General features: G+C 68.8%; 83 protein-coding genes, 2 tRNA genes and 3 pseudogenes. 33 read left to right on the forward strand and 55 right to left on the reverse strand.

Features of this window, described 5'->3' with window-relative positions; translation table 11 throughout:
* The coding region (locus F3T56_RS11310; protein WP_149824739.1) for an IS200/IS605 family accessory protein TnpB-related protein at window positions 1–708 on the forward strand (708 nt) is incomplete at its 5' end.
* Between the two features lie 7 nt (window positions 709–715).
* Here the strand turns inward: F3T56_RS11310 and F3T56_RS11315 are convergent.
* From F3T56_RS11315 to F3T56_RS11330, 4 genes and pseudogenes are all read right to left on the reverse strand, one after another.
* Window positions 716–1,421: pseudogene (locus F3T56_RS11315) on the reverse strand (AMP-binding protein); the annotation flags it as partial.
* Between the two features lie 40 nt (window positions 1,422–1,461).
* Complete coding sequence (locus tag F3T56_RS11320; RefSeq protein ID WP_149824741.1) at window positions 1,462–1,929, reverse strand: DUF3592 domain-containing protein; 468 nt, start codon at window positions 1,927–1,929, stop codon at window positions 1,462–1,464.
* 164 nt (window positions 1,930–2,093) lie between these two features.
* Window positions 2,094–2,324: pseudogene (locus F3T56_RS11325) on the reverse strand (lytic polysaccharide monooxygenase); the annotation flags it as partial.
* 466 nt (window positions 2,325–2,790) lie between these two features.
* A complete protein-coding gene (locus tag F3T56_RS11330) occupies window positions 2,791–3,903 on the reverse strand; it encodes an SPFH domain-containing protein (protein ID WP_149824895.1) in 1,113 nt (370 codons plus the stop codon).
* Window positions 3,904–4,183: 280 nt separating this feature from the next.
* Between F3T56_RS11330 and F3T56_RS11335 the strand changes: the two genes are divergently transcribed.
* The 3 genes from F3T56_RS11335 (at window position 4,184) to glxA (ending at window position 8,672) form a co-directional block, all read left to right on the forward strand.
* Window positions 4,184–4,257, forward strand: a tRNA-Lys gene (locus F3T56_RS11335).
* 474 nt (window positions 4,258–4,731) lie between these two features.
* Entirely contained in the window at window positions 4,732–6,738 is a 2,007-nt protein-coding gene (locus F3T56_RS11340) for a glycosyltransferase family 2 protein (protein WP_149824742.1), read from the forward strand.
* Window positions 6,735–8,672 carry a radical copper oxidase GlxA gene (gene glxA, locus F3T56_RS11345; protein ID WP_149824744.1) on the forward strand — a complete coding sequence of 646 codons (1,938 nt, stop codon included), beginning with the start codon at window positions 6,735–6,737 and terminating at the stop codon, window positions 8,670–8,672. Before F3T56_RS11340 ends, glxA begins: the two co-directional genes overlap by 4 nt.
* 281 nt (window positions 8,673–8,953) lie before the next feature.
* Here glxA and F3T56_RS11350 read toward each other — a convergent pair whose 3' ends face one another.
* From F3T56_RS11350 to F3T56_RS11375, 6 genes are all read right to left on the reverse strand, one after another.
* A complete protein-coding gene (locus tag F3T56_RS11350) occupies window positions 8,954–9,976 on the reverse strand; it encodes a glycoside hydrolase family 6 protein (RefSeq protein WP_172638896.1) in 1,023 nt (340 codons plus the stop codon).
* A gap of 113 nt (window positions 9,977–10,089) precedes the next feature.
* A complete protein-coding gene (locus F3T56_RS11355; protein ID WP_246203574.1) occupies window positions 10,090–10,728 on the reverse strand; it encodes a class F sortase in 639 nt (212 codons plus the stop codon).
* A 120-nt stretch (window positions 10,729–10,848) separates the two neighbouring features.
* Window positions 10,849–11,490 carry a hypothetical protein gene (locus F3T56_RS11360; RefSeq protein ID WP_149824747.1) on the reverse strand — a complete coding sequence of 214 codons (642 nt, stop codon included), beginning with the start codon at window positions 11,488–11,490 and terminating at the stop codon, window positions 10,849–10,851.
* A gap of 102 nt (window positions 11,491–11,592) precedes the next feature.
* Window positions 11,593–12,372 (reverse strand): HAD-IIA family hydrolase, encoded by a 780-nt coding sequence (locus F3T56_RS11365; RefSeq protein ID WP_149824748.1) that lies wholly within the window; start codon window positions 12,370–12,372, stop codon window positions 11,593–11,595.
* Between the two features lie 147 nt (window positions 12,373–12,519).
* Window positions 12,520–13,326: a cell wall protein gene (locus F3T56_RS11370; RefSeq protein WP_149824750.1), complete on the reverse strand. Its 807-nt coding sequence runs from the start codon at window positions 13,324–13,326 to the stop codon at window positions 12,520–12,522.
* A 255-nt stretch (window positions 13,327–13,581) separates the two neighbouring features.
* Window positions 13,582–14,808, reverse strand: a complete 1,227-nt coding sequence (locus F3T56_RS11375; protein ID WP_246203565.1) for an ROK family transcriptional regulator — start codon at window positions 14,806–14,808, stop codon at window positions 13,582–13,584.
* 55 nt (window positions 14,809–14,863) lie between these two features.
* On the opposite strand from F3T56_RS11375, the gene F3T56_RS11380 reads away from it, so the two are divergent.
* Both F3T56_RS11380 and F3T56_RS11385 read left to right on the forward strand, forming a co-directional pair.
* Complete coding sequence (locus F3T56_RS11380) at window positions 14,864–15,970, forward strand: Gfo/Idh/MocA family oxidoreductase (protein WP_149824753.1); 1,107 nt, start codon at window positions 14,864–14,866, stop codon at window positions 15,968–15,970.
* Window positions 15,967–16,470: a heme-degrading domain-containing protein gene (locus tag F3T56_RS11385; protein WP_246203566.1), complete on the forward strand. Its 504-nt coding sequence runs from the start codon at window positions 15,967–15,969 to the stop codon at window positions 16,468–16,470. The genes F3T56_RS11380 and F3T56_RS11385 overlap by 4 nt, the downstream gene beginning before the upstream one ends.
* A 55-nt stretch (window positions 16,471–16,525) precedes the next feature.
* On the opposite strand, the gene F3T56_RS11390 is transcribed toward F3T56_RS11385, so the two are convergent.
* The 4 genes from F3T56_RS11390 to F3T56_RS11405 form a co-directional block, all read right to left on the reverse strand.
* The gene (locus tag F3T56_RS11390) at window positions 16,526–16,969 is read right to left on the reverse strand and encodes a hypothetical protein (RefSeq protein ID WP_149824754.1); all 444 of its coding nucleotides are present in this window, start codon (window positions 16,967–16,969) and stop codon (window positions 16,526–16,528) included.
* Between the two features lie 153 nt (window positions 16,970–17,122).
* The gene (locus F3T56_RS11395) at window positions 17,123–17,893 is read right to left on the reverse strand and encodes a YidC/Oxa1 family membrane protein insertase (RefSeq protein ID WP_149824755.1); all 771 of its coding nucleotides are present in this window, start codon (window positions 17,891–17,893) and stop codon (window positions 17,123–17,125) included.
* Window positions 17,894–18,029: 136 nt separating this feature from the next.
* On the reverse strand, window positions 18,030–18,353 hold the full coding sequence (locus tag F3T56_RS11400) for a DUF6412 domain-containing protein (RefSeq protein ID WP_149824757.1): 324 nt from the start codon (window positions 18,351–18,353) through the stop codon (window positions 18,030–18,032).
* A gap of 41 nt (window positions 18,354–18,394) precedes the next feature.
* Entirely contained in the window at window positions 18,395–19,171 is a 777-nt protein-coding gene (locus F3T56_RS11405) for a class E sortase (RefSeq protein ID WP_149824758.1), read from the reverse strand.
* A gap of 267 nt (window positions 19,172–19,438) precedes the next feature.
* Here F3T56_RS11405 and F3T56_RS11410 point away from each other — a divergent pair, with 267 nt between their 5' ends.
* Together F3T56_RS11410 and F3T56_RS11415 are read left to right on the forward strand one after the other, a co-directional pair.
* Window positions 19,439–20,971: a glycoside hydrolase gene (locus F3T56_RS11410; protein ID WP_149824760.1), complete on the forward strand. Its 1,533-nt coding sequence runs from the start codon at window positions 19,439–19,441 to the stop codon at window positions 20,969–20,971.
* A 266-nt stretch (window positions 20,972–21,237) separates the two neighbouring features.
* Window positions 21,238–22,251, forward strand: a complete 1,014-nt coding sequence (locus F3T56_RS11415; RefSeq protein ID WP_149824761.1) for an SEC-C domain-containing protein — start codon at window positions 21,238–21,240, stop codon at window positions 22,249–22,251.
* Window positions 22,252–22,551: 300 nt separating this feature from the next.
* Here F3T56_RS11415 and F3T56_RS11420 read toward each other — a convergent pair whose 3' ends face one another.
* A complete protein-coding gene (locus F3T56_RS11420) occupies window positions 22,552–23,697 on the reverse strand; it encodes an IS701 family transposase (RefSeq protein ID WP_425473560.1) in 1,146 nt (381 codons plus the stop codon).
* Between the two features lie 88 nt (window positions 23,698–23,785).
* On the opposite strand from F3T56_RS11420, the gene F3T56_RS11425 reads away from it, so the two are divergent.
* The 3 genes from F3T56_RS11425 to F3T56_RS11435 all read left to right on the forward strand — a co-directional run bounded on the left by F3T56_RS11425 (window position 23,786) and on the right by F3T56_RS11435 (window position 29,784).
* Window positions 23,786–24,562 (forward strand): serine/threonine protein kinase, encoded by a 777-nt coding sequence (locus F3T56_RS11425; RefSeq protein ID WP_172638897.1) that lies wholly within the window; start codon window positions 23,786–23,788, stop codon window positions 24,560–24,562.
* 15 nt (window positions 24,563–24,577) lie between these two features.
* Window positions 24,578–26,299 carry a GmrSD restriction endonuclease domain-containing protein gene (locus F3T56_RS11430; RefSeq protein ID WP_172638898.1) on the forward strand — a complete coding sequence of 574 codons (1,722 nt, stop codon included), beginning with the start codon at window positions 24,578–24,580 and terminating at the stop codon, window positions 26,297–26,299.
* A gap of 323 nt (window positions 26,300–26,622) precedes the next feature.
* Complete coding sequence (locus tag F3T56_RS11435; RefSeq protein ID WP_149824767.1) at window positions 26,623–29,784, forward strand: DEAD/DEAH box helicase; 3,162 nt, start codon at window positions 26,623–26,625, stop codon at window positions 29,782–29,784.
* A gap of 7 nt (window positions 29,785–29,791) precedes the next feature.
* On the opposite strand, the gene F3T56_RS11440 is transcribed toward F3T56_RS11435, so the two are convergent.
* Window positions 29,792–30,433, reverse strand: a complete 642-nt coding sequence (locus F3T56_RS11440; RefSeq protein WP_149824768.1) for an ATP-binding protein — start codon at window positions 30,431–30,433, stop codon at window positions 29,792–29,794.
* 241 nt (window positions 30,434–30,674) lie between these two features.
* Between F3T56_RS11440 and F3T56_RS11445 the strand changes: the two genes are divergently transcribed.
* Together F3T56_RS11445 and F3T56_RS11450 are read left to right on the forward strand one after the other, a co-directional pair.
* Window positions 30,675–31,523, forward strand: coding sequence for a helix-turn-helix domain-containing protein (locus tag F3T56_RS11445; protein ID WP_149824770.1), 849 nt, complete (start codon window positions 30,675–30,677; stop codon window positions 31,521–31,523).
* Window positions 31,520–31,729, forward strand: coding sequence for a DUF397 domain-containing protein (locus F3T56_RS11450; protein WP_149824771.1), 210 nt, complete (start codon window positions 31,520–31,522; stop codon window positions 31,727–31,729). The genes F3T56_RS11445 and F3T56_RS11450 overlap by 4 nt, the downstream gene beginning before the upstream one ends.
* Before the next feature lie 158 nt (window positions 31,730–31,887).
* Here the strand turns inward: F3T56_RS11450 and F3T56_RS11455 are convergent, their stop codons facing one another.
* From F3T56_RS11455 to F3T56_RS11470, 4 genes are all read right to left on the reverse strand, one after another.
* Window positions 31,888–33,060, reverse strand: coding sequence for a serine hydrolase domain-containing protein (locus F3T56_RS11455; protein WP_149824772.1), 1,173 nt, complete (start codon window positions 33,058–33,060; stop codon window positions 31,888–31,890).
* A 57-nt stretch (window positions 33,061–33,117) separates the two neighbouring features.
* A complete protein-coding gene (locus tag F3T56_RS11460; protein WP_149824774.1) occupies window positions 33,118–33,678 on the reverse strand; it encodes a peptidoglycan-binding domain-containing protein in 561 nt (186 codons plus the stop codon).
* A 208-nt stretch (window positions 33,679–33,886) separates the two neighbouring features.
* Complete coding sequence (locus tag F3T56_RS11465) at window positions 33,887–34,693, reverse strand: hypothetical protein (RefSeq protein ID WP_149824775.1); 807 nt, start codon at window positions 34,691–34,693, stop codon at window positions 33,887–33,889.
* A gap of 111 nt (window positions 34,694–34,804) precedes the next feature.
* Window positions 34,805–35,194, reverse strand: a complete 390-nt coding sequence (locus tag F3T56_RS11470; protein WP_149824777.1) for a peptidase inhibitor family I36 protein — start codon at window positions 35,192–35,194, stop codon at window positions 34,805–34,807.
* Between the two features lie 220 nt (window positions 35,195–35,414).
* Here F3T56_RS11470 and F3T56_RS47685 point away from each other — a divergent pair.
* Window positions 35,415–35,607, forward strand: a pseudogene (locus F3T56_RS47685) (transposase); the annotation flags it as partial.
* 125 nt (window positions 35,608–35,732) lie between these two features.
* Here F3T56_RS47685 and F3T56_RS11480 read toward each other — a convergent pair.
* The gene (locus F3T56_RS11480; RefSeq protein ID WP_246203567.1) at window positions 35,733–36,164 is read right to left on the reverse strand and encodes a hypothetical protein; all 432 of its coding nucleotides are present in this window, start codon (window positions 36,162–36,164) and stop codon (window positions 35,733–35,735) included.
* Between the two features lie 511 nt (window positions 36,165–36,675).
* Window positions 36,676–37,812, reverse strand: coding sequence for a PQQ-dependent sugar dehydrogenase (locus F3T56_RS11485; protein ID WP_149824780.1), 1,137 nt, complete (start codon window positions 37,810–37,812; stop codon window positions 36,676–36,678).
* Between the two features lie 215 nt (window positions 37,813–38,027).
* Here F3T56_RS11485 and F3T56_RS50045 point away from each other — a divergent pair, with 215 nt between their 5' ends.
* Entirely contained in the window at window positions 38,028–38,249 is a 222-nt protein-coding gene (locus F3T56_RS50045; protein ID WP_425473561.1) for a DUF6624 domain-containing protein, read from the forward strand.
* A 138-nt stretch (window positions 38,250–38,387) separates the two neighbouring features.
* On the opposite strand, the gene F3T56_RS11500 is transcribed toward F3T56_RS50045, so the two are convergent.
* From F3T56_RS11500 to F3T56_RS11515, 4 genes are all read right to left on the reverse strand, one after another.
* Entirely contained in the window at window positions 38,388–39,290 is a 903-nt protein-coding gene (locus F3T56_RS11500) for an AraC family transcriptional regulator (RefSeq protein WP_149824781.1), read from the reverse strand.
* Window positions 39,291–39,456: 166 nt separating this feature from the next.
* Window positions 39,457–40,170 (reverse strand): CHAP domain-containing protein, encoded by a 714-nt coding sequence (locus F3T56_RS11505; protein ID WP_149824782.1) that lies wholly within the window; start codon window positions 40,168–40,170, stop codon window positions 39,457–39,459.
* A 95-nt stretch (window positions 40,171–40,265) separates the two neighbouring features.
* A complete protein-coding gene (locus F3T56_RS11510; RefSeq protein WP_149824783.1) occupies window positions 40,266–43,478 on the reverse strand; it encodes an AfsR/SARP family transcriptional regulator in 3,213 nt (1,070 codons plus the stop codon).
* Between the two features lie 237 nt (window positions 43,479–43,715).
* Entirely contained in the window at window positions 43,716–45,218 is a 1,503-nt protein-coding gene (locus tag F3T56_RS11515; protein ID WP_149824785.1) for a hypothetical protein, read from the reverse strand.
* A 212-nt stretch (window positions 45,219–45,430) separates the two neighbouring features.
* On the opposite strand from F3T56_RS11515, the gene F3T56_RS11520 reads away from it, so the two are divergent.
* On the forward strand, window positions 45,431–47,059 hold the full coding sequence (locus tag F3T56_RS11520) for an IS200/IS605 family element transposase accessory protein TnpB (RefSeq protein WP_149824901.1): 1,629 nt from the start codon (window positions 45,431–45,433) through the stop codon (window positions 47,057–47,059).
* Between the two features lie 275 nt (window positions 47,060–47,334).
* Window positions 47,335–47,580 (forward strand): hypothetical protein, encoded by a 246-nt coding sequence (locus F3T56_RS11525; RefSeq protein ID WP_246203568.1) that lies wholly within the window; start codon window positions 47,335–47,337, stop codon window positions 47,578–47,580.
* Between the two features lie 27 nt (window positions 47,581–47,607).
* Here F3T56_RS11525 and F3T56_RS11530 read toward each other — a convergent pair whose 3' ends face one another.
* On the reverse strand, window positions 47,608–48,558 hold the full coding sequence (locus tag F3T56_RS11530) for a GlxA family transcriptional regulator (protein WP_149824787.1): 951 nt from the start codon (window positions 48,556–48,558) through the stop codon (window positions 47,608–47,610).
* 153 nt (window positions 48,559–48,711) lie between these two features.
* Between F3T56_RS11530 and F3T56_RS11535 the strand changes: the two genes are divergently transcribed.
* Window positions 48,712–49,182 (forward strand): DUF2269 family protein, encoded by a 471-nt coding sequence (locus F3T56_RS11535; RefSeq protein ID WP_149824789.1) that lies wholly within the window; start codon window positions 48,712–48,714, stop codon window positions 49,180–49,182.
* A gap of 37 nt (window positions 49,183–49,219) precedes the next feature.
* A complete protein-coding gene (locus F3T56_RS11540) occupies window positions 49,220–49,720 on the forward strand; it encodes a levansucrase (protein WP_149824790.1) in 501 nt (166 codons plus the stop codon).
* 33 nt (window positions 49,721–49,753) lie between these two features.
* Here the strand turns inward: F3T56_RS11540 and F3T56_RS11545 are convergent, their stop codons facing one another.
* Complete coding sequence (locus F3T56_RS11545) at window positions 49,754–50,221, reverse strand: hypothetical protein (RefSeq protein ID WP_149824792.1); 468 nt, start codon at window positions 50,219–50,221, stop codon at window positions 49,754–49,756.
* Between the two features lie 159 nt (window positions 50,222–50,380).
* Here F3T56_RS11545 and F3T56_RS11550 point away from each other — a divergent pair, with 159 nt between their 5' ends.
* On the forward strand, window positions 50,381–50,752 hold the full coding sequence (locus F3T56_RS11550; protein WP_149824793.1) for a hypothetical protein: 372 nt from the start codon (window positions 50,381–50,383) through the stop codon (window positions 50,750–50,752).
* A gap of 12 nt (window positions 50,753–50,764) precedes the next feature.
* On the opposite strand, the gene F3T56_RS11555 is transcribed toward F3T56_RS11550, so the two are convergent.
* On the reverse strand, window positions 50,765–52,117 hold the full coding sequence (locus tag F3T56_RS11555) for a DUF445 domain-containing protein (protein WP_425473562.1): 1,353 nt from the start codon (window positions 52,115–52,117) through the stop codon (window positions 50,765–50,767).
* A gap of 235 nt (window positions 52,118–52,352) precedes the next feature.
* On the opposite strand from F3T56_RS11555, the gene F3T56_RS11560 reads away from it, so the two are divergent.
* Window positions 52,353–53,711, forward strand: a complete 1,359-nt coding sequence (locus tag F3T56_RS11560; RefSeq protein WP_149824795.1) for an SGNH/GDSL hydrolase family protein — start codon at window positions 52,353–52,355, stop codon at window positions 53,709–53,711.
* Window positions 53,712–53,724: 13 nt separating this feature from the next.
* Here the strand turns inward: F3T56_RS11560 and F3T56_RS11565 are convergent, their stop codons facing one another.
* From F3T56_RS11565 to F3T56_RS11580, 4 genes are read right to left on the reverse strand one after another with little or no spacing between them, the layout of a single operon-like run.
* Window positions 53,725–54,543, reverse strand: coding sequence for a DUF1707 SHOCT-like domain-containing protein (locus F3T56_RS11565; protein WP_149824796.1), 819 nt, complete (start codon window positions 54,541–54,543; stop codon window positions 53,725–53,727).
* 33 nt (window positions 54,544–54,576) lie between these two features.
* Complete coding sequence (locus tag F3T56_RS11570; protein WP_149824798.1) at window positions 54,577–55,554, reverse strand: ABC transporter ATP-binding protein; 978 nt, start codon at window positions 55,552–55,554, stop codon at window positions 54,577–54,579.
* Window positions 55,555–55,560: 6 nt separating this feature from the next.
* On the reverse strand, window positions 55,561–56,439 hold the full coding sequence (locus F3T56_RS11575) for an ABC transporter permease (protein WP_149824800.1): 879 nt from the start codon (window positions 56,437–56,439) through the stop codon (window positions 55,561–55,563).
* Window positions 56,432–57,232: an ABC transporter permease gene (locus F3T56_RS11580; RefSeq protein WP_149824802.1), complete on the reverse strand. Its 801-nt coding sequence runs from the start codon at window positions 57,230–57,232 to the stop codon at window positions 56,432–56,434. The genes F3T56_RS11575 and F3T56_RS11580 overlap by 8 nt, the downstream gene beginning before the upstream one ends.
* Before the next feature lie 1,298 nt (window positions 57,233–58,530).
* On the opposite strand from F3T56_RS11580, the gene F3T56_RS11585 reads away from it, so the two are divergent.
* The gene (locus F3T56_RS11585) at window positions 58,531–61,026 is read left to right on the forward strand and encodes a transglycosylase domain-containing protein (protein ID WP_172638907.1); all 2,496 of its coding nucleotides are present in this window, start codon (window positions 58,531–58,533) and stop codon (window positions 61,024–61,026) included.
* 81 nt (window positions 61,027–61,107) lie between these two features.
* On the opposite strand, the gene F3T56_RS11590 is transcribed toward F3T56_RS11585, so the two are convergent.
* Together F3T56_RS11590 and F3T56_RS11595 are read right to left on the reverse strand one after the other, a co-directional pair.
* Entirely contained in the window at window positions 61,108–61,449 is a 342-nt protein-coding gene (locus tag F3T56_RS11590; protein WP_172638899.1) for a GroES family chaperonin, read from the reverse strand.
* A gap of 23 nt (window positions 61,450–61,472) precedes the next feature.
* Complete coding sequence (locus F3T56_RS11595; protein ID WP_149824803.1) at window positions 61,473–61,802, reverse strand: DUF3618 domain-containing protein; 330 nt, start codon at window positions 61,800–61,802, stop codon at window positions 61,473–61,475.
* A 98-nt stretch (window positions 61,803–61,900) separates the two neighbouring features.
* Between F3T56_RS11595 and bcp the strand changes: the two genes are divergently transcribed.
* The 3 genes from bcp (at window position 61,901) to F3T56_RS11610 (ending at window position 63,646) form a co-directional block, all read left to right on the forward strand.
* Window positions 61,901–62,368 carry a thioredoxin-dependent thiol peroxidase gene (bcp, locus tag F3T56_RS11600; protein ID WP_149824805.1) on the forward strand — a complete coding sequence of 156 codons (468 nt, stop codon included), beginning with the start codon at window positions 61,901–61,903 and terminating at the stop codon, window positions 62,366–62,368.
* 139 nt (window positions 62,369–62,507) lie between these two features.
* The gene (locus F3T56_RS46110) at window positions 62,508–63,509 is read left to right on the forward strand and encodes an HNH endonuclease signature motif containing protein (RefSeq protein ID WP_172638900.1); all 1,002 of its coding nucleotides are present in this window, start codon (window positions 62,508–62,510) and stop codon (window positions 63,507–63,509) included.
* Window positions 63,510–63,563: 54 nt separating this feature from the next.
* Window positions 63,564–63,646, forward strand: a tRNA-Leu gene (locus tag F3T56_RS11610).
* A gap of 65 nt (window positions 63,647–63,711) precedes the next feature.
* Here the strand turns inward: F3T56_RS11610 and rdgB are convergent.
* From rdgB to F3T56_RS11630, 4 genes are all read right to left on the reverse strand, one after another.
* Window positions 63,712–64,314: an RdgB/HAM1 family non-canonical purine NTP pyrophosphatase gene (gene rdgB, locus F3T56_RS11615; RefSeq protein ID WP_149824806.1), complete on the reverse strand. Its 603-nt coding sequence runs from the start codon at window positions 64,312–64,314 to the stop codon at window positions 63,712–63,714.
* Window positions 64,315–64,348: 34 nt separating this feature from the next.
* Window positions 64,349–64,747, reverse strand: coding sequence for a hypothetical protein (locus tag F3T56_RS11620; protein ID WP_149824807.1), 399 nt, complete (start codon window positions 64,745–64,747; stop codon window positions 64,349–64,351).
* A 197-nt stretch (window positions 64,748–64,944) separates the two neighbouring features.
* The gene (gene rph, locus F3T56_RS11625; RefSeq protein WP_149824809.1) at window positions 64,945–65,682 is read right to left on the reverse strand and encodes a ribonuclease PH; all 738 of its coding nucleotides are present in this window, start codon (window positions 65,680–65,682) and stop codon (window positions 64,945–64,947) included.
* Between the two features lie 77 nt (window positions 65,683–65,759).
* Window positions 65,760–65,993, reverse strand: coding sequence for a PTS sugar transporter subunit IIB (locus tag F3T56_RS11630; RefSeq protein ID WP_149824810.1), 234 nt, complete (start codon window positions 65,991–65,993; stop codon window positions 65,760–65,762).
* A 228-nt stretch (window positions 65,994–66,221) separates the two neighbouring features.
* Between F3T56_RS11630 and F3T56_RS11635 the strand changes: the two genes are divergently transcribed.
* On the forward strand, window positions 66,222–67,499 hold the full coding sequence (locus F3T56_RS11635; protein WP_149824812.1) for a PTS transporter subunit EIIC: 1,278 nt from the start codon (window positions 66,222–66,224) through the stop codon (window positions 67,497–67,499).
* Between the two features lie 74 nt (window positions 67,500–67,573).
* Here F3T56_RS11635 and F3T56_RS11640 read toward each other — a convergent pair whose 3' ends face one another.
* Window positions 67,574–68,326 (reverse strand): MBL fold metallo-hydrolase, encoded by a 753-nt coding sequence (locus tag F3T56_RS11640; protein WP_149824813.1) that lies wholly within the window; start codon window positions 68,324–68,326, stop codon window positions 67,574–67,576.
* Window positions 68,327–68,650: 324 nt separating this feature from the next.
* Here F3T56_RS11640 and F3T56_RS47700 point away from each other — a divergent pair, with 324 nt between their 5' ends.
* The gene (locus F3T56_RS47700; protein WP_149824814.1) at window positions 68,651–69,085 is read left to right on the forward strand and encodes a type II toxin-antitoxin system PemK/MazF family toxin; all 435 of its coding nucleotides are present in this window, start codon (window positions 68,651–68,653) and stop codon (window positions 69,083–69,085) included.
* Between the two features lie 282 nt (window positions 69,086–69,367).
* Here the strand turns inward: F3T56_RS47700 and F3T56_RS11650 are convergent, their stop codons facing one another.
* The 8 genes from F3T56_RS11650 to clpS all read right to left on the reverse strand — a co-directional run bounded on the left by F3T56_RS11650 (window position 69,368) and on the right by clpS (window position 75,458).
* Window positions 69,368–70,318 carry a PLP-dependent cysteine synthase family protein gene (locus F3T56_RS11650; RefSeq protein ID WP_149824816.1) on the reverse strand — a complete coding sequence of 317 codons (951 nt, stop codon included), beginning with the start codon at window positions 70,316–70,318 and terminating at the stop codon, window positions 69,368–69,370.
* Window positions 70,319–70,335: 17 nt separating this feature from the next.
* Window positions 70,336–70,614: a MoaD/ThiS family protein gene (locus F3T56_RS11655; protein WP_149824817.1), complete on the reverse strand. Its 279-nt coding sequence runs from the start codon at window positions 70,612–70,614 to the stop codon at window positions 70,336–70,338.
* 113 nt (window positions 70,615–70,727) lie between these two features.
* On the reverse strand, window positions 70,728–70,823 hold the full coding sequence (locus F3T56_RS49685) for a putative leader peptide (RefSeq protein WP_020115562.1): 96 nt from the start codon (window positions 70,821–70,823) through the stop codon (window positions 70,728–70,730).
* Between the two features lie 100 nt (window positions 70,824–70,923).
* The gene (locus F3T56_RS11665; protein WP_172638901.1) at window positions 70,924–72,039 is read right to left on the reverse strand and encodes a LacI family DNA-binding transcriptional regulator; all 1,116 of its coding nucleotides are present in this window, start codon (window positions 72,037–72,039) and stop codon (window positions 70,924–70,926) included.
* A gap of 93 nt (window positions 72,040–72,132) precedes the next feature.
* Window positions 72,133–72,555, reverse strand: a complete 423-nt coding sequence (locus F3T56_RS11670) for a M67 family metallopeptidase (protein WP_149824822.1) — start codon at window positions 72,553–72,555, stop codon at window positions 72,133–72,135.
* Between the two features lie 112 nt (window positions 72,556–72,667).
* Window positions 72,668–74,209, reverse strand: coding sequence for an alanine/glycine:cation symporter family protein (locus F3T56_RS11675; protein WP_149824823.1), 1,542 nt, complete (start codon window positions 74,207–74,209; stop codon window positions 72,668–72,670).
* 317 nt (window positions 74,210–74,526) lie between these two features.
* Window positions 74,527–75,129: a DUF2017 domain-containing protein gene (locus F3T56_RS11680; protein WP_149824824.1), complete on the reverse strand. Its 603-nt coding sequence runs from the start codon at window positions 75,127–75,129 to the stop codon at window positions 74,527–74,529.
* 11 nt (window positions 75,130–75,140) lie between these two features.
* A complete protein-coding gene (gene clpS, locus F3T56_RS11685; RefSeq protein ID WP_055520955.1) occupies window positions 75,141–75,458 on the reverse strand; it encodes an ATP-dependent Clp protease adapter ClpS in 318 nt (105 codons plus the stop codon).
* Window positions 75,459–76,212: 754 nt separating this feature from the next.
* Here clpS and F3T56_RS11690 point away from each other — a divergent pair.
* Together F3T56_RS11690 and F3T56_RS11695 are read left to right on the forward strand one after the other, a co-directional pair.
* Window positions 76,213–77,541, forward strand: coding sequence for a nicotinate phosphoribosyltransferase (locus F3T56_RS11690; RefSeq protein ID WP_149824826.1), 1,329 nt, complete (start codon window positions 76,213–76,215; stop codon window positions 77,539–77,541).
* Window positions 77,542–77,877: 336 nt separating this feature from the next.
* Entirely contained in the window at window positions 77,878–78,465 is a 588-nt protein-coding gene (locus F3T56_RS11695) for an isochorismatase family protein (RefSeq protein WP_149824827.1), read from the forward strand.
* 16 nt (window positions 78,466–78,481) lie between these two features.
* On the opposite strand, the gene F3T56_RS11700 is transcribed toward F3T56_RS11695, so the two are convergent.
* Complete coding sequence (locus tag F3T56_RS11700) at window positions 78,482–78,919, reverse strand: hypothetical protein (protein ID WP_149824829.1); 438 nt, start codon at window positions 78,917–78,919, stop codon at window positions 78,482–78,484.
* Between the two features lie 123 nt (window positions 78,920–79,042).
* Window positions 79,043–81,433 (reverse strand): immune inhibitor A domain-containing protein, encoded by a 2,391-nt coding sequence (locus F3T56_RS11705; protein WP_172638902.1) that lies wholly within the window; start codon window positions 81,431–81,433, stop codon window positions 79,043–79,045.
* A gap of 475 nt (window positions 81,434–81,908) precedes the next feature.
* On the opposite strand from F3T56_RS11705, the gene F3T56_RS11710 reads away from it, so the two are divergent.
* Window positions 81,909–82,223: a hypothetical protein gene (locus F3T56_RS11710; protein ID WP_149824830.1), complete on the forward strand. Its 315-nt coding sequence runs from the start codon at window positions 81,909–81,911 to the stop codon at window positions 82,221–82,223.
* A 35-nt stretch (window positions 82,224–82,258) separates the two neighbouring features.
* On the opposite strand, the gene F3T56_RS11715 is transcribed toward F3T56_RS11710, so the two are convergent.
* Entirely contained in the window at window positions 82,259–82,927 is a 669-nt protein-coding gene (locus tag F3T56_RS11715) for an RDD family protein (RefSeq protein WP_149824831.1), read from the reverse strand.
* Window positions 82,928–83,032: 105 nt separating this feature from the next.
* The gene (locus F3T56_RS11720; RefSeq protein ID WP_149824833.1) at window positions 83,033–84,718 is read right to left on the reverse strand and encodes an RDD family protein; all 1,686 of its coding nucleotides are present in this window, start codon (window positions 84,716–84,718) and stop codon (window positions 83,033–83,035) included.
* 311 nt (window positions 84,719–85,029) lie between these two features.
* On the opposite strand from F3T56_RS11720, the gene F3T56_RS11725 reads away from it, so the two are divergent.
* Entirely contained in the window at window positions 85,030–85,443 is a 414-nt protein-coding gene (locus F3T56_RS11725; RefSeq protein WP_149824834.1) for an SsgA family sporulation/cell division regulator, read from the forward strand.
* 19 nt (window positions 85,444–85,462) lie between these two features.
* Here F3T56_RS11725 and F3T56_RS11730 read toward each other — a convergent pair whose 3' ends face one another.
* Entirely contained in the window at window positions 85,463–86,878 is a 1,416-nt protein-coding gene (locus F3T56_RS11730) for an FAD-binding oxidoreductase (RefSeq protein ID WP_149824835.1), read from the reverse strand.
* 92 nt (window positions 86,879–86,970) lie between these two features.
* On the opposite strand from F3T56_RS11730, the gene F3T56_RS11735 reads away from it, so the two are divergent.
* A complete protein-coding gene (locus F3T56_RS11735; protein WP_149824836.1) occupies window positions 86,971–88,311 on the forward strand; it encodes a tetratricopeptide repeat protein in 1,341 nt (446 codons plus the stop codon).
* A 101-nt stretch (window positions 88,312–88,412) separates the two neighbouring features.
* Here F3T56_RS11735 and hppD read toward each other — a convergent pair whose 3' ends face one another.
* Window positions 88,413–89,558 carry a 4-hydroxyphenylpyruvate dioxygenase gene (hppD, locus tag F3T56_RS11740; RefSeq protein ID WP_149824837.1) on the reverse strand — a complete coding sequence of 382 codons (1,146 nt, stop codon included), beginning with the start codon at window positions 89,556–89,558 and terminating at the stop codon, window positions 88,413–88,415.
* Between the two features lie 123 nt (window positions 89,559–89,681).
* Between hppD and F3T56_RS11745 the strand changes: the two genes are divergently transcribed.
* On the forward strand, window positions 89,682–90,164 hold the full coding sequence (locus tag F3T56_RS11745) for an Lrp/AsnC family transcriptional regulator (RefSeq protein WP_172638908.1): 483 nt from the start codon (window positions 89,682–89,684) through the stop codon (window positions 90,162–90,164).
* Window positions 90,165–90,189: 25 nt separating this feature from the next.
* Here F3T56_RS11745 and F3T56_RS11750 read toward each other — a convergent pair whose 3' ends face one another.
* Entirely contained in the window at window positions 90,190–90,990 is an 801-nt protein-coding gene (locus F3T56_RS11750; protein ID WP_149824839.1) for a S16 family serine protease, read from the reverse strand.
* Window positions 90,991–91,383: the final 393 nt, after the last annotated feature.

Raw genomic sequence — 91,383 nt, forward strand, 5'->3', positions numbered from 1 at the left:
ATCGGGGTGGACACCAATGCCGATCACCTGGCCGCCTGGCGCCTGGATGCCCATGGCAATCCCGTCGGCGCACCCCTCCGCTTCGGCTACGACCTCACCGGCACCGCCCACCACCGCGACGCCCAGGTCCGCCACGCCCTGATCCGCCTGCTGCACTGGGCCCAGCGCCACGGCCTAGCCATCGCGGTCGAGGACCTCGACTTCCAAGCGGACAAGACCCGCGAGAAGCACGGCCGCAAGAAGCGGTTCCGCAACCTCATCTCCGGCATGCCCGTCAGCAAACTGCGGGCCCGGCTCGTCAGCATGGCGGCCGAACTCGGTATCCCCGTCATCGCCGTCGACCCCGCCTACACCAGCCGCTGGGGCGCCCAGCACTGGCAGAAACCCCTCACCACCACAACCAGGAAGACCACTCGCCACCACGCGGCAGCGGTGGCGATCGGAAGGCGCGCCCTGGGGCACCCGATCCGGCGACGGACGACACCGCCCCCTGCTCACCAGAGCGATGAGCAGGGGCATCGGACCGTCCAGGCCCGACCGGGCATCCCAGGGCGTGAGGAAACCCGCCCCCGCATCCCCGGACCACGGACACGATCCGTACGCGCCGGACGCGGAGCGAAAGCGGTCGACCAGAACGCCCAACACCGTTCGGGGCGTTCGGCTGAGCATGAGTCCTGGCAACAGGACTCACTCCCGCTCAGTCTTTAGGAACGGTCATCTTCGTGCCCAGGTCGGGCTGGGCGAGGAGGAACTCGGCGAAGTCGTCCGGGTCGAAGGTGCCCGCGATCGTCGCCATGACCTGGTCGCCGGCCACCGGATCGGGCACCGCGTAGACGGCGACGGCCTCCGCGCCCTCGTACCGGGCGAGGATGTTCTCGATGACGGCGGCGGCGAGGTTCTCGCTGTCGACGCGCAGGCGGTCGTCGGTGCGGCCGGCGAAGTACAGGAAGCCGTCGGGGTCGCGGTAGAAGAGGTCGCCCGTCCAGTACCAGCCGCCGTGGCGGCGGGCCGCGTCCGCCTCGGGGTTGCGCCAGTAGCCCTCGGTCGAGGCCGGTGAGGAGCGGCAGGTGGGCGCGTTCCGTGACCAGGATCCGGCATTCCGTGTGCAGGATGTCGCGGGCCAGTTCGGGTCCCCGGCGGGTGGGGTTGATACCGGCGACGGCGGCGCCCGCGAGGGCGGCCGCGCTCAGCCACAGCGGGTACTCGGGGGCGTTGTCGAGGAGGACGCCGAGGTGGGGTTCGGCGCCCGGTGGCAACAGGTCGGCCAGCAGGGCCGCGCGGGCGGCGGCTCCGGCCGCGACCTCGTGATGGGTCAGGATCTGGTCCTCGCACCACAGCCCGGGGCGGTGGTCGCCCCACCGGTCGGCGACGAGTTCCGCGACCGTACGCCTCGTTGACTGCGTGGACTCCGTGGACTCCATGGGGGCGCACGGTAGTTGACGGGCCGTCAGATAGGGAGGGTCACGGCGTCGGGAACGAGGTGTCCGAGACCATTTGCTGGTACGTGACCATGAAGCCGACGCAGAACGCGAAGGCCACCCCGAGGAAGGCCAGGATGCCGAAGCCGGCCGCCGCCTGCTTCAGCCGGCCGGGCTCGTGGGCGGTGGCCACGACGTTCGGGCCGTCGGCGTAGTAGACGGTGACGAAGTCGCCCTCGATCGTGGTCATCGGGCCGTCCTCCTCCTCGAAGCGGACCGGGCGGCCGTCGTGCGTCTTGAACTCGTACACGTGGTGGATCGCCGTGTGCACGCTGCTGTGCTCACCCATGCTCTTGCTGACCGTCGTGAACGCCTTCAGGCAGCGCCCCTCGGCCGTCAGCCCGCTGTTCCAGGCGCGCCGGATCTGCAGCCAGCGGCGCAGTACGCGGTAGGCCCAGAAGGCGATGAAGGCGATCATGACCGTGGGGATGAGGTAGAAGAGGAAGTCCATCGGTATGCCCCCGAGATTCGGCGAGCGCCCTGGTCAGCGGGCGCGTGGGGAACGTACCCGCACGGGGGGCGTGATCAGCTCAAGGGATGCTCAGAACTCGGACGGGCTACTGCGGCTCCGCGTGCGTCGTTGCGCGACGCACGCGGAGTCCTGCCCGAGGGCGATCAGAAGGTGACATCCGAGCAGGCATAGAACGCGTTGTCGGTGTCCGCGACCGTCCACACCGCGAGGATCACATGATGGCCGCTGAGCCCGGCCGGCAGGCGTCCTGTGTGGGAGAGGGTGGCCGGCGGGCGCTGGCCGTTGTACGGAACGGTGAGGAACGGGGTGAGGTTGAGGTCGGAGCGGGACAGAGCGTGGTTCTGGTTCCAGCCCGGCTTGGTGACGAAGTACGTCAATCACTCGGCTGTGAACAGCCGAACTTGCAGCTCAGGTGCGTCGATGGCTTCGACGAACTGGCCGCGTCCTGCTCCCTGTACGGGAGCTGGGGGCATTGACAGCGACCCCGCGTGCCGGGAATTGCACCCGGCAGTTCTTCGCGGTCGTCACCCCAGGGAAACCGGGTCCACCGACACGAAGTCGGAGTTGTGCCTTCAGGGCTCACGCGAGGTGATGAACATACCACGGTCAGTGGCAGCACTGCCCGGCTCCGCCGGGAAGATGCGGGGCGCCACCGGTGGAGAGGATGAGGGCGCCGGTGGTGGCGAGGCCCACGCCGACGGCGCACCACTTGGCGCGTTTACGGGGGTTTGGTCTTTTTTCGCATACTGCCGCCCCCTGGAGTGCGTGGGGGTGTTCCAGGTCTAGACCAAGGCCCGGATTATGAGCGGCAGTTGAACATGTCCATACCAATTCCACGGTTCACGGCGACACTTCGCGCCGCCCCGCATAGAACGCCACCGTCAGGTCCTTCACCAGTGTCTTGCGCTCGCAGTCGTCCAGTTCGACCAGTCCGCGCATGGTCAGCCGGGTGACCGTGTCCTCGACCGAGTCGACGACCGAGGTGAGGACGGTGTCGCGGTGCTGGGCGTCGAGTGCGGCGATCCGGCGGCGCTGCATCACGGCGGCCACCTCGGGTGCGTACTCGATCCGGGTCGGCTGGGCGGAGAACACCTCCAGGCCGACCGGCGCCGCGTCCGCCACCACCAGGCGGGTCAGCTCCTCACCGACCACCTCCGTGTTGCGCAGCGTCGCGTCCCTGACCAGCGCGCCCGGCGCCACGTCGGCGGGGAGCCGCGACAGTACCCGGGTGAGCGCCGCCTCCACGCACGCGTGCAGGTACTGCTCGTGGTCCTCGATCCCGAGCGCCGCCTTCGCCGTGTCCTTGACCCGCCAGGTCACGAGGACGACGGCCTGCAGCGCGACCCCGTTCGCGTCGACGGCCGGAAGCGGGTCGCTGCGCCAGTGCCGGAGGCGTACGTCTACGCGGTGGCGCAGGAGGAGGGGGTTGAGCCAGAGGAGGCCGGTGCGGCGGGCGGTTCCGCGGTACCGGCCGAACAGGGTGAGCGCCCAGGCCCGGCCTGTCCGACCCCGGGTCAGGCCGCCGAAACCGAACAGGGTCAGGACTCCGGCCCCGGCGTATGTGGCCCACTGAGCCGGGCCGAGTCCGGCGTACGCGTAGCCCGCGTACGGGGTGGGCAGGCCCGGCAGCACGTCGGCCCACCACGTGGTGAGTGCGCATCCGGCCAGCCCGCAGATCCCGGCGAGCACTCCGGCCACACCGGGCAGCACGCGTGCGGGGCGTTCGACCAGGTCGGGGGCTGCCTCGATGGCGGGGCGCGGCTTCGCCGGAGTGGGGGGCCGGCGTAGGCGTGGCTGCTCGCCGGTGCCGCGTCGGCGGCCTACGACAGCGGGGGTGAGTGGGGTCGGGTCGTCTCGGAACAGCAGGTGTACGGGGATCTCGGTGGTCGTCTCGTTGTGGATGAGCCGGGTGGGGGGTGCGAGCCCTTCGGGCGTACTCATACGTGCCTCCATGCCTCCGCGCATGAGTGCTTCTGTACGACGGCAGTTTCGCAACTGTCGGGTGTTGTCGCATTTTGACGGGCCAAATGGGTTTTCTCGCCCCTGCGTAGGGCTCCGCCCCTTCGAGCCGGGCCCGCCTGAGAGCTCGGTTGAGTGGGTGGGTTGGCGACTGCGGGTGAGTGGGGGCTTGTCGCACAGTTCCCCGCGCCCTAAAAGAACCGGACGCGCCCCCTGGCTTTAAGGACGCCATGGTCAAGGGCACCCCCGACCCTCCGGTAAACTTTCTTCGCACGCGCCGCTAGCTCAGTTGGTTAGAGCAGCTGACTCTTAATCAGCGGGTCCGGGGTTCGAGTCCCTGGCGGCGCACCGTACGGAGAGGTCCCTCGCGAGAGTGTAAGCGCGAGGGGCCTTTTCGCATGTGCACGTCACTTCGGGGCACTCCCTGCTCGCTCCCCCTCTCACTCCTCACAGATCCTCCACCGATGCCCCATTGACCGCGTATGACCGGTAAACACCGCGTTTCGCATCTTGCGATCAAGATGAGCGCCGTAGAACCCTGGGCCGTAAGAGACTGCGGATACATGGCAGTTGGGGGGCCGTGGGCGATATGCGCCCGGGGATGGGGATCGAGGGCCCTCCATACGACGCACACACGTACGCGCTCATAGCAGATGCCGAGGGGGGCATCAATGCAACAGAAGGTCGTCGTCCCGTGACTCTATGGTGTAGGGCACATGGTGACGACGATCCACCATTGATGCGTCCGTAAAGGTCGAGGGGGACCGAAGCGGGCGGAAGACCGACTAACACACACGTTCGTGTGTGCGGGGGGAATGACTCATGACGTCGACGCCGACGGGCGCCCGGCACCACCACGACCCGTCCGAGACGACACAGCTCAAGATGCCGTCGCACCGGACCGGCGCCTTCCGAAAACTCAAGAAGACCCTTCCCAGATACGACTACGAGCACTACAGCCGGCTCGCGGGGCCCCTCACTCAGCCCGACCCGACCAAGCCCTACAAGGTGCAGTACCGCTCCCTGATCTCCCAGGAGCCGCACCGCATCAGGGTCGCCCTGATGCTGGCCGCCGCGCCGCTGCTCTCCGTCGTCCTGCTGGCCTGGCTGCTGCAACCGGTGCACTGGACCAAGCGCGACTATCCCACCTACGACTTCCTGCCGACCCTCGACGTCGTCATGCTGGTCTCGATCGGTCTGATCGAGTTCTTCCGCTGCATGAACGTGCTGTCGAACGCGCACGCCACGCTGGTGGCCCGGGACCCGATCCCGGTGGTGCCCGAGACCGGCACCAGAGTCGCCTTCCTCACCTCCTTCGTGCCCGGCAAGGAGCCGTTGGAAATGGTGACGAAGACCCTGGAGGCCGCGGTCAAGCTCCGTCACCGCGGGCTCCTGCACATCTGGCTGCTGGACGAGGGCGACGACCCCGAGGTCAAGGCCGTGTGCGCGCGGCTCGGCGTACATCACTTCTCCCGCAAGGGAGTCGAGAAGTGGAACCGGCCCAAGGGCCCGCACCGTGCCAAGACCAAGCACGGCAACTACAACGCCTGGCTGGACGCCCACGGCGACGACTACGACTTCTTCGCCTCCGTGGACACCGACCACATCCCGCTGCCCAACTACCTGGAGCGGATGCTCGGGTTCTTCCGTGACCCGAACGTCGGCTTCGTCATCGGCCCGCAGGTGTACGGCAACTACGACAACTTCGTCACCAAGGCCGCCGAGTCCCAGCAGTTCCTCTTCCACGCCCTCATCCAGCGCGCGGGCAACCGCTACGGCGCCCCGATGTTCGTGGGAACGTCGAACGCCGTACGCATCAAGGCGCTCAAGCAGATCGGCGGGCTGTACGACTCGATCACCGAGGACATGGCGACCGGGTTCGAGATCCACCGGCACAGGAATCCGGCCACCGGGAAGAAGTGGCGGTCCGTGTACACCCCGGACGTGCTCGCCGTCGGTGAAGGGCCGAGCGCCTGGACGGACTTCTTCACGCAGCAGATGCGCTGGTCGCGCGGGACGTACGAGACGATCCTCAAGCAGTACTGGAAGGGCTGGTACTCGCTGCCGCCGACCAAGCTCTTCAACTACACCATGATGATCATCTTCTACCCGATGTCCGCCCTCAACTGGATTCTGGCGGCGCTGAGTTGCGCCCTGTTCCTGGGCCTCGGCGCCTCGGGGGTGAACATCGACCCGACCGTGTGGCTGATGCTCTACGGCAACGCCTCGGCGCTGCAGATCGGCCTGTACGTCTGGAACCGCCGGCACAACGTCTCCCCGCACGAGCCGGAGGGCTCCGGCGGTGTGGCCGGCATGGTGATGTCCGCGCTGTCCGCGCCGCTCTACGCGAAGGCGCTGATCGATTCGGCCCTGCGCCGCAAGAGCAAGTTCGTCGTGACGCCGAAGGGTGACTCGGCGAGCCCGGACAGGTGGTTCGGCACCTTCCGCTACCACTGGTACTTCATCGTCATCTTCGGTGGCTCGATCGCCGCCGGTTTCGTCTACGGCAACTCCCACCCAGCGATGATCATTTGGGCCACGTTCGCCATGCTGATCACCGCCCTCCCCATCTTCGTCTGGCGCCACATGCTGCGGCAGGACAAGAAGAAGGCCGCCGCCGCGGCCGAACTGCAAGGGTCGATGGTGGCGCCGCCGCAGGCGGCTCCCGCGCAACACACGCAAGCCGCGCCGCCGTTCGCGCCGCACGCCCCGCAAGCGCCGCACGCTCCCCAGCACAAGCCGAGCTGGGCCGCGTCCGGGTCGGGCGGCGGGGGTAGCGACCAGACCATGCAGATCGCCCTGGGCGGACTTGGGGGACGTAAGGAATGAAGGACCGTGCAGGCCGCCGCCGTGCCCGTCGGCTCGCGATCGGCGCGGCGGTGGTCCTCGCGCTCGCCGGTATGAACGGGCCGTGGCTGTACCGCGTCGGCACCGAGAAGTACCACGAGTACAAGATCAACAGACCCGAGTACAAGGCCGACAACGGGCACTGGCAGATCGTGGAGTTCCCGGAGAAGTACCGGCAGAACACGATCCACGCCGCGCTGCTCCACACCGGCAAGGTGCTGTTGATCGCGGGCTCCGGCAACGACGCCGACAACTTCGACGCGAAGAAGTTCGACACCCGCATCTGGGACCCGGTCAAGCAGACGATCAAGAGCGTGCCGACCCCGGCCGACCTGTTCTGCACGGGGCACACGCAGTTGTCCAACGGCAATCTGCTGATCGCGGGCGGCACCAAGCGCTACGAGAAGCTGAAGGGTGACGTCACCAAGGCCGGCGGCCTGATGATCATCCACAACGAGAACCCCGACAAGGGGATGAAGCTCAAGCCGGGGACGAAGTTCGTCGGCAAGGAGAACGGCAAGACGTTCGTCCTGAAGGACGAGGTCTCCCTCAAGAAGGCCACCAAGACCTTCGACCCGGACACCGGCAAGTTCACCGGCAACAAGCCGGGCATCGCGCGCGCCTACGTCGAGGCCGAGAAGAGCGGCAAGAAGTACGAGACCGGCACCGAGGACAACTACCGGATCGTGGGCCTGACCGGCGCCGACGCCCGCAATACCTACGGCATCGCGCAGAAGCTGGCCCTCGACAAGAAGGATTTCCAAGGCATCAAGGACGCCTACGAGTTCGACCCGGTCGCCGAGCAGTACATCAAGGTCGACCCGATGAACGAGGCCCGCTGGTATCCGACGCTGACGACGCTCACCGACGGTACGGTCCTGTCGCTGTCCGGCCTGGACGAGATCGGCCAGCTCGTCCCGGGCAAGAACGAGGTCTACGACCCCGAGACCAAGAAGTGGACGTACACCGCGGACGAACGGCAGTTCCCGACCTACCCGGCGATCTCCCTGATGCAGAACGGCAAGCTGTTCTACTCGGGCGCGAACGCCGGGTACGGGCCGGACGACATCGGCCGTGACCCCGGCATCTGGGACCTGAAGACCAACAAGTTCACCAAGGTCCCCGGCATGAGCGACCCCAAGCTGCTCGAAACCGCCGGTACGGTGCTGCTGCCTCCGGCGCAGGACGAGAAGTACATGGTCATCGGCGGGGGCGGGGTCGGCGAGTCGGAGCGGTCCAGCAAGAAGACCCGGGTGATCGACCTGCTGACCGACGAGCCGCGGTTCGTGGATGGGCCGTCGCTGGAGAAGGGCACGCGTTATCCGCAGGCCTCGATCCTTCCCGACGACACCGTCCTCATCTCGGGCGGCTCGGAGGACTACCGGGGGCGCGGCGACTCCAACATCCTGGAGGCGCGCCTGTACGACGCGAAGACGGGGAAGATGCGGCGGGTCGCCGACCCGCTGGTCGGCCGGAACTACCACTCCGGGTCGATCCTGCTGCCCGACGGCCGCGTGGTCTTCTTCGGCTCGGACTCCCTGTACGCCGACAAGGCCAACTCCAAGCCGGGCGAGTTCGAGCAGCGGATCGAGATCTATACGCCGCCGTATCTGTACGGGGACGCGCAGCCGTCGCTGTCGGGTGGGCCGAAGACGGTCGCGCGGGGCGGGAAGGCGACGTTCAAGACCCAGCACGCCTCGTCGATCAAGTCGGCGCGGTTGATCCGGCCGAGTGCGTCCACGCATGTGACGGACGTGGATCAGAAGTCGATCGAGGTGGACTTCAGGACGTCCGGGGATGAGATCACGGTGACGGTGCCGAAGAATCGGAACCTGGTGCAGTCGGGGTGGTACATGCTGTTCGTGACGGATGACGCGGGGACGCCGAGTAAGGCGCAGTGGGTGAAGGTGCCGTAGGGGGTTCGGGGTTCGGGGGTTCGTTTTTCGGGTGCGGGTGAGTGGGGGTTGTTCGCGCAGTTCCCCGCGCCCCTAAAAAAGCGGGGGCTGCGCCCCCTGCTTTTTTATCGGCCCGCAGCCCGTCTTTCCCGGCCCGCAGCCCGTCTTTCTGGCCCGCAGGCCCGTCGCTTTTCGGCCCGCAGGGCCGTGTTTCAGGGGCGCGGGGAACTGCGCGAACAACCCCCACTCACCCGCAGCCGCCAACGAACCCCACACCCCCACCCCACTAGGCACCCAACGCCTCACTCAGACGCCTTGGCCAACTCCAACGCGTACTCCGGCCACCACTCCCCCGCCTTCGGCCCCCCCTTGCACTCGCCGTCCGACTCCCCCGGCCGCTTGACCCACAAATACGCGTCCACCGAAGGATCGGCCGTCTCGGTCGTCGGGGCCTCCCCCAGTGCCCGCCCCGGCGGGTTGCACCACCGTTCGGACTCGTCGCCCTCGGTCCACGGCCCGTTGCCATTGCGGCTGGTGTCGATGACGAACGGCTTGTTCCCGACCTTCGAGGAGAGCCGCTTGCCGTACGCGATGGAGTCCTCGGTGGTGTAGAAGTTCGAGACGTTGACGGCGAAACCGTCGGCCTGCTCGACCCCCGCCCACTTCAACGGGTCGAAGATCTTGTCGGGGTCGCCCCACCCCGCGTTCCCGGCGTCCAGATACACCTTCGTGTTCTTCAGCGCGCCGAGCTTCTCGATCGCGCCCTTGAGCAGGTCGAACCGCTCCTCGTGGAACTCGCCCGGGGTGCAGCCGTCCACGACGTGGAGTACGGCGTCGGGCTCCAGGATGACCGTGGCGGGGCGGTCGCCGATGCCCTTGGCGACGCCGTCGATCCACGCCCGGTACGCGTCGCCGTCGGCCGCGCCGCCGCCGGAGTACTGGCCGCAGTCGCGGTGCGGAATGTTGTAGAGGACGAGGATCGCGTCGCGGTCGGCCTTGGCGGCGGCCTCGGTGTAGCCCTTGGCCTCCTGCTCAGGATTCTCCGGGCCGATCCACTCTCCGGTGGGCTGCTCGGCGATCTTGCGGATCAGCTTGGCGTCGTCGTCCTTGCCCGCCTTCTCGTACGCGGCGACCTGGGCCGCGGCGTTCCCTTCCGGATTGACCCAGAACGGGTCCGTGTCGTTCGGCTGTTGGGTGATGTCGGAACCCGAAGGCTTGTCGTCGTCCCCACCGTCGCCGTCTCCCCCGAAACAGCCGGCGAGCAATAACGCCGCCCCCGCCACTGCCACGGACGCCCGTACCCCCGCCCCCCTACTGGCGTACATCCAACTCCCCCTTGGGTGCACCGTGTCGTAAGTCCCAATCCTGACATAAGTCCCGCATGGACCACGAGGTCGTTGGCGCCTTGGCCGAGAACCTGTTATTGGCGAGCCCGGGGTCAGGCCTCCGTGCCGCTGAGGTACGCGGAGACGACCACGTTCGCCGTGTAGGTGCGGCTCGTCCTGTCGAAGGTGCCGCCGCAGGTGACGAGGCGCAGCTCGGCGCGCCCCGACTGCCGTACGCCGTAGGCCTGTCCGGCGTCGAAGTCGTCGCGGCCGACGACCTGGACGTCGTCCACGGTGAACTCGGCGACCGTGCCGTCGTCGCGGGCCACCCGGATCTTCTCGCCGATCCGCAGCGCGCTCAGCTTGTAGAAGACCGCGGGGCGGGTCTCGGTGTCGACATGGCCGACGAACAGGGCGGCGCCGGTGGCCCCCGGGCGGGTGCCGGCCGCGTACCAGCCGACGACGCCCGGCTGGTCGTAGGCGGGCGGGTCGATCGCCCCGTTCAGGTCCAGGCCGCGCGCCACGACCGGTGCCTGCACGCCCATCGAGGGGATGTCGATCCGATTGGGGCGCGCGGCCGGCAACGGCTGGGCGGCGGGCGGCAGTTCGGCGTGGGCGGGCCGTCCGACCGCCGCCACGTCACCGGTCATCGGCGCGGACATGCCCTGCCGTACGTCGGTGACCTCGCCGCCCCACAGCCACAGGCCGAGCAGCAGTACGGCCCAGGCGACACCGGCGGTGAGCCGACCGATCCCGGTTCCGCGACCGTGGTTTCCGTAGCTTCCGTGGTTTCCGTAGCTTCCGTGGTCTCCGTAGTTTCCGTAGTCCGCGTAACTTCCGTCTGAGTACTTGTGGCTGGACACGGCGCCCCTTTACTCCGTGCCTCGGTCGCGGCCCCGGCGGCGCGCGCTCCGCGCCACCACGGCGACCGCCGCGACACCGGCCAGGACCAGGCCGATGACGGTGTGCGGGGCGCCGGGGCCGGTGTGCCGGGCGTCGGTCGAGTTCGCCGGGTCCGTGGAGTCCACCGCCAGCGGGGTGGCTGCTCCGCCGCCGCCCGCACGGACGGGGGCGACCGGGGAGGCGGGGGCAGAGGGGTGGTGTGGGGCGGGCTCGGTCGCGGAAGGCTCGGTGGTCGGGGGCTTACCGTCGCCGACGGTGATCGTGCCCTTGGCCTTCTCCTCCCTGCCGTCGCAGGAGACCCGTACGTCGTAGGTGCCGGGTGCGAGCGTGGACCGTACGCGGGTCTCGCCAGCCAACTCGCGGCCCCTGCCGCCGAGTTGGGTGAGCTGCGCGTCCGCGACGAACGCCGCCGAGGAGGCGGTGCCCGACTTGCCGCCGCAGCCCTCGGCGTGGACCCGGATGTCGCTGCCGGGCGCCGGCTCGGCCGGCACCACCGTGATGTCCCCGGAGTCGGCCGCGTACGCCGTGGGCGCGGGACCGGTCATGGCCACCGCCCCGGCGCAGAGGGCACAGAGAGCCCCGGCACAGAGAGTGAGTCGCAGTGAACCCATGGTGAACCTCCAGACATCTGAGACTCCCCCGCCGGGCACGGGGACGCATCTCGGGAGGCCGGGCGGCTGCTCCGTACGGGTGACTGTGCCGGGGCGCGGGTTTCAGATCCGGTCGACCAGGTCGGCGATCGAGTTCACGACGCTCGACGGGCGGTACGGGAACTTGTCGACCTGCTCGGGGGTCGTCAGCCCGGTGAGGACGAGGAAGGTCTCCATGCCGGCTTCAATTCCCGCCAGGACGTCGGTGTCCATGCGGTCGCCGATCATCGCGCTGCTCTCGGAGTGCGCGCCGATCGTGTTCAGGCCGGTGCGCATCATCAGCGGGTTCGGCTTGCCCGCGAAGTACGGCTTCTGCCCGGTCGCCTTGGTGATCAGCGCGGCCACCGCGCCGGTCGCGGGCAGCGGGCCCTCGGTGGACGGGCCGGTCTCGTCGGGGTTGGTGGCGATGAAGCGGGCGCCGCCGTTGATCAGCCGTACCGCCTTCGTCATGGCCTCGAAGGAGTACGTGCGGGTCTCGCCGAGGACGACGTAGTCCGGTTCGTGGTCGGTGAGGACGTACCCGATGTCGTGCAGGGCGGTGGTCAGGCCCGCCTCCCCGATGACGTACGCCGTGCCACCGGGCCGCTGGTCGTCCAGGAACTGGGCGGTGGCGAGGGCGGAGGTCCAGATGTTCTCGACGGGCACGTCCAGGCCCATGCGGGAGAGGCGGGCGTGCAGGTCACGGGGGGTGTAGATCGAGTTGTTGGTGAGCACCAGGAAGGGGCGCCCGGACTCCCGCAGCCTCTTGATGAAGGCGTCGGCGCCGGGGATCGGCACGCCCTCGTGGATGAGCACACCGTCCATGTCGGTGAGCCACGACTCGATGGGCTTGCGCTCTGCCATGTGCGATCTCCCGGGGGTGCGTGCCGGGCGCCGTGGGTGCTGTGCGGGGCTTTCACAGCACCCCCAGGTCCGGGTCCGTGCCCACCCTAGTGAGAGATGGCCGAAAAAAGGAGGCCGATCTTGGCGGCTGAGACCGCCACCGTCAGGTCAGTGGTCCCCCTTGCGAACCGCCTTGCGGACGACGCCGACCAGCAGCCCTCCGGCGAGGAGAAGCAGCAGCCCGATGCCGTACGGCAGGACCTGCCGTACCCCTGATTCGGCCAGCTCGTCGGCGTACGGCTGCCCGTCCCGTACACCGCCCTCGCTCTCATCCTTGCGCTCGTCCTCTGTTGTTTCCGGGCTCTCCTTCTCGCCGTCCTTGTCCGCTTCCTCCCCGTCCTCCCTGTCGGTGATCTTGAACTGGTAGTCGTTCGACTCGCCCACCCACTCGCTGTCGCCGCCCTGCCGCTGGACGACGGCCGCGTTCGCCACGACGGCGTTGGGTGCGGCCGTGTCGGAGGTGAGGGAGAGGCGGACCTTGACGGTGAGGGTGCGGCCGGGCGGCACGGTGAAGCCGGGGCCGTCCTCGTCGATGACCCCGACGAGTTCGTCCGAGTCGGTCGCCTCGAAGGTGACGGGGCGGGAGGTGGTGGACTCCGCGTCCTCGTAGAACTCCAGCTGCGGCTGCGTCCGCTTCAGCGTGCGCGCGGTATCGGCCAGTACGACCACCGGGTGGATGTTCTCGCAGCGCCGCGAGGTGGTGTTGGTCAACTCCAGCGCCCAGGTACGGAAGCCGCCACCGGCGACATACCTCGCGGGTCCTCCGTGGATACGGGTCCGGATGGGAAAGGTGCTGCTGTCAGCGCCGACACAGGTAGGGGGAGGCGCGTCCACTGCCGCGAGCGCCACTGTCGGACCACTGGCGAGGGCGGCTGCGGTGACGAGGGCAAGAGTCAGGCACGTACACAGTCGCATGAACACATAACCTGACAGCCCCCTCCGGGGACGGGGCGGCCCGCCGCGCCTAGGGGCTGGGGACCGGGGACGAAAGTCCGCTCGATCAGCGGAGCCGGGGGCGCCTTTCAGGCGGGGAGCAGGGACACCGCCGCCGCTTTCAGGGGCGCGGGGCTGTATCGATTTGCGGCTCCGCCGCGTGGGCGCGACAAGCCACAGACAACCCGAAGCCGCCCACTAACCGCTCCCCTACGGCGAATGGGCACCCCACCCACGTCAAACATCCGCCCGCCCGAACAACGGCGCCAACAACAACTGAGCCGCCCCCTCCGCAACCCCCGTCGCACCGCCGGAGGCAACCCGCACGGGCACCTGCGGATCCTCCCCCTGCAGCCGAGCCCATTCGTCGAGCACGCCCCCCACCCCCCGCACGAACACCTCGGGACACGCCTCGACCGTGCGCCCGCCGAGCAGTACGAGCTCGACGTCGAGCAGCCCGACGAGGTTCGCGGCGCCCGTGCCGAGCACCCGCGCCGCCTCCTCCACATCACCCCGCGCCACCGCCGCGAGGCACAGCGCCTCGATGCAGCCCCGGTTGCCGCACCCGCACAGCGGCCCGTCCAACTGGACGACCTGGTGCCCGAACTCACCGGCCCGGGTCCGGGCCCCCCGGTGAACCCTCCCGTCGATCACCAGTCCGGCCCCCAGCCCCGTACCGAGGTGGAGGTATGCGAAGGACCCGTGCCCGCCGGTGACCGCCGCCAGCCCGAGGGCCGCCGCGTTGGTGTCCTTGTCCACGACCACGGGCATCCCCAGCCGCCGCGCGAGCACCGCCCGCAACGGAAACCCGTCCCACTCGGGAATCCCGGTGACCCGGTGCAGCACACCGTGCAGATGGTCGAGGGGCCCGGGGAGAGCGACGCCGACGCCGAGGACCGGGACAGTCGAGGGACCGGGTGGAGGCGTGGGCGCGGCCTCTGTTTCAAGATCGACGGGAACCCTGCTCGCCCCTTCCAGCAGCGCTTCCACCTCACCGGCTGCGCCCTCGATGACGGCCTCCGACCCAGCCCCCAGGGACAGCGCGGCCCGCCGCATGGCGACCACGGCGCCGGTCAGATCGCAGAGCACGACTGTCAGCTCGTCACGGTCCAGGTGGAGGCCGACCGCGTGGCCGGCGTGGGGGACGAGCCGCAGTACGGTGCGCGGCTTGCCGCCGGTGGACGCACGCTGGCCCGCCTCCGTCACCAGCCCGTCCGCACGCAGCCGAGCGGTGATCTTGCTGACGGCCTGCGGGGTGAGCCCGGTCCGGTCGGCCAGCTCAAGACGGCTTATGCCGGCCGGCCCGGCGGTACGCAGCAGGTCGAGGATGAGCGCGCCGTTGTGGCTGCGCAGGGCGAGCAGGTTCACGCCCGCGACGCCGACCGTACGACCTCCCGTGCCGCCGTTGAGACCGCCCAGGCGACCGTTGAGATCACCCGCACCACCGTTCCCGTTCCCGTTCACATCCCCATTGTCCCTCGTGCTTGCACTTTGGCAACAGCGTTGCTTAAGTGGCCGCATGACAGGCACAGGCACCGCAACCGGCACGGATCGCACTTCCCCCCTCCGCGTGGCCCTGGTCGGATACGGCCTCGCGGGCTCCGTCTTCCACGCCCCGCTGATCGCCGCGACGGAGGGCCTCGCCCTCGACACGGTCGTCACCTCGAACCCCGAGCGGCAGGCGCAGGCCCGCGCGGAGTTCCCGGAGGTCCGACTCGCGGCCGCGGCGGACGAGTTGTGGGCGCGGGCGGACGAGCTGGACCTGGTCGTCGTCGCCTCCCCGAACAAGACGCACGTCCCGCTCGCCACCGCCGCCCTGGAGGCGGGCCTCGCGGTCGTCGTCGACAAGCCCGTCGCCGGTACGGCGGCCGAGGCGCGCGAGCTCGCCGCCCTCGCCGACTCCCGCGGCCTGTTCCTCTCCGTCTTCCAGAACCGCCGCTGGGACAACGACTTCCTGACCCTGAGCAAGCTGCTCGCCGACGGCGAACTGGGCGAGGTCCGGCGCTTCGAGTCCCGCTTCGAACGCTGGCGCCCCCAGCTCAAGGGCGGCTGGCGCGAGTCCGGCGACCCCGCGGAGATCGGAGGTCTCCTCTACGACCTGGGCAGCCATGTCGTCGACCAGGCCCTCACCCTCTTCGGCCCCGCCACCCTCGTCTACGCCGAGTCCGACCTCCGCCGCCCCGGCGCCGAGACGGACGACGACACGTTCATCGCCGTCACCCACGCAGGCGGCGTCCGCTCCCACTTCTACGCCTCCGCCGTCACCCCCCAACTCGGCCCCCGCTTCCGGGTGTTGGGCTCCGAGGCGGGCTACGTGAAGTACGGCCTGGACCCTCAGGAGTCGGCCCTCCGCGAGGGCGACCGCCCCGCCCCCGGCACCGACTGGGGCCTGGAGCCCGAGTCTCTGTGGGGCAGAGTGGGCGCCGGCGACTCCCCCCTGACCGGCGGCGGCCGCCAAGTCCCCACCCTCCCGGGCGACTACCCGGCGTACTACGCGGCCGTGGCGGCGGCGTTGCGCGGCACCGGCGACAATCCGGTGACGGCGTACGAGGCGGCCGCCGCGCTGGACGTACTGGAAGCGGCGCGGAGGTCGGCGCGCGAGGGCGTGGCGGTGAAGCTGTCATGACCGAGACCATGACCGAGACCATGACCGGGACCCCGGAAGGGACCCCCACCATCGAGGACCTCGAAGCCCAGGAACGCCGCCTGGTACTCCCCCGGTTCACCTACGAGGACGCGTGGGCCTTGGGCTCACTGCTGGTGGAGATGGCCCGCGAACGCCGGGCCCCGGTCGCCGTCGACATCCGCCGCGGCCCCCAGCAGCTATTCCACGCGGCCCTGCCCGGCTCGACCCCGGACAACGACGCCTGGATCGACCGCAAGCGCCGGGTCGTGGAACGCTACGCCAGCTCCTCCTACCTCGTAGGCGCCCGCTTCCGCGCCAAGGGCACGACCTTCGAGGACTCCTCCCGCCTGGACCCGAACCGCTACGCGGCACACGGCGGTTCGTTCCCGCTGGCGGTGGAGGGCGCGGGCGTGATCGGCACGGTGACGGTGTCGGGCCTGCCCCAACTGGAGGACCACGCGATGGTGGTGGAGGCGTTGGAGCGGTTCCTCGGCAGGTAACGGCACGGCATGCGAAAGGGGCCCGCTCGTGGCGGGCCCCTTTCAGGTGCTCAGGTCACGACTTGACGGCGTGGGTGCCGAAGCACTTGCTGAACGAACCCTGCACGACGCAGACGGTGATGTAGTGCGTGACGTCCTCTCGGAGGTCGCCCGTCACGCGGTCGGTGTACGGCGATTCGTGTCCTCGGGTCGTGGCGACCCTGCCCGTGTCCAGACGCGCCTCGATGCCGTAGCCGTCCGCCAACTGGTCGTTGGCGATCAGGGTGTCCCCGGTGGCGCTTCCGAGGTCACCGGGGTCGCGTGCCCACGCGCCGAACCCGGCAACCCTGCTGCCGTTGTACACCGTCACGTTGACGGAGCCGTCGACCTCGTAGGTGAAGGAGTCCCAGTCCACGGCGCTCGCCTGAGGTGCCGCGACGCCGAGTACGAGTCCCGCGGCCAGCACCGAGGCGGCCGCCCCGACGGACGCCACTCTCTTGCCTCTTCCTGTCTGCTTCATGGTTTCCCCCGTTTCACTGGTTGTTGATGTTGAAGCAGACACATCATTCGTGACGAACGAGGGAGATAGCAGCCGTTTTTCGAAGGGAGATCCCCGACGGAAACAAATCAGCCAAACGTGCATGCGTACACCACCTACGCGTCCTCGAGCCGGTTACTTGGCGGTACCGGCCGAAGACCCCACCGGAGCCGGGTTCACCGGGTACAGAAACGCCCGCTCCACCGCACTCCACGTCGTACTGGTCACCACGTACAACGCGGCCGCCAGCGGCACCACCGCCACGGTCACCAGCGTGAAGAAGGACATGAACGGCATGACCTTGCCGACCGCCCCCATGCTCGCCGCCAGCCCCGGCACCTGCTCGTCCCCCACCGCGGGCACACCGGCCGACCCCGCCGCCATCATCAGCTTCGTACGCCGGTAGTTGAAGGCCGCGACCCCCGCGACGATCACGAACAGCCCGACGTAGACGAGCCCCTGCGCCCCGAACACGCCGCCCTCCCCCAGCGCGTCGAACCAGCGGTCACCGAGCGGCGCCGCGAACAGCTTGTGGCCGAGCAGCGCGTTGGCCTCGCCGCCGATCGTCGTGTTGGAGAACAGGTGGTAGAGGAGGAAGAAGGCGGGCAGCTGGCAGAGGCTGGGCAGGCACCCGGACAGCGGCGACACCTTCTCCGCCGCGTGCAGCTCCAGCACCGCCTTCTGGAGCTTCTCCGGGTTCTTCGCGTGCTTCTTCCGCAGCTCCGCGATCTTCGGCTGCAGGGCGACCCGGGCCCGCTGCCCGCGCGCCGCCGCCCGGGAGAGAGGGTGCACGAGCAGTCGTACGAGCGCGGTGAACAGGACGATCGCGACGGCCGTCGCGGAGGCGTCGAACAGCGGCTGGAGCAGATCGGCGAGGCGCGCGACAAGGTCGGCGAAAACGGACATGGGTGTGAGCCCTCCATGGGTCTCGTCGTGCCAGGAAGCAGTCCAAGGAAGCAGTCCAAGGAATGGGGGACTTGGCGCGACGGCCCGCGTAAGGGGGCACGTACAGGTGGAACTGCGTGGTGACTGCGGGCGTGCCCTACGCGGTGGCCGTCAGGAGGGCACGTCCGGGCGCCCGGGGTCGCGTACGACCGCGGGCGTCGGGATCCCGTTGGGGCAGGAACGCCGTACGGCGTTCACGGTCACGGATCGCCGTCCGTACGCGCGTCCGCGGTACGACGGGCGCGCAGCGCGAGGCGATGACCGCGCAGGCGGCGAACGCGGACCCGGCCGCGGCGGTCGCCGCGAAGGCGACGGCGGCGGAGAGGGTGCCGGTGTCGAGGAGGGCGACCTCGAAGAGGAACAGCAGGAGCATGGCGGCGGGACGCGGGTTGGCCCAGCTCTTGGTCCAGCTGCGGATCATGGCTCGCCTCCTCCCCGTACGAACTGGTCGCACACATGCTCTCATCTGAGCCGCACCGAGCGCAGCTTCCCCCACACTACGAGCCGGTACGTGGAGGTGTACTCGGGGGTGCAGGTGGTGAGGGTGAGGTAGTAGCCGCGCTCGCCGTACCCGTACTCCGGCCGCACTCCACTGCGCGGGACCGCCTCCAGGACGCCGCCGTCGCCGGGCGTGGTCTGCGGGAGCGTCCGGTCGACGGCGTACGTGTAGACCGCGTCCCGGGTCTCGACGCGAACCTCGTCGCCGGCCCGCAGCCGGTCGAGGTGGCGGAAGGGCTCGCCGTGGGTGTTGCGGTGCCCGGCGAGCGCGAAGTTCCCGGGGCGGCCCGGCTGCGCGGTCCGCGGGTAGTGGCCGACGTATCCCTTGTCGAGGACGTCGGCCCGGCCGATCCCCTCGGCGACGGGTACGCGGAGGCCGAGGCGGGGGATGGCGAGGACGGCGTAGGCCTGGGTGGAGGCGTCTGTGGGGTCGGGGGCCGAGGAGGGCGCGGGAGCCGTCGAGGGGGCGGCGGCCGTACCCGGAACCTCGGTCGGAGCCGGGCCGTCGGCACCCGCGTCCGGCGCGGACTTCGGCGAGGCCGCCCACTCCTTCTCCAACGCCCTGACCTCCCGCCGCGCCGCCTCCTGGGCCTGCCGGTTGGTCCACCACAACTGGTGGACGACGAAGAGGAGGAGGACCAGGCCGAGGGTGACGGCGAGCTCGGCGGCGGTCCACAACACACGGGCGTACGCGGCCCGTCGGCGGCGGACGCCGTGGTGGACGACCAGGGGTGCCCTCACGGGCCGAACGATAGAGGCCGCCTCCGCGGACAACCAGACCGCCGCACGTCCACACCAGGGGAACCACTTCCTCCTCCCCTTCTCACAACCCTTGAAAGAAATCGAAGAAAGCGCTGTCACACCTCTCGACAACCCCACGGTTCACACCTGACTCTTCCGAAAGGCGACCGCACCCCACCCCAGGCGGCCGTTCTCGCCCCACCAGCAGTTCCCCTGCTCAACCGCAGTTCCCCGCTCGCTCGGCACCCGCATCCCCACGGAGCTGACATGACCGCATCACCAACACCCCAGAACACCCCTCAACCCCCCAAGGACCGCTCCCCGGCGTTCGGCAGACGCGCCCTGCTGGCAGCGGCCGGCGGCGCGCTCGCGGGCACCGCCCTAGGCACCGGCACCGCACACGCGGACGCGACCATCGCCGTCAACCCGGCCACGAAGTGGGGCACTTGGGAGGGCTGGGGCACCTCGCTCGCCTGGTGGGCGAACGTCTTCGGCGCCCGGGACGACTTCGCCGACCTCTGGTTCACGACGAAGACGACGACGTACAACGGCACGGCGCTCCCCGGCCTGGGCATGAACATCGCCCGCTACAACCTGGGCGCGTGCAGCTGGAACAGCGTGGGCGGCGAGACGATGGTCGAATCGCCGAACATCCCGGCCTTCAAACAGATAGAGGGCTTCTGGCAGGACTGGAACAACGAGGACCCGACCTCCTCGGCCTGGGACTGGACGGCGGACGCGAACCAGCGAGCGGCCCTCTCGAAGGCGGTGTCGCGAGGCGCGACGACGGAACTCTTCGCCAACTCCCCCATGTGGTGGATGTGCCTGAACCACAACCCCTCGGGCGCGGCGGGCGGCGGCAACAACCTCCAGTCCTGGAACTACCGCCAACACGCCTCCCACCTGGCGGCGGTGGCCCTCTACGCCAAGAACAACTGGGGCGTGAACTTCGCGACGGTCGACCCCTTCAACGAACCGGCGTCGACCTGGTGGACGGCGACCGGCACCCAGGAGGGCTGCCACATGGACCCGGCGGTCCAGGCGGCCGTACTCCCGTACATGCGCAGCGAGTTGGACAAGCGAGGCCTCACGTCCGTCCGCATCTCAGCCTCGGACGAAACGAACTACGACACGGCCCGCTCGACATGGAGCTCCTTCGGCGCATCGACAAAGGCCCTGGTAAGCCAGGTGAACGTACACGGCTACCAGGGCGCGGGCGGCCGCAGAGACCTGCTCTACACGGACGTAGTGACAACGTCCGGCAAAAAACTCTGGAACTCGGAAACGGGCGACAGCGACGGCACCGGCTGGACCCTCGCCCGCAACCTCTGCTACGACTTCCGCTGGCTGCACCCCACGGCCTGGTGCTACTGGCAGGTGATGGACCCGACGGCGGGCTGGGCGATGATCGCGTACGACGCGAACACCCTCCAGCCGACAACTGTGCAGACCAAGCACTACGTCATGGCGCAATTCAGCCGCCATATCCGCCCCGGCATGACCATCATCGACACGGGCGTGAGCTACGCGGCGGCGGCCTACGACGCGACGGCCCGCCGCCTCGTGATCGTGGCCGTGGAAACCACCAACGCCGCCCAGACCCTCACCTTCGACCTCTCCCGCTTCACGACGGTCACGGGCGGCACGAACGGCCTGGTCCCCCGCTGGAACACCCACACGTCGGGCGGCACCGACCGCTACCGCGCGTACTCGGACACACGCCTGAACGGCAAGTCGGTGGCGGTCCCGTTCGCGGCGGGAGCGGTGCAGACGCTTCAGATCGACGGCGTGACGATCTAGCCGCCAGGAGCCGGCAGCCAGGAGAGGCGGGCGGGAGCCGCCCCGGGCCCCACCCGCCCCCTCCCCGAACCCCGCAGATGACTGACCGACCAATTGGCAGATTGGTCTCGCCTGCACGCGGTAGCAAGACGTGCCAGGCGGGACGAATCTGCCAATAGGCACCCACGGCGCCGCGGGACCAGGCAGGGCACCCCGTCCGGAATGAACGGAGCCCCGACCTGGACGTAGCTCACCCCACCGCCCCCTCGGCCAGTACGGTGTCGTCCATGCGCCCCGACACGCCTGCCGAGAACGTCGACCACCCCGCTGAGGCGGCCCGCCTGGAGCGAACCGCCGACCTCTACCCCGAGGACGCCGAACACCTCCTCCTCCAGGCCGCCGCCCACCGCGAACTGTCCGGCGACCGCCCCGCCGCGACCACCCTCTACGACCGCCTCCTCTCCTCCTCCACCCCCCTGGAGAACCCCCACCTGGTACGAGCCCTGAAGGCCTCCAACCTCTGGGAATACGGCCACGAGGCGGAAGCGAGGGCGATCATCGAGGGCGTCAGGGCAGCCGCCCCCCGAGACCCGGCCCCCTGGGTGATCATCGCGGAGGCCCTGGAATCCCACGACGAGCTGGAAGCGGCCCACGACACCTTCACGACAGCCGTGACCCTCCTCCTGACAGACGTCCCGGAACCCCCCTACACCACCCGCCCCCTCCTCGTCGGCCGCCACAGGGTCCGCCGCATGCTGGGCGCAGCCCACGACGAGTGGGACGCCCTGGCAGACACCCTCCACTCGTCCTCAATCTCCCTGGACGAACTCCACGACCCGAAGCGCGTCTGGTCCCTGGGCTCGGACAACCCAGCAGAACTCCAGGCCGAGATCACCCGCCTACGAGCAGAACTGGGCGCCTACCGCGAGGCCCTGTCCCGCCCGTTCCCGGTGGCGGTACTGCACTGGCCGGCGCCCGAACTGGCCGAACTGGTGGCGGCCTACCCGATCCTGGCCACGGAGTACCCCTCCCACAAGGAACACCTGGCGACCATAGAGTCCTCCCTCCGAGAACTCTCCACCTCCGGCACCCCCAACCTGGGCATCGTCACCGGCACAGTCCCGTCGTACGAGGCCTTCGCAGCCTCGGAGAGCTCCTCCCCCGCAGAACCGGCCCTGCTCCCCCAGTACGCGACGACACTGGCGGCGCGGGGCTTGGCGGTGGCGTGGCCCCCGCAGAAGGGGTCAGCTTGCTGGTGCGGGTCTGGCCAGACGTATGAGGGGTGCCACGGCGCGCAGTAAGCCCCAAGATCCCCGCCCGGCCCACCGTCCCGCCAGCCGCCAAACCAACCCGGCGTGCTGGCGAGGCGAGACCGCGCCTGGGCAGGTCGCGGTGACAGTGATGGGGCACCGCTCCTCAGTGGACGCCCCTCTAATACTGCAGCCGCAGTTACGGGGGTCCGTGGCCGCGGCGGCAGCAGTGGCTGATCCGGGCTCGGTGTTGGTGGCGTCGGCGCGAGCGTGAGCAGTGCAGAATGTGTTCGATTTCGTGCCGGATGGCGCGGGCGATTTTGCTCAGCAGGCGGCGGATCTCGTTCAGGCTCAGTCGACTGAAGTCGCCTCGGTGTCTCCCCTTTCGCCAGTAGAGGCCCGGAGGGCGGTCAGATGGGCGGCGGCCGCCATGGCCAGGGTGATGTGCCGGTACCAGGCCGGATAATGGCGGACCTGGTAGTGGTCCAGGCCGGCCTCGTTCTTCGCGGCCTGAAAGCACTCTTTGATCGCCCAGCGGGCTCCGGCAGCACGGACAGTCTCCGCCAGCGGGGTGCCTGCGAGCGCATGCGTGAGGTAGTAGGCGCGCTCACCGTCGGCCAGGGACCGGCGGGTAAGCAGGGCATCTTCGAAGCCGTCCGCGCCGTTGCCGGGCAGCGGGACCATCGCCCAGGCGTATTCGCGCAGGCCGTGGGTACCGTCACCGGCCGAGCGGACCTCCCAGGCTTCCTCGGGCAGGATGGCCGAGACAGTGCGGGCGTTTTGCCCGCGGGGCCCGCACCGGTGCTTGTAGCCGATCGCCAGCACGTAGCTGAGTCGCATCTCGGCGAGCCAACCACGCAGCACCGGATCCTGGCCGTAGACCTCGTCGCCGGTCACCCATCGAAACGGCACATCGGCATCCACCGCCCTCGCCAGCATCGCTCTGGCCAGGGCGGGTTTGGTGGCAAAGCCGACCTCATCGCCGATCCGGGCATCCGCCCGGCGGGCCGGATCCTCAGTCCAGGATGTCGGCAGATACAGCTCCCGGTCGATCAATGCCCGGCCCGCAGAGGAGGCGTAGGCCAGGAACACGCCCAACTGGCAGTTGTCGACCTTCCCAGAGGTGCCGATGTACTGCCGCTGTACCCCGGCCGAGCGGACACCCTTCTTGATGAAGCCGGTCTCATCCACGATCAACACGCCGTCCTCGGTGCCGAGTTGTTCCAGCAAAAAGCCGCGGACCTCGTCCCGCACTGCGTCCGCATCCCAGTCGGCCTGGTTCAACAGGCGCTGCATGCCGTCCGGGCACGCCTCACCTGCCTGCTCGGCCAGCGTCCAACCGTTCTTGCGCTCCAGCGGCGCGAGCAAACCGCGCAGATACTGCCTCGCCCGATCACGCGGCTCCGACCTGCGAAAATACCGGCCGATCCGGGCATGGAGGGCATCCAGCCCAGCCGCCCAGCGATGCATCTCATCAAGCGTGACATCCCCACCCATGACCAGCCCAACGACCAGCCCGACCGCCAGTCACTGCAACTGCGGCTGTAGTACTAGACTTCTGCGACCTACAGGGGCCAGGGGTGGGATGCCGGGATACAGGAAGCTTGCTCGGATCGCTGTCGGGGGTCAGGCAACGATCCATCGTGGAATCGACGTGGATACAGGTCGGGAAGTCGCTCTCAAATATCTGACACCCGAAGGAAGTAAAAAGTCGAACCCAACCACGCTCGACAAGGAAAGAATTCGCTTTCTTCGTGAAGTCAGAGAACAGAGCCGCTTGAACCACGTCAACATAATGCCCGTCCTAGGATTTTCGGGGCGCGGGCAGAAGCCTTGGTATGCAATGCCACTCGCTAAGGCATCACTTCAGGATTTCCTTGATTCTGAGCGAAAAGAGGTCGACTGGTCCTTAAATGCGATCCATAAGGTAATTGACGGTATGGAGTATGCTCACACTGAAGGCGTAATACATCGAGACTTGAAGCCTAACAATGTCCTCCTACTTGAGGGCGAATGGGTGGTCTCAGATTTCGGTTTCTGCCGCAACGTAAACTCTGAGAGCTTGAGGATAACTGATGCTGAAAAGCTCGTCGGTACCCTGATCTACGCCGCGCCAGAGCAATATGATGACGCCCATGTAGTGACGGAAACGGCAGATATCTTCGCGATCGGCAAGATCCTCATTCACTGCCTTACCTGGAACATGCCTCCTCCTGGAGGGAACCGCCTTAACGAGATTCCCTCGGAATTCAAAACGACAGTACTTCGTTGTGTGGCGGAGGAGCCAGTTAACCGTTTCCAAAACTTGTCGGATCTTCGAACGTCGTTGATCTCCGCATTTGAAGATTACAAGAAAGGGTAGAGCACCATGTCGTCCATGTTCAAGGAGGACCCTGTATTCAAGGCTCTGCCTGAATCGACAGGCTCTCTAGTGGTGGCCATCAAAAAAGGATCGATAGCGCTACCAGACTTTCAACGAGATTTTGTATGGGAACCCAGGCGAACGGTTGAACTCCTCAAATCCATCATCTCTCGTTATCCTGCCGGCACCTTGCTTACTTGGGCGCAAAATGATGACGTAAGTTTCGGGTATAGGTATTTTGATGGCGTAAGTGGGCCAGAGCGGCGGCCAAATCGTCTGGTACTTGACGGGCAGCAACGGCTCACATCCATCTATCAAGCATTGACTGGAACCGGTGACCACAAGTTCTTCATTCGAGTCTGGCCTTTCATCGATCGAGAGGCCGGATGCCTTCGGTCGCTCGATGACGTAGAGCTCGATGATGCAATCTTTGCGCACGATTCTCGTGCTCGGTCACGATTCAATCCAAACGACATGGCCTGGCAGATCGACAACGCAACATTCCCCGTATCGGAGTACGATCGCCTACGTCCTTGGTTCAAGAAGCTGGCACGGGAGGTGGAGCCGGATCGCGATGCCGCAGATGAGCTTGAGGAGCTGTTGAATCAATTCCGTGACAGCTACCTTCAGCCGCTAGAATCCTACGCTTTTCCTGTCGTAGACCTGCCGGCCAGTACGCCACTCGTCGCGGTCTGCAACATCTTTGAAACGTTGAACAGAACTGGCAAGGAGCTCACTCCTTTCGACCTTCTCACGGCCAAGTTTTATCCACTGGGCGTTCATATGCGCGACCTGTGGAATGACGCCTTGAACCGCTATCCGTTGATCAGCGAGTTCGGTGTAGATGCGTACGGTCTTCTCCAGGCGGTATCCTTGCGGGTACGCGGAACGGCGCAGCGGGCAGACGTCCTTAACAAGTTGACGGCCCAGGAAGTTCATTCCCACTGGGATTCAACTGTCGGGGGCATGTCTGACGCCCTCGACTACCTGAAGAGCCAATGTGGTGCAGTGTCAAGCACCTGGCTTCCGTACAGCATGATCCTCGTGCCCATGGCTGCGGTTTTTACAGAGATAACAGATTTGCGCTCAAAGGCGAGAATTGAAGCCCTGGAAAAACTGGGGCACTTCTATTGGTGCTCGGTTTTCTCTGAAAACTATGACCAAGGAGCAAATAGTCAGGCAGGCGCTGACTATCGCGCACTGCGCGACTGGCTCTTCACAGAAGAACCTGAGCGTGTTCCTGAGGCCGTCGAAAATTTCAACCTTGTGGATGCAGATCTCCTGTTGGCCCGCGCAAACAGGAAGGCACTTTTTCGCGGAGTCATGACCTTGCTGATTCGTGCCGGAGCAAAGGACTTCGAGTCTGCTCAGGCTGTTTCTAGTATCTCGGCGACGACCCCTGACCACATCCGAGTTTTCCCGAGGAAGTTCATCCAAGAATCCGCTTTTGAAGACGGAGAACTGCGCGATCCCGACCTCATTCTAAATCGAGTGTTGGTCAATAGAGGCATCAAGCGGGCAATTCGAGACCGTCACATTGCGGACTACGTGGAAGCCGAAGATCCAGCCTCTCAGAAGAAACTTTCGGAGGTGCTTGAATCACACCTCATCGAAACTGGTGAAGGAGGCGGGTTGATGGGGCGAGCATATGAAGCATTCCTGCGGGAGCGGCTGAGTCTCCTCATTGATCTGATCGAAGACGCGACAGGTCGATCCATCGTCTATGAGTCCGAATAGGCGCCCGATTGGGTAAGTAACCCGTTGCGAATCGGTCCGTCACTCACCCCTGGGTTAGTAAATTCTGGTTGGTCTGATGCAGATTGGCCCCCGATCACGGCGTCGGCTGGGGAAGTGGCTCCCACACCGACACCTTAAATCCACCCAATCACCCGTTCGATTCCAGCGAGGCCACACTCGACTGGACTTGATCACTTACGTCAAACAAGCAGCGATTTCGATCGGTTGCAGCGCGTGATGTTGCTGAACCTGACCGCCCATGCCCCAGTGTCAGTGCCCTCTGTTACACATGAGGCAACTGTCCGACTGAGCGGGGGAACCAAGTGACCAAGCTGGTAGAGCCTTCACAGCCCGATGCAGGCCTCTACGAGCAGCTCATTACGCTGCGCCTCCAGCAGCAGTTGAAGGAGCTCGCCGACCTCGGATGGCATCCCGTGAGTGACGCGGTCGGGCTGGAGTCCGTCCCTCATGTCCTGGCGAGGCATGTTGCAGGAACGGTCCGGCATGTCTTGCAGAACCTTCCGGCCGAGGAGCGCGTCTACGCGGCGAACCACATCCTGGAGTCCATCAGCACCTTGAAAGGTGCACAGGAGTGGGTGGATCTCGTGGCCGAAGGGCCCCGACAGCTTCTCGCCCTGACTCGGCAAGAAGCCCCAGGCGTCTTTGCAGTGAGGCCGGGCATCCCGCTCTCCGATACGGCGCTCATCACCAACTCGCCGGAGGATCCAAGCCTCGGCTTTGAACTGCGCGCCGAGCTCGCCACCGCTGACAGTGTCGACCTTCTCTGCGCCTTCGTGAAGTGGCACGGGCTGCGAATCATTGAGCAGTCTCTGAAGGCGGCCCACGAGCGGAACGTGCCGATACGGGTCATCACCACGACTTACATTGGCGCCACCGAGCGGCGCGCGCTGGACCGGCTGGTCGAGAAATTCAACGCCCAAGTCAAGGTCAACTACGAGACCCGATCAACGCGGTTGCACGCAAAGGCTTGGCTCTTCCGCCGCCAGAGCGGCTACGACACGGCTTACGTCGGCAGTTCCAATCTGTCCAAGGCCGCGCTTCTCGATGGTCTGGAGTGGAACGTCCGCCTCTCCTCCGTCGCCACTCCCGACGTGCTGCGAAAGTTCGATGCCACCTTTGAGGCCTACTGGAGCGATCCTTCCTTCGAGACGTACGACCCAGAAGCTGACGGAGGACGACTCCAGGAAGCCCTGGCCATCGCGGGCGGTATGTCGTCATCAAGCGCCACCGACCGCGGGATCACATTGTCCGGTCTCGAAGTACGACCGTATCCGCATCAGCGCGACATGCTGGAGCGACTGGAGGTCGAGCGGGAGGTGCATGGCCGGGATCGGAATCTACTCGTTGCGGCGACCGGTACCGGCAAGACCGTCATGGCCGCACTTGACTACAAGCAACTACGGAAGAAGCACGGTCGTGATCTGCGACTGCTGTTTGTCGCGCACCGCAAAGAAATCCTGCAACAGTCCATGCGGACCTACCAGGACGTGCTGGTGGATCCCAACTTTGGCGAGCCCTTCCACAGCGGGGACATCCCAGAGCGCTGGACGCATGTGTTCGCCAGCGTCCAGTCCCTCAATTCCAGAGCGCTCGATCGTCTCCCCCCTGATCACTTCGATGTGATCGTGATCGACGAGTTCCATCATGGAACTTCGCCAACATATCGGAAGATCGTCGATCACTTCCAGCCGTTGGAGCTGCTCGGACTCACTGCGACCCCTGAGCGCATGGACGGGAAGAACATCCAGGGCGAGTACTTCGATGGCCGGATCGCTGCCGAGATGCGCCTGTGGGAGGCCTTGGAGAATGAACTCCTCAGCCCCTTCCACTACTTCGGCATCAGCGACAACACCGACCTCAGCACGGTGGAGTGGAAGCGCGGGGCGTATGACGCCAACGCTTTGAGTGACGTCCTGTCGAGCAATGTCAGGCGAGCACGGCTGGTCGTAAAGGCCGTTGAGGAGAAGGTTGCCGAGCCTGGGACCATGCGAGCACTGGGCTTCTGCGTATCGGTCGCGCACGCACATTTTATGGCGGAGGTCTTCCGAACCGCCGGCCTCAATGCCATCGCGCTGTCCGGCGAGACCCCTGCAGAGCAGCGCAAGCAGGCACTAGCCGACCTACGTTCCGGAGCACTCCAGGTGATCTTCTCGGTCGACCTCCTAAACGAGGGCCTCGACATACCCGATGTAGACACCTTGCTGCTCCTTCGCCCTACCTCCAGCGCCACGGTGTTCCTGCAACAACTCGGCCGCGGGCTCCGTCGCACTGAGGACAAAGCGGTTCTCACTGTCCTCGACTTCATCGGGCAGCACCGCAAGGAGTTCCGCTTCGAGAACCAGTTCCGGGCGCTAACCAACCTGACCCGCAAGCGGCTGCTGGACAACATCGATCGCGACTTCCCTCAGCTGCCGTCCGGCTGCGAGATCATCCTTGAGGAGAAGGCGAAGAAAGCCATCATCGCCAACATCAAGGAGCAGATCGGCGTTAATGTCACGGCACTGGCTCGCGAAGTTGCTGACTACGCCGAGCCAAGACTCAGCCGCTATCTGGAGGAGAGCGGTCGTGAGCTCAAGGAGCTCTACCGAGGCAACGGGAACTCCTGGACTGGGCTGCTCCGCCGCTCAGGACTCCTCAAGGGTGAGGCTCCCGAGGGCGAAGCAGCCCTCCTCAAGCGCGTCTCGCCCTTCCTTCACGTGGACGACCCGCTGCGAGTGGCCGCCTACACAAAGGTGTTGGAGGATGACGCGCCCGCCTACAGCGAGCTCGATGAGCAGGGACAGGCCTACGCCCGCATGCTCTTCTTCCAGCTGTGGCCCCTCGGTGGCGTAACACGCAAGGGATTCACGAGCTACGACGCTGGGTTCACCACGTTGCGCAAGCACCACGCGCTGCGCGGCGAATTGCGGCAGGTGCTGGAATACAACCTGGCCCACACCGAGCACGTCCCGATCCCACTTGCTGGGATAGGCGGAAAGGCCGGAATCCCGCTGACAGTGCATGCCTCCTACACCCGCGAGGAGATCCTGCCCGCTCTTGGGCAGTCCGCCATTGGCGGCTTCATGCCAGGGGATTTCCGCGAGGGGGTGAAGTGGTGCGAGTCGATCAAGACAGACGCTCTGCTGATCACCTTGGAGAAGGACGAGAAGGACTTCTCCCCGCAGACTCGCTACCACGACTATGCAAAGAGTGAGACCCAATTCCACTGGGAATCCCAGAACCAGACCTCGGAAACTTCCCCCACTGGCCGGCGCTACCAACATCACGTAGCTGAGGGCAGCCACGTACTGCTCTTCGTCCGGCGCTACAAGAGCACCGACATCGGCGGCGCGCAGCCGTGGATGCTGCTTGGCCCTGCCGAGTACGACGGCCATAGGGGCAGCAAGCCCATGGCGATCAACTGGCGGCTGAAGCATAAGATCCCGGCAGATGTCTGGACGTACTCGACGATCAAGGCTGGGTGACGGCCCTTCACAGCTCTCCCACACCTCCGAACTCGGCCTCGAAATGGGTCTGGGCACGGTCGAGGACCTCATCCCCGTCACAGCCATGCGCCCGGAGCCAGTGGAGGAAGTCCGTAATGACATCGATCACCGCCTCCTCGGCAACGGTCGTGCTCAGTCGGCCCGTCTCGGAACCACGAGGCAGCTTGGTCGCAGCGTAGAGGCCGAGTAGCGCTTCGGCTCGCGTCACGCCCGGACTTCCGACGTGACCGGTCGGTGAGGCGAGGCTCGTTGCCAGCTCGCACCAGGTCACCTTCCGGTCGTCACGGAGCTGAACGCCCCAACGGTCGGCGATAGCGTCGATCAGAGCCATACCTCGTCCGCCCTCGGCATCGGAATCCGCGGCCATGAGGGTCGGCAGGGCACGTGTGTCGGGGTCGTGGACCTCGATGCGCAGGTACGTCCCGCTCATGGAGACAGCGAGGGTCACCGGGGTGCCGTTGCCGACATGCGTGATCACGTTGGACACGAGCTCGCTCACGCAGAGTTGGGCCGCGTCGGAGACCTCGTGCAGGCCCCAAACTCCCAGATGAAGTCGCATGATGCGTCGCAGGGCGGCCACTTCCTCGGGTTCGGCTGTGAAGGCCAAGTCCCACGGCTTTCGTGACATGCACGCTTCCTGAATCACAGGGGCCTCTCTCTCGTCGCACGTCTCGCCTCTCCGACCTCACACCATCAGCGGAGCGTGACGTGCACTCACGGTGAGTCGCACTGCTGGTAAGAATGACGCCGGCACATCCCGAGATGCAATGTGCACAGCGGGATTCCCACTTCTGAGTGATTGGCAGGCACACCCCCTTGGCGTGAGACTGAACGCCGGTTATTCGACGGGTCGTTGACAAGGGGTTGAGATGGCCGGTTCACCGACGGCGCGGCGTCGTCGTCTCTCGATCGAGCTGAAGAAGCTGCGCGAGACGAGCGGGTTCACCTGCGCCCAGGTCGGCGAGGCGCTGGACTGGAGCGGCTCGAAGGTCAACCGGATGGAGACGGGGAGTGGCCGGGTCCAGCCGTCCGACATCGATGCCTTGTGCCGCTTCTACAGCACGAGTGACGAGCTGCGTGAATTCCTCAAGTCGCTGGCCCGACAGGCCAAGACGCGCGGTTGGTGGCAGGTGCACGGCGCGGGTGTTCCCGAGTGGTTCAACATCTACATCGGCCTGGAGCAGGACGCCTCGACGCTCCGCCAGTACCAGTGCGAGTTGCTGCCCGGCCTCATGCAGATCGAGGGGTACGCCCGCGAACTCCACACGACAGGCGCGCACATGTCGGCCCAGGACATCGACAGAGCCGTACGTGTTCGTATGGAACGCCAGACCATGTTGACGCGGGACGACGCACCTGATGCCTGGTTCATCGTGAACGAGGGTGCGCTGCGCAACGTCATCGGGGATCGGGCCCTTATGCGCATCCAGCTTGAACGTCTCCTGGAGTCGGCCGAACTACCGGCCGTCACCCTCCAGGTCCTCCCCTTCGACTCGGGTACCTGCCCGGCCACGGGCTCGTTCACGATGCTCGGCTTCCCCGCCCCTGAAGACCCGGACCTGGTGTATCGGGACGGCATCACTGATGCCGTTTACTTGGAAGGCGAGCATCATGTTCGTGAGTACACCAGGGCGTTCGACGGCTTGCGAGCCGCGGCCCTGAGTCCTCAGCGTTCCGTCCAGTTGATCAAATCCGTCCTAAAGGATTTCACAGGGTGAGCAGGGCAGCGTCCAGCGACAACAACCGTCCGACGTGGTTCACGTCGTCGTACAGCAATGGCGCCGGAGGCGAGTGCGTCGAGTGTGCGATAACCCGTGACCATGCTCTCGTGCGCGACTCCAAGTCGCTTGGAGGCCCTGTACTCGCTCTTGGGAGCAGCTCATGGCAAGCCTTCATCCGGACCTTGGTGGCCGAGGGTGACTGAGGCACGCAACCTCATACGGCGGAGCGAAAGCTCGTAGAAGTTCGGGCAAGACAGCTGGCATACAGGGACGGCCCGCCGCAAGCCTGTAGCACCGACAGGACCTCCACCCGTACGAAGACGATCGGCTTCGGCGCGGTGCAGACCGTCTCGACGCCTTCTTACGCCAGTGATCGTCGCACCGCGTCAACCAGCGATGTCGCACGGGCATCATCGGAGCCCCCAATGATGTGGTTCATGACGTAGCCAAAGGCAATACCGCTCTGAGGGTCGGCAAAGCCGAGTGAACCGCCTCTGCCTGTGTGGCCGAAGGCGTTCGGGCCGGTCATGGGGTTGGTCTCGGTGGGCAGCATGTATCCGGCACTGAATCGGCTCGGGATCAGCATCACCTGGTCCTTCCCGCTTGCCTGCTCCTTGGTCGCCGAAGCCAGAGTTTCCGGCGCGAGCAGGCGCACGCCGTCCACCTCTCCGATCAGCGCGGCGTACATGCGCGCCAATCCGCGTGCGGTTCCAACGCCGTTGGAGGCCGGGAGTTCCGCGGCCTGCACCTCGGGCGAATCGAAGTCGATCTCGGCGGGGTCGGTTACCGCGTACGCCCTGTTGCTGAATGAGTTCGGGTCGCGCCAGGCGGCGACCAGTTCGCGGAGTTCCTCGGGAATCGACTCGGTGGGCACGGTGGTGAAATCGACGTCCGGCCGCTTGTAAGCCATGCTGCTGACCCGGCCGCGTTCACCCTTAGGCAATCCGATGAAGAAGTCCAGCCCGAGGGGGGCGGCGATCTCGTCGGCGAAGAAGCAGCCCGGTGTCCGGCCGGACACTCGGCGGATCACCTCGCCGACAAGCCAGCCCCAGGTCCGACCGTGGTATCCGTGAGCTGTGCCCGGTGTCCACAAGGGACGCTGAGCGGCCAGTGCGGCCGCCATCGGATGCCAGGCCAACGCCTCGTCCAGCGGGACCGGTTGGTCTAGCGCGATCAAGCCCGCCTGGTGGGACAGCAGCCAGCGCACCGGGATGTCCGCCTTGCCGCTCGCGGCAAACTCCGGCCAGTACTTCGCCACCGGTGCGTCTAGGTCCAGTGCACCGCGCTCGGCCAGTATGTGTGCCGCGGTCGCGGTCGCCCCTTTGGTGGCCGAGTAGACGAGTTGCAGCGTTTCCCGCGTCCACACGCGAGCGGTCTCCGGGTTGGCGACGCCACCCCACAGGTCCACGACCGGTCGGCCGTGCTGGTACACGCATACCGCCGCGCCGATGTCCCCGTGCTGGGAGAAGTTCGCTGCGAACGCCTCACGCACCGGTTCGAATCCAGCCGCGACCTCACCGTCGATCGTCGTCATGCCGTCCATCCTGACATCTGGACCGACTACTCCGACGGGACGGGCTCGCCCCCAGCGTCAGCTGCAGGTCCAGGTGTTGTAGCCGGCGGTTCGCCAGATGTCGTTACGGTCCTTGAACATGTACTTGCCTTCAGTGTTGCGTATCACCGGGAAGCTGACACGCGAACCGTAGTACGTCAGGTAGAGCGTCCTGCCTCTCTCCTCGCTACCGCCAGTCATCGTGAGCTTGTCGTCGGCGCGTGCAAAGGTAGCGGAACCCACGATCCCGTCTCTGTAGTCCAGGCGCCACCTGCCCTGCATCGATGAGGTCGCCAGTTCGGTATTGCGGCCGAATATTCCGTCGATGTCTGCCGCGTCGAACTGGGTGCCGTCGATCTCAGTGGCGCCCTCCGCCCAAAGGATCTTCTGCCACAGACATGTGGCGTTGGAGTTGGCGTAAGGGTTGCCGAGCTTCAGAACCCCTTCGTCCCCCCAGTCTCCCTCGTACTCGTCGTAGCCGCGAACGTAGCCATCGCTAGAGTTGGCGGCGGTTGGCGTGGCGCTGAGCGCCAGGGAAGCGGCAGCCAGGGCACCCACCGTGGCTGCCGCGATCCGGGTTCGTGTCGAGCGGTTCCTCATCGGTCTTCTTCCCCTCCTGGTCATGCGGTTGCGGAGCCTTTTGTGCTCGCGGTGCGGTTACAGCCTCGCTTGTCAGAGGCGTGGAGCATATTTCTAGGTTCTGGGGCAATGCCGGGAGCCTCCCCATCCAGGCTCAGGTCACCTCCCCTCATAGATGGCGTGCCGACAGTGGCCGTAGCCCAGGCTGGGCCGCACTTCGCACACCGGGTCAGGAGTCCTCGGACTGGAGGACTCGGCTGAGCGCCACCCGCTTTGCCTGCTGGAACCGGCCCAGTTCCTCCTTGGCCTCCGCGCGAACCGGTCTCTCAGCCTTCGCCTGAACGTCTGCGATTCGCTGATGTGTATGCCTTTCGAGCTGGCAGCTCAGATCGTCCCGGGCCAGGGCTAGTTCCCGATCTCCCACGGCCAGTACCTGGTCGTGATCACCTTCGGCTTCTGCCAGTTGGCCGAGGATCTCCTTGCGGGGGTCCTCCAGCGTGGTGTAGGAGTACCCCAGGTCGGCCATACAACTGGCCCAGTCCGCCTCCGCTTCGTGGAAGCCGGGGGATTCCAGGGTTCGCCGAATGGCGTCGTTGCTCAGGTCCTCGACCACATAGCGCAGTTCGGACCAGCCTTCGCCGTAGACGTCGTCCCGTGCGGTCTGGGCGCACGAGTGGGGGGAGTAGCTGATGCGTCGGCCGCTGGGGAGTGAGACCTCCACGTGATCGTCCTGGCGGCCGAGCAGCGCCTGCTGCCACTCTTCCCGCTCCGCGTCCGGAAGGGCGGCCAGCATGTCCTCGTTCGGATCGTTCGGTGGCCCCTCCAGCACCTCGCCGGTCAGCCCATAGCCATCGCTCTTCGACCACTGCGTTGACAACAACGTATAGGGGTTGATGGCGGCTGCGCGTCGGGCGTCACGGGCAGGGCCGATCCGATATTCGTGCCCTTGTTCCCGCATGCATGCCCGGATCAGAGCCTCCTCGGAGTCGCGCAGGGCTGTCTGCTCGGCCGCCGAGAAGTGCAAGGCGCCCGACAACGGCCGGGGGATGGGTACTTCGGCCTCGGTCGCGGCCTCACGGCCAGGTGCTGCGCACCCGGCCGTGAGAAGTGCAGCGGCTGCCGCTCTCCAGAGCAGTCGTCGCATGGGTCAGCAGTTCGTCCAGTAGTTGGAGCCGACGCCGTCTTCGAAGTTGGTGCCGTTGGTATCCGAGACGTAATAGCCACGCGGGAAGAGCTGGGCCGTGCCCCGGAACCAGGTGTTGGTGTAGAGGATGACGTCGCAGTTGTTGCCGTTGTTGTGCAGCGACTTGGCGTTGTCGAACTTGCTGTACTGCCGCAGGTTGTGATTGTTGCCCCATACCTGGCCGGGGGTACCGCCCCCGTAGGTCTGTGAGTACGCGCACAATGCGCCCGAGTCGCAGTCATCCCAGCTGGCCTGCGCCGGAGTCGCGGCGAACCCGAGCCCCAGGCCAGCCAGCAGCGTGCCACCCGCGGCCGTAGCGGCAACCTTCGCTCTGAACCGAGCGATCCTGTCCATAGCTGAACTCCCCCTCTGTTATGCACCGACACTCGTGTTGATCACGATCGGATTGTTGGCCGTGGTCAGGCTAGGTGGCCTGGTGCTGAACAGGTCCCTATAACTTTTCAGGGTGTGCCAGGAGGTTCGCCGCACGGCGGCTGGTTGCCGGGGATTTCTTGTCGCCTGCGGCCCCTGGGGTCCGTCTTCAAGGGATCGCCAGAGGATGGATCACGGTGAGGTGGTACGCCGTCATGAACTTACCGATCAGGAGTGGGAGTTACTCACTCCGCTGATACCGCGGGCTGCCACGGGGCGGCCGCGCACGGGAAGACCGGCAGGTCATCAACGGGATGGTCTACAAGATCCGGACCGGGATCTCCTGGCGTGACCTGCCGGAACGCTACGGGCCGTGGAAGACGGCCTGGTGGCGCACCTCCTCATCGCCCTCGGCCTGTCGGTCGCCGCCACGGCGGCAGCCCTCACGACCCGATACGGGCGCCTGGTCCTGTCGTCGCTCCGGGGCGGGACCGGCAAAGGGAATTGGTTGATTCCGCCTTCAACGTCGGCGTGCGGCGTATGCGAGGAAGGCTTCCAGAGCCTGCTCCGCAGCAGCACCGTTGGCCTCGAAAGCCGCACGCTCGCGGGCCTTGTGGATCTGCGCTGTCACCGTAATCGCCCGCTCGGCGAGGCGCAGGAGTTCCGCGTCACCGGTGAGCAGGCGTATTCGGTAGAACTGCTGTCGGGCCGCAGAACGCAACCTGTATGACTCGGTACGGGCCTCCAGGTATGCAGCACCGGCGGGGTCCTCGGAACAGCGCCACCAACGGTCGTACTCCCCGCGGCGCTGCTCCATCACCGCTGCCGCGAACGCGCTCAGCACCGTACGACGCTCGCTCCTGTCAGCGGCCCGGCGCTGGAACCAGTAGGTGAGGGAAGCGCCCAGGAGGGTACCGACGACGGCGATAAGGCTGTTCAGGGCCTGCAGCATTCCTGCATTCGATCACGCCTCCCGCTATCGGAAGCGCCGCATCGGCACCATCCAGGTCACAGCCAGGACGTCACCTGCCTCGCCTTCGTCTGTCCTGGGAGCCATCGGGCACGGGGGCCTGCTGACCTGTTCGATCTGCGCGCGGTCAGCCGGCCTGCAGTTCCTTCAGTTGGCCGTTGAGCCGTGGACGCACCAGCCGAAGGGCTGAGCCATGCCAAGTCTCGCGCGCACCCGACAACTGAAGGGATCTGACGGTCTTCCGTGAACGGGCTGGCCTGCCGCTCGTTCCGGGCCGAGCCCGGCGAGCCCCGACCCGAATACGGCCCCGAGGGCACAACACTGACTCAGCGTCGTCCGGCGAAGGTGGCCGAACTGCAGGTCCTGCACCGAAGGACGTCAAGGTTCTCGGGCCGGGGCGGCGGGCGTGTCTCAAGCGGGCCGGAGGTCCCGCAGGTGATCCGGCCGACCTGGGTGATGCCCGCTACTCGGCGGCTTCCTCATCCCGTAGTCGTTACGCCGGGTCGATGCGCGAGACGCTGCCGCGCAGGTCGAGCACGTACAGCTCGCCATCGCCTCCCTGCGCGAACGAGACGACACTGCCGCCGTCGACTCCGAGGTCGCTCACGCCGGTCACCTCGCCGTTCTCCATCCGCAGAGCGCGGACGGTGCCATCGCAGAAGTCGCTGAACACGTACTGACCCCTGAGGTCCGGGATCGCCTTGCCTCGGTAGACGTATCCGCCGGTCACCGAGCAGCCCAGCCCGTTGCGGTCGTACTCGTGGATCGGCGGTACGTGGTTCGCGGGCTCCGTGCCGCCCCGGAAGGGATGGTTGCCCTCCATCTGGGACCAGCCGTAATTCTCGCCGCCCTTGCTGTTCGCCGGGGCCCAGTCGATCTCCTCCCAGGCGTTCTGGCCGACGTCACCGATCAGCAGGTCGCGCGTGCCCGCGTCGAAGGAGAACCGCCACGGGTTGCGCAGCCCGTACGCCCAGATCTCGTCCTTCGCGTTCGGGTCGTCCACGAACGGGTTGTCCGGCGGGATCGCGTACGGCTTGCCGCCGCTCGGGTCGATCCGCAGCAGCTTGCCGAGCAGCGTGTCGAGGTTCTGCCCGTTGCCGTGCGGGTCGCCGCCCGAGCCGCCGTCGCCGAACGCGATGTAGAGGTAGCCGTCGGGGCCGAACTTGATGTCGCCGCCGTTGTGGTTCGCGTAGGGCTGCGTCTGGGTGAGGACGGTGCGCCGGGTGTCCGGCTGGATCTTGCCGTCCCGCACGGCGAACTCGTCCACGGTGCTGGTGCCTTGGCGGTTGGTGAACGAGATGTAGAAGTGCGCGAACTCCTTGTCGAACGCGATGCCCAGCAGGCCGCGTTCGCCGTCGGTGGTGGTCTCACCGGATATGTCGAGGACAGGCTCGCCGAGCCCCTCGTCGTCCAAGGCCCTTACTGTGCCCGCGCGTTCGGCTATCCAGACCGTGCCACCGGGGCCGGCGGTGCCTGCGGATGGATTCTGGGCCGTGGCCACTTTCTTGAGTGTGACCTTCGCTGCCTGAGGTGGGGCGGCGGGCTCGTCGGCAGCCGCCGTGGTCAAGGCGAGGGAAGCGACGAGGCAGAGGGTGCCGATGATCGCCGAGCTTCTGGTGCGAACTTTCACCGTGATCCTCCTGGAGGCGGCGAACGGGGGGAGGGCACCCGGCGGCCAGGGGCAGAGTTGGGTGGGTGTCGTCCACGCCGGCACGCAACCTGTGTGTGTGGGGGGGATGGTGCGCTACTGGCCACGGGTGAGGGTACCGGGACAGGAGTTGTTGACATAGACCAACGCTCCATCCACCTACCTGAGGGAGGCCATGGGGCTGCTGCGGGGTGGCGGTGTCGGTCGGTGATGCCAGTGCTCGCCATCTCGCTTACCTGACGGACCGCGTACTCGTCGCCGATGGCCAACCCCAGCTGTACGGGACCCAGTACACCCATGAGGCCGATGGCACGGAACTGCGGCCTCAGCCGATCGCCGACCCTGAGCGTCTCGATGAACGACGCGCCGCCATGGGCCTGGAACCACAACCTCGCCGGAGGCGGCGGTCACACTCGTAGGAGGCGAGGGATCACCAGCGGGGAGCCGATGCCGGAGAGGACCATCGCTTCCACTACCAGTTCGGCGTCGAGGCTGATGTTGATCTCGGGCATGGCTCCCCCTTCGTCGGGCTGTTGCCGAACTCTGACCTCGGGTGGTCAGGGGTGTTCGCGGTCCACGGGGAGCCAGAGTTCGGCTTCGGCTTGCTTGCCGTCCGGGGAGAGTTGCGTGCGGAGGATCTCCGGGCCGGGGCGGGTGCGGTACGGGTTGGACGGGAACCACTCCGCGTAGATGTCTCGCCAGAGGTGCTGGATGGCCTCCGGGGCGGGGCCGGAGGTGGTGAAGACCGCCCAGGTGCCGGGTGGGACGGGGAGTACGGCCATGTCGTCGAGGGGGGTTGTGGCCATGGCCGACTCGGCGGACTCCGGTGTCGTGATCACGGCGTGGTAGTAGTCGAGTTCGGTGCCCTCGGCTCGGCTGGGGTCCAGGTCGTCACAGACCGCCACTGTGCCTTGGGGGTCCTGGTTCGAGAGTTTCGCGAATTCCTCCAGGTGGTCCCTCGTCCTCGGGGGTATTCCTCGTACGAAGTCGATGATCGACTGGTTCGGGCCCGTGTGGATCAGGGGGACCCGGGTCTTCGGGCCTACGACCGTGAACGCCGGGCGGTCCACGACGCGGTAGCGCATGCTGCTGCTCCCTTCGATGGTGAGGCGGAAGGTCAACCGGGGCTGGGAGACGAGCTCGGCGCCGGTGCGACGGGCCTCGCCGGGGCCTACGCCGTGCATGGCGCGGAAGGCGCGGGCGAACGCCTCGCCCGAGCCGTAGCCGTAGCGCACAGCGATCTCCAGGAGCGAGTCCTGCCGTGACAGGACCTCGGCGCCCGCGAGCGTCAGCCGCCGCCGGCGGATGTACTCCGACAGCGGCATGCCCGCCAGCGCGGAGAACATCCGGCGCAAGTGGTACTCCGACGTCGCCGCGATACGGGCCAACTCGGCCGCGTCGATGGGCTGGTCGAGGTGGTGCTCGATGTGCTCCATCGCCTGGTTGAGCCGCTCCAGCACGCCCGGTCTCCTTCCTCTTTCGTGATCACCACGCTAGGAGGCAGACATCCTGCCGGGCCCGACATTCTGTGCCCGATCCGGTCAGGTCGGGTCCACCACAGCACGACGGCACGACGGGAAAGCCCCCGTCGTGCCGTCGTGCTCGCTGCTCGCTGCTCGCTGCTCGTTACTTCTTCTTGGGCGATACGTAGCCGACGACGTCACCGGCCTTGGTGTTGTACCGGGTGCGCTGGTAGACGCCCTCCGTGCCGCCGTTGCCGCTCTTGGTCGTGTTGCCCTCGATGGTCGTCAGTGCCTTGGTCTTGCTGTTGTAGCCGATGACGATGCCGATGTGGTCGACGTCCCAGCCGTTGGTGCCGAGGCTCGGGGTGCCGCCGTCCCAGTCGTAGAGGACCGCGTCGCCGACCTTCGGGTGGTACGAACCCCGGGCGTGCCACGTGCCGATGGAGTTGCGGGCCCGGTAGAAGGAGCCGGCGAACGCGTCGGTGTTCTTCGTGCGGGCGCCGGAGTTCTTCCAGACGTAGCGGACGAAGTCGGCGCACCAGTTGTTGGTGCGCCACTGCAGGCCGCCGACCTTCTTGCACTTGCCGACCTCCCCGCTCTTAGGGTCGGTGGCGACGGCGCTGTAGTAGTTGCAGTTGCCGGCCATCTCGCGGTTGCGCGGCGACATCTTCACCTGCTTCTGCGCCAGGTTCTTGATGGCCTTCTGGAGCGTCACCCCGGCTGCGGACGCCGAGGACGACGACGTCTGTGCGGCCGGCGCGGCCGAGGCCGTCTGGGCCGTCAGGGTGCCGCCCGCGAGGGCCGTGATCAGCAGGAGGGTGGTGGCTGCGCGGCGCGCGGGCGCCTTGGCCTTGCTGGGCTTGGTGATGCCGGTCATCGGAAGTCCTTTCCCCGTTGAAATCCCCGTGGTGTCGGGGGAGTTCGGGTTGCTCCCGTTTCCCTCCGACACCAAGAAGCGTCGCGGGGACCTCTTCAGCTTCCCTGCAGGTCCTCTTCAAGGCCCTTCAAGCCGGTGTCCACCTCCCTCGCCTCCCGCGCCTCGTACGCCGTGAACACCTCACCCGCCTCGGCCCGCAGGACGGCCGCCGTCCGGCTGTCGCCGAGGGAATCCCGCAGGGCCGCGAGGGTGCGCAGGGCGCGGGCCCGGGGCAGGGCGAGCCGCAGGGTGTCCCAGAGGGCGACGGACGCGGTGAGGTGGGTCTCCGCGTCGGCCGACCGCCCCTCGGCGAGGGCGCATTCACCGAGCCTGTGCCGGACCAGCGCCTCGCCGTACCGGTCGCCGTACGTCCGGCACACGTCGAGCAGGCCGTCGAGGTCCGCCGCCGCCTCCCGTGTGCGCCCCAGCCGCAGCCGGGCCTTGGCCCGTGCCTGGGCGGCGTACGCGCTCATCAGGCGGTCACCGAAGTCCCGGAGGATCGCGAGGGACCGGCTGGAGAGTTCCTCTGCCGTCGCGTAGTCGCCGAGGGCGCGGTGCAGCAGGCCGTACGTCCGCAGGGCGAGCGCCTCGCCGCGGCGGCTGCCGAGGCGTCGGTAGGCGGTCAGGGACTCGTCGAGGAGGGCGCGGGCGGTGGCGTACTCGCCGAGTTCGAGGTGGACGGAACCGGCGTACCGGCAGGCGAGACCGAGCCCCGTCGCGTCGTCGAGCCGCCTGAAGTCCTCGATGGCGCGGGTGAGTTCGCGTGACGCGTCCCGCAACCGGCCCTGTTCGCGGTAGGTGCTGCCCAGCCCCGTGAGGGCCGCCGCGTGTCCCCGTACGTCGCCGAGGTCGGCGCACAGGGCGGCCGCGTGCCGGTAGAGGTCCACGGCCGCGGTGTAGTGGTCCTGCTCGTACTGGAGTTGGCCGAGGCCGATGAGGAGCAGGGCCTCTCCGGGGCGGTCCTCGGCGCGGCGTACGGCGGCCAGCGCGGCCTCGTGGGTGCGCGACCACGAGTCGAAGCGGTTGTTGACGATGTAGGCGGTCGAGCACAGGGTGACGGCGGCCTCGCGGGCGAGCGCGTGCAGGTCCATGGCGGCGGCACGCTCGACGGCGGAGGCGATCGCGCCGGCCTCCGCCTCGAACCACGCGGCCGGGTCGGCCAGCACCTGCCCGGCCGCCCGGTCGTCGACCGGCCACAGGGTGCGCGGGACCTGGAGCACCACCTCGCCGGAGGGTGCCGCGGCGGCCGCACGGCGGGTGAGCCACAGCCAGCCGCCGAGCGCGCGGCGGAGGGCGGCGGCACGCTCGGCGGGCGGCTCCTCCGCCTCGGCGCGCTCGGCCGCGTACACCCGGACCAGGTCGTGCAGTCCGAAGCGTGGCTGCCCGGCGCTGTCGACGCCCGTGAAGTGCAGCAGCTGGGCGTCGATGAGCCGCTCCACGACGTCCTCGGCGTCCGCCGTCCTCGGCAGGTCCAGCAGCGCGGCCACCGTCCAGGCGGCCACGTCGGGCGCGCCGAGCAGGGCGAGGCGGCGCAGGGCGGTGCGGCCGGGGGCGTCGAGCGCGTCGTAGCCGAGGCCGAGTCCGGTGCGTACCTCCAGGTCGCCGACGGCCAGCTCGTCGAGGCGGCGGCGTTCGTCGGTGAGGCGGTCGGCGAGCATGCCCGGCGTCCAGTGCCGGCGGGTCGCGAGGCGGGCGCCGGCGATGCGCAGGGCCAGCGGCAGCCCGCCGCACAACGCCACGATCCGCCGCGCGGCCTCGGGTTCGCTTCCGACGTTCCCGCCGCCGGCGATCCGGGCGAGGAGTTCGAGCCCCAACTCGTCGTCCAGTACGCCGAGTCCGGTACGGGCCGCGCCGCCGAGGCCCGCCAGCCGGGCACGGGAGGTGATCAGCACGCCGCAGCTCTCGCTGCCCGGCAGCAGCGGCCGTACCTGCGCCTCGCTGCCCGCGTCGTCGAGGACCAGCAGGACGCGGCGCCGGGCGAGCAGGCTGCGGAACAGGTCGCCACGTTCGGCGAGACCCTCGGGCGGCTCGGCGCCCAGCGCGCGCAGCAGCCGCCCCAGCACCTCGTCGGGCGGCACCGGGTCGGCGAAGCCGTGCAGTTCGGCGTAGAGCTGGCCGTCGGGGTAGTCGGCGGCGACGCGGTGCGCGACCTGCACGGCGAACGCGGACTTCCCTACTCCGCCGGGTCCGGTCACGACGGCGACCGGCATCGCGGTGCGGGGTCCGGTCAACATGGCGGCCACTTCGGCGAGTTCCTGCCGACGGCCGGTGAAGTCGCCGATGGCGGGCGGGACGAGGGCGGCTCGGGGGAGGGGGATGGGGCTGGGATGGGGGCTGGGGTGTGGTGGCCGTACGCGGGTGGAGGCGTCGGCGGGGGCGGCCTTGGAGGTGGCTGCGGGGGTGGCTTGAGGGGCTTCGGGGGTGGCTTGGGGGGCTTGAGGGGCTTGAGGGGCTGCGGAGGCGGTCGGCATCAGTTCCCCGTCCGCCCGCAGGATCGCCTCGTACAACCGGCGCAACTCCGGGCCCGGATCGATGCCCAGCTCCTCGGCGAGTACGGCACGTCCCTCCGCGTACACCGTGAGGGCGTCGGCCTGTCGCCCCAGGCGGTAGAGGGTGAGCATCAGTTGGCCGCGCAGCCGCTCCCGGGTGGGGTGAGTGTCGACGAGGGCGGTCAGCTCGGCGACCAGGTTCCGCTCGCGGCCGGACAACGCGAGATCGGCGGCGATCCGGTCCTCCAGGGCGGCCCGCCGCGCCTCCTCCAGCCGCTCGGCCTCGACGCGCAGCGCCTCGCCGACCCCGCCGAGGGCCGAGCCCCGCCATAACTCCTGTGCCTCGCCGAGGAGTTGGGAGGCGGACTCGTGGTCGCCGGAGGCCGCCCGCTGTCGCCCGGCCGCCGTGAGCCGTTCGAAGTCCGCGAGGTCGATACGGTCGTGGTCGCCGTCCACGTGCAGCAGATAGCCGTGCGGACGGGTCTTGATCCCGTGCGGACGGGTCTTGATCCCGTCAGCCCCGTCAGCCCCGGCGGCCCCGGCGGCCCCGGCGGGCAGCGCGCGCCGCAGTCCGTGGACGTACGTCTGGATCAGCGCGCGCGCCGACTCCGGCGGTTCGTCGCCCCAGACCGCGTCGATCAGCGTCCCGGCGGGGACCACCTGCCCGGGCCGCAGCAGCAGCGCGGCCAGCAGGGCGCGGGGCTTGGGCCCGCCGAGCGGGAGCCGGCGGCCGCCGGACCAGACCTCGACCGGGCCGAGCAGTCGGTATTCCAGAGCCACGGAACCCCCCGTTTCCACGCGGTTTCGTGCGCATGCCAATTCCGAGCGGCTTGGCATCGTACGCATCCGGCCGGTGGGGGTCACGGAGAACATGCGGGGGTTTTCGCAGAAAAGGCTGCATGCGGCGATCCGACCGAAAGGCCAATTCTGAGCAACACGCGGGCTGTGCCCGGGGGTTGAGGCACAGCCCGCGTGGCCGTGAGGATTGCCGTAAGCGCTACGGCTCGTCCGTAGGAGCTACGGCGTCGTCGCCTCGCCCTTCGTCAGCAGCCACTCCTCGTGCAGCGCCCCCAGGGGGATCTTCTTCTGGAAGATGGGGGTGCCGAAGATGGAGAGCTGGAGGTTCAGGGTGCCGGTGAGGTCCACGCCGCCGTACAGGGCCCAGGAGCCGGACGCCGAGCCCGTGCCGTTCGCCGAGCCCTCGGCCGTGCCTTCGGCCTCCGCCCGCAGGTACGGGGCCAGGTCGGCGGTGACGCCCACCGTGCCGTAGAGGCCGACCGTGGCCTCGGCGCCCAGGGCCGCCTTGACGTCGCCGACCGCGGTGACGGTCGCCTTCAGGGGCTCGCCGGTCATGCGGGACTCGCTGACGCCGGTCCAGCCCTTGGACCAGGTGAAGTTGCCGCCGACCTTGAAGTCGCCCTTGAGGTCCTGTTCGACGTCGACGGTCACGCGGCCGTCGGCGTCCACCTGGAAGTAGCAGACGAGGTCGAGGTTGACGACGATCGGGACCGGGCCGACCTGGATGACGGGGTCGGCGTGGAGTTCGGCGAAGGGGATCCGGATCGGCTTGCCCTCGGTCGAGCCGGCCGCGCGGCCCTTCAACGACCACTGCGACGCCCAGTCGCCGGTCAGGCCCAGGAACGCGCCGCCGGGCGAGGAGCCCGTGCCGGACCCGGAGCCGTCGTACGAGAAGGAGACCTCCGGGGCGAGTTGCACGAAGCCCTCGACCGACGCGGCGGCCGACGCCGGGGCGTCCTCCGCGGTGGCCACGGCGGCACCGACGTCGATGCGCAGGCTGCCGAGCGGGAGCCTCGCGCCCTCGGGGCCGAAGGTGAGGTCACCGGTCTTCGCCCAGGAGACCTTCACGCCCTGGACGAGCGGGTCGACCTCCATGGTGGACGGGTCCACGGGGACCGTGCCGTCGGCCGTGGTCTCGCCCAGTACGGAGCTGAGTTCCGCCGGTTCCGTCTCCACCGTCGTGCCGCCGCCGTCCTCCGCGGGGCCGACGATCTTCGTGACCTCGGCGAGCAGGCCGTCGGGGGCGCCGGGGGCGGGGGCGCTGGCGATGACGTCGCCGACGGCGACGGCGGCCTTCGGCTTCCCGCCCGCGTCCGGGGTGTCGGGGGTCTTGTCCGCGTCCGGGGCGGAGATGGAAGGCGAGGGTGAGTTCGAGGGCGCTGTCGGGGACGAGTCGTCGTTCGACTTCGTCGGGGCCGAGATCACCGCCCGGCCGCTCTTCTTGTCGTACGACGCGACCTTGAGCGCGGACTTCTTGGCCTTGCCCTGGTCGGCGGCGGCATCCGCGTCGGCCACGGCGGTGGGGGTCGCGCCACCGGTCGCGGCCGATACGACGGCGAGTTGCTCCTCGGCCGCCGCGGGCTCGGGGGTCTCGGCCGCCGCGGCGGGGGCCTTGTCGGCGGCGGCGGAACCGGAGTCGGCGGAGCAGCCGGTGGTCAGCAGGGTGGCGACGGTGACCGCCGACAGCGCCGAAAGCAAGGCATGTCTTCTGAGCTTGTGCACGCGTGATCCTCGGGAGCGGTTGATGGGGGTTGTGAACAGGTGGCGGTGGACGGCACATGAGTGCGTCCTGGCGCGCAGGAGTGTGCCTTCGGGCAGCGGCAAGCGCGCCCACAAGTAGGGAACGAAAGTTCTTTCATCGAATGCGTGACCTTCACCAGTGGTGGCCGTTGATGTGATGACAGATGTCTGCGGCACCGGGTGGGGGTGACGGGGTGGGTGGGCTGCGGGATGTAGCGGCACCGTTCATGGTGCCCGGCCCCTCGGGGGTCGCGGTCCGTACCCGACTCAAGGACCTGACCGCCGACGACGAGAAGGTTCTTCGTCTCGTCGGTGACCATCTGGGTTCGCTGGCCTCCCGGGACCTGAATGCGCGGTGCGCGGCCGGTCTGGAGCATGACAGCGAGCAGTGGGCGCAGCGCAAGCGTGTCCTGACCGAGGAGTCCTCCTCGCGCTGGGCCGGGTCGATCACGAAGGCCACCCACGATCAGTGGGCGCTGGCCCGGCGCGGGCAGCTCGCCCACATCCAGAGCCTCGAAGCCGGGATCGAGACGATCACGCACCGCCTGTCCCTGCCCGTGGGTGAGAAAGGCACCAAGAAGGCTCCGGGTGGCTATGGCACCCGGCAGGTGTGGTTTGCCAAGTCCCGCCGCCTGCACGTGCTCGAGGACCGGCTTCAGGCGGTGCGGGCGGACCGGGAGGCCGGATGCGTGCGCGTGGTGCGTGGCGGGAAGCGGCTGCTGAACACCCGCCACCACCTGGACGCCGCTCAGCTCACCGAGGAGCAGTGGCGTGCGCGGTGGCAGGCCGGGCGCCGGTTCCTGAAGGCCGACGGCGAGTCCGGCAAGCGGTTCGGCAACGAGACCATCCGCGTCACTGCTGACGGCGAGGTGTCGGTCAAGCTGCCCGCACCGCTTACGCACCTGGCCAACGCCCCGCACGGCCGGTACGTCCTCACCTCCCGCGTGGCGTTCGCGCACCGGGGCGAGCAGTGGGCCGACCGCATCACCGCGAACCGGGCTGTCGCCTACCGCATCCACGAAGACGTGAGCAGGGGCCGCTGGTACCTGACCGCGTCCTGGACGATCCCCCCAGTGAAGACCGTGCCGCTGGAAGCGGCCCGAGCCCATGGCCTGATCGGCGTGGACACCAACGCCGACCACCTTGCCGCCTGGCGCCTCGACGAGCACGGCAACCCCGTCGGCACCCCGCTCCGCTTCGGCTACGACCTCACCGGCACCGCCGCTCACCGCGATGCCCAGATCCGGCACGCGCTGATCCGGCTGCTCCACTGGGCCAGACGCCACCACCTCGCCATCGCGATCGAAGACCTCGACTTCGCTGCGGAGAAGACCCGGGAGAAGCACGGCCGCAGGAAGCGGTTCCGCAAGCTGGTCTCCGACCTGCCCACCTCCCGGCTGCGGACCCGGCTGGTGTCGATGGCGACCGAACTCGGCATCCCGGTCATCGCCGTCGACCCGGCCTACACCAGCCGGTGGGGAGCCCAGCACTGGCAGAAGCCATTGACAAGCAAGACCCGCAAGACCACTCGCCACCAGGCGGCAGCCGTGGCGATCGGAAGGCGCGCCCTGGGGCACCCGATCCGGCGACGGACGACACCGCCCCCTGCTCACCGGAGTGATAAGCAGGGGCATCGGACCGTCCAGGCCAGACCGGGCACTCCGGGGCGTGAGGGACACCGCCCCCGTATTCCCGGACCACGGACACGATCCGTGCGCGCCGGATGCGGAGCGAAAGCGGGGGACCAGAACGCCCAACACCGTTCGGGGCGTTCGGCTGAGCATGGGTTCTGGCAACAGGACTCACTCCCGCTCAGTTTCTAGGAACGGTGCGCTTCATGAGGTGCTTGATCAACTCGATCAAGCGGTGACTGATGGCACGTGAGGGATGGCACGCGAAAGAGGTGGTTACCCCCCAGTAGTCATGCATGAGCATGCCAGGATCATGGAACCCGGCATGCCACTTCCCCCACCAAACACCGGTGACCTGAGTCACATCCGCGCGGTGTTCGCGATGTCCAACTCGCCTTCCCTTAAAGGCCGTTGAGGAATTCGGCCATCGTGGCGGCAAATCGGTCGGGTTGGTCGGCGGCTACAGCGTGGCCCGGTGGGCCGAGAAGCGGGAACTCGGCGGGGTCGCGCTCGCCGTGGCCGGGGCAGCGGCGGCTGAGCAGTGGCGACGGCGGGCCGGGGGCAGGGCCGCCGGGGCACTGGCCGCCGGATATGTGGCCGCGTTCGCCGGGTCGCACCCGCTGGCGAAGAAGGTCGGAGCCTGGCCTGCGGTGTTCGGAGTGGCTGGGGCGGTGGCCCTGGCCTCTTGGGTGGTCACCGACCGGCGGGCGTAACCCCACAGTCCCAGGAGCCCCTGCCTCTCAGGAGGCCCGGAACGCCTGCCGGTACGCCTGTGGGCTCGTCCCCACCACCCTCTTGAAACGGTCCCGGAACGCCGTCGGGGAGCCGAAGCCCGCCTGGGTCGCGATGCGTTCGACGGTGTGGTCGGTGGACTCCAGGAGGTACTGGGCGCGGCGTACCCGGGCCCGGTGCAGCCACTGGAGCGGCGTCGTGCCGGTCTGTTCGCGGAAGCGGCGGTTCAGGGTGCGGGTGCTGGTGCCGGCGTGGAGGGCGATGTCGTCCAGGGTCAGGTCCCGTTCGACGTTCTCCTCCAGCCAGCGCAGGAGGGGTTCCATGGTCGCGCCGGCGGGGGCCGGTGGCTGGTCCTGGACGATGAACTGGGCCTGGCCTCCCTCGCGTTCGAGGGGCATGACGCACATGCGGGCGGTGAACGCGGCGACCGCCGAGCCGTGGTCCTTGCGGATCATGTGCAGGCACATGTCCATGGCCGCGGCCGCGCCCGCCGAGGTCAGGAACTGGCCGTTGTCGACGTAGAGGACGTTCGGGTCGACGGTCACCTCCGGGTGTCTCGCGGCCAGGTCGGGGGCCGCGATCCAGTGGGTCGTCGCACGCAGCCCGTCCAGCAGGCCCGTCGCCGCGAAGATGAACGCGCCGACGCAGATCGAGGCGATCCGCGTACCGCTCGCCGCCGCCGCGTGCAGGGCCTCCGTCACCCCGGGCGGCAGCGGGACGGTCGGGTCCTGGGTGCCCGGCAGGATGATCGTGTCCGCCTCCGCCAGCGCCTCCAGCCCGTACGGCGCCCGCACGCTGAAGGGCCCCGCCTTCACCTCCCCGTCCCCCTCCACCGAGCAGACCCGCACCCGGTACGCCTCCCGCCCGTCCGGCAGCCGCGCCCAGCCGAAGGTGTCGATCGGCGCGGAGAGGTCGAACGGGATGACGTCGTCGAGCGCGAGTACGGCCACGGTGTGCATGGCGGGAGCGTAGGCATGCGCCGGGTTCCCGCCAAGTAGACACAAGCGGACATGTGCTTCCTGTGGCCTGCCCTCACAGCGCTGGCGAGAATCCGTTGAGGCCTGGCAATCCCGCCACTTCTACGAGATCGTTCCGCGCCCTACCGTCCCACCGTGACCAAGTTCCTCCTCTCCCTCCACGTCCTCGCCGCGATCATCGCCGTCGGGCCGATCACCGTCGCGGCCAGCATGTTCCCGCCGAGCGCGCGCAAGGCGCTGGCTGAGCCCGACAGCGAACGGGCCGTGTCGGTCGTACGGCTGCTGCATCGCATCTGCCGCGTCTACGGCGGTGTCGGCATCGCCGTACCCGTGCTCGGGCTCGCCACCGCGATGAGCATGGGGGTGCTGAGCGACGCCTGGCTGATCGTGTCGATGGTGCTGACCGGCCTCGCGGCCATGGTCCTGCTGGCCCTCGTACTGCCCCGGCAGGAGGAGATCCTGGACGGCGTCGGCAACTCCGCCGCCTCCTCCCCCGACCTCAAAGTCACCGCCCAACTCGCCATGTTCACCGGCGTGTTCAACCTGCTGTGGGCCACCGTCACGATCCTGATGATCGTTCGGCCCGGTTCCACCACGGGGGCGTGACTTCCCAGCGGCGCTCGGGTGCGGGCATGATCCGGCCATGCACCCACAGCATTCGGCCTCCCAGGCCTACCTCGCCTCCGTAGCCGCCCGCGTCGCCGCCGACGAATGCCGTACCTGGTGGGAGGACTGGGCCGGAGTGCCCGTGTTCGTCGGGCGCCGGGCCGACTTCCGGTGGCGCTGGATGGCGACGAAGCTGCACCTGTTCACGGTGGCGGCGGCCGTCCACGAGATAACCATCCCGACCATCGAGACCTTCACCGACCAGGTGATGGCGTACGCGAAGAAGACGAAGGGCGGCCTGCCGGCCGGTCTGCAGACCGGCATCGCCGTCTTCCCCCTGCTGGTCAGCGACCGCGTGGACCCGGCGGCGGTGCGGTGGGCGGAGGCCCAGCAGCGCAACAAGTGGGCCTGCATGGCCCGGCCCGTCGTCGTCGACAGCACGCAGCAGTACGTGGGCACGTACCGCGGCACTCCGGCCATCGGCATGGCGTACTCCTCGTACCTGGAGCGGAAGGCCGCGAGCTACTTCTACGGCTGAGCGGCGACGACCAAAGCGTGCGACACCCCTTGACTACGACCCGCTCCTGATCAGCCACCCCTCGGCCGCGCGGTCCACCGGCTCCTTCCTGAACCGCCGCGCCACCGACGCCGTCACCAGTACCCACGCGCCGAGCACCAGGGTGAAGAACGCCCAGGCCAGGGGCCAGACGGCGGCGTCGGGCGGTTCGGGGTGGGCGTGGAAGGAGACGTACATCAGGGCGGACGGGACCACCGCGACCAGCAGCAACGGCCACGCGAGGGCGTCCCGGCGGCCGAAGTAGGCCGCGAGGAGCAGCAGGACGAGGGCGAGGACGACCACCCCGGTGACGGTCACGGGGGTCGTCTCGCTGAGGGATCCCTCCAGTTCGGGCCGGTTGCGCAGATCCCACGGGAGACAGAGGCGGTACGCGGCCGCGGCGAGGGCGGCGCCGAGCAGGCGGGTCAGCCAGCGTTCCGGCCAAGGGCGCGTGCGCAGGGGGCGGAGCAGCTTCTCGGTCATGCGTACGAGGGTTCCGGGGGCGGCGGCGGGCGGACAGAGTACGGGTACTCAGACCTCGGGGCGGCACCGGTACTTACCCGTACCTAGGTAGCGGCGCCCCTCGGCCCTTAGCCTGGAACCATCGGACATGCCGGACTTGCGGCACAGAGGGAGGCACGCGTGGGGGACGCGGAGATACCGGCGAAGATACCGAAGGCGGAGCTCCATCGGATGGTCCTGGACCGGGCCGGGAAGTGGAAGGACCGCGGCACCGTGCTGCTGATCCTCGCCGCGCTCCTGTGGGGCTACGTGGCCTGGCAGTTGCTCCTCCCCGAGGAGAGCAGCGGTTGCGACGGCGCGCTCTTCGAGAGGCAGAAGACCGCGGACGGCAACGTCCCCGACTGTGCCGCCGAGCGCCCCTGGCCCCGTCTGCTCGGTGTCCTCGGCCTCTGCGTGCCCGTGTCCATCGCGGGAGCGGTCCTCTACACGAAGGGGACGCTCGGCATCCTGATGAGCCATCACACCATGGCCCTGACGGACGGCCGACGCTAGTACGAGGAGGGGCTACGCCCCCAGCGCCCGCGACACCGTATAGATCAACAGCCCCGCCAGTGAACCCACCACCGTGCCGTTGATCCGGATGAACTGCAGGTCACGGCCGATGTTGGCCTCGATCTTCCGTGTGGTGTGCTCGGCGTCCCAGCCGGCGACGGTCTCCGTGATGAGCGAGGTGATCTCCTTGCGGTAGGTGGTCACGACGTGCACGGCCGCGCCCTCCAGCCACTTGTCGACCTTGGCCTGCGCCAACGGCTCGGTCGCCATCCGCGTACCCAGCGACAGCAGAGAGGCCCGCACCCGCAGCCGCAGCTCACTGCGCTCGTCCTCGGCGGCGGCCACGATCATCGACCGTACGGCGGTCCAGGCGGAGGCGATGAGGTCCTGGACCTCGCCCCGGCCCAGCACCTCGCCCTTCAGCCGCTCCACCCGCGCGCGGGTGTCGGTGTCCGACTGGAGGTCGACGGCGAAGTCGGTGAGGAAGCGGTCGAGGGCGCCCCGCGCCGGATGGGCGGGCGAGTCGCGCATCTCGGTGACGAAACGGAGCAGCTCCTTGTAGACCCGCTCGCCGATCCGCCGGTCGACGAAACGCGGGGTCCAGCCGGGGGCGCCGCCCTCGATCGCGTCCATCACCTGCAACTCGTTGAGGATCAGCCAGTTCTGGGCGCGGGCGCAGATCAGATCCACGGCCCGCCGGTGGCCGCCGTCGGCGACGACCCGCTCCAGCAGCTTCCCTATGCCGGGCGCTACCTCCTGGGCGCCCGCCCGCCGGGTGATGGCTTCCCCGACCACGGCCTGGACGTCCGAGTCGCGCAGCACCGTCAGGGCACCCCGCAGCGCGGTCGCCAGCTCCGCCGTCACCCGGTCGGCGTTCTGCGGCTCGGCGAGCCACGCGCCGAGCCGGCTCCCGATGCCGACGGCCCGCAGCCGCTGCCGTACGACGTCCTCGGAGAGGAAATTCTCCCCCACGAACTCACCCAGGGTGACGCCCAGTTGGTCCTTCTTGGTGGGGATGATCGCGGTGTGCGGGATGGGCAGGCCGAGGGGGTGCCGGAACAACGCGGTCACGGCGAACCAGTCCGCCAGCGCGCCCACCATGCCCGCCTCCGCGGCCGCCGCGACATAGTCCGCCCAGGTGCCGGCGCCCGCGTGCGAGGCCCACTTGGCCAGCACGTACACCACCGCCACGAAGAGCAGCATCCCGGTCGCGGTCAGCTTCATCCGCCGGACGCCGCGCTGCTTCTCCTCGTCGGCGGCGCTGAAGACGGTCATGGTGCGATGCGAGACGCGCGGCGACGGCTCGGCGTCCGCTTCCGCCGTCGTACGGTCCGTTCCGTCCGTTCCCGCTGTCGTACGGTCCATTCACTCCACCCGTTCCTGTCCCCCGTACACATTGTCCCTTTCTCCGCCTTCTCCATACCTTCATGCCCGCGTGACCCACTGCATGACCTACTCCCGGAACGGATCAGGAGTTCCCGGCGTCTGTCCGGGCGGGGGAACAGATGGGGGTTCTCGCAAGCAACCCCCACCCCATGACGCATCATGGGGTGACCACAACGGAGCCTTGGGCTCCACTGCGCAAGGAGTCACACACCGCATGACCAAGCGTCACGCCGGGGGGGTGGGGGTGTCCCCCACAAGGCACGGCGCAGTCTTGGCGGGCATCGTCACCCTCATCCTGGGGATCTCGGCCGTCATCTACGTCGGCGTCGGCATCGACGACGGCACCACCCGGAAGCAGGAGGCGCTCACCCGCGCCCCGCAGGGCAGCGCCGCCCCCGCCTCCACCGGCGTCTGGGTCGGCGCCTGGTCGGCCTCGCCGAGCGGACCGGAGGCGGGCACCGAGACGAACGGCCTCGCGGGCCACTCGGTCCGCAACGTCGTGCACACGTCGGCCGCCGGTACGAGCGCCCGCGTCACCCTGTCCAACCTCTACGGACAGCGGCCGCTGACCATCACCCACGCCTCGCTCGCCGTCGCCGCCACGGCGAACACCCCCGCCGCCGCGGCCGACACCATGCGCCGCCTCACCTTCGCGGGCAAAACCACCGTGGTCATCGCCGCGGGCCGACAGGTGGTCAGCGATGCCGTACGGGTCGCGATCCCGCACGACGGCGACGTACTGATCACCACCTACTCCCCCACCCCGTCCGGCCCCGCCACCTACCACTCGCAGGCCCGGCAGATCTCGTACACCGCCGAGGGCGACCAGGCGGCGGACGTCACCGGGACGCCGTACACCACGCAGTCCACGCACTGGCGCTACGTCACCGCCCTGGACGTACTGAGCAACGAGGCCGACGGCACGGTCGTCGTCCTCGGCGACTCCCTCACCGACGGCATCACCTCGACCATGGGCGAGAACCGGCGCTGGACCGACGTCCTCTCCGACCGCCTCCGTGCCGCCGCCGGCTCCTCCGACGCGCCCCGCTACAGCGTCGTCAACCAAGGCATCGGCGGCAACCAGGTCCTTGTCAGCGGCCTCGGCCGCCCCGCCGGGAACCCCAGCGGTCTGACCCGTTTCCAGCGCGACGTACTCGGCCGTACGGGCGTCAAGGCCGTCGTCATCGTCCTCGGCGTCAACGACATCCTGCGCAACCCCGGCCAGGCCGACCCCGACGCGATCGTCGCCGGCCTCCGCGACCTCGTCGACCGCGCCCACGCCCGCGGCCTGCGCGTCGTGGGCGCCACCCTCATGCCCTTCCACGGCCACCGCGGCTACACCGACCAGCGCGAATCCGTACGCCGGGCCATCAACGACCAGATCCGCTCCGGCCGTGTGTTCGACGCGGTGGTCGACTTCGACAAGGCGCTCCGGGACCCGTACGACCCACGGCGCCTGCGGAGTGACTACGACTCGGGGGACCATTTGCACCCGAGCGACAGGGGGTACGAGCGGATGGGGGAGGTCTTCGACCTGGAGGACTTGAAGGGCGCGGCTCCGGCGGAGCTGTAGGGGTCAGTAGGAGTCACTCCCCGCCCCGACGCCGATCCCGCTCCTCCCGCAAGGCTTCCCGATGCTCCCGCATCGCCTCACGGTGGGCGTCATGCAGATCGTGGAGATGGTCACGCCGGGACGCGCCCAGCTCACGCCGCGCCTCCCGGCGCTCCAGCCTCTCCTGCCGCCGCGCCTCCTTCAGCCGCTGCCGCTCCGACTTCGGCAGCTTCCGCGTGACCCCCACTCCACCCCAGAACGCGAACCCCGTGACGATCACGCGGGGCGCGTCGGGGTCGCCCGGGACGCCGTCCTCGCCGTAGTCGAAGCCGCCCATGATGCCGACCCCGCGGACGAGGACCTCGACGCCCGGCGGCACGACGATGTCCACGCCGCCCATGACGGCGACGCAGTTGATGGTGACCTCGCGATCGGCGAAGTTCGCTTCGCGCAGGTCGAGTTCGATGCCGCCCCAGAACGCGACGCAGTCGAACCGCCTCGGCACGGTCCAGCGCCCCTTGCGCTCGAACCCCGACATCACCGCGACGCCCCACCGGGACGAGCCCTCGCCGCCGACGATCCGATCGGTCCAACTCCCGTCCCCCGTCGGCTTCTTGACCAGCGAGACCGACGGCGGGGCCACTGCCTGGGCGCCGGGCAGGTCACGGGTGACCGGCGCCAGTTCGCCGTACGTCCGCGCCTTGTACGTCGCCTCCAGCCGGTCCTCGAACTCCTCCATGTCGAGGCGCCCCTCCGCGAGGGCGTCCCGCAACTGCTCGGCGACTCGTTCACGATCGGCGTCGGAGGCCCGAAGGTCCGCGGAGGCCGGAAGGTCCGGGAGATCGTCCGTCATACGAATCAGCGTACGAGGAACCGCCCCGCCCGGCTACGAGACGGCATTGCTCACCGCCTGCTGCGCGTACATCTGGGCGATCACGGCCTCGATGTCCGGCTCCCGCACCGACAGGTCCACCAGCGGATACGCCGACGCGATCCGCGCCACCAGCGGCGCCGCCGACTCCGACGCCGGGAACGCGAGCCACTGCCGGGGCCCCTCGACCCGTACGACCCGGGCGGGCGCGGCCTCGATCGGCGGCAACTCCCGCTCCAGGTCGACGACGAGGGTCCGCTCGCTCTCGCCCACCTCGTGCAGCCCGGTCAGCGGGCCGTCGTACATCAGGCGCCCGTGGTCGATGACCATCACCCGGCGGCAGAGCTGCTCGATGTCCTGGAGGTCGTGCGTGGTGAGCAGCACGGTGGTGCCCTGTTCGGTGTTGAGGTCCTTCAGGAACTCGCGGACCTTCGCCTTGCTGATGACGTCGAGCCCGATCGTCGGCTCGTCCAGGTACAGCACCTCGGGGTCGTGCAGCAGCGCGGCCGCGATGTCGCCGCGCATGCGCTGGCCAAGGGACAGCTGCCGTACCGGGACATCCAACAGGGCGCCGAGTTCGAGGAGTTCGACACAGCGGCCGAGGTTCTCGCGGTAACGGGCGTCCGGGATGCGGTACATACGGTGCATCAGCCGGTAGGAGTCGATGAGGGGAAGGTCCCACCACAACGTCGTACGCTGCCCGAACACGACCCCGATACGGCGCGCGAGCCGCGTCCGCTCGCGGGAGGGGTCGATGCCGGCGACCCGCAGCCGGCCCCCGCTCGGAGTCAGGATGCCGGTCAGCATCTTGATGGTGGTGGACTTCCCGGCACCGTTCGGCCCGATGTAGCCGACCATCTCGCCGCGCGCCACGGTGAAGGAGATCGAGTCGACGGCCCGCACCTCGCGCCGCTCCCGGCGCAGGAAACCGGTCTTCTTGCGGACGTCGAAGACCTTCTCGATCCGGTCGAGTTCGATGAACCGATCGTTCATGGCTTCCTAACTCCCTGTACTCCGATACGTACGCAGTCCCGCCCGCCACGCCACCCCCGCGAGCGCGCAGCACGCGACCGCCACCAGGGGTGGCGCGAAGGCGACCCACGTCGGCAGGTCGAGCGGGTAGGGCCGACCCAGGACGTACAGCCCCGGCAGCCAGTTGACGAAGGCGAGCGGCAGGAGGAAGGTCACGCCGCGCAGCAGGTCCTTGGCGAAGACGCTCGGCGGGTACTGGAGGAGGGTGACGCCGCCGTACGTGAACGCGTTCTGCACCTCGGAGGCGTCCTGCGCGACGAACTGGAAGGCGGCCCCGCCCACGAACACCGCGCAGAAGATCAGCCCGCCGCTCGCCACCATCAGCGGGATCATCAGCACCTTCACCGGTGTCCAGGCGACATCCAGCGTGGCCAGCGCGTACCCGAGGACGAACAGCCCCTGGGTGACCCGGCCCAGGCGGCGCAGCGCGAACTTGTCCGCGGCGACCTGGGCGAGCACCGGCACGGGCCGTACGAGGAGGGTGTCCAGCGTGCCGTCGCGCACCCGGTGGCCGAGCCGGTCCATCGACCCGATCAGCAGATCCGCGAGGCCGAAGGCGACCGCGGAGGTGCCGTACAGGAGGGCGATCTCGGGCAGGGCGTAGCCGCCGAGTTCGTCGACCTGGGAGAACATCAGCAGGATGGCGACGAAGTCGAAGGAGGTCGCCGCGAAGTTGCCGAAGGTCGTCATGGCGAAGGAGGCGCGGTAGGCCATCGTGGAGCGGATCCACATGGCGGCGATCATGCGGTAGGCGCGCAGACCGTCCCGTACGCGGCTGTAGACGCCGTACTCGCCGAACGGATCCTCCGCGGGCCGGGCGACCGCGCGCTCGTCGAGGTCAGCCACCCTGGACCACCACCTTCCGCGTCGCCGCCGACTGGATCAGCCGCCCGACCGCCAGCAGTGCCACCGCCCAGCCGAGTTGGAAGGCGAACGTGCCGGGCGGGTCGGCCTCGCCCAGCAGTACGTCGGCGGGCGCCTGGAGCAGCGCGGACCAGGGCAGGAGGCGGGCGAGGTCGCCGAGCGCACCCGGGAAGACGTTCAGCGGCAGGAGCATCCCGGAGAAGAAGACACCGGTGAGCCACGTGATCTGCATCGCTCCGGCGCCGTCGAGGAGCCAGAACGCCCACAGCGCGACGATGTACCGGATCGCGAAACTGACGAGGGCGCCGAGGACGACCGCGACGAGGCAGGCGAGCCAGGGCAACGGGCCGTCCGGCAGCGCCAGATCGAAGAAGAGCGCGCCGCACGCCATGGGGACGACACCCCGTCCGAGCAGCTGGAACAACGCCCGGCCCATGTCGGCGGCGAGCCACCACAACTGGAGGTCGGCGGGCCGGTACAGGTCGACCGCGATGTCGCCCGTACGGATCCGCTCGATCAACTCCGCCTCGAATCCGGCACTTCCCAGCACCATCACCGCGAACATCGCCTGGCCGACCCAGACATAGGTGAGTGCCTGCGCCTGGTCGTAGCCGCCGAGGTGGGGCTTCTCGTGCCAGAGGGCGATGTAGGTGTATGCGAGGATGAAGCCGAAGACGGTGTTGGTGAACACCCCCGCCGCGGTGGCCACCCGATATGTCGCGTACCGCCTGAATCCACCGGCGGCGACGGCGGCGTACAACCGCCCTGTGCCCACGAGGAAACCCCCATCCGCTGCGAAGAGTCTGGCGAGAAGCCGAGGTCGAGGCCGATCCGGGCCGAAGCGCACAAGCCTATTCCGCGGCCGGATCGGTGTGCCATGGGTTTTCGGACGGGACGGACAGGGCGGAGGGGGCGCAGGGGGGCGTGCGGGGCGCGTGCCGGGATCCGGGAACGGATCGGCCGGTACGGGAGTCTTTAGCCAGGGGTGCAAAACTTGCCCGGAGCGGGCGCAAAGCGTACGAGGCCGTACGGAAATGAACGTACGACGCGAAACAGGAGCACGGCAGCACGATGAGCGACGAGCCGCAGCCGAAGCGGAACAGCCCGGCGGGCTGGGCACCGAGAGATCCGGAGCCCCGCGCTCCGGGCCCGGTCCCGGAACCCGGCGACAGGTCCGCCGCCGAGAGCACGCCGCAAGCAGAGCCTGAGGCAACGGCGGCCGGGACGGCCGATTCTGCCGACGGGAGGGCCGATTCGCCCACCGGGGCGAAGTCCGACTCGACGCCCGGCGGTGCGGCTGGCTCGGCGCCCACCGGGAAGACCCAGGCGGGCCCTGGGGGAACCTCCGGTTCGGCGACCAGCGGAACGGCTGGCTCGGCATCCGGCAAGCCCGGCGGTACGGCTGGCTCGGCCATCGGCGGCAAGTCCCAGGCGGTCCCTGGCGGAACGTCCGGCGGTGCGGCCGGTTCGGCGACTGGCGGCAAGCCGCAGGCGGCCCCTGGTGGAATGCTCGGCTCGGCCACCGGCGGGAAGCCTCAGACTGCCCGCGGCGGAACTTCCAGCTCGGCTGCTGCCGGTAGGCCCGGTGGTACGCCCGGCTCGGCACCCGGCAGCACTTCCGGCTCCGCTGCTGCCAGCAAGCCCGGTGGTACGCCCGGCTCGGCACCCGGTGGAACGCCCCAGGCTGCCCCTGGCGGAACGCCCGGCCGTACGCCCCAGACGCCCCCCGGCGGGACATCCGGCCCGGCTGCCGGCGGACAACCCGGCCGGACGCCCAACGCGGCACGCGGCGGAAAGCCCAGCTCGGCGGCGCCCGGTGCGGCGAGCAACCGGACGCCCGGTCGGGCGGACGACGTCGAGCACACCATGACCCTCGGTGTCACGCGCCCCGGCAAGACCGGCCCCACACCGGGTGGAACGCCCGGCGGCAAGTCCGGTTCGGCGCCCGGGGGGAAGCTCGGCGCGGCAGCCGCCGGGGCTGCGGCCGGCGCGGCAGCCGGCGCTGCAGCCAGCCGTGCGCCCGGTGCGCCCGGTGCGGCGAGCGGCGGCTCGGCGAACGACGCCGAGCACACCATGACGCTCGGTGTCACGCGTGCCGGGAACGGCGGCCCCACCCCCGGCGGGAAGCCCGGCACGACGCCCCCCGGCGGCACCGGAGGTCCCGGTGGCGCCGCGACCGCCGCGCTCGCCGAAGTCCCCGACGTCACGCCCGACCCGGCGGCCCCCGGCGGCAAGGCGAAGAAACAGAAGAAGGCCAAGCGGCCCAAGCGGACCGGGTGGAGGCGGCTGATCCCCACCTGGCGCATGGTGCTCGGCGCCTTCCTCATCGGGATCATGCTGATCATGGGCGCCTTCGTTCTCGGCTACACCCTGGTCCACATCCCCAGCAAGCCGCAGGACGCCGCAACCAAGCAGTCCAACGTGTACCTCTACGCGGACGGCACCCAGATCGCCCGTGACGGCGAGGTCAACCGCGAGAACGTACCGCTGTCGAAGGTCTCCAAGGCCGCCCAGCACGCCGTACTGGCCGCCGAGGACCGCGACTTCTACACCGAGTCGGCGGTCGACCCCAAGGCGATGATCCGCGCCGCCTGGAACACCGCGACCGGCAAGGGCAAGCAGTCCGGCTCGACGATCACCCAGCAGTACGTGAAGAACTACTACCTGGCCCAGGACCAGACCGTCACCCGCAAGGTGAGGGAGTTCTTCATCGCCATCAAGCTGGACCGCGAGGTCACCAAGGACGAAATCCTGGAGGGCTACCTCAACACCAGCTTCTTCGGCCGCAACGCCTACGGCATCCAGTCCGCCGCCCAGGCCTACTTCGGCGTCGACGCCGACGAACTCACCCCCGAACAGGGCGCCTACCTCGCCGCGCTCGTCAACGCGCCGAGCATGTACGACGTCGTCGCCCACCCGGAGAACAAGGACGCGGCCGTCGCCCGCTGGAACTACGTCCTCGACGGCATGGTCAAGGAGGGCTGGCTGGAGCAGTCGGAGCGGGAGGGCATGAAGTTCCCGACGCCGAAGCAGACGACCACCTCCACCGCCTTCTCCGGGCAGCGCGGTTACCTGGTCGAGGCGATCAAGTCGTACCTCATCGAGAACAAGATCATCGACGAGGAGGCGCTGGAGAACGGCGGTGGCTACCGCATCACCACCACCATCGAGCCCAAGATGCAGAAGGCGTTCATCAAGGCCGTCGACGACAACCTGATGGACAAGCTCGACAAGAAGAACCGCAAGGTCGACAACTACGTCCGCGCCGGCGGCGTCTCCATCGACCCGAAGACCGGCAAGGTCATCGCGATGTACGGCGGCATCGACTACACCAAGCAGTACGTGAACAACGCCACCCGCCGCGACTACCAGGTCGGTTCGACCTTCAAGCCGTTCGTGTTCACCGCCGCCGTGGAGAACGCCTCCAACACCCAGACAGGCCAGGCGATCACCCCGAACACCATCTACGACGGCAGCAGCGAGCGCCCCGTCGTCGGCTGGCCCGGCGAGACGTACGCCCCCGAGAACGAGGACTACGTCGACTACGGCCCCATCACCGTCCGCCAGGCCACCGACAAGTCCGTGAACTCGGTGTACGCGCAGATGGCCGTGGACGTCGGCCCCGAGAAGGTCGAACAGACGGCGATCGACCTGGGCGTACCGAAGGACACCCCGGACATGAACCCGTACCCGTCCGTCGCGCTCGGCACGGCCACCGCGAGCGTCCTCGACATGGCGGAGGCGTACGCCACCCTCGCCAACCACGGTGAGCACGGCACGTACACGATGATCGAGAAGATCTCGAAGGACGGCGAGGTGATCAAGCTGCCCTCGACCGAGCCGCAGCAGGCCGTCAGCCGCAAGGCCGCCGACACCACCACCTCCGTCCTGCGCAGCGTCGTCGAGGGCGGCACCGCCACCGCCGCGCAGGCCTCCGGCCAGCCGGCCGCCGGCAAGACCGGTACCGCCGAGGAGGACCAGGCGGCCTGGTTCGCCGGCTACACCCCCGACCTCGCCACCGTCGTCTCCGTCATGGCCCAGAACCCCGAGACGGGCGCCCACGAGTCGCTGTACGGCGCCATGGGCCTGCCCCGCATCAACGGTGGTGGGGCGCCGACCGAGATCTGGGCCCAGTTCACCAAGGACGCCCTGAAGGGCAAGAAGGTCAAGGACTTCGACCTGGAGCTCCAGGAGGGCGCCGACGTGGTCGTCGTACCGCCGAGCACCCCCGCCGACGAGCCCGGCGCCACCGGCGACGAGCAGGACAACGGCGCCACCACCGGCGGCGAGACCCCCGACGACCCGACCGGCGGCGGCACGGACGGCGGCACCACCACCGGCGGCACGCCGACCGACGGAGGAACGACGACCACCGGCGGTACGACGACGGACGGCGGCACGACCACCACGGGCGGCGGCACGACGACCGACGGCGGCACCACGTCGACCGGCGGCGGCACGACCGCCGATGGAGGAACGTCGGACGGCGGAGCCACCACCACCGGCGGAGGAACGTCGGACGGCGGAGCCACAACAGGAGGCGAAACGACGGAGGGGACGTTCCCATAGCGGGCCCGGCGGGTCCGCACCCCTGAACCACCGAAAGGGGCCGGTGACGGTGGTCACCGGCCCCTTTCGCGTACGTACGAATTACAGGTACAGGCCCGTCGAGTCCTCCGACCCCTCGAAGCGGTCGGCGGCCACGGCGTGCAGGTCGCGCTCGCGCATCAGGACGTACGCGACGCCCCGGACCTCGACCTCGGCGCGGTCCTCGGGGTCGTAGAGGACACGGTCGCCGGGCTCGACGGTCCGGACGTTCTGGCCGACCGCGACGACCTCGGCCCAGGCGAGGCGCCGGCCGACCGCCGCCGTCGCGGGGATCAGGATGCCGCCCCCGGATCGCCGCTCGCCCTCGGCGGTGTCCTGCCGCACGAGCACACGGTCGTGCAGCATCCGGATGGGCAACTTGTCGTGGTGGGTCTTCTCGCTCACACCCACGAACCTACCTGTCTTCGTCAGCCCCTGCGGCGCCGAGTCCCGAGGGCGAGCAGTCCGACGACGCCGACGACCACGAGGGCGACCGGCACGATGCGCTCGAGCCGGGGCGCGCCGTCCTCGCTGACGAACTGCGCCTTGACGTCGCTCACCACCTGGTTGACGCCGACGTACGCCTTGCCGAGCGTGTGGTCGACATTGGAGACGACCTTGGCCTTGGCGTCCCCGACGATGGTCTTCGGGTGCACCCGGACGCCGATCTCGTCGAGCGTCTCGGCGAGGGTGTCGCGGCGGCGCTTGATGTCCGCCTCGATCTCGGCCGGGGTCCTGGTGTCCGAGGTGTCCGCCACCGCGCCGCCTCCCGTTGTCGGTGAAAACTCTTGTTTGCGGACAGTCTGTCAGCTCCACCCGGCGCCGCACCGCCAGGGCCCGCCATTACGCTGGATCGATGAGCGAGCGACTCCAGCCCGGTGACGTGGCCCCCGCCTTCACCCTCCCCGACGCCGATGGCAACGAGGTGTCCCTGTCCGACCACAAGGGCCGCAAGGTCATCGTCTACTTCTACCCGGCCGCCCTGACCCCCGGCTGCACCAAGCAGGCCTGCGACTTCACGGACAACCTGGAACTGCTGGCCGGCGCCGGTTACGACGTCATCGGCATCTCCCCCGACGCCCCGGAGAAGCTCGCCAAGTTCCGCGAGAAGGAGTCGTTGAAGGTCACCCTCCTCGGAGACCCCGACAAGACCGTCCTGGACGCCTACGGCGCCTTCGGCGAGAAGAAGAACTACGGCAAGACGTACATGGGCGTCATCCGCTCCACGATCGTGGTGGACGAGGAGGGCAAGGTCGAACGGGCCCTGTACAACGTCCGCGCGACGGGCCACGTAGCGAAGATCATCAAGGACTTGGGCATCTGAGGCCCGCTTCGTCGTCTGAGAACGGCTGGTACCGGAGTGACCCGGTACCAGCCGTTCCGCATTTCGGGCGTGACTGTCCGATCAACGTCTCGTTACTCCGTACGAGTCACGAACAGGTGGCCGGAACGGAGGGGGTTCCATGGGGGACAGCGTTTACAGCGAGGAGCGGCTCGCACCAGCCGTCGCCGAAGCTCGCAACTGGACCGATTTGATGCGAAAGCTCGGACTCAAGACAAGTGGGGGGCAGCGGCGCGTACTCCAGGAGAAGGTGGCACGCCACGGACTCGACACGAGCCACTTCGCCAAGCGCAGCCCGTGGCGCAAATACCCGGACGCCGCCATCGCCGAAGCCACCACCTCTTCCTCCTCACTGCGCGAGGTAGCACTGAAGCTGGGCGCCACTCCGGCCACCGGCACGCTTTCCCATATCCGACGCCGCATCGACGCGGCAGGAATCGACATCAGCCACTTCCCCGGCATCGACCGCGCCGAGCTGGACCTGCCCTTCACGACCGAGGAGTTGAGAGCAGCCACGGCCACAGCGCACAGCGTGCGCGAAGTGGCGCGCGTATTGGGCGTTCCGGACGACAGCCGCTCGCGCGCCACGCTGCTACGCATGCTGCGCGAGCAGCACATTGACACCAAGCACTTCACTCACACCCGTGTACCAATTGGCGAGGAAGCACTTCGCACCCTGATCCCCCAGGCATCCAGCTATGCCGACGTGATGCGTGGCCTCGGTCTGGCTGTCAACGACACCAACCATCGACGCGTGCGGCGGGCTGCGGCGCGCCTCGGACTCGACACCAGCCACTTCAAGCGCCGCGCCTGGGGCAAGGCGGATAGGCCAGCCCCCACACCGACGGCTCATCGCGTACTCATCGTCCTGCCCGCGCACGCCGGACGAACCAACAGGGCCCAACTGCACCGAGCCCTGACCGAAGTCGGAGTGCCGTACGCATGCGCGAGTTGCGGCAGCACCGGTGAATGGCTGGGGCGCCGGATCACCTTGCAGATCGACCACATCAACGGGGACTGGCACGACAACCGCCAGGAGAACTTGCGGTACTTGTGCCCGAACTGCCACGCGCTGACAGATACGTGGTGCCGACAGAAAGAGCGAACGCCACTCGCCGGATAGGCGCCGATCACCGTACACTTACAGCCGCCCGTCATGCTCGACGACGGGTGGCTAGCGGCCTTGGCGGAACGGCAGACGCCTCGCGTTTAGGGCGCGATGGGAGCAATCCCGTGAGGGTTCGAATCCCTCAGGCCGCACTCACCTTCACTTTCAAGGTCCGGCTTGCGACTTCCGCAAGCCGGACCTCCCCAGTGGGCGCGCCTCAGCCCAACAATTCCCGCACCACCGGCACCAACGCCCTGAACGCCTTCCCCCGGTGGCTGATCGCGTTCTTCTCCTCCGGCGTCAACTCGGCGCAGGTCCGCGTGTCGCCCTCCGGCTGGAGGATCGGGTCATACCCGAACCCGTTCGTGCCGACCGGCGCGTGCCGCAGTACGCCCCGCAGCTGACCCTCGACCACCCGCTCCGTGCCGTCCGGCAGGGCAAGCGCCGCCGCGCACGCGAAGTGCGCCTCCCGATGCGCGTCGTCGATGTCGGAGAGCTGGGCGAGCAATAGCTCCAGGTTGGCCTTGTCGTCGCCGTGGCGGCCCGCCCAGCGGGCGGAGAAGATGCCGGGGGCTCCGTTGAGGACGTCGACGCAGAGGCCGGAGTCGTCGGCGACGGCCGGGAGGCCGGTGGCCTGGGCCAGGGCGTGGGCCTTCAGGAGGGCGTTCTCGGCGAAGGTGACGCCGGTTTCCTTGACGTCGGGGATGTCGGGGTAGGCGTCCGCGCCGACGAGGTCGTGCGGGAGACCTGCGTCGGCGAGGATCGACCTCAGTTCGGTGATCTTTCCGGCGTTGCGGGTGGCGAGGATCAGGCGGGTCATGCCCACCAGTATCCCGAGCCCCGACCCTGGAGGGTTACGAGGTGCAGACCTTCGTCAGTTCGCCCGCCGCGTCGACGACGCCGCTCACGTCGGGGGTCGCGTCGCCGCTGTCGACGGCCGTCTGGACGTCGTCCACGGCCTTCTGGAGGTCGTCGACGGCCTTGTTGACGTCGGCGTTGTCGGTCTTGTCGCCGATCTCCTTGAGGTTCTCGTCGATGGAGTTGAGGGACTCCTCGAGCTGCGTCGGGTCGTTCGCGGCGTTCTCGACGGCCTGCTGGAGGTCGCCGACGCTCTGGGCGATGGCCTCGGCGGTCTGGACGCAGTCCAGGGCCTTGCTCACGGCGTCGCAGCCGGTCGTGAGGCCGGCCGTGAGTGCGACGGCGGCTATGGCTCCGGCGATGGTGGTGATACGACGTCGGCGGCTCGCGGCCATGGAACGGTCCTCCTACTGGCTACTACTGGCTACTACTGGCTATTGGTTGCAGGCCTGAACGGCCCCCGTGTGTGGTGCGTGAACGATTACTGCCGGTGTGGCCGGGCGCACGGTGGTGTTCCGCGCGCCCGTACTTGCAAGGACGCGAGCGGGGGCCGCGTGGTTGCCGTCGGCGGTCACCGCTCTTGGTGTGTCCTTTACTTTTCGAGGACCGTATCAAGTGCCTTGGTCTGCAGGAGGGCCAGTTCCGTGCAGCCGGAGACGGCCAGGTCGAGCAGGGCGTTGAGTTCCTCGCGGGCGAAGGGTTCGGCCTCGGCGGTGCCCTGGACCTCGACGAAGCGGCCGTCGCCGGTGCAGACGACGTTCATGTCGGTGTCGGCCGTCACGTCCTCCTCGTAGCAGAGGTCGAGGAGGGGGACGCCGCCGACGATGCCCACCGAGACCGCGCTGACCGTGCCGGTCAGCGGGCGGCGGCCGGCCTTGATGAGCTTCTTGCGCTGGGCCCAGGCGACGGCGTCGGCCAACGCCACGTACGCGCCGGTGATCGCGGCCGTACGCGTGCCACCGTCGGCCTGCAACACATCGCAGTCGAGGACGATCGTGTTCTCGCCGAGCGCCTTGTAGTCGATGACGGCGCGCAGGGAGCGGCCGATGAGGCGGGAGATCTCGTGGGTGCGGCCGCCGATCTTGCCGCGTACGGACTCGCGGTCGCCGCGGGTGTTGGTGGAGCGGGGGAGCATGGAGTACTCGGCGGTGACCCAGCCCTCACCGCTGCCCTTGCGCCAGCGCGGGACGCCTTCGGTGACGGAGGCGGTGCAGAAGACCTTCGTGTCGCCGAAGGAGATGAGGACGGAGCCCTCGGCGTGCTTGCTCCAGCCGCGTTCGATGGTGACCGGGCGGAGCTGTTCGGGCGTGCGGCCGTCGATTCGAGACATGGTCATGAGCCTAGCCGCAGATACGGAAGGGGCTCCTCCCTCGCCGGGAAGGAGCCCCGTATGTGCGTGAGCAGGGCTCACATCATGTCTTCGATCTCCCCGGCGATCGGGTCCGCGTCCGTGCCGATGACGACCTGGATCGCCGTGCCCATCTTGATGACGCCGTGGGCTCCGGCGGCCTTGAGGGCGGCCTCGTCCACGAGGGAGGGGTCGTTGACCTCGGTGCGCAGGCGCGTGATGCAGCCCTCGATCTCGTCGATGTTGTCGAGGCCGCCGAGCCCGGCGACGATCTTCTCAGCCTTGGTGGCCATGTCTTCTCTCCCTGTTCCTTGCCTGGTCCACTGCCTGGTCCACTGCGGAACCGTCCTAGGTTGGTCTACACCACCCACCGAACGGCCGCCAAGAGAAGACATAAGTGAAGGCATAAAAGTGAAGACATAAACGGGAATCACGGGTTCCTTGGGCGCCCTCCACCGTGCTAGAACAGGTCTACACCACTGAGTGGTGTAGACCTGTTCGCGCTGCTCTGGAGGAAGTCCGTGACCACGGCCAGTGCCGCTCCCGCGGCCGCAGACAACAAGGGGCCCGGCTGGGGCTCGCGCACCATGGCGGTACTGCAGCGCATCGGCCGCAGCCTGATGCTGCCGGTCGCCGTCCTGCCGGCGGCCGCGCTCCTGGTGCGCCTCGGCAACGACGACATGCTGGGGCGGGAGTCGTTCCCGGAGTTCATCACCAAGTTCGCGGGCTTCATGGCCGCGGGCGGCGGCGCGATCCTCGACAACATGCCGCTGCTGTTCGCCGTCGGCATCGCGATCGGCTTCGCGAAGAAGTCGGACGGTTCCACGGCCCTCGCGGCGGTCGTCGGCTACCTCGTCTTCCAGAAGGTGCTGGCCACCTTCACCGACCCGAACCTCCCCCAGGAGGCCACGGTCGTCGACGGCAAGGTCGTCATGGTGGACAAGGCGGTCAACGCCGGTGTCCTCGGCGGTGTGGTGATGGGCCTCGTGGTCGCCCTGCTCTACCAGCGCTTCTACCGCACCAAGCTGCCCGACTGGGCCGGTTTCTTCGGCGGCCGCCGCCTCGTGCCCATCCTGGCCTCGTTCGCGGGCCTCTTCATCGGCATCGTCTTCGGCTACATCTGGCCCGTCCTCGGCACCGGTCTGCACAACTTCGGTGAGTGGCTGGTCGGTTCGGGCGCCGCCGGCGCGGGCATCTTCGGTGTCGCCAACCGTGCGCTGATCCCGGTCGGCATGCACCACCTGCTGAACTCGTTCCCGTGGCTCCAGGCCGGTTCGTACGAGGGCAAGAGCGGCGACATCGCCCGCTTCCTGGCGGGTGACCCGAGCGCGGGCCAGTTCATGACGGGCTTCTTCCCGATCATGATGTTCGGCCTCCCGGCCGTCTGCCTCGCGATCTACCACACGGCCCGCCCGGAGCGCCGCAAGGTCGTCGGCGGCATGATGTTCTCGCTCGCGCTGACCTCGTTCGTGACCGGTGTGACCGAGCCGATCGAGTTCACGTTCATGTTCATCGCCCCCGTCCTCTACGCCATCCACGCCGTCCTCACCGGTGTCTCCATGGCCCTGACCTGGGCACTCGGCATGAAGGACGGCTTCGGCTTCTCGGCCGGCGCGATCGACTTCTTCCTCAACCTGGGCATCGCCACCAAGCCGTGGATGCTGGTGCTGGTGGGCCTGTGCTTCGGCGCCGTGTACTACGTCGTCTTCCGCTTCGCCATCGTCAAGTTCAACCTGCCGACCCCGGGCCGGGAGTCGGACGAGGAGCTGGCGGAGCTGCAGAAGGCGGAGGCCAAGTAGCGGATACTCCCGAGTATCGCGCCCGTATACGAGAGGCCCCCGGTGATCCGGGGGCCTTCTCATATGTACGGGGCTCAGATCTCGTACGACTTCCTGGGCACCGCCAGCTCCACCGGGCCGTCGTACACCGCGCGGGCGTCGACGAGGTTGACCTGCGGGTCCGTCCACGGCGGGATGTGGGTGAGGACCAGGCGGCGGGCGCCGGCGCGGGCGGCCGTCTCGCCGGCCTCGCGGCCGTTCAGGTGCAGGTCGGGGATGTTCTCCTTGCCGTGGGTGAAGGCGGCCTCGCACAGGAACAGGTCGGCGTCGCGGGCCAGTTCGTCGAGGACGTCGGTGACTCCGGTGTCCCCGGAGTAGGTCAGGGTGCGGCCGCCGTGTTCGATACGGATGCCGTACGCCTCCACGGGGTGGGCGACCCGTTCGGTGTGGACGGTGAAGGGGCCGATGTCGAACGTGCTCGGCTTGACCGTGTGGAAGTCGAAGACCTCGCTCATGGAGGAGGCGGACGGGGTGTCGGCGTAGGCGGTGGTCAGCCGCTGTTCGGTGCCCTCGGGTCCGTAGACCGGGAGGGGGGCGCAGCGGCCGCCGTCGTGCCGGTAGTAGCGCGCGACGAAGTACGCGCACATGTCGATGCAGTGGTCGGCGTGCAGATGGCTGAGGAAGATCGCGTCGAGGTCGTAGAGACCGCAGTGGCGCTGCAGCTCACCCAGGGCACCGTTGCCCATGTCGAGAAGCAGCCGGAAGCCGTCGGCCTCTACGAGGTAGCTCGAGCAGGCCGATTCCGCGGACGGGAACGACCCCGAGCAGCCGACGACGGTGAGCTTCATAAGAGCTGGAACCTCCGCGCTGGCGTGAAGTCGTGACAGTCGTGACGTACAGATTGCGAGCAGATTGCTTATTGCAGTTAGCGGGGTTGCGAAGGACTGACTTGGGTGCAACCAGGGTTGTGCGGTCCGTTGAGCGTAAGGCGCAAAAGGGTGGGTCGCTCCTCCGCCAGGGGCCGTTGTGGGCGAACTCACCTGTGGTGTCACCGGTTCGGCTGGTGGTGGGGCTGTTGGGGTGCGCGCAGGTCGGGGTGAGGGGGCGTTCATGGGCGTGGGGGCGGGCGGTGGAGCGGGCGGGGTGGGGAGTGCGCCGGTACCGTCCTGTGTGTGGACAGGTTCTGGTGGTTGGCGCTCGCGGCGGTGGTGTTGCTGGCGTTGGTCGCGGCGCTGGTTGATGGGTGGGGGCGGCGGGGGCGGCGGCCCGCTGAGCAGGTGGGGGGTGGGGTTCTGCCCCGGCCTCGGCCTGCGGAGATCTGGTGGGCGAGTGTGCCGTTCGAGGATGGGCCGGGAGGTAAGGATCGGCCCTGTCTGGTGCTGGCGGTTCGGGGGGATCGGGCTCGGGTCGCGAAGATCACCAGTAAGTACCGGGATGAGCGGGGTGGGGTGATTCCGTTGCCGCCGGGGGTGGTGGGGGATGCGCGGGGGCGGCCGAGTTTTCTGGAGACGGGGGAGTTGCGGGAGGTGCCGGTGCGGGACTTTCGCCGTAGGGCTGGAGTGGTGGATCCGGTTCTTTGGGATCAGGTGCGGCATCTGTCCAACTGAGGGTTTTCTCGCCCCCGCCGCCCCTACCCATTCCCATCCCCAGGGGCTGCGCCCCTTCGACCCCCGCGTTCGAGCTCGGGTGGGTGGGGTTGTGTGGCGGGTGCGGGTGGGTGGGGGTTGTTCGCGCAGTTCCCCGCGCCCCTGAAAAACGGGGCTGCGCCCCAGTTTTTCAACGGCCCGCAGGGCCGTTGTTCTTAGGGGCGCGGGGAACTGCGCGATCAGCCACGAACCACCCGCAGCCGCCACACAAACCGCATCCTCGGGCTCTCAGGCGTCCGGGGGCTACGCCCAGAGCTGGCCCTGGAGGGTTTCGATGGCCTCCTCTGTCGTCGCCGCGGTGTAGACGCCCGTTGAGAGGTACTTCCAGCCGCCGTCCGCTACCACGAACACGATGTCGGCGGGCTCGCCCGCCTTTACCGCCTTATTGCCCACGCCGATCGCGGCGTGGAGGGCGGCGCCGGTGGAGACGCCGGCGAAGATGCCCTCCTGCTGCAGGAGCTCGCGGGTACGGGTGACGGCGTCGGCGGAGCCGACCGAGAAGCGGGTTGTCAGGACCGAGGCGTCGTAGAGCTCGGGTACGAAGCCCTCGTCGAGGTTGCGGAGGCCGTAGACGAGGTCGTCGTAGCGGGGCTCGGCGGCGACGATCTTGACGTCGGGCTTGTTCTCGCGGAGGTAGCGGCCTACGCCCATCAGGGTGCCCGTCGTGCCCAGGCCTGCCACGAAGTGGGTGATGGACGGGAGGTCGGCGAGGATCTCCGGACCCGTCGTGGCGTAGTGGGCGCCCGCGTTGTCGGGGTTGCCGTACTGGTAGAGCATCACCCAGTCGGGGTGCTCGGCCGAGAGCTCCTTGGCGACGCGTACGGCCGTGTTGGAGCCGCCCGCCGCCGGGGAGGAGATGATCTCGGCGCCCCACATGCCGAGCAGGTCGCGGCGCTCCTGGGAGGTGTTCTCGGGCATGACGCAGACCATGCGGTAGCCCTTGAGCTTGGCCGCCATCGCGAGGGAGATGCCGGTGTTGCCGGAGGTGGGTTCCAGGATCGTGCAGCCGGGGGTCAGGCGGCCGTCCTTCTCCGCCTGTTCGATCATGTGCAGGGCGGGGCGGTCCTTGACCGAACCGGTGGGGTTGCGGTCCTCCAGCTTCGCCCAGATGCGGACGTCGGCGGACGGCGACAGCCGCGGCAGGCGCACCAGAGGGGTGTTGCCCACCGCGGCCAACGGGGAGTCGTAGCGCATCGGGGATCAGCGGCCGATCAGGCCATGCCGCCGGCCACGGCCGGCAGGATCGTCACGTTGTCGCCGTCGGACAGCTTGGTGTTGATGCCGTCCAGGAAGCGGACGTCCTCGTCGTTCAGGTAGACGTTGACGAAGCGGCGCAGCTCACCGCCGTCCACGATGCGGGCCTGGATGCCCGTGTGGCGGGTCTCGAGGTCGGCGAACAGGTCGGCGAGCGTGGCACCGGCCCCCTCCACCGCCTTCTGACCGTCGGTGTACTGGCGGAGGATGGTGGGGATGCGGACCTCGATGGCCATGGTTTGCGGCTCCTGTCGGGAGTGGTCAGTCGGTGGCGCGCGGCAGCGCGAAGTGCGTGGTCACACGGATAGTGGCGCCGCGGCTCATGGCCGTACGGCGACAGGGGTCGGCGTCAACAGATGGCGCTGGCTAGCCTGCACAGGTCGACGTGCAGCCGCGCCACGAGCAGTGCGCCCGGCGTCTTCTCGCTCACGTCGTCAAAAACCATGGGCTCATCGTATCGATTCCCGGTCCGGGTCCTGGAATGTGATCCCACATGGCGGACGGATTCGGGCCGGGGAGTGAGATACCCGGGTCGGGCGCGCCTTTCAGGCGGACTCCCGCACCACCAGTTTCGTGGGCGTGACCACCGACGACAGGAGACGCGACGACAGGGGACGCCCCGCCTCGGCTGCCCCAGCCGCCCCTGCCGTCCCCGTCTCCCCGGTGCGGCTGAACAGCAGGCGTGCCATCAGCCGCCCCATCCCCTCGATGTCCTGGTGCACGGTCGTCAGGGGTGGGCCGGTGTGTTCGGCGATCGGGGCGAGGTCGTCGAAGCCGACGACGGCCACGTCGTCCGGCACCCGGCGGCCGCGCTCGCGCAGGACCTGCAACGCCCCGGAGGCCATGAGGTCCGAGGCGACGAAGACGGCGTCGAGGTCGGGGCGGCGGTCGAGGAGCGCGGCCATGGCGTCGGCGCCGCCCTGCCTGGTGTAGTCGGCGCGTTCGACGAGTTCGGGTGAGGCGTCGAGCAGGACGTCCCGGTAGCCGTCCAGGCGGTCGACCGCGGACGCCTCCTGGTCATAGGGGCCGGTGATCGTCGCGATGCGCTCGCGGCCGAGGGAGACCAGATGGCGGACGGCCTCGCGGGCACCGCCGCGGTTGTCGGCGTCCACGTACACGCAGTCGCGGACCCGCTCGCCTCCGCGGGCCAGGGGTCGGCCGCCGAAGACCGCGGGGAGGCCGAGCCGTTCGATCATGCCGGGCAGGGGGTCGTCGGCGCGCAGGGAGAAGAGCAGGGCGCCGTCGACATGGCCGCCGCCCAGGAAGTCACCGACGCGCGGGTACTCCTCGGGCTCCTCCAGGAAGAGGAGGACCGGCTGGGCGCCGTGGGCCACCAACTCCTTGCGGATGCCCCGGAGGTGGAGGTCGAAGAAGGGGTCGATGAAGAGCCGGTTCTGCGGCTGGCTCGCCACGACGGCGATGGCGTTGTTGCGGCGGGTGACGAGCTGGCGGGCGGCGGAGTTCGGCACATAGCCCAGCTCGTCGATCACTTCCCGGACGCGTTCGACGACCTCCGCGCGCACCTTGTCCTCGCCGTTGATCACCCGCGACACGGTGGACTTCGAGACCCCCGAGCCGCGTGCGACGTCGTCGAGCGTGGGGCGCCGGCCGGGCAGTCGCCGCGTCTGCCATTGCGTCTGTCGTGGCGTCTGTGGTGTCAACACCGTCTCCGTCGCGGGCAGTTGTGTGCGTGCGCGTGCGTGCGTACGCCATACCGTAGCCGCGAATTCCGCCCACCGAAGGATCAGTACGCGTCAGTACGCCTCCACGATCTTCACCTCCTCCTCCGTCACCTCGCCCTCGACGATGCGGTACGAGCGGAACTGGAAGTCGCCGAGGCCGTCGGTGTCGGCGGTCGAGACGAGGACGTAGTGGGCGCCGGGCTCGTTGGCGTAGGAGATGTCGGTGCGGGAGGGGTAGGCCTGGGTGGCGGTGTGGGAGTGGTAGATGACCACCGGCTCCTCGTCGCGGTCGTCCATCTCTCGGTAGAGCTTGAGCAGGTCGCCCGAGTCGAACTCGTAGAACGTGGGCGACATGGCCGCGTTCAGCATCGGGATGAAGCGCTCGGGGCGGTCCGAGCCCGCCGGGCCCGCGATGACGCCGCACGCCTCGTCGGGGTGGTCCTTGCGCGCGTGGGCGACTATCTGGTCGACGAGGGCCTGGGTGATGGTCAGCATGGTTGTCAGGATAAGCAGAGGGCCGCCCTGTACCGAAGAGTGGTACGGGGCGGCCCATATGGTGGACGGGGCTGTCATCGCCCTCGGCCAACCGGGCTGTCGTCGCCCTTGATCACAGGATCTTCGCCGTCTCCAGCTGCTCGTCCGTGTCCGGCAGACCGGCCTTGCGGCGCCGGACGAACTCCAGGAAGGAGTTCAGCTCGCGCTTGACGACCGGGGCCAGAAGATAAAGGCCGATGATGTTGAAGATCGACAGCAGGAAGAGCGCCGAGTCGGCGAGGTCGATCAGCGAGCTGAGGGACATCAGGGAGCCCAGGATGACGAACAGGCTCCAGATGGCCTTGAAGATGATCTCACTGGCCTTGCTGCGGCCGAAGAGGTACGACCAGGCCTTCAGACCGTAGTAGCCCCAGGTCAGGATGGTGGAGAAGGCGAACAGCAGCACCGCGACGGTCAGCAGGTTGGGGAACCATGGCAGCACGGTCGCGAAGGCGTCGGAGGTGATGGTGACACCACCGATATCCTCGCCCGCACGGGCCTCGGCCCAGCTGGCCGGGTTGGCGATGACGATGGTCAGCGCGGTCATGGTGCAGATGACGACCGTGTCGATGAACGGCTCCAGCAGCGCGACCAGGCCCTCGGACGCGGGGTGGTTGGTCTTGACCGCAGAGTGGGCGATCGGGGCGGAGCCCAGACCGGCCTCGTTGGAGAAGGCGGCACGCTTGAAGCCCTGGATCAGTGCGCCGATGACACCACCGGCCACGCCCGCCGGACTGAAGGCGCCTTCGACGATTTTCGTGACCGCGTCGGGCACGGCGGTGATGTTCGTCAGGATGACGACGAGGCAGGCCACGATGTACATGCCGGCCATCGCCGGGACCAAGCGGCTGGTGACCGAGGCGATGGAGCGGATGCCGCCGAGCAGCACGAGGCCGACCAGCGCGGCGATGACCAGGCCGAAGAGGACGGCACCAGCGGAGGAGGCCAAGAAGCCGTCCTCGCCGCCGAACGTGGAGGAGACCTGGACGTAGCTCTGGTTGGCCTGGAGCAGGTTGCCGCCGAACAGGCCGAAGAAGAGGATGAAGACGGAGGCGGCGATGGCGAGCACCTTGCCGAACTTGGCGCCACCGCTGCCGAAGCGCTCGGCGAGGCCCTTGGGCAGGTAGTGCATCGGACCACCGGACACGGTACCGTCCGCGTGCACCTCGCGGTACTTCACACCGAGGGTGACCTCGACGAACTTGGTCGCCATACCGAGCAGACCGCACAGGATCATCCAGAACGTGGCGCCCGCGCCACCGATGGAGACCGCGACCGCGACACCGGCGATGTTGCCGAGGCCGACGGTGCCGGAGACGGCGGCGGTCAGCGCCTGGAAGTGGCTGACCTCACCGGTCGAGCCCTTCTCGTCGTACTTGCCGCGTACGACGTCGAAGGCGAGCTTGAACTTGCGTACCTGGATGAACCCGAACCAGCCGGTGAAGACCAGACCCGCGATCACGAGCCAGCCGACGATGAGCGGGAAGTCGGTCTCACCGTCGCCGATGTCTACGGGTACGGAGTAGAAGACCCATTTGCCGACGTTCTCGGCGACGGGTTCGAAGAACCCGCTGACGGCGTCGTCGATGGAGGTGGTGACGGATTCGAGTGACATCGAGCTACCTCGGTGGCGCGGATGGGGGGGCGTGCTGGCGAGTTCGTGCACCAGTGCGGGGTTGCGGTCGTGGCGCGGTCGCCGTTGTCCGTTGGGCGGTTGGGGAGCGGGACGGTTTGTGGGGGTGTCACCGCGCTGGATTCGGGAAGTCTTACCACGCCCTTTACTCACTCTTGAGTGAGGCAGATCACGTAAAACCGCCCCAAGGGTGGAAACCCCAGGGGCGGTGACAGGATCGTTATCCGGATTTGAGCGTCCTCTGAGCGAACCCCCAGCGAATTCGGAGGGGACCGAAGGGAACTTGCACGCGCCGGCTCTCAGGGCATCAGCGTCGCGACGAGTGACTCCTGGAGTCCGCCCAGCCACAGGTAGGCCATCACCATCGGCTTGCGCGGGTCCTCGTCCGGGAGGCGGTAGAGGAGGTCGGTGTCCTCCTCGTCCACGACGTCGAGGCGGGAGCCGATGGCGAGGCGCAGGTCGTTGAGGCAGCCGAGCCACTGCCGGGAGTCGTCCGCCGAGAGCTTCAGTACGGCCCCGCCCTCGCCCGCCGCGGACAGCGTGTCCAAGGAGCGGACGACCGCGAGCGCGTTGTCGCGCTTGCCGGCCCGCAGGTCGTTCTCGGTGAAGCGACGGAACTCGGAGGAGTACGCCCGCTGCTCCTCGGCCTTCTCGGACGTCGGCGTGCCCTCGGGGTCGCTGTAGGCGTCGGGGAAGAGCCTCTTGAGGACGGGGTCCTCCGGGGGCTCGCTCGGGCCCTCGGCGAAGAGTTCGGCGAGCGGGTCGTCGGGGGCGTCCTCGGCGGGGCCCGGGCCGATCAGCTCCAGGAGCTGCACCGCCAGCGAGCGGATGATGGAGATCTCGACCTCGTCGAGCGCGACGGCCGCGCCGCCGTCGGGGAGCGGTTCGAATTGTCCTGGCATGAAGGCGGTCGCTACTTCCGGTCCTGCTGGAGGGTGGCCCACAGACCGTAGCCGTGCATGGCCTGTACGTCGCGTTCCATCTCCTCGCGTGTTCCGCTGGAGACGACCGCGCGGCCCTTGTGGTGGACATCGAGCATCAGTTTGGTGGCCTTGTCCTTCGAGTACCCGAAATACGCCTGGAAGACATAGGTCACGTAGCTCATGAGGTTCACCGGGTCGTTGTGGACGATCGTCACCCATGGCACGTCAGGTTCGGGTACGGCGAAGACCTCCTCCGCCGACTCGGTCTTCTCGATCTCCATAGGTGCGGCTGCCGTCACACGGCCCATGCTGCCACCACAGGGGGGTGCACGCACAAACGGGGCTGACGGCGGGAGGGGGCGGGGCTGAGGGGCGGCGCCCAGGACAGCGGCTCGGCGGCAACCGGGTCTGCGGCAACTGGGTCTGCGGCGGGGCGGCGGGTACTCGGCTCGGCCCGCAGCAGGGCCTACGGAGAGACGACGCCGGGGCGCTCCGCTCCGCCGCAGCGGGGCCTACGTCCAAATGACGCCGGGGCGTTCGGGTCGGCGACAGCGGGGGCCGTGAGCCCGATGGGACGGCGTCGGCGAACCCCGCAGGCACTGGGTGATTGGCGGATTCGTCCCGCAGCGCGGCGCTCTGGTCCGGCGACACGCCGCGTTTATGGCTCGACCGCTGAGACGAATCCGCCAATCACCCAGTGCCTGCGGCTCGGATCGCCGGCAGCCGGGCTGACGGCGAGGGCCGCACCCCGACGGCACCGACCCGCCACCCCGGCGTACCCAGACAGCACCGGGCCTCACGGGGGGACCCGACCTCCATCCCCGGCGCGCCCGGGCCATGTCCGGCCTCCGCCCGGGGGGCACCCGACCGTTCACCCTGGCCGGCCGCGGCGGCGCAGCCACGCCCCGACCGCCACCAGGCCCCGCGCCCGGCCACCGCCAAGGGCCCCCGCCCTGCCCGCACCAACAGCTCTGCCCGGCCACCCCCAAGACCCACGCCCGGCCACCCCCGCACCCCCCCGGAAATCGTCAGACTGACGAGATGGGGGTACGATCTCTTGCCATGAACACAGCGGACCTTGGTTTGCCGGTGGATGTGCCCTCGACCGCGCTCTTCACGGACCACTACGAACTCACGATGCTGCAGGCCGCGCTGAAGGCGGGTACGGCTGGGCGGCACTCGGTGTTCGAGGTCTTCACCCGGCGGTTGCCGGAGGGGCGGCGGTACGGCGTGGTGGCGGGTACCGGGCGGGTGCTGGACGCGGTGGAGAACTTCCGCTTCGACCCGGGCGTCCTCGGCTTCATGCGCGAGCGCTCCATCGTGAACGCGGAGACCCTCGACTGGCTCGCCGGCTACCGCTTCAGCGGTGACGTGTGGGGCTACCAGGAGGGCGAGGTGTACTTCCCGGGCTCGCCGATCATGCGGGTCGAGGGCACCTTCGCCGAATGCGTGCTCCTGGAAACCGTGATCCTCTCCATCCTCAACCACGACTCGGCGATCGCCGCCGCGGCCTCCCGGATGTCGAGCGCCGCCGGGGAGCGCCCCCTGATCGAGATGGGCGCCCGGCGCACCCACGAACTCGCCGCCGTGGCCGCCTCCCGCGCCGCGTACGTCGGCGGCTTCACCTCCACCTCCGACCTCGCCGCCGGCTTCCGCTACGGCATCCCCACCGTCGGCACCAGCGCCCACGCCTTCACCCTCCTCCACGACCGCGAGCGGGACGCCTTCCAGGCCCAGGTCGACTCACTGGGCCGGAACACCACGCTGCTGGTCGACACGTACGACGTCGCCGAGGCCGTACGTACGGCCCTCGACATCACCGGGCCCGAGCTCGGCGCCGTGCGCATCGACTCCGGGGACCTGCTCCTCGTCGCACACCGGGTACGGCAGCAGCTGGACGAACTGGGGGCGAAGGACACGCGGATCATCGTGACCTCCGACCTCGACGAGTACGCCATCGCCTCACTGGCCGCGGCGCCCGTGGACGCGTACGGGGTGGGTACGCAGTTGGTGACCGGGTCCGGGCATCCGACCTGCTCCATGGTCTACAAGCTGGTCGCCCGCACGGAGTCCGCCGACCCGACCGCTCCCCTCGTGCCGGTGGCGAAGAAGTCCAGCGGCGGCAAGACCTCCATCGGCGGGCGCAAGTGGGCGGCCCGGCGGCTGGACGAGCAAGGGGTCGCGGAGGCCGAGGTCGTCGGCACCGGGCCCGTCCCCGAGGAGCTCCAGGACCGGCAGCTGCTGGTCCCGCTGATCGAGAACGGCCACGTCCTGGCCCGCGAGTCACTGGACGTCGTACGCGAACGGCACGTGGCCGCCCGAGCCCGGCTGCCGCTGTCGGCGACGCAGCTGTCGCGCGGGGAGCCAGTCATACCGACGGAGTACGTCTGACCGCGACCGGCGTACGCCCTGCGCCCTGCGCCCTGCGCCCGAGTGCGCGTCACCGGATGCCGGGCGGTGCGGGCCGGGGCACGCTGGGGTGCGGGTGAACCGGAGTGCGTGTGGGTGCGTGTTCCCTGTCGTAACCCGGGCGCGCCCTTGTGCGAGCCATGTGAACCGCTCAGCGCCCGCGCGCCCGGCTCGTGCCCCGGTCCGCGCATCGGGCGAGCGCCGGATGCACCCTCCCGCACAGCTCTTCAAGTCTCTAGGCTCGGAAGTTCGTAGTTTCGAAAGTCCAGCACAACGGCCGGGCCCACAACCACCCCATAGTCGAAGGACACCGACACCATGCGCCGCGCCTTGATCGTCGTTGACGTGCAGAACGACTTCTGCGAGGGGGGCAGCCTCGCGGTGGCCGGCGGTGCCGATGTGGCCGCCGCCATCACCGAGCTGATCGGCCAGGCGGCCGGCCCCGGCTACCAGCACGTGGTGGCCACCCGCGACCACCACATCGCCCCCGGGGGCCACTTCTCCGACAACCCCGACTACGTCCACTCCTGGCCCGCGCACTGCGTCGCCGGTACCGAGGGGGTCGGGTTCCACCCCAACTTCGCCCCCGCGATCGCCTCCGGCGCGGTGGACGCCGTGTTCGACAAGGGCGCGTACGCCGCCGCGTACAGCGGTTTCGAGGGCGCCGACGAGAACGGGGTGACCCTCGCCACCTGGCTCCGCGCCCGCGGCATCACCGAGGTCGACGTGGTCGGCATCGCCACGGACCACTGCGTACGCGCCACCGCCCTGGACGCCGCGCGGGAGGGCTTCCACACCCACGTCCTGCTGGACCTCACCGCCGGCGTCGCCGAGGAAACCACGGAGAAGGCCCTGGAGGAGCTGCGCGAGGCAGGCGTGGAGCTCTCGGGCAAGCCGGTGGTGTAGGAACCGACTCAGCCGCCTACACCCGTACCGGCGGTCTCCTCAGCAGGGCTCTGATCGGGCGCCACAGCTCCGGTGCCGTGGAGGTCCGGGAGACCTGGGAGGCCGCCAGGGACGTGCGCCATATGAGGCCGTCGGGGTGGTGGAGGACCGCTGTGACCTCGTCCGGGGTCGGCGGGGCCGCGTTGCCGCGGAGGTAGATCGCCCGGAGGCCGAGGTTACGGAGCCGGGTGAGGGCGCGGGCACGGTTCCCGGCCAGGACGAGGACCCGTACGGAGCCGTCGTACGGCACAGCCCCCGGCGCGGCACTGTGCGGCTCCCCCGCAGCGGGACCCGGCAGGCCCCCGGCGGGCCGGGGCGGCGGCGTCACCGCCACGCCCCCCGTCGTCGTTCCGGGCAGGTTCAGGGCGACGACGACATTGCCGTCCGGCAGTCTGCAGAAACCTCCTGCGGCCATGCAGGTCACACCCCCGTGCGCGTCAGTGTCAATAAGAAGGCCACAGCACGCACCTAAACACGTCCGGCCGCGACCCGCCAAGGGGGTCGCGGCCGGACGTACTCTGACCTGCGGAAATGCTGTTTACTTCGCCGCGGGGCCGACCTGGAGCGAGATCGTGGAGCCGTCCTTGGCTTCCTTCAGGATCTTGATCTTGGTGTTGGTGTCAGTGATCTTGACACCGCCCAGCGGGTTCGACTCGTCGTAGTACGTGCTGACGTGGTCGTTGAAGGTGGACACACCCTTCTTCGACGGGATCTTCGTCAGGACATCCGCCTTGTGCAGCCGGAGGCCGTCCGTGCGGTACAGGCTGAACGGCGAGTCGTAGGACTGGATGCGGTTGCGCATCACCGTGCCGTCGGCCCACTTCAGCGCCTGCGGGTGGGAGTCGATCGGGAGGACCAGACCGGTACCCGGGTGGACGCTGGTGTTGTTGTCCGCCTGCGAGGTGTCCCACTTCCAGATCAACAGGCCGTTCTGGTACGGGAAGTGCTCCACCCAGGACGGACGGGTCGTCGAGAAGCCGAAGTTGTACGGGCCGACCTTCAGGGTCTTGTCGTACGACACGTACTGGCGGTTCTCGGCGATGTAGTACTGGGCGTAGTCGTCCGTGATGGACGCCCCGATGCGGGAGAAGCCCTTCGTCGCCCAGGCGGCGTCCGCGCTCTCCGCGTTGTCGGAGAAGAGGGCCGAGCCGTCGGCCGTGACGGTGATCTGGTCCGCCGTGAAGCCCTTCGGGGCCACGCCGCCGTCGGTGGCGTAGCGGAAGCGCAGGTCGATCTTCTGGCCCGCGTAGGCGTCCAGGGAGTACGACAGCTTCTTGTGGTCGACGGAGGAACCGGTCAGCGCCGGCTTGTCACTGGCGTCGCGCGGGATCGCCGCGCCGTCCACCGTGCCGTCGATGGCGGTCCAGTTGGCGCCGCCGTCGGTCGAGACCTCGGTGTAGAGGTAGTCGTACTCGGCCTCGATGTCGTACCAGCCGTCGAAGGTCAGCGCGGCGGAGGACTTGCCGGTGAGGTCGACGGAACGGGTCAGGGTGTTGGAGAGGTTGTCACCGCTGCCGCTCCACCACTGGGTCGCGCCCTCGGCCGGCGCCACGATCTCCGTGGTGACCTTCTTCTCGGGCAGCTCGACCACGAGGGCCTGGGCGTCCTTGGTGTTGTACTCGGCGACACCCAGCTTGTGCTTCGACTTCGTCGCGGCCTTCGCCGTGTCGTAGTTGAGCCAGCCCAGCTGGAGCTTGTCCCAGGCGGTCATGTCGCCGGGCAGGTCGCCGATGGACTCCTTGCCCGTGCCGAGCCAGGAACCGGAGGACATCAGGGTCCAGAAGCCGGTGGAGTTCTCGCCGCCGCCGGTGGTGTCGTAGTGGTCCGGCAGACCGAGGTCGTGGCCGTACTCGTGGGCGAAGACACCGAGGCCGCCGTTCTCCGGCTGGATGGTGTAGTCACCGACCCAGATGCCGGTGTCGCCGACCTTGGCGCCGCCGAGCTTGTTGTTGTCCGGGCCGGTCACACCGGCGTTGGTGCCGAACGCGTACCAGCGGTGCGCCCAGATGGCGTCCTCGCCCTGCGCGCCGCCGCCCGCGGACTCGTCCTCACCGGCGTGCACGATCTGGAAGTGGTCGATGTAGCCGTCGGACTCGTTGAAGTCGCCGTCGCCGTCGAAGTCGTAACGGTCCCACTGGTCGAACTCGGCGACGTCCGCCTTGATCTCCGCGTCGGTGCGCCCCGCCGCCTTCTGCTGGGCGACCCATGAGGTCAGGCCGTCGCTGACGACGTTCCACACGCTGTTGCAGGTGGACTGACCGCAGGCGTTGTTGCCGTAACGGGCCTCGTTGTAGGGGACCTTGACCCAGTCCGAGACCTCGCCCTCGATCGAGTAGCGGCCCGAGGACTGCTTCTCGTAGTACTTCTTCATCGACTCGGTCTTCTTGCCGGTGCCGAAGTACAGGTCCTGGAAGTGCGCCTGGTTGTAGTCCGCCTGCCAGGCCGTCGAGTTGTCCTGGGTGCGGTCCGGCTCGGCTATCTGGTTGTGCAGCGGGCCGACGGTGCCGCCGTAGCGGCTGTCGATCTCGTCGCCGAACTCGACCAGGATCGTGAAGATCTTGTCGGTCTTCTCACGGCCGAGCTCGACGTACTTGCTCTTGCCCTTCTTGCTCTGCAGCTTCACGACCTTCGAGCCGTCACGGTCCTTGACCGTGGCGTCGCCGGATATGACCTGCCGCAGGGCCTCCTCGCGCTGAGCCGCCTGAGTCTTGCTCAGGGGCCCGTCGAGGTCGTGGTCGTCGTGCGCGTGGTCATCGTGCGCGTGGTCATCGTGCGCGTGCTCGTGGTCCGCCGGGTCGTGCCGGTTGGCAGCGGCCGTCGGCGTGCCCTCGTCGGCCTGCGCCACCGCGAAGGTCGAGATCGTCGCCGCGGCCGTGGCGATGGCGACGCTGATCGCCGCCGCCCTGAACGTCCAGGGTCTACTGTTCACTTGAGGTCCTCCCCCGCGTCCGTTCGCGCGGAGGGGATGGTCCTGGTCGTGGAGGAATTCCGCGCGCGGTATACGCGTGTAGTCAAGTGACGACATTCGACCGGAGTTTCGAGAGAAAAAACAGACCTTGACTTGGACAGGTCAAGTGCACTATCGCGTCTACGGGAAGCGCTTGTTCGTTATACGGACGTTACGATCGCTCGGAGTGAGCCCCGATCGCCCCTCAAGCGGCGCGTGGACCAGTCCACTTGCCGGACACCATGAATCGGTGCGCCCCCTGTGCGCCGGGCGCCGTGGGTCAGGTCACGCTTACCTGTCGTTCCACTAGGGCACCCTGGCGAATAGAGTCGATTGGCGGAGCGCCGGAAGTCGGCGAAAGCCAAGCCGACGGCACTGCTTCACCTTTGATTCGTATCCGTAACCTCCCCTCATCGTGAGAGGCACGGGGGGACTCCCACCCGAGGACACGATTGCCATGCCTCGTCCGACGACCGCACAGCTCGCCTACGGCTCCTGCACCGTGATCCTGTCCACCCTCGCCATGCTGCTGCTGTCACAGACGAGTTCCGGCGTGGGCATCGCGGTGATCGCCCTTTCCGCCCTCGCCCTCGGCCTGCTCGTCGCACTGACCGTGCCGCTGCCGAAACCGACACCAAGCGCCGCCGCGCGGCCCGCCAGGGCCCCCGAGCGCCCCAAGGCCGCCGCCCCGGCCCCGGTGCCGGCTCCGGCCGCCTCCGAGCCCGTACGGAAGCCGGTGCGGGAGCCTGTGCACGAGCCGACGGGTTCCTGAATCAGACGGGTTCCTGAATCAGCTGGTGCCGACCATCAACTGGTGCTGACCACCACCGTCTTGGCCGCCTTGTCGTGCAGGCCCTGCTTGTAGGGCTTGTCGAAGAAACTCCAGCCGCCCGCGATCGCGGTCCAGACGCAGGCGCAGCAGAAGGCGAAGGGGATCCACAGCACCGCCGCGCGCATCAGCGCGGTCTGCACGGAGGGCGTGGAGCCGTCGTCGAGGTTGGCCACCCGGAGCTTCATGAGCTGCTTGCCGAGGGTCTGGCCATTGCGGACGGTGAAGAAGGTGTCGTACGCGATGTAGAGGACCGCGGCGAGCGCCTCTTGGGCCAGCGACTTGCCGACCTCGATGTCGCCCGTGTCCATCGAGTACTGGCTGATTCGGAAGGCCCACGCCAGGAGGCCCACCACGATCCCGACGAGGATCATGTCGAGGATCCGCGCGAGCACCCGCTTGCCGCTGTCGGCGAGCGGCGGCATGCCCGAGAGCGGGTCGGTGCGGTACGGCCCGCCGCCATACGGGTCACCGCCGTAGGGACCCCCGCCGTGCGGCGGGGGCTGACTGCCGTACGGCGGCTCCTGAGGCGGGGTGTCGTACGGGGAGCCGCCCCCGCCGCCCTGGTCCGGCGGGGGCGGCTGCTTCCTGAACGGGTCGTCCTCCGGGGACTGACCGGAGCCGAAGGGCGGCGGTTCGGTACTCATGGCCCGAGTCGACCGCGAAGCCCCGGGCTCCGCATCCGGCGCGGGGCCGTACGGGGTACGTACGAGGCTCCGCGCGTCCGGGGTACGAGGCTCCGGCCCCTCCCGCTACTTGGCGGCCACGAACGTATGGGCCGCTTTGTCGTGCCAGCACTGGCGCCAGGGCTTGTCGATGACGCACCACAGGATGCCGATCACGCCGATGCCGAGCAGCCCGGGGACGGTGTGGACGAGCCAGCGGCGCAGAGAGCGGCCGAAGGTCGGGGGTTCGTGGCCCTCGATGTCCTGGACCTCCAGGCCGAGCAGCTTCTTGCCCAGCGTGCGGCCCCACTTGGCGGTGGGCAGCACCTCGTAGAGGGCGCTGACGACGAACAGGACGCCCAGGACGATGCCCAGGTACACCGAGGTCGTGCCGTCGAGCAGCCAGATGGTGACCTTCTCGCCGGAGAGCTTCGCCTCGTCGATCTTGCCGTTGATGTGGTCGAGCGCCTTCAGACCGAGCGGCACGGCGGCCGCGGCCGTGACGGCGCCCACGACCGCGCTGTCGACGATCCGGGCGACCAGCCGCTTGCCGAGCCCCGCGGGCCGGGCCTCCGCCTGTCGCCGGGCCGCCGCCTGGAACGGGTCCTCCACCACCGGCTTCCACGGCGCGACCGGCTGCTCGCCCTCACCACCGGCCAGCCGGTGCACCTGCTGGGCCCAGGAAGGCTGCCCACCACCGGGGCCGACGGCCATGGGCGTGTCGGCCGACGGCCGGGGAGCAGCGGTCTGCTGGGGTACGGCGGGGGCTTGCGGGGCCTGAGGAGCTTGCGGGGCCTGCGGGAGAAAGCCGCCGCCGAGGGCCGGTTGCTGTGGCTGTCGTTGCGCGGGGGTGGTCGGGGTGACCGGGGCCGCCGGGGGCGTGGCGGCCGGCTGCGGGCCGCGGGGAGCCTGCGGGGTCTGCTGGGGCCCGGACGGTGCCGGTGAGGACGGGGCAGGTGAAGGCGAAGGCGATGGGGTCGATGGGGTCGATGGGGTCGATGGGGTCGACGAAGGCTGCGGCGACAGCCCCAGCGCCTGCTGCGCGGCCGCCTGGGCGTTGGTCAGGGGAGCGCCGAAGGCAGCGGCGGCCGCGGCGCCGCCCGCACCCCCGCCCTGCTCCCCCGCGCGCGGAGAAGGCGGACGGAAGGTCATCGTGCCGTCGGCCCGCGACACCTCCGCGCCCTCGGACGACCTGTCGGGGCGGCGGAAGACGACCGTGCCCTGCGGGGCGTCGGCGTCCGCGTCGGCGCCCGCCGGGGGGATCGTCGCCGTACCGTCCGTGCTCGCCGTACGCCCGGAGTCACCCGCCGCATCGGCCGGGTCCGCCGTGTCCGCCGCGAGCGACATCCGGGGGTCACGCGGGTCGGGGCCTTGAGGAGCGGGGCCGGGGACCGAGCCCGACGATCCCCAGGAGACCCGGCGGTCCTTGTCGCCGCCGAAGCCGGTCTGCCGGGAGCGGTCGGCGCCCCACGCGGAGGCGGGCTCGGGACGGCTGCCGTGCAGGGAGTCGGCGGGGTTCGGCCGACCCGGCTCATCGGCCGACTCGGGTTCCTCGTCGAAGAAGTGCGGGCCCGTCTCCTCCACGGCCGCGGGCGTACCGCTGCCGGAGTCGGGCGGCGGGGCGAGCGGCTCGCCGTCGGAGGGCGCCGGACGGCTGGTGCCCGGCACCCAGGCGGCGCCGTTCCAGTACCGGACATATCCAGGAATGGACGGGTCCGGGTAATACCCTTCGCGGGGCCTGTCGTCGCCGGGGGCCGGGGTTGGGGCGCTCATGTCCGTCGTCCCGTATCTGCTCGGGGGTTGATAAGGGGGCATCCACATCTACCAGACGCGCGCAAGTCCCATGCCCCCTGCCGCCGGACCCACCCCTTTCGAGCACGGATCTGCTACGGGACGAGCGGGGCCACCGTACGCCGGAGCCCTCGTCGGAAAAGTTCTCGGAAAAAGTTTCGCGAACCCGCGTAATGGTTCGGGTCCCCCTCCCCTCTCACTCGTACGGGCCCACGCACAGGGGCCCGTACGAGAGATCCGAGAGATCCGTCAGATCCGTCAGATCCGTCAGATCCGTGAGAGGAATGATCACCATGGGGCACACCGTCGTGGAGCGTGAGCTGGAGCTCCGGCTCGTTCTGTCGCCCGAGCGCAGCGTCCCCGTACCGGCCAAGCTCGGCTACCGCAGCGACGACCCGTACGCGGTCCACATCACCTTCCACATCAACTCCGAACGCCCGGTGCACTGGACGTTCGCGCGGGAACTGCTCGTCGAGGGGGTGTTCCGGCCGTACGGGGACGGGGACGTGCGGGTGTGGCCCAGGAAGGTGTCGGGGCGCGGCGTCGTCCTGATGGCGCTCACCTCGCCGGACGGGGACGCGCTGCTCGAAGCGCCGGCCGCCACCGTGTCGGCCTGGCTGGAGCGCACCCTGCGGGTGGTCCCGCCGGGCTCCGAGCAGGCCCTCCTGCGCATCGACGACGGCCTGGCCGAACTGCTGGCCCGGTGACGCACCCGGTCGGAGAGGATCAGAACAGCTTGCCCGGGTTGAGGATGCCCAGCGGGTCGAAGACGGCCTTCACCGCCCGCTGCATCTCCATCCCCACCGGGCCGATCTCCCGCGCCAGCCACTCCTTCTTCAGGATGCCCACGCCGTGCTCGCCGGTGATCGTGCCGCCGAGTTCCAGGCCGAGGGCCATGATCTCGTCGAAGGACTCGCGGGCGCGCCGGGACTCGTCGGGGTCTGCCGCGTCGAAGCAGACGGTGGGATGCGTGTTGCCGTCGCCGGCGTGTGCGCAGACCCCGATGGTCAGGTCGTACTTCCCGGCGATCCGCTCCACGCCCTCGATCAGCTCACCGAGCTTCGAGCGCGGCACGCACACGTCGTCGATCATCGTCGTGCCCTTGACCGCCTCCAGCGCGGTCAGCGCCAACCGCCGTGCCTGGAGCAGCAGTTCGGACTCCGCCGCGTCGTCCGCCGGTACGACCTGGGTGGCGCCCGCGGCCTCGCACAGCGCCCCCACCGCGGCCAGATCGGCAGCAGGGTCCGGGGTGTCGAAGGCGGCGAGCAGCAGCGCCTCCGTCGTCTCCGGCAGGCCCATGCCGGCCAGGTCGTTGACGGCCTTCACCGTCGTACGGTCCATGAGTTCGAGGAGGGACGGGACGTGCCCTCCCGCCATGATCCGGCACACCGCGTCGCACGCGGCCGCGGCCGACGCGAACTCGGCGGCCAGCACCAGCTGCTGGGGCGGCTGCGGCTTGAGCGCCAGGATCGCGCGTACGACGATGCCGAGCGAGCCCTCCGAGCCGACGAAGAGCCGCGTGAGGTCGTACCCGGCGACGCCCTTCGCCGTACGCCGCCCGGTGGACATCAGCCGCCCGTCGGCGAGCACGACGTCGAGGCCGAGGACGTACTCGGCGGTCACCCCGTACTTCACACAGCACAGGCCGCCGGAGGCCGTGCCGATGTTGCCGCCGATGGTGCACATCTCCCAGCTGGAGGGGTCGGGCGGGTAGGAGAGGCCGTGTTCGTTGACCGCGCGGGAGAGGGTGGCGTTGATGACGCCGGGCTCGACGACGGCGATACGGTCGACGGGGTTGATCTCCAGGATCCGGTCCATCTTGGTGAGGGACAGCACGATGCAGCCCTCGGAGGCGTTGGCTCCGCCCGACAGGCCGCTACGGGCGCCCTGCGGGACGACCGGGACGCGCAGGTCGGTCGCGGTGCGCATGACGTGCTGCACCTGTTCGACGGTCCGGGGCAGGACGACGACGGCCGGGGTACCCGCCTCGCAGAAGCTGGCCATGTCGTTCGCGTACGAGGCCGTGATGTCCGGATCGGTGAGCACGGCCTCCGGCGGCAGGCCGCTCAGCAGACGGTCGACGAGGTTGCCGGTGGTCGCAGCGCTTTTGACGATGGAGGCTTCGATACGGCTCATGATCACAGGTTCGCACTCGCGGCCATCGGTGTGAACCCCGTCGGCGCGAGGGTTCGGGTGCCCGGATGTGGTCGTCGTATTGACGCACAGTGAGCGGCATGTCTGTGGCGAACGAGAAGCGGTGGGCGTGGCCGCCGTCCCGGGGGCGTGGCGTGGTCGGGGCGGTCGTCGGGTGTTTCGTGCTCGGGGGTGTGTTGATGGTGGTGCCGCCGGATGGGGGTGCCGGGCGGGAAGCGCGAGTGGAGGGTGTGGTGGCGGCGGCGCCCGGGCCGGAGGCGGTCGTCCGTGATCGGGAGGCCCGGGTACGGGCCCGTCCGGGGGATCACGCCTCGTGGGCGGTGCTCGGCACGGCGTACGTCGAACGGGCGCGGCGCACCGGTGCCGTCGCCGACTATCCGAAGGCCGAACGGGCCCTGCGCACCTCGCTGCGGCTCCGGCCGCACGGGAACGCCGACGCCCTCGACGGGCTGACCGCGCTGGCGGGCGCCCGCCGTGACTTCCGGGCGGCGAAACGGTGGGGCGAGGAGGCCGTACGGGTGGCGCCGGGGCGCTGGACCTCGTACGCGCTGCTCATCGACGCGTACCACGGGCTCGGCCGGTACGAGGACGCGCGCTGGACGCTGGAGAAGCTGATGAAGCTGCGGTCCGGGCCGGCGGTGCGGGCGCGGGCCGCGCGGGTCTACTGGGACCAGGGGCGGCGGGAGGACGCGGCCACGGTGATCGCCGACGCGGCGGCCGCCGCCGGCACGCCCGCGGAGCGCTCGGCTTGGTGGGTGCGGGCGGGAGAGCTGGCCTGGGAGCGGGGGGAGCCTCGGGAGTCGTTGCGGTACTGCACGGCTTCGCCGGCCGCTGTGGCTGATCCGGATGCCGGTGCCTGTCGGGGGCGTGCGCTGGCGGCGCTGGGGCGGACGGGGGAGGCGGTACGGGCGTACCGGGCGGCGTTGTCTCAGCGGGGTTCGGCTCAAGTCGCCCTGGAGTTGGGCGAGTTGTACGAGTCGATGGGGCGGGTCGAGGCGGCGAAGGAGCAGTACGGGGTGGTGCGGGCGTTGGTACGGAGGTCCGCTTCGGCCGGGGTGAACGAGGCGCTCGTCCTCGGGGCGTTGGAGGCGGAGCACGGGGATCCGGACGTCGCCGTTCGGGTGCTGCGGGCCGAGTGGGGGCGACACCCGAGTCTGCGGGTGGCCGATGCGTTGGGGTGGGCGTTGCATCGGGCCGGGGAGGACGGGGAGGCGCTGTCGTATGCGAGGCGGACAACGGATAAGGCGCGGGGTGGGGAGGTGCGGAGTGCGGCGTACGCCTACCACCAGGGGGAGATCGAGCAGGCGTTGGGGCTTGCGGGTCCGGCGAGGCGGCACTTGGAGGAGGCGAGGAGGATCAATCCGTTCGATTGGCGGGTGCGGGTGAGTGGGGGCTGGTCGCGCAGTTCCCCGCGCCCCTGAAAAACTGGGGGTGCCCCCTGGCTTTTAAGGGGCGCGGGGCTGTATCGATATGCGGCTCCGCTGCGTGGGCGCGGGCAACCACAAACAACCCGCACCCGGCGTCAGAGATTGCCCCTCTTCTCCTGTTCCCTCTCGATCGCCTCGAAAAGGGCCTTGAAGTTGCCCTTGCCGAAGCCCATCGAGCCATGGCGTTCGATGATCTCGAAGAAGACCGTCGGCCGGTCCTGGACCGGCTTGGTGAAGATCTGGAGCAGGTAGCCGTCCTCGTCGCGGTCGGCGAGGATCTTCAGCTCGCGCAGGGTCTCGACCGGCACGCGTGTGTCGCCGACCCATTCGCCGAGGGTGTCGTAGTACGAGTCGGGGGTGTCGAGGAACTGGACGCCGGCCGCGCGCATGGTGCGGACCGTCTGCACGATGTCGTTGGTGTTCAACGCGATGTGCTGGACGCCCGCGCCGCCGTAGAACTCCAGGTACTCGTCGATCTGGGACTTCTTCTTGGCGATGGCGGGCTCGTTGATGGGGAACTTGACCTTGAGCGTGCCGTCGGCGACGACCTTGGACATGAGGGCGCTGTACTCGGTGGCGATGTCGTCGCCGACGAACTCCTTCATGTTCGTGAAGCCCATGACCCGGTGGTAGAACTCGACCCAGTCGTTCATGCGCCCGAGTTCGACGTTGCCGACGCAGTGGTCGATGGCCTGGAAGGTGCGCTGGGCAGGGGGTTCGACGATGGGGTCGGCGGCCGCGAAGCCCGGCAGATACGGGCCGGAGTAGCCGCGGCGCTCGACGAGGGTGTGCCGGGTGGTGCCGTACGTGGCGATCGCGGCGAGGACGACCGTGCCGTGCTCGTCCTTCAGTTCGTACGGCTCGGCGACGGAGCGGGCGCCGTGTTCGACGGCGTAGGCGTAGGCGCGGCGGGCGTCCGGGACCTCGATGGCGAGGTCGATGACGCCGTCGCCGTGCTCGGCGACGTGCTCGGCGAGGAAGTGGCCCCAGGTGGTGGCCGGTTTGACCACCGAGGTGAGGACGAAACGGGCCGAGCCGTTCTCCAGCACGTACGACGCGGTCTCCCGGCTGCCGGTCTCGGGGCCGGCGTAGGCGACGAGGCGCATGCCGAACGCGGTGGAGTAGTAGTGGGCGGCCTGCTTGGCGTTGCCCACGGCGAAGACGACAGCGTCCATTCCCTTGACCGGGAAGGGGTCTGCCTGCCGTGCGGTGTCGGGGATGTGGTGGGTGGTCTGCGTCATGGCCGCAGACTCCTCCCGTTCCCGCAAGGTGCGCAACAGTTCGCGTTTTGGCTGGACAATGTGCATAGCCGCATACGCATAATCGCGGGCTTTCTGTACAGGATGACCACCCGGGAGGATCTCGTGGCGATCGATCATCTGGACGGGCAACTGATCATCCTGCTCGCGCGTGAGCCGCGTATCGGGGTGCTGGAGATGTCGCGGCGGCTCGGGGTCGCGCGGGGGACCGTCCAGGCACGGCTGGACCGGCTTCAGTCGAATGGCGTCATCCGGGGGTTCGGGCCGCAGGTGGACCCCGCCGCGCTCGGCTATCCGGTGACGGCCTTCGCGACGCTGCAGATCAGGCAGGGCCAAGGGGCGGACGTACGGGCGCACTTGGCGACCGTTCCGGAGGTGCTGGAGCTGCATACGACGACCGGCAGTGGGGACATGCTGTGCCGGCTGGTGGCCCGTTCGAACGCCGATCTCCAGCGGGTGATCGACCGGGTCGTCGGTTTCGATGGCATCGTCCGGGCCGCCACGGCGATCGTCATGGAGAACCCCGTTCCGCTGCGGATCATCCCGCTGGTGGAGCAGGCGGCGGAGGGGTTCGCCAGAGAAGGGTGATTCGCCAGAGAAGGGTGATACGGGTTCAGCAGCTCGGGACGGTCCCCTTGCCCGTCTCCAGGGCCACCAGGGAGTTCACCGCGCCCTTCAGCGTGGTCACCGGGATGAGTCGCAGGCCCTTCGGCAGTTCGGCCTCGGCGTCGGCGCACTCCGCCTTGGGAACGAGGAAGACCGTGGCGCCGTCGCGGCGGGCGGCCTGGGTCTTGAGGGGGACACCGCCGACGGCGCCGACCTTGCCCTCGGTGTCGATGGTTCCCGTACCGGCGATGACGCGGCCGCCGGTGAGGTCGCCGCCGCTGCCGTCGCCGTCGATCTTGTCGATGATGCCGAGGGAGAAGAGCAGGCCGGCGCTGGGGCCGCCGACGTCGGCGAGGCGCAGGGTGACCTTGATGTCGCCGGCGTCCTCACCGAGGTGGTTCAGGGCCGCCGTGGTGGCCGTGTCCTGGGACTCCTTCATCTCGGCCTCGTTGTACTCCTCGATCTCCTCCACGGTCTCGCCGCTCGGGTAGACCGCGTCGCGCGGCATGACGGCCTGGTCGGTGCGGAACCAGCCGTCGAGCACATCACCGAGGTCGACTCGGGCCTCCGGGCCCGTCGCCTCGATCGTCGTCATGCGCAGCTGACCGCTCGTCCTCCGGGTCTCCGCGCCGGTGATCGTGATGACCGGTTCGCCCTTGTTCTCGCCGAGGACGTTCGCCGTCATCCCCGGCTGCGCCACGGTGAACGGCAACGGCGCGAACACCGCCGTGGCGAGCAGCCCCACGGCGGGCAGGGCACAGACGGCTACGGCCTTGGGGCGCGAAAGGCTGGCGAGGCGAGAGAGCACGGGATCAATCTAACGTGAGGTTCACTTCCGGCCAGGGGCGGTGGTACGTGCGCACCCACCGGCTCAGCTGTCATCACCGATCACGGCTCGTACGGGGGTTGCCAGCTGCTCACCAAGGAGCGTGAACGAGGACGGTTTGACTCGATCGTGTGATGGTCGGCTTCCGGGCTTGCGGTGTCCTGGGCTGTTCGGGCTACGGTGACCGTGCGATCTCGGACGCCGGATACGGCGCCAGTGTGCGGGACCCCCGCTCCACCGGAGTGATGGTTCGGGGCCTCCCCGTCGCCTCTGGCCGTACCCACCTGGCCAGGTCGTGAGGGAACCAGCCTCCCGGGCCCGGACCACGGACAGGATCCGTGTCGCCGCCCCGGGGTCGAGTACGCCGGGGACCAG

The sequence above is a fragment of the Streptomyces tailanensis genome (genome assembly GCF_008386495.1).
GTDB classification, from domain to species: Bacteria; Actinomycetota; Actinomycetes; order Streptomycetales; family Streptomycetaceae; genus Streptomyces; species Streptomyces tailanensis.

Coding starts and splice junctions, on each gene's coding strand:
- F3T56_RS11555 (WP_425473562.1), bottom strand. CDS start 52,117: ATGGACCGTACGACAGCGGGAACGGACGGAACGGACCGTACGACGGCG.
- F3T56_RS11430 (WP_172638898.1), top strand. CDS start 24,578: ATGTTCAAGGAGGACCCTGTATTCAAGGCTCTGCCTGAATCGACAGGC.
- F3T56_RS11365 (WP_149824748.1), bottom strand. CDS start 12,372: ATGGCAGAGCGCAAGCCCATCGAGTCGTGGCTCACCGACATGGACGGT.
- F3T56_RS11330 (WP_149824895.1), bottom strand. CDS start 3,903: ATGGAGGCACGTATGAGTACGCCCGAAGGGCTCGCACCCCCCACCCGG.
- F3T56_RS11340 (WP_149824742.1), top strand. CDS start 4,732: ATGACGTCGACGCCGACGGGCGCCCGGCACCACCACGACCCGTCCGAG.
- F3T56_RS11505 (WP_149824782.1), bottom strand. CDS start 40,170: ATGACCGGCATCACCAAGCCCAGCAAGGCCAAGGCGCCCGCGCGCCGC.
- F3T56_RS11480 (WP_246203567.1), bottom strand. CDS start 36,164: ATGCTGCAGGCCCTGAACAGCCTTATCGCCGTCGTCGGTACCCTCCTG.
- F3T56_RS11725 (WP_149824834.1), top strand. CDS start 85,030: ATGGGGCACACCGTCGTGGAGCGTGAGCTGGAGCTCCGGCTCGTTCTG.
- F3T56_RS11420 (WP_425473560.1), bottom strand. CDS start 23,697: ATGGGTGGGGATGTCACGCTTGATGAGATGCATCGCTGGGCGGCTGGG.
- F3T56_RS11390 (WP_149824754.1), bottom strand. CDS start 16,969: ATGAAGCAGACAGGAAGAGGCAAGAGAGTGGCGTCCGTCGGGGCGGCC.
- F3T56_RS11320 (WP_149824741.1), bottom strand. CDS start 1,929: ATGGACTTCCTCTTCTACCTCATCCCCACGGTCATGATCGCCTTCATC.
- hppD (WP_149824837.1), bottom strand. CDS start 89,558: ATGACGCAGACCACCCACCACATCCCCGACACCGCACGGCAGGCAGAC.
- F3T56_RS46110 (WP_172638900.1), top strand. CDS start 62,508: ATGGGGGACAGCGTTTACAGCGAGGAGCGGCTCGCACCAGCCGTCGCC.
- F3T56_RS11560 (WP_149824795.1), top strand. CDS start 52,353: ATGACCAAGCGTCACGCCGGGGGGGTGGGGGTGTCCCCCACAAGGCAC.
- F3T56_RS11400 (WP_149824757.1), bottom strand. CDS start 18,353: ATGATCCGCAGCTGGACCAAGAGCTGGGCCAACCCGCGTCCCGCCGCC.
- F3T56_RS11690 (WP_149824826.1), top strand. CDS start 76,213: ATGAACACAGCGGACCTTGGTTTGCCGGTGGATGTGCCCTCGACCGCG.
- F3T56_RS11445 (WP_149824770.1), top strand. CDS start 30,675: ATGGCCGGTTCACCGACGGCGCGGCGTCGTCGTCTCTCGATCGAGCTG.
- F3T56_RS11350 (WP_172638896.1), bottom strand. CDS start 9,976: ATGTACGCCAGTAGGGGGGCGGGGGTACGGGCGTCCGTGGCAGTGGCG.
- bcp (WP_149824805.1), top strand. CDS start 61,901: ATGAGCGAGCGACTCCAGCCCGGTGACGTGGCCCCCGCCTTCACCCTC.
- F3T56_RS11585 (WP_172638907.1), top strand. CDS start 58,531: ATGACGCTCGGTGTCACGCGTGCCGGGAACGGCGGCCCCACCCCCGGC.
- F3T56_RS49685 (WP_020115562.1), bottom strand. CDS start 70,823: ATGGTTTTTGACGACGTGAGCGAGAAGACGCCGGGCGCACTGCTCGTG.
- F3T56_RS11460 (WP_149824774.1), bottom strand. CDS start 33,678: ATGAGGAACCGCTCGACACGAACCCGGATCGCGGCAGCCACGGTGGGT.
- F3T56_RS11370 (WP_149824750.1), bottom strand. CDS start 13,326: ATGCGACTGTGTACGTGCCTGACTCTTGCCCTCGTCACCGCAGCCGCC.
- F3T56_RS11710 (WP_149824830.1), top strand. CDS start 81,909: ATGCCTCGTCCGACGACCGCACAGCTCGCCTACGGCTCCTGCACCGTG.
- F3T56_RS11395 (WP_149824755.1), bottom strand. CDS start 17,893: ATGTCCGTTTTCGCCGACCTTGTCGCGCGCCTCGCCGATCTGCTCCAG.
- F3T56_RS11695 (WP_149824827.1), top strand. CDS start 77,878: ATGCGCCGCGCCTTGATCGTCGTTGACGTGCAGAACGACTTCTGCGAG.
- F3T56_RS11630 (WP_149824810.1), bottom strand. CDS start 65,993: ATGGCCACCAAGGCTGAGAAGATCGTCGCCGGGCTCGGCGGCCTCGAC.
- F3T56_RS11720 (WP_149824833.1), bottom strand. CDS start 84,718: ATGAGCGCCCCAACCCCGGCCCCCGGCGACGACAGGCCCCGCGAAGGG.
- F3T56_RS11410 (WP_149824760.1), top strand. CDS start 19,439: ATGACCGCATCACCAACACCCCAGAACACCCCTCAACCCCCCAAGGAC.
- F3T56_RS11425 (WP_172638897.1), top strand. CDS start 23,786: ATGCCGGGATACAGGAAGCTTGCTCGGATCGCTGTCGGGGGTCAGGCA.
- F3T56_RS11570 (WP_149824798.1), bottom strand. CDS start 55,554: ATGAACGATCGGTTCATCGAACTCGACCGGATCGAGAAGGTCTTCGAC.
- glxA (WP_149824744.1), top strand. CDS start 6,735: ATGAAGGACCGTGCAGGCCGCCGCCGTGCCCGTCGGCTCGCGATCGGC.
- F3T56_RS11640 (WP_149824813.1), bottom strand. CDS start 68,326: ATGAAGCTCACCGTCGTCGGCTGCTCGGGGTCGTTCCCGTCCGCGGAA.
- F3T56_RS11700 (WP_149824829.1), bottom strand. CDS start 78,919: ATGGCCGCAGGAGGTTTCTGCAGACTGCCGGACGGCAATGTCGTCGTC.
- F3T56_RS11530 (WP_149824787.1), bottom strand. CDS start 48,558: ATGCACACCGTGGCCGTACTCGCGCTCGACGACGTCATCCCGTTCGAC.
- F3T56_RS11715 (WP_149824831.1), bottom strand. CDS start 82,927: ATGAGTACCGAACCGCCGCCCTTCGGCTCCGGTCAGTCCCCGGAGGAC.
- F3T56_RS11470 (WP_149824777.1), bottom strand. CDS start 35,194: ATGGACAGGATCGCTCGGTTCAGAGCGAAGGTTGCCGCTACGGCCGCG.
- F3T56_RS11670 (WP_149824822.1), bottom strand. CDS start 72,555: ATGCTGACCATCACCCAGGCCCTCGTCGACCAGATAGTCGCCCACGCG.
- F3T56_RS11360 (WP_149824747.1), bottom strand. CDS start 11,490: ATGGGTTCACTGCGACTCACTCTCTGTGCCGGGGCTCTCTGTGCCCTC.
- rph (WP_149824809.1), bottom strand. CDS start 65,682: ATGTCTCGAATCGACGGCCGCACGCCCGAACAGCTCCGCCCGGTCACC.
- F3T56_RS11455 (WP_149824772.1), bottom strand. CDS start 33,060: ATGACGACGATCGACGGTGAGGTCGCGGCTGGATTCGAACCGGTGCGT.
- F3T56_RS11545 (WP_149824792.1), bottom strand. CDS start 50,221: ATGACCGAGAAGCTGCTCCGCCCCCTGCGCACGCGCCCTTGGCCGGAA.
- F3T56_RS11655 (WP_149824817.1), bottom strand. CDS start 70,614: ATGGCCATCGAGGTCCGCATCCCCACCATCCTCCGCCAGTACACCGAC.
- F3T56_RS11675 (WP_149824823.1), bottom strand. CDS start 74,209: ATGTCACTCGAATCCGTCACCACCTCCATCGACGACGCCGTCAGCGGG.
- F3T56_RS11680 (WP_149824824.1), bottom strand. CDS start 75,129: ATGCCAGGACAATTCGAACCGCTCCCCGACGGCGGCGCGGCCGTCGCG.
- F3T56_RS11380 (WP_149824753.1), top strand. CDS start 14,864: ATGACAGGCACAGGCACCGCAACCGGCACGGATCGCACTTCCCCCCTC.
- rdgB (WP_149824806.1), bottom strand. CDS start 64,314: ATGACCCGCCTGATCCTCGCCACCCGCAACGCCGGAAAGATCACCGAA.
- F3T56_RS11620 (WP_149824807.1), bottom strand. CDS start 64,747: ATGGCCGCGAGCCGCCGACGTCGTATCACCACCATCGCCGGAGCCATA.
- clpS (WP_055520955.1), bottom strand. CDS start 75,458: ATGGGCCGTGTGACGGCAGCCGCACCTATGGAGATCGAGAAGACCGAG.
- F3T56_RS11385 (WP_246203566.1), top strand. CDS start 15,967: ATGACCGAGACCATGACCGAGACCATGACCGGGACCCCGGAAGGGACC.
- F3T56_RS11540 (WP_149824790.1), top strand. CDS start 49,220: ATGCACCCACAGCATTCGGCCTCCCAGGCCTACCTCGCCTCCGTAGCC.
- F3T56_RS11415 (WP_149824761.1), top strand. CDS start 21,238: ATGCGCCCCGACACGCCTGCCGAGAACGTCGACCACCCCGCTGAGGCG.
- F3T56_RS11650 (WP_149824816.1), bottom strand. CDS start 70,318: ATGCGCTACGACTCCCCGTTGGCCGCGGTGGGCAACACCCCTCTGGTG.
- F3T56_RS11735 (WP_149824836.1), top strand. CDS start 86,971: ATGTCTGTGGCGAACGAGAAGCGGTGGGCGTGGCCGCCGTCCCGGGGG.
- F3T56_RS11565 (WP_149824796.1), bottom strand. CDS start 54,543: ATGACGGACGATCTCCCGGACCTTCCGGCCTCCGCGGACCTTCGGGCC.
- F3T56_RS11440 (WP_149824768.1), bottom strand. CDS start 30,433: ATGTCACGAAAGCCGTGGGACTTGGCCTTCACAGCCGAACCCGAGGAA.